We start from the raw sequence: 111,022 nt of genomic DNA on the forward strand, positions 1-111,022 counted from the left end.
AGCTGGAAGCGGTTGGGGATCTTGGTCAGGCAGTCTTCGACGGTGATGCGGGCCATGCGGTACTCCGTGGGTCTAGCGGGGGTCAATCGAGGTTCAGCGCGGCAAAGACAGAGGGTTTGCTTCGACGCAAGGCAGCGTATTTGAGGCGCTGCGAGTGGACGATGGCTTTCAGGTCGAAAAGCGCCGTCTCGAAAAGAGCGTTGATTATAACGAAGTCGAAATGCCGGGCCTGGGCCACCTCGATGCGTGCGTTCTTCAGGCGCTCGGCGATGACCTCGGGGTGGTCTTCGCCGCGGCGTGTCAGGCGTTGGGCCAGTTCGTCCCAGCTGGGGGGCAGGATGAAGATCAGCACCGCGTTCGGGAAGATCTGCTTGATCTGCAGGGCGCCCTGGTAGTCGATCTCCAGGATCACATCCTCGCCGCCGGCAATGCGCTTCTCGACCTCGGCGCGCGACGTGCCGTAGCGGTTGCCGTGCACCTCGGCATGCTCGAGAAAGTCTCCTCGGGAGATCTTTTCGCGGAATGTCGCGTCGTCGATGAAGTAGTACTCGCGGCCTTCCTGTTCCTGCCCGCGTGGAGCGCGGGTCGTGTGGGAGATCGACACGACGAGGTGTGAATCCAGCTCCAGTAGCGCCTTGACCAGGCTCGATTTGCCGGCGCCGCTGGGCGCCGCCACCACGAAGAGATTGCCGGGATAGTCCATCCCGGAATTTTGCCTGCGAAGTCGGTCGACCGGGTAAGAGCGTCAGCCTTCCTCGCCGAGCGGCGGCGGGAGGGCATCCCCGGCCTGGCGGCGGCGGAACAGTGCGGCGCGTGCCAGCACGATGGTCGTCACCGGCGCGGTGATCGACAGCACGATGATGATCAGCCACACATGCAGCGACAGCGAGCCGGCGCGTGTGCTGAAGTGCACGATTGACGCCAGGCTCACCACCCAGGCCGCCAGTGTGGACGCGAGCGCCGGGGCATGCATGCGGGCGAAGAAATCGGGCAGGCGCGCCAAGCCCAGCGCGGCGACGAGCACGATCACGCCGCTCGAGAGCAGCAGCAGCGCGACCACCACTTCGGCGACGATCATTCGATCACCTCCCCGCGCAGCAGGAACTTGGCCAGCGCCACCGACCCCACGAAGCCGAACAGCACCATCAGCAGCGCGCCCTCGAAATACATCTCGCTGTCATAGCGGATGGCGAGCACCAGCATCAGCAGCATGCCCACGACGTACATGAAATCGAGGGCCAGCACGCGGTCCTGCGCGCTTGGGCCGCGCAGCAGGCGCACCAATCCGATGCCGATCGCGGCCATGTACATCAGCAGCGTGGCCGTGATGGCCAGCGAGAGCAGGGTGCTCATCCGAAAACGTCCTTCAGCGGTTGTTCGTAGTCGGCCTTGAAGTGGGTGATGAAGCGGGCTTCGTCGTCGAGGTCGAAGACGTGCAGCAGCAGGGTGCTGCGGTCGGGTGCCAGCTCGCACCACACGGTGCCGGGGATGACCGCGGTGATCATCGCGAGGGCCGCGAGCCCGTGCAGGTCGTGCAGATCGAGCGGCACCACCACGAAGGCGCTGCGGGGCGGCCGGCGGCTGGCGCGAAACACGCCGAGCGCCACGTCGATGGCCGAGCGCACCACGTCGCGGCCCACGCGCAGCACCAGCGCCGCGAGCCGGCCCCAATGGCGCAGCGGGCCCGGCGCGGGTCGCAGCGGCGCCATCAGCAAGGGCAGCAGCACCGCGGCGAGCAGGCCCAGCAGCACCTCGCCGACGCTGGTGCTCCGCGCAAGCAGCAGCCAGCCGCAGAAAAGGCCGAGCGACAGCCACGGCGACGGCAGCAGGCGTTTCATCGGCCGCTCCCTGGGGCTTGCACGGGCCGGGCATCCATCACGGCCTTGATGTAGAGCCCGGGCTCATGCAGCGCTTCTGCGGTGGCACGGGTATAGACGAGCGCGCGCTCGCCGTGGGCCACCATCGCCACGGCGGCGACCAGCAGGCCGGCGATGGGAAGCGTCTCGGCCACCCGCAGGCGGGGCGACGGGCGCTCGATGCCGGCCCAGAAATGGCGAATGCCGATGCGCATGAGCGCGGTGGCGCCGAGCAGGCCCGAGACGATCAGCAAGGCGAAGAGGGTCCAGGCCGGCGCGCTGCGCAGCTCCAGCAATGCGCTCAGCATCGCGAGTTTCGCGACGAAGCCCGACAGCGGTGGAAGGCCCGCGACCACCATCGCGCACACCGTGAACGTCACGCCGAGGAATGCGAGCGCGGCGGGGATGGCGCGGCCGGTCAGCGCCCGTTCGTCGTCGTCGAGGTTGGTGCCCTGCGGAGGCTCGGCGTCGATGAAGGCGGGCAGGGCGTCACCGCCTGCATCGACCTCTTCCGGGCCGACCTCGACCTCGCGGCTGCGCTCCAGCAACTCCACCAGCAGGAAGAGCGCGCATCCGGCCAGGGTGGAACTGGCCAAGTAGAAGAGCGCGCCGCCGCTCAGGGCCGGGTCGTCGAAGCCGACGGCGGCGATCAGCGTGCCCGACGAGGCGATCACGCTGAAGCCGGCCAGCCGCGCGAGCTGCTGCGAGGCCAGCATGCCGATCGCGCCAAAGGCGAGCGTGGCCAACCCACCCCAGACCAGAACCTCGCCGCCGAACGAGGCCGAGGCGCCGGCATCGGCCGGGAAGCAGAGCGTCCAGAGGCGCAGGACCGCGTACACCCCGACCTTGGTGAGGATGGCGAAGAGCGCGGCCACCGGCGCGCTCGCTGCGGCGTAGGCGGGCGGCAACCAGGCGTTGAGCGGCCACAGCGCCGCCTTGGCGAGGAAGGCGATGGCGAGGATGGCCGCGCCCGCATGCAGCAAGCCGCGGTCGCTCTCGGGCACCAGCGGCAGCTTGTGCGCGATGTCGGCCATGTTGAGCGTGCCGGTCACGCCGTAGAGCACCGCCACGCCGATCAGGAAGAGCAGCGAGGCCGCCAGGTTGATCGCGATGTAGTGCAGCCCGGCGCGCACCCGCGCCAGGCCGCCTCCGTGCAGCAGCAGGCCGTAGCTTGCCGCCAGCAGCACCTCGAAGAAGACGAAGAGGTTGAAGAGGTCGGCGGTAAGGAAGGCGCCGTACAGCCCCATCAACTGCAGCTGAAACAGCACATGGAAATACACGCCCGCGTGCTGCCACCGCGCCAGGGCATATAGCAGCGTGGCCAGGCCGATGGCGCCGGTGAGCACCGCCATCAGCGCCGAGAGCCGGTCGGCCACGAGCACGATGCCGAAGGGCACCGGCCAGTTGCCCGGCAGGTAGATGCCGAAGGCCGAGGGCGCCTGTTCGGCCGCCCGCAGCAGCAGAAGCACCGCCACCGCCAGGCCGAGGGCGGTGGAGGCGAGGTTGATGACGCTCTTGAGCCCGCGCCGGCCTTCGCCCAGCATGAGCATCAGCGCCGCGGTGGCCAGCGGCAGCAACACCGGCAGCACCACCAGGTGGTGGGCCGAGTACTCCACCTGGATCACGGCCGTTCCTCCTGCCCGTCCACGTGGTCACCGCCCGTCAACCCCCGCAGGGCAAGCAGCACCACGAGGAAGAGCGCCGTCGTCGCAAAGCCGATGACGATGGCGGTGAGCACCAGCGATTGCGGCACCGGGTCGCTGTAGTGCGCCAAGTCGGCCGGAAGCCCGGCCTTCACGATGGGCTCGCGGCCGATGGCCAGGCTGCCCACGCTGAAGATGAAGAGGTTGATCGCATACGACAGCAGCGAGAGACCGATCAATACCTGGAAGGTCCGGGGCCGGAGCACCAGCCACACACCCGCGCCGGCCAGCACGCCGATTGCGATCGACACCACGGCTTCCATTCAGGGCTTCTCCTTCTCGTGGGCATCGTCGGCCGCGGCGGCCTGCTGCCGGCTCGCGCGCAGCGACTGGTGGGCAATGGCGGTGAGCAGCAGCAGCGTGGCGCCCACCACCACCGAGAACACGCCCAGGTCGAAGAGCGCCGCCGTGGGCAGGTGCACGTCGCCGACCAGCGGCCAGTGCACATGCATCGTGTGCGTGGTGAGGAATGGGTGACCGAGCGCGAGCGAGCCGAGGCCGGTGCCGAGCGCCATCAGCAGGCCGAAGGCAATCCAGCGCGGAGGCCGCAGACGCATGCGCGCCTCCACCCAGCGCGTGCCGCCCACCATGTATTGCGCGATGAACGCGATGGCCACCACCAGCCCGGCGACGAAGCCGCCACCCGGCTCGTTGTGCCCGCGCATGAAGAGATGGAAGGCGAAGAGCCCCGCGACCGGCAGCAACAGGCGCACGAGCACGGCCGGCACCTCCAGGTATTCCTGCAGGCGGTCGGTGTCTTCGGCGCGGTCGGTGAGGTCGCGGCCCATGCCGCGCACACGCTGCTGCACCGGCTGGTCGATGGTCTCCTGCGGCGGGCGGAAGCGCCGCAGCAGCGCGTACACCGTGATGCCGACGATGCCCAGCACGGTGATCTCACCGAGCGTGTCGAAAGCACGGAAGTCCACAAGCATCACGTTGACCACGTTGGTGCCGCCTCCGCCGGGCAGCGCCTGCTCCAGGAAGTAGGGCGCGATCGACAGTGGCGCCGTGCGGGTGAGCAGCGCATACGAGAGTGTGGCGAGGCCGACGCCGATCAGCACCGCGAGCACGATGTCGCGGCGTCGGCGCCACCAGGCGCGCAGGGCGATGCGCGGGTCGTCCTGCGCCACGCGCTTGGGCATCCAGCGCAGGCCGAGCAGGAAGAGCACCAGCGTCACCACCTCCACCGCGAGCTGCGTGAGCGCGAGGTCGGGTGCCGAGAACCAGGCGAAGGTGATGCACACCGCCAGGCCCACCACCCCGAGCATCGTGAGGGCCGCGAGCCGGTGGAACTTGGCCTGGTAGGCCGCCCCCACCGCGCACACGCAGGCGACGGCCCACATCAGCACGAACTCCGGCGTGGCCGGCACACGCGCCCGGTCGCCCCATTCCAGCGGCACGATCAGCGCCGAGCCCAGGCCGGCGAGCCCGGCGATCAGCAGCATGACGAAGAGCTGCGGCTGCAGGCGCCGCGTGCTCAGCCCGCGCAGCAGGTGCGAAGAGCCACGCGTGAGGCCGGCCAGCGCCGCTTCGAAGAGGCGCTTGCCGTCCAGCCCCTGCAGCAGCGGAGCGCCGCGCGTGCGGCGCTGCTTGAAGCGCGTGGCAAAGCGCAGGTAGATCACCGTGCCCGCCACCAGCGCCACCAGGCTCATCACGAGCGGCGTGTTGAAGCCGTGCCAGATCGCGAGGCTGTACTCGGGCAGCACGCCGCCCACCACCGGTTGCGCCGCCGTGGCCAGGAGCGGTCCGACCGACCAGGCCGGCAGCGTGCCCACCACCACGCAGGCCAGCACCAGCAGTTCGACCGGCACCCGCATCCAGTGCACCGGCTCATGCGGCTGGCGCGGGCAATCGGGCGGCGCGCCGAAGAAGACGTCGTGCCCGAAGCGCAACGAATAGACCACCGCGAACACTCCGGCCAGCGTGGCGAGTGCGGGCAGGCCGTATTCGACCGCCGGGCTCGCGCTCACGAACACGGTCTCGGCGAAGAACATCTCCTTCGACAGGAAGCCATTGAGCAGCGGCACGCCGGCCATCGCTGCACAGGCCACGATGGCGAGCGTGCCGGTGATGGGCATCGCGCGGTAGAGGCCATCGAGGCGGCGCATGTCGCGCGTGCCGGTCTCGTGGTCGATGATGCCCACCGACATGAAGAGCGACGCCTTGAACGTCGCGTGGTTCATCATGTGGAAGACCGCCGCCACTGCCGCGAGCGGGCTGTTCAGGCCCAGCAGCAGGGTGATGAGCCCGAGATGGCTGATGGTCGAGTAGGCGAGCAGGCCTTTCAGGTCGTTCTGGAACATCGCCGCGTAGGCACCCAGCAGCAGCGTGGCCAGGCCCGCGCCGCCGACGATCCAGAACCATGCCTCGGTGCCGGCCAGCGCCGGCCACAGGCGCGCGAGCAGAAAGACGCCCGCCTTCACCATCGTGGCCGAGTGCAGGTAGGCCGAGACCGGCGTGGGCGCCGCCATCGCATGCGGCAGCCAGAAGTGGAAGGGGAACTGCGCGCTCTTGGTCAGCGCGCCCAGCAGCACCAAGCCGAGCGCCAGCGGGTACAGCGCATGGGCGCGGATGCGGTCGCCTGAGGCGAGCACGGCATCGAGTTCCAGGCTGCCGGCGATGTGGCCGAGCAGCAGCACGCCGGCCAGCAGCGCAAGGCCGCCGGTGGCAGTGACGGTGAAGGCCATGCGCGCGCCGCGGCGGGCGTCTTTGCGGTGCGTCCAGTAGCCGATCAGGAGGAAGGAGAAGACGCTCGTCAGCTCCCAGAAGACGACGAGCTGCACCAGGTTGCCCGACAGCACCACGCCGAGCATCGCGCCCATGAAGCCGAGCAGCAGCGAGTAGAAGCGCGCAGCCGGGTCTTCCGGCGAGAGGTAGTAGCGGGCATACACGATGACCAGGAGCCCCATGCCGCTGACCAGCATGCCGAACATCCAGGCGAAGCCGTCGATGCGCACGATGAGGTCCAGCCCGAGGCTCGTGAGCCAGGGCACTCGCTCGACGACCACGGCGCCGGCCGCGACCTGCGGGTACAGCAGTGCCAGCGGCACCGCGACGGCCAGCGACACCAGCGCGGCCCACGAAGACTCGAGGTTGCGGGCGTTGGTCGGCAGAAGGGCCGCGACCACGCACCCGACGAACGGCAACAGCAGGAGCAGCATCGGCGACATCGGCGGGCAGTGTAGGAGATGCCCTGCGCCGAGCGGCCACTGCCGCGTGGGGTCACTCGATGTTCTGCACCTGCTCGCGCAGCTGTTCGATCAGCACTTTCATCTCGACCGAGATGTTGGTGAGTTCCAGCGACGAGGCCTTGGAGCCGAGCGTGTTCGCTTCACGGAGCAACTCCTGTATCAGGAAGTCGAGCCGTTTGCCGACTTCGCCCCCGGCCTTGAGCAGGCGGGCGATCTCGTCGAGGTGGGCGCGCAGGCGGGCAAGTTCTTCGGCGACGTCGATGCGGATCGCATAGGTGGCGGCTTCGCTCAGCGCGCGCTCCTGCAGTGCCTCTTGCGACACGCCCTGTGCGCCGCCGGTGGCCGCCAGGGCCTCCTGCCAGCGCTCGATGAAGCGCTGCTGCTGGCGCTGCACGACGGCGGGCACCAGCGGCTCGGCGCGGGCGGCGAGGTCGCGCAGGCCCTTCACCCGCTCCATCAGCACGGCCACGAGCTTGTCGCCCTCACGCTGGCGTGCCTCCCGCAGGCCGGCGATGCACTGGCGTGCGGCCTCGAGCGCCACCTCGTCGAGGCGCTCGGTGGCGGTTCCGCCCTTGCACCACTGCATGACCTCATGAACCGACAGGCCTTGTGCCTTGGGCAGCCAACCCTGGATGGTGCCTTCCAGGCGCGAGAGCCGGTTCAGCTGCTCCGGCTGGGGCGAGGGCCAGGAGGTGTCGGCGGTGGTCGTGGTGTTCAGGCGCAGCTCGATCTTCCCGCGGCGGAAGGCGCCGCCGATCAAGTCGCGCAGGGCTGGTTCGAGCGATCGGAACTCATCTGGCAGACGAAAACCCAAGTCGAGGAATCGGCCGTTGACGGAGCGCAGTTCGACTGTCACGCTGGCCGTTCCAGCAGCGCCGGTTCGAGCGCCGGGAGCCTCTGCGCTCCCTGTGGTTTCTGTCGCAGATTGCGCCCCGGCGGTGGCGCTTGCATACCCGGTCATGCTGTAGACTGGCATTCGACTTATCGCATTGCAAAAAGAGATTATGTCAAAGCCGAAACCTGCGCCATTGCCTTCGGGCACCGTGGTCGGCGGGTACCAGATCATCAAGAAACTGGCAGCCGGCGGCTTCGGCGTCGTGTACTTGGCGGAAGACTCCGATCGGCACCTGGTGGCCGTCAAGGAATACCTGCCGTCGTCTCTTGCAGAGCGTGCGCCCGGCGAACTCATGCCGCGCGTCAAGCCCGAGAAGCAGCCGCTCTATCGGCTGGGCCTGAAGAGCTTCTTCGAAGAAGGCCGCAACCTCGCGCAGATCTCGCACCCGAGCGTGGTCTCGGTGCTCAACTTCTTCCGCGAGAACGACACCGTCTACATGGTGATGAACTACCTGCAGGGCGACACCCTGCAGGACTTCATCGTCACCGCGCGTGACCTCAAGCGCGACAAGGTCTTCCGCGAGTCGACCATCCGCTCGCTGTTCGACGAGATCCTGCGCGGCTTGCGCATCGTGCACCAGCACAAGATGCTGCACCTCGACATCAAGCCGGCCAACATCTTCATCACCAACGAGAACAAGGCTGTCCTGCTCGACTTCGGCGCCGCGCGCGAAGTGCTGAGCAAGGAAGGCAACTTCATCCGTCCGATGTACACGCCGGGCTTCGCGGCCCCCGAGATGTACCGCCGCGACGGCACGCTCGGCCCCTGGACCGACATCTACGCGGTCGGCGCCTGCATCTACGCCTGCATGCAGGGCTACCCGCCGAACGACGCGCCCCAGCGCATCGAGAAGGACCGCCTGGCGCTTTCCCTCTCGCGCCTGCGCAACGTCTACTCCGACAACCTGATCGAAGTCACCGAGTGGTGCATGTCGCTCGACCCGCTGTCGCGGCCGCAGAGCGTCTTCTCGCTGCAGAAGGAACTGGCGCGTGAGACCGAGCGCCGCTACACCAAGCTCAGCTTCAGCGAACGCCTGAAGCTGCAACTCGAAAACCTCACCACCGGCGCGAAGGCCTAAACCCGATGCGATTCAGCGTCTACCAGGTCAGCCGCAAAGGCGGCCGCGAGAAGAACGAAGACCGCATGGGCTACTGCTACACGCGGGACTCCGGTCTCTTCGCGCTGGCAGACGGCATGGGTGGCCACCCCGAAGGTGAAGTGGCCTCGCAGCTCGCGTTGCAGACGCTGGCTGCGATGTTCCAGCGCGATGCCAAGCCCACGCTCAAGGAGCCGATGCGCTTCCTGCACGAAGCCATCATCGCCGGGCACCACCAGCTCTTGCGCTATGCGACCCAGAAGGCGCTGATCGACACGCCGCGCACCACGGTCGTCGCGTGTGTCCTGCAAGGCAACATGGCCTACTGGGCGCACTGCGGCGACTCGCGGCTGTACCTCGTGCGTGGCGAGAAGCTCGTGGCCCGCACCCGCGACCACTCGTATTCCGAGCTGCAAGAGACCATGAGCCACGTCGTGCCCATGGGCGAGCGCTTCAACCGCAACGTGCTCTTCACCTGCCTCGGCAGCCCCGGCAAGCCGGTGGTCGACACCGTCGGCCCGCTGATGCTGCAGGCCGGCGACCGGCTGCTGCTGTGCTCCGATGGCCTGTGGGGCACGGTGAGCGATGCCGAGATCACCGACCAGCTGGCGCGCAACACCATCTCCGACGCGGTGCCCGAGCTCGTGGAGCAGGCGCTGCGCAACGGCGGCCCGAAGAGCGACAACGTCTCGGTGCTGGCCGTCGAATGGGAATCGGCCGAAGACGGCGACAGCAACTCCGGCATCTCCACCCAGACGCTCGGCGAAGAGGTGTTCGCGTCGACCATCCAGGCGAGCGTGCTCGGCCAGGAGCCGCCCGACGAGCTGGACGAAGCGGAGATCGAGCGCTCCATCCGCGAGATCAACGAAGCGATCCGTCGCTCGTCGCAGAAGAAGTCCTGACGTCGAGCTCGGGTCGGCCATCGCCGACAATACGGGCATGACATTCCAACGCACTCAGAACCGGGCAGCAGACTCCCTGCGCCCCGTCACCATCACCCGCGGCTACACCAAGCACGCCGAGGGTTCCGTCCTCATCGCCTTCGGCGACACCAAGGTGCTGTGCACCGCCTCGGTGGAAGAGAAGGTACCGCCGCACAAGCGCGGCAGCGGCGAAGGTTGGGTGACGGCCGAGTACGGCATGCTGCCGCGCGCCACGCACACCCGCGGTGACCGCGAAGCCGCGCGTGGCAAGCAGAGCGGCCGCACGCAGGAGATCCAGCGCCTCATCGGCCGCTCGTTGCGTTGCGTGTTCGACCTGAAGAAGCTCGGCGAGCGCACCATCCACCTCGACTGCGACGTGCTGCAGGCCGATGGCGGCACCCGCACCGCGGCCATCACCGGCGCCTACGTGGCCGCGGCCGATGCGGTGAAGTGGCTGCAGAAGCAGGGCCTGCTGGTCGAGTCGCCGATCCGCGAAGCGGTGGCCGCGATCTCGGTGGGCATCGTCGAAGGCACGCCGCTGCTCGACCTCGAGTACATCGAAGACTCTGCCTGCGACACCGACATGAACGTGGTGATGACCGCGGCCGGCAGCTTCGTCGAAGTGCAGGGCACCGCCGAAGGCGCGGCCTTCACGCGCGGCGACATGGACCGGCTGCTCGCGCTGGCCGACAAGGGCATCCGCGAACTCGTGGCGGCGCAGCGCAAGGCGCTCGAAGGCTGATCATGAGGCTCGTGCTGGCGTCGAACAACGCCAAGAAGCTGGTCGAGCTGCAGACGCTGTTCGCGCCGCTCGGTCTGGAGCTGGTCACCCAAGGCAGCCTCGGCATCCCCGAGGCGGAGGAGCCGCACGTCACCTTCGTCGAGAACGCACTCGAGAAAGCGCGACACGCGGCGGCGCATGCCCAGTCGGCGGCGATTGCGGACGACTCGGGGCTTTGTGTGGACACACTCGGCGGATCGCCCGGTGTGCTGTCCGCCCGCTACGCGACGCTCTTCGGTCGCCCCAAGGACGACGACGAGAACAACCGTGTCCTGCTGGAACAGATGGACGACAAGGAGGACCGCCGCGCGCGTTTCGTCAGCGCATTGGTCGCGGTGCGCTCGGCCGACGACCCGGAGCCCCTGATCGCCTTTGGCCGCTGGGACGGCGTGGTCTTGTGGGAGCCTCGCGGCGAAGGCGGCTTCGGCTACGACCCCTTGTTGTTCATCCCCTCGCTTGGCAAGAGCGTGGCCGAACTCGACGCTGCCACCAAGAATGCGCACAGCCACCGCGCGATCGCGTCGCAGCAGATGCTCGCGCTGATGCGCGAGGTCTGGCACCTTGGCTGACATTCCGATCACGCCGGCGGCACCTGCCGGCCCGGGCCGCACCGAAGACCTCGTCGCGCGCTACATGCGCCCCGGGGTGATGAACCTCGGCGCGCTACCGCCCCTGTCGCTGTATGTGCACCTGCCGTGGTGCCTGAAGAAGTGCCCGTATTGCGACTTCAACTCGCATGAGCAGCGAGGCGGCGTGCCCGAGGCGGCGTATCTCGCCGCGCTGCGCGCCGATCTCGAAGCGGCGTTGCCTTTCATCTGGGGCCGCCGCATCCACAGCGTCTTCATCGGGGGCGGCACGCCCAGCCTCTTCTCGCCGGACGCCGTCGGCGAACTGATTGCCGACGTGCGCGCGCGCCTGCCGCTCGAGCCAGGCTGTGAGATCACGCTGGAAGCGAACCCCGGCACCTTCGAGCGAGATCGTTTCCGTGGCTACAAGGGCGCGGGCGTCACGCGCCTGTCGATCGGCGTGCAAAGCTTCAATGACGAGAAGTTGCAGGCCATCGGCCGCGTGCACGATGCGGCGCAGGCAAAGGCGGCTGTTGAAGAAGCCAAAGACACCTTCGACACCTTCAACCTCGACCTGATGTACGCGCTGCCGGGCCAGACGGTGGCCGAACTGCGCGAAGACCTGGCGCAGGCGCTGTCGTTCGCGCCGCCGCATCTGTCGATCTACCACCTGACGATCGAGGCCAACACCTGGTTTGCCAAACATCCGCCCGTGGTGCCCGACGATGACACGGCTTTCGACATGCTCGATCTGATTGCCGAGCACACAGAAGCCGCGGGCCTCGCGCGCTACGAGGTCTCGGCCTTCGCCCAGCGCGGCCACCATTGCCAGCACAACCTCAACTACTGGCAGTTCGGCGACTACCTCGGCATTGGTGCGGGTGCGCACAGCAAGCTGAGCTTCCCGCACCGCGTGGTGCGCCAGGTGCGCTGGCGCGAGCCGCAGACCTACATGGAGAAGGCGACACAAGGCCTCGCGGTGTCGAACGACGAAGAGGTGAAGCGCGACGCACTCGCCTTCGAGTTCATGCTCAACGCGCTTCGCCTGCGAGATGGCTTCGAGCTGGCTCGCTTCACCGAGCGCACTGGCCTGCCCCTTTCGAGCATCTCAAGGCAGCTCGACGAAGCGCACAAGCGCGGCTTCATCGAGCGAGACTTTGCACGCGTGTGGCCCACCGCCAAAGGCTTCGACTTCCTGTCGGACCTGCAGGCGCTCTTTCTCGCCGACTGAGCCGATCAGACCCGGTTGGTCGACATGCCCGCCGTGCTGCGCAGGCGCTCGACGAGCTTGCCGGCGATCTGCGTGAGCGGCAGCACCTCGTGCGCCGCCCCGGCATTGATCGCTTCGCGCGGCATGCCAAACACCACGCAGGACGCTTCGTCCTGCACGTAGTTGTAGCTGCCGGCGTCGCGCATCTCCTTCATCGCACGCGCGCCGTCGCCGCCCATGCCGGTGAGCATGATGCCCAGCGCATTGGGGCCGACCACACGCGCGGCCGACTTGAACAGCACCTCGACCGACGGCTTGTGCCGGTTGACGGGGTCGCCGTCCTGCACTCGGGCGAGGTAGTTGGCGCCGCTGCGTTCCACGCTCAGGTGGAAGCCGCCGGGGGCGATGTACGCATGGCCGGGCAGGATGCGCTCGCCATCGCGCGCTTCGGCGACGCGGATCTTGCACAGGCCGTCGAGCCGTGCGGCGTAGCTCTTGGTGAAGCCGGGCGGCATGTGCTGCGTGATCACGACCGCCGGGCAATCGGGCGGCAGGTTCATCAGCACTTCCTTGGTGGCTTCGGTGCCGCCGGTGGAGGCGCCGATGAAGATGATCTTCTCGGTCGACAGGCGGCCGAGCGGGCTCGAGTTCACCGCGGGGCGTGCCGGGGTGGGGCAGCCGGGCGCGGCCGGGGCCGGCACCACGGCCTTGCGGATGTGCGCCTTGCTCGCGATGCGCACCTTGTCGGTGATGTCTTCGGCCAGCAGGCGCAGGCCGTCCGCCACGCCGATCTTGGGTTTGGCGACGAAGTCGATGGCGCCGAGTTCCAGCGCCTTCATCGTGACCTCGGCGCCGCGCTCGGTCAGCGTCGACACCATGACCACCGGCATCGGCCGCAGGCGCATCAGCTTCGAAAGAAAGTCGATGCCGTCCATGCGCGGCATCTCGACGTCGAGCGTGATGACGTCGGGGTTGAGGTTGCGGATCATCTCGCGGGCCACCAGGGGGTCGGCGGCCGCGCCGATGCATTCCATGTCGGGCTGGCGGTTGATGATCTCGGCGAGCAGGCTGCGCACCAGCGCCGAGTCGTCCACCACGATCACGCGGGTCTTGGGCATGTTGTGGCTCTCCCCGTGTCCGCGTCAGAAGAGGTCGACGGAACCACCGCCGGTGGACGCCGGCACGGCCTTCTGGGCGGCGGCGCGGTCTTGTGCAATTAGGGCGTCGGTGTTGGTCGGCGCGAGGCGCTTGACCATGGCCTTGCCGCTGCCCGGCAGGAAGCACACCTTGCGCGGGTAGACGTCGAGCACGTCCTTCGAGACGATGGGGATGCGCTCGGTCTTGAGATAGTCCATCACGAAGTTGGTGTTGCGCTCACCCACGTTCATCGTGGTCATGCCGCTCACCACCTGGCCGCCGCCGAAGATCTTGGCTTCCATGGTCATGCGGTTGGCGCCACGCTTCATCATCTCGTTGATGAGCAGCTCCATCGCATACGAGCCGTAGCGGCCGGAGTCGCCGGCACCATCGGGCAGCATGAAGTGGTTCATGCCGCCCACCTTGGCGTTGCGGTCGTAGATGCAAGCGGCGATGCACGAGCCGAGCGTGGTCATGATCAGCATGTCTTCGTTGTGCACGAAGTACTCGCCGGGCAGGATCTTGACCGCGTCGTTCTTGAAGTGCGCGTCGTAGAAGAAGAACGAGGCCTCGCCGGGTTTGCGGGGCTGCGACTTCAGCCGCTCCAGGCGTGAGCCCTGGGCGGGGTTGGAGGAAGAGATCAAAGCCATGTTGTCCCGATATCGGTGTGCGTGTGGGTGGGCTTGAGTGAAGCTGTCACACGCGCTCGTAGACGGTCTTGCCGCGCAAGCGGAAGAGGTCCTTCGACTCGGTGAAGTTCTCGGAGTGGCCCACGAACAGCAGGCTCTTGGGTTTCATCACACCGTGGATGCGCTCGAGCACGCGGCGCTGCGTGGGCGCATCGAAATAGATCATCACGTTGCGGCAGAACACGATGTCGAAGGGCTCGCCGAGCTGCCAGCGTGCCTCCATCAGGTTGTGCGTGCGGAATTCGATCATGCGGGCCAGCTCGGGCTTCACCCGGATGGAGCCGCTGTTGGCGCCCTTGCCGCGCAGGAAGTGGGCGCGCAGGCGCTCTGGCGAGAGGCCACGCGCGTCGGCGCTGTAGACGCCGCGCCCGGCGGTGGCGAGCACCTTGGTGTCGATGTCGCTGGCGATGATCTTGGTGGCACCGCTCGCCATGTTCTCGGCACAGGTCATCGCGAGCGAATACGGCTCTTCGCCGGTGGAGGCGGCGTTGCACCAGATGCGCACGCTCTGGCCGGCGCGAGCCTTGAGTTCGGTCGCGAGCATCTGGAAGTGATGCTCTTCGCGGAAAAAGGAGGTCAGGTTGGTCGTGAGGCAGTTCACGAACTCCTGCCACTCGGGGTGCGAGGGCTGCAGGCTTTCGAGCGACTGCAGGTATTGGCTGAACGATCGCTGGCTCGTCTCGCGCAGGCGGCGCGAGAGGCGGCTGTAGACCATCGCCTGCTTGCCGGCGTGCAGGCTGATTCCAGCGTGCTGGTAGATCAGCTGGCGCACGCGGTCGAAGTCGGCGCTGCTGAAGCTGAACTCCTGTTCGGCTCGGTCGGCCACGGCCGTCGCGACGTTGCGCAAGGCGGCGAGTTCAGCGGGAGATGCGGCGCTCATGGGTGAAGCTTGTCCTGGTCGTATGCGTGCGCCGGAAGGTCGGCGAGCCCGGTTCTGCGGGTCTTATCGGCCTGAAGTCTGGGCTGCTTGAGTGCGCCGAAAGGGCCAAGTTGGCAGGCCTTCGCCCCTTATCTCGCGCTTGGTCGCCACAGCGGCCGCTGTAGACTGGCCGACAACCCTTCGACCGACGTGGCTTACACCCCCGCAACCCCCGCAACCCCCGAACCCTCGCAGCTCAAGCTGGGAGCGGCGTTGCAGTTGCTGTCTCAATCGGGGCACACCCTGCCCGATCGCGACGAGGTGGGCCAGGCCGCCTGGCTGCAGGCGGTGATCGATGCGCTGTGCAACCTGTCGAGCCGCGACCCCCTGACGGGCCTGGCCAACCGCCGCCAGTTCGAGCTGGCGCTGGCGCGCGAGATCGACCGAGTAGCCCGGGCCGGCGAGCCGGCGCTGGTGCTCATCGCCGACATCGACCGCTTCAAGGCGGTGAACGACACGCACGGCCACGCGGCCGGCGACCTGGTGATCCAGTCGGTGGCGCAGTCGCTCAACGAATGTGTGCGCCCCATGGACACCGTGGCGCGCCTGGGTGGCGAAGAGTTCGCGATCATCCTGCCCAACTGCCCGCCTGCCTTCGGCCAGACGGTGGCCGAGCGCATCCGCCGCAAGGTGGAGCACCGGCCGGTGGCCATCGGCCTCACCGAGTCGATCAACATCACCATCAGCCTGGGCGGTGCGTTTGCACCGCAGTGGGTGCGCTCTTCGGCGCCGCTGTGGATCGAGCGGGCGGACCAGCAGCTCTACCGCGCCAAGACCGAGGGCCGCAACCGGGCCTGTCTCGAAATGCCTCCAGTCTCACTCGTCACGGCCGAAGAGAAGGGCCTGCTGTTCGGTGTGTCGCAGTTCCCGGACATCGAATAACAAGACTCGTCATGAACACCCCTGCATCGCAACCCACCGCAGCACCGGCTTCTGGCCGCGCGGCACGCATCCTGGCCGTGACCAGCGGCAAGGGCGGCGTGGGCAAGACCTTTGTCTCGGCCAACCTGGCCGCCGCGCTGGCCCGCCGGGGCGAGCGGGTGCTGGTGCTCGATGCCGACCTTGGCCTCGCCAACCTCGACGTGGTGCTCAACCTCTTCCCGAAGATCACGCTGCACGACGTGTTCACCGGCAAGGCCAAGCTCGAAGACGCGATCCTGCCCGCCCCGGGTGGCTTCTCGGTGTTGCTCGCAGGTTCGGGCCTGGTGGAATATTCCCGCCTCACGAGCGAAGTGCGCGACCAGTTGCTGCGCATCATCGAAACCGTTGCGCCGCGCTACGACCGTGTGCTGTTGGACACCGGCGCCGGCATCTCCGACGTGGTGCTCTTCGCCGTGTCCCTCGCGACCGACGTGCTGGTCGTCGCCACCCCCGAGCCGACCTCGCTCACCGACGCCTACGCCACGGTGAAGGTGCTGGCCACGCAGCAGCAGCGCGAGCGCATCTCGCTCATCGTCAACCAGGTGGGCAAGACCGGCGAAGGCCGGGTGATCCGCGGCCAGCTCCAGCAGGTGGTCGACCGTTTCGTCTCGCCGAGCCTGCCTGAGGGCAAGGGGCCGGTGAAGCTCGAACTGCTGGGCGAGATCCCCACCGACAAGTCGGTGCGAGAGGCCGTGCAGAAGCGACAGTTGCTGCTCGAGATGCTGCCCGGCTGCGAGGCCGCCAAGGGCATCGCCGCGATCGCAGGCAAACTCTGCGAATCCTGATCCCTTCTCTGCGATTCCCGTGAACGAACACACCCAGACCGCCTTCGAGCGGGTGGGCGGCGAAGCCGCCGTGCGAGCGCTCGTCGACCGCTTCTACGACCTGATGGACCTCGAGCCGGCCTACGCCGAGCTGCGCGCGTTGCACCCGACCACCACCGAAGGCTCGCGCGACAAGCTTTTCTGGTTTCTCTGCGGCTGGCTCGGCGGCCCTTCGCACTACACCGACCGCTTCGGCCACCCGATGCTGCGCGCGCGGCACCTGCCGTTCGCCATCGGCATCAAGGGGCGCGACCAGTGGATGGCGTGCATGGTGCAGGCGATGCACGAGGAAGGCTTCGATGCTTCGTTGATCGAGCGTCTCAAAGAGGCGTTCTTCAAGACGGCCGACTGGATGCGCAACCAACACGGCGCGTGAGCGCCGGCAGCGGCCTGCCTCAAGAGCCCGATTTGTGAGAATCCCGCCTCGGGGGACTTCACAAGCTACAGGAGGAGGCAACGCATGCCGCCGACGATTCCAGAACAAGCGCACCGAGGCGCCATCGCGTACCGGCCGGACATCGACGGGCTGAGGGCGGTCGCCGTCCTGCTGGTCGTCGTCTTCCACTTCCATCTGTTTTCGGCTGGCAAGAGCGGCTTCATCGGCGTCGACGTGTTCTTCGTGATCTCGGGCTTCCTGATCACGGCCATCGTGCGGCAGCAGGTCGAGGCGCAGCGGTTCTCGCTGCTCGATTTCTGGGTCAGGCGCTTGCGCCGGCTCGCTCCTGCGCTTTTCGTGGTGCTGGCGCTGGTGCTCGCGTATGGCGCGTTGCGGCTGCTGCAGGCGGACTTCCAGCAACTCGCCGAGGAAGCCGCCGCCACGCAGTTCTATGTGGCCAACATCTACTTCTGGCGCAACGTCAACTACTTCGGCCTGCAGGCGGGCAACATCTACCTCCTGCACACCTGGTCGCTCTCGGTCGAAGAGCAGTTCTACATCCTCTACCCGCTGCTGTTGGTCTTCGTGCTGAAGCGCTGGAGATCGGCGGCACCGTGGCTCGTGCTCGGAATGGCGCTGCTGTCGTTCGGGTTGAACCTGGCGCTTGTGGGTCCCAAGCCGGAAGCAACTTTCTACCTTATGCCCACCCGGGCCTGGGAACTGCTGATCGGGGCCTTGTTGACCTGGGTGCCACGTGTGCGCCATGCGGGCTTTGCGCATCTGCTGGGCGCCGTCGGCGCGTTGCTCATCGGCGCAGCAATTGCGGGCTACACACCGGAGACCCAGTTTCCAGGAGTCTTTGCCTTGCTGCCGACGCTCGGTGCCGCGAGCCTGCTCCTCGCGGGCGGCGCGCCGGGCGCCTGGTCGACGCGGGTGCTGTCGACGACACCGATGGTGGCCGTCGGGCGCATCTCGTACTCGTTGTACCTGGTGCACTGGCCCATCAACGTCTTCGCGTCCAATGAACTGGGCGATGGCTACACGCTCGGTTGGCGCGTGACGATGCTGGCAGCATGCTTCGTGCTGTCGGCGCTCCTGTACCGCTGGGTGGAGACGCCTTTTCGCACGGGGCGTGTGCTGTCGGGCCGCCGAGGCTTCGTGGGGAGCTATGGCGCGGGCCTGGCCCTCAGCGTCGTGCTGTGTGCCACCGTGATCGCCACCCAGGGGCTGCCGCAGCGCCTGCCCCCGGAGGTCGCCCGGGTTGCGTCTTTCGCCACGGACCGCCCTGGCGAGCACTGCGCCGAATTTCGGCCTTCCCCGGGCCGAGCCGCCCCGGCCTTGTGTACGTTGGGCACGCCTGGTCAGGCTCCGACGTGGGTGATCTGGGGGGACTCGCACGCCTGGGCCGCGCAGGACGCCATCGACCTGTGGCTCAAGAAGACGGGGCAGGCGGCACGCTTCGCCTTCATGAACTCCTGCCCTCCGCTTCGCGGCGTGCACGTCCAACGTGGGGGCACGACCTGCCATTCGCTGAACGAAACCATGATCGCCTCGGCGCTTGCGGACCCGCAGGTCAAGAATGTGTTCCTGGTGTCATCGTGGCGCCAGGCCATCGAGGGCCGCCTCAGCACCTCGCCCGATCGCAACCTCGGTGAGGCGGGCTCCATCGCCTTGTTCCAGCGGCAGTTCGATGCCACCGTTCGCGAGCTTCATGCGAACGGCAAGGCCGTCTATCTCTGGGAGCCCGTGCCGGGATCTCGCGAACACGTGCCTCGGGCGGCGGCGCTCGCGCTGTTGCGAGGCACGACGGCGAACCTCGACTACAGCGCGGCCGAATACCGCGAGCAGACGGCGTTCTTCTTCGAGGCCAAGGAGCGCAACCGCGCCTTCATCGCCGGGTCGTTCTCACCGTCGCGGGTGCTGTGCCAGACCGGCATGTGTGCCTCGCTCGTCGATGGCCAGCCGGTCTACTTCGACAACGGTCACCTGGCTCGTTCGGGCAGCGCCCGGTGGGCGGAAGCCTTGGCGGCTCAGCTGAGCCCCCCTGCATTGCTGGGCCAGCTCGCGAGCGAACCCGCGCGCTAAGAAGCCTTCAGCAACACCACCAGCGCGCCGCTGCCCCCTTCGGCCGGGCGCGCTTGCACGAAGGCGAGCACCTCGTTCTTCTGCACCAGCCAGCTGCGCACGCGGGCCTTGAGCACCGGCTCGCGACCGGGCGAGCCGAGGCCCTTGCCGTGCACGACACGCACGCAACGCAGGCCCTGCTCGGCCGCGTCCCGGATGAAGGCGTTGAGCTTCACACGCGCCGGGTCGCGGCGCAGGCCGTGCAGGTCGATCTGCGCCTGGATGGCCCAGCCGCCGCGGCGCAGCTTGCGCACCACGTCGAGGCCGATCTCGGGGCGCCGGAAGGAGAGGGTCTCGTCGGTCTCGAGCAGGGTGTCGACGTTGAATTCGTCGGACAGCGATTCGCGCAGCGCCTCCCGCTCGTCGCGTTGACGTTGGCGGGGCTCGGGCGTGGGCAGGGCCCTTGCCTGGCGCGCCCGGCCTGTGGGGCGCAGGGGTTGCACGGGGCCGACGGTGACCGCGAAGAGTTCGCGCTCACGCTTTTCGCGCGCGGCGATCTCGCGTTGCAGTGCTTCTTGCCGCTCGGCCTCGCGCCGCGCCTGGTCGAGCGCGGCCTTCAGCTCAGAGAGGGTGTGCAGGCCGCGGGAGGACATGCGGGCACTGTAGCGCTCGCTCCAAACCCCTCGGCGTTGCTCAGTGCGAGCGGGGGTAGGTCGCCAGCACGCCGGGGTCGTGCGGGTATTGCAGCGCGGGCAGGGTGTCGGCGAAGCCGTCGAAGGGCTCGCCGCGGCGGGCGGCGACGCCGGCGTCGCGGCGCGCGGCCTGCGCATCGGACGCAGGGCGCGCCGGGGCGACGGCCATCTGGTGCTGGCGGGCGGCGATGCGGGCCAGCTGCGAGCGGGCGCCGGTCAGGTCGAGTTGCAGCTGGGCGATCTGGCGCTTGGCCTGTTCGATGTGCTGGCCGGCCGTCTGCAGCTGCAGGGCGTGGCGCGTGCGTTGCTTGTTGAGGCCGTCCAGGTAGCGCGAGCGCAGCACGATCCACTGGCCGAGGGTGACCAGCATCAGCACCGCACCGGCGGCCCAGAGAATGGCATTGGTGTTCATTTCCACTCCTTTGAATGAACAGCGTGCCGTCACTGTAGAAGTGGCGTTAGCCAGCGGAAAGGACGCAAGTCACGGTTACAGGTGATCGCTGCGCGGCGTCCCTCGAACAGGGGACGCCGCCGTGGCCGGTTCAGAGCAGCCCGCGCTCCGCGAACGACACCACCTCGGCCTGGCTCACCACGAGGTGGTCGAGCACGCGCACGTCGATCAGCGCCAGCGCCTTGTTGAGGGTCTGTGTGAGATATTCATCGGCCCGCGAAGGTTCGGCCGCACCCGAGGGGTGGTTGTGGGCGAGCAGCACGGCGGCGGCGCCGAGGTCGAGGGCGCGCTTCAGCACCTCGCGCGGGTACACGCTCGTCTGCGTGAGCGTGCCCCTGAACATCTCTTCGGCGCGGATCAGGCGGTTCTGCGCGTCGAGGAACAGCACCACGAACACCTCGTGCGGCTTGCCGCCGATCTGCAGGCGCAGGTAGTCCTTCACCTTGGCCGGCGAGTCGAAGACGGGGCGCTGCATCAGCTCTTGCGAGAGCGACCGGCGCGCCAGCTCCAGCACCGCGCTCATCTCCGCGCGCTTGGCGGGCCCCAGGCCCTTGATGCGCTTGAGATCGTCGGGCTCGGCCTGCAAGAGGCCCGAAAGTCCGCCGAATTCGGTGAGCAGCTGCTGCGCGAGTTGCAGCACCGACAGGCCCTTCACGCCGGTGCGCAGCAGAAGCGCGATCAGCTCGGCATCGGCGAGGGCATCGGGGCCGCGCGCCAGCAGCTTTTCACGCGGGCGTGCGTCTGGCGGAAGGTCTTTCAGAACCATGTGGGGGTGCCAACTAAAATTCGCGGCAGTCTATTCGCTCGCGACAGGTCAACTTGAACTCCCCCACCCAACACGTTCAGCAGGGCTCCTTCCTGACCCTGCACTACCGCCTGTGCGGCCCCGATGGCGCCGACGTCATCAACACCTTCAACGACAAGCCCGCCACGCTCTCGCTCGGCTCGGGCCAGCTGGCCCCGGCGATGGAAGCGAAGCTGCTGGGCTTGCCCGAAGGCACGCGCACGTCGTTCCAGCTCGCCGCGGGCGAAGCCTTCGGCGAGCGCAACCCCGAGATGCTGCAGCGGGTGAAGCTCTCGCTGATGCACGAATTGGGCGACCCCGACGAGCGCTACAGCGTGGGCGACGTGGTGCAGTTCCCCACGCCCGATGGCCAGGGCAGCTATGCCGGTGTGGTGCGCGAAGTGGGGCCCGACTGGCTGCTCTTCGACTTCAACCACCCACTGGCGGGCCAGCCGGTCACCTTCGAAGTCCACCTGATCGGAGTGCTCTGATGCTCGACGAAGTGCTGCTGGCCGAGCCGCGTGGCTTCTGCGCGGGGGTGGACCGCGCAATCGAGATCGTCGAACGCGCCATCGCGAAGTTCGGCGCGCCGATCTACGTGCGCCATGAGATCGTGCACAACACCTATGTCGTGAACGACCTGAAGGCCAAGGGCGCGATCTTCATCGAAGACCTGGCCGAGGTGCCCCCGGGTGCCACGCTCGTCTTCAGCGCGCACGGCGTGTCGCAGGCGGTGAGGCGTGAAGCGCAGGAGCGCGGCTTCTCGATCTTCGATGCCACCTGCCCGCTCGTCACCAAGGTGCACGTGGAGGTGGCCAAGCTCCACAAGGAGGGCTACGACTTCATCATGATCGGCCACAAGGGGCACCCCGAGGTGGAAGGCACGATGGGGCAGCTCACCGAAGGCATCTACCTGGTGGAAGACGTGGCCGACGTCGCGCGTGTGCAGCCGGTGCAGACCGACAAACTCGCCGTGGTGACGCAGACCACGCTTTCCGTGGACGATGCGGCCGAGATCCTGGCCGCCGTGAAGCGTCGCTTCCCGAGCGTGCGCGAGCCCAAGCAGCAAGACATCTGCTACGCCACGCAGAACCGCCAGGACGCGGTGAAGGTGCTGGCCCCGCAGGTCGACGTGCTGATCGTGGTCGGCAGCCCCACCAGCAGCAACAGCAACCGCCTGCGCGAGCTGGGCGAGCGCCTGGGGGCCAGCGCCTACATGGTCGACCAGCCGGAAGATCTGAAGCCCGAGTGGCTCGACGGCAAGCGCCGTGTCGGGCTCACGGCGGGTGCGTCGGCACCCGAGATCCTGGTGACCCAGGTGATCGCGCGGCTTAAGGCGCTGGGGGCTGTGTCGGTGCGCAAGATGGACGGGGTGGAAGAGACCGTGCAGTTCCCGCTCCCCAAGGGATTGAAGTAAGCCCCTCCTAGAATCGCCCGACCATGCTTGACATCACCCTGCTCCGCAAAGACCTCGACCTCGTCGTCAAGACGCTCGAGAAGCGCAAGACCCCGCAGCCTTTCCTCGACGTCGAGCGTTTCCAGTCGCTGGAGACCGAGCGCAAGGCCATCCAGACGCGCACCGAAGACCTGCAGGCCAAGCGCAACAGCCTGTCGAAGCAGATCGGCATGCTGAAGGCGCAGAAGCAGGACACCTCGGCCGTGATGGCCGAAGTGGGCGGCCTGGGCGACGAGCTCAAGGCCAGCGCCGACCGGCTGGAGGTGATCCAGGCCGAGCTGTCGCAGATGTTGATGAGCGTGCCCAACCTGCCGCACGAGAGCGTGCCGGTGGGTGGCGACGAGCATGCGAACGTGGAGCTGCTCCGCTGGGGCGCACCCAAGGCCTACGACTTCCCGGTCAAGGACCACGTCGACCTCGGCGCTCCGCTCGGCCTCGACTTCGACACCGGCGCCAAGCTCTCTGGTTCGCGCTTCAGCTTTCTGCGCGGCCCGGTGGCACGCCTGCACCGCGCGCTTGCGCAGTTCATGCTCGACACGCAGACGAATGAGCATGGCTACACCGAGTGCTACTCGCCCTACATCGTCAACCGAGAAGTGCTCGAAGGGACGGGCCAACTGCCCAAGTTCCGCGAAGACATGTTCTGGGTCACGCGTGGCGGCGACGAAGACCAGCCCGAGCAGTACCTGATCTCCACCTCGGAAATTTCGCTCACCAACACCGTGCGCGAGAGCGTCCTGGCCGAAAGCCAGCTGCCCATCAAGCTGACGGCCCACAGCCCGTGTTTCCGCTCCGAGGCTGGCAGCGCCGGGCGCGACACGCGCGGCATGATCCGCCAGCACCAGTTTGACAAGGTCGAGATGGTGCAGATCGTGCACCCCGAGAAGAGCTACGCCGCGCTCGAAGAGATGCGCGGCCATGCCGAAGCGATCCTGCAGAAGCTCAAGCTGCCGTACCGCGTGGTCACGCTGTGCACCGGCGACATGGGCTTTGGCTCGACCAAGACCTACGACCTCGAAGTCTGGCTGCCGGCGCAAAACACGTACCGCGAGATCAGCTCGGTGTCGAACTGCGAAGCCTTCCAGGCGAGGCGCATGCAGGCGCGCTTCAAGAACGCGCAGGGCAAGAACGAACTCGTGCACACGCTGAACGGCTCGGGTCTCGCGGTGGGCCGCACGCTGGTGGCTGTGCTGGAGAACAACCAGAACGCCGACGGTTCGATCACCGTGCCCGAAGTGCTGCGCCCGTACATGGGTGGCACTGCGGTCCTCAAGGCTTGAGCTAGAATCTCGGGCTTTCCGGCGAACGACCTGCCGGGCACCAGTTCAGGAGAGGTGGCAGAGTGGTCGAATGTACCTGACTCGAAATCAGGCGTACCGCAAGGTACCGTGGGTTCGAATCCCACCCTCTCCGCCAGCTAGACCACAAAACGGGCCTCACGGCCCGTTTTGCTTTTTGGCGCCGCCGTCAGCAGGCAAGGTCCGCGCGTGTAGGAGTTTTCCGCGTCTTGCTGAAAGGGGCCTGTTGCGCCGTGGCGTTCATTCGTACTCTTCGTCCATGCCCTGATCGACTCCCGATCGGCGGCCCCACAGACAGCCACGCAGTACGGAGCCATCCCATGCCGACCACTTCTACCCAGACCCGCAAGTCCACCGCCACCCGCTCGGCTGCTGCCCGCACGCCCGACGCCATCAAGCTGCTCACGCAGGATCACAAGGACGTGAAGGCCTTGTTCAAGGAATACGAAAAGCTCGTCAAGGCCGAGGCCGACGACAGCCAGAAGCAGGCGCTCGCCGAGCAGATCTGCGAGATGCTGAGCGTGCACGCGCAGATCGAGGAAGAACTCGTGTACCCCGCCGCCTACGACGTGATGGCCGATGAAGCCGACCTCGTCGACGAGGCGCAGGTCGAGCACGCGAGCGCGAAGGACCTGATCGCCCAGATCCGCGGCATGCAGCCCTCTGACGACCTGTACGACGCGAAGGTCACCGTGCTCGGCGAGTACGTCGAACACCACGTCAAGGAAGAAGAGAAGGAGATGTTCCCGAAGCTCAAGAAGACGGAACTCGACCTCAAGGAACTGGGCGCTTCGTTGCAGGCGCGCAAGAGCGAGCTGATGGGCGAAGAAGCGCCCAAGGCTCATTGATCCACCTCCACAGGGAAAGGGGCCGGCCATGAAATCCGCGCCTTCACTCATGGCAGCCGTGACCGCGGTTGCCGCCCTCGCGGCCGGCGCCTTGCTGGCCGCCGAGGACCGCATGCTCTTCGAGCCGCAGCACGCCATGCTGGTCGGCCTGGTCGACGACGTCGGCGGCGCGCTGCTGTCTGACAAGCCGGCCCTGCGACAGCCGGCCGAGGTGCGCCGCGCCGTCAACCGCGCCGGTTCGGGAGCGCAGGAGCGCCGATGAGCGCCGTGCCGCGCAGTGGGAGCGGCCATGCCGGCGCGATGCCGTCGACGACGAGCACCGCGTATGCCGCCAGGCACTCGCCCCTGCTCACCGCTTTCGACCGCTTCGCCTCGGGCGTCACGCGTTGGGCGGGTTCGCCCGCAGCCTTCTGTGCCGCGCTCCTGGTGATCGCGGGCTGGGCCGTGACGGGCCCGCTCTTCGGCTTCTCGGAAAACTGGCAGCTCGTCATCAACACCGGCACCACCATCGTCACCTTCCTGATGGTGTTTCTCATCCAGCAGAGCCAGAACAAGGACAGCGTTGCGCTGCACCTCAAGCTCAACGAACTGCTCGCGGCCAACCGGCAGGCGAGCAACCGCATGATCGGCATCGAAGGCCTCGACGAGCAGGACCTGCGCGAAGTGGCCAGCTTCTACCTGCGCCTGTCGGAGCGCGCCAAGGAAACCGGCCCCATCAAGGAGGCGCACTCGATCGACGAAGAGGGCATGCCGACCGACGCACCGCCACGGCCCGCGCTGTCGCAGCGCGAAGCCGCCTGAGGCTCAGCGGTGCGTCTCAGGCCACCGCGCGCACCTGGGTGCAGACCGCGTCGACCAGGGCTTCCATTTCCTCCGGTTCGAAGGGCTTGAGCAAGGCCCGCACGTTGGGCCCGAACTGCTGCACTGCGTCGCCGAATTCATAGCCCGAGCAGAGCACCACGCGCCGCTCGGGCCGCTCGGCCAGCAGCTTGCGGGCGAAGTCGGTGCCCGACATGCCTGGCAGGCTCACATCGGTGATCACGATGTCGGCTTCGCGCTCCGCCAGGATGGCGAGCGCTTCCTCAGCAGTGGCACAGCACACCACCTCGCGGCCGGGCGCTTCGAGCAGCATGCCGATGGTGTCGCGCAGGTCGTCGCTGTCTTCGACGTAGAGGATGGTCACGGCATTCACAGAAAAGCTCCAGTCTCGGGTGGCCAGCAGTCTAAGCCTGTCATCACACGTCGGCGAGGTGGGGCGAAGCGCCAAAAGGCAGCTTTACGAGGGGTGTAGGCGGCCTCCTACAGCAGGTCTCGCGCTTGTCCTTCACCGCGCGTGCAGAGCCAAGGCCTACGCTGCGGAACCCGTTCACCGCACCAGGTCTGTGCCTGCGCGCGTTTGCCCTGCTGAAAGCCACCACCCCATGAAAGTCCTCGACGACGCGGCAATTGCCGTTCCTGACCAAGAGATGGCCGTCCTGCTGAACGCCTTGACGCAGCTTCGACGAGGGGATTCCAGCGCCCGGCTGCCGTTGCACTGGGAAGGCCTTGCCGGCCGTGTGGCCGACGTGTTCAACGACCTCGTCGACCAGAACGCGGCGCTCGCTGCCGAGCTCAACCGCCTGCGCCAGGTGGTGGGCAAGGAAGGCAAGCTCAAGCAGCGCGCCTCGCTGCCCGATGCGCGTGGCTTCTGGGGCGAATCGGTCCACTGCATCAATGCGCTGATCGACGACCTGGTGCACCCCACTTCCGAGGTGGCGCGTGTGATCGGCGCGGTGGCGCAGGGCGACCTCTCCAAGAGCATGGCGCTCGAGGTGGAAGGTCGCGAGCTCGAAGGCGAGTTCCTGCGCACCGCCAAGACCATCAACAAGATGGTCGACCAGCTCTCCAACTTCTCGGCTGAAGTGACGCGCGTGGCCCGCGAAGTGGGCACCGAAGGCAAGCTCGGCGGCCAGGCCAAGGTGAAGGGCGTGGCCGGCACCTGGAAGGACCTCACCGACTCGGTGAACTCCATGGCCGGCAACCTGACCGACCAGGTGCGCAACATCGCCGACGTGACCACCGCGGTGGCCAAGGGCGACCTCTCGAAGAAGATCGACGTCGACGTGAAGGGCGAGTTCCTCACGCTCAAGAACACCATCAACACGATGGTGGACCAGCTGCGATCCTTCGCCTCTGAAGTGACGCGCGTGGCGCGCGAAGTGGGCACCGAGGGCATTCTGGGCGGCCAGGCGCGGGTGGAGGGGGTGTCGGGCACCTGGAAGGATTTGACGGACTCGGTGAACTCGATGGCCGGCAACCTGACCTCCCAGGTGCGCAACATCGCCGACGTGACGAAAGCGGTGGCCGCCGGTGACTTGTCGAAGAAGATCACGGTCGACGGCAAGGGCGAGATCCTCGAACTCAAGAGCACCGTCAACACGCTGGTGGACCAGCTGCGATCCTTCGCCGCAGAAGTGACGCGCGTGGCGCGCGAGGTGGGTACCGAAGGCAAGCTCGGAGGCCAGGCCGACGTGCAGGGCGTGGCCGGCACCTGGAAGGACCTGACCGAGTCGGTGAACTTCATGGCCGGCAACCTCACGTCCCAGGTGCGCAACATCGCCGACGTGACGAAGGCGGTGGCCGCGGGCGACCTCTCCAAGAAGATCACGGTGGACGTGAAAGGCGAGATCTCGGAACTCAAGACCACCATCAACACCATGGTGGACCAGCTCCGATCCTTCGCCGCCGAAGTGACGCGTGTGGCGCGCGAGGTGGGCACCGAAGGCAAGCTCGGCGGCCAGGCCGATGTGCAGGGCGTCGCCGGCACCTGGAAGGACCTCACCGACTCGGTGAACTTCATGGCCGGCAACCTGACCTCTCAGGTGCGCAACATTGCCGACGTGACGAAGGCTGTGGCGGCGGGTGACCTCTCCAAGAAGATCACCGTGGACGTGAAGGGCGAGATCCTGGAGCTGAAGAACACCGTGAACACCATGGTGGACCAGCTCTCCTCCTTCGCGGCAGAAGTGACGCGCGTGGCGCGTGAAGTGGGCACCGAAGGCCGCCTCGGCGGCCAGGCCCAGGTGCGCGACGTGTCGGGCACCTGGAAGGACCTGACCGACTCGGTGAACTCGATGGCCGGCAACCTGACCTCCCAGGTGCGCAACATCGCTGACGTGACGAAGGCCGTGGCCGCGGGCGACCTCTCCAAGAAGATCACGGTGGACGTGAAGGGCGAGATCCTCGACCTCAAGGCGACGATCAACACCATGGTGGACCAGCTGCGAAGCTTCGCTGCCGAAGTGACGCGTGTGGCCCGCGAGGTAGGCACCGAAGGCAAGCTCGGCGGCCAGGCTGACGTGCAAGGCGTGGCCGGCACGTGGAAGGACTTGACTGAGTCGGTGAACTCGATGGCCGGCAACCTGACCTCTCAGGTGCGAAACATCGCCGAGGTGACCACCGCCGTGGCCGCGGGTGACCTCTCCAAGAAGATCACGGTGGACGTGAAAGGCGAGATCTCGGAGCTCAAGAACACCATCAACACCATGGTGGACCAGCTCTCTTCGTTCGCCGCAGAAGTGACCCGCGTGGCGCGTGAAGTGGGCACCGAAGGAAAGCTCGGTGGCCAGGCCGACGTGCAAGGCGTGGCCGGCACGTGGAAGGACCTGACCGAGTCGGTGAACTTCATGGCCGGCAACCTGACCTCGCAGGTGCGCAACATCGCCGACGTGACCAAGGCGGTGGCGGCCGGCGACCTCTCCAAGAAGATCACGGTGGACGTGAAGGGCGAGATCCTGGAGCTGAAGAACACCGTGAACACCATGGTGGACCAGCTCCGAAGCTTCGCCGCCGAAGTGACCCGCGTGGCGCGCGAGGTGGGCACCGAAGGCAAGCTCGGCGGCCAGGCCGACGTGCAGGGCGTGGCGGGTACGTGGAAGGACCTGACCGAATCCGTGAACTTCATGGCCGGCAACCTGACCTCCCAGGTGCGCAACATCGCCGAAGTGACGAAGGCGGTGGCCGCAGGCGACCTCTCGAAGAAGATCTCGGTCGACGTGAAGGGCGAGATCTCGGAGCTCAAGAACACCATCAACACCATGGTGGACCAGCTCCGATCCTTCGCCGCTGAAGTGACCCGCGTGGCACGCGAGGTGGGCACCGAAGGCAAGCTCGGCGGCCAGGCCGACGTGCAGGGCGTGGCCGGCACCTGGAAGGACTTGACCGACAGCGTGAACCTGATGGCCTCGAACCTCACGAGCCAGGTGCGCAACATCGCCGACGTGACCAAGGCGGTGGCGGCGGGTGACCTCTCCAAGAAGATCACGGTGGACGTGAAGGGCGAGATCCTGGAGCTCAAGGCCACCATCAACACCATGGTGGACCAGCTCTCCTCCTTCGCCGCGGAAGTGACCCGCGTGGCGCGCGAGGTGGGCACCGAAGGGCGCCTGGGCGGCCAGGCGCAGGTGCGCGACGTGTCGGGCACCTGGAAGGACCTCACCGAAAACGTGAACTTCATGGCCGGAAACCTGACCGGCCAGGTGCGCGGCATCGCGAAGGTGGTGACCGCCGTGGCCAACGGCGACCTGAAGCAGAAGCTGACAGTGGAGGCCAAGGGCGAGATCGCAGCCCTCGCCGAGACCATCAACAGCATGACCGACACGCTCGCCACCTTCGCCGACCAGGTGACCAGCGTGGCGCGCGAGGTGGGCGTGGAAGGCAAGCTCGGCGGCCAGGCCAAGGTGCCGGGCGCTTCGGGCACGTGGAAGGGCCTCACGGAGAACGTGAACCAGCTCGCCGCCAACCTCACGACGCAGGTGCGCGCGATTGCCGAGGTGGCGACCGCGGTGACGCAGGGTGACCTGACGCGATCGATCACGGTGAAGGCGCAAGGCGAGGTGGCCGCGCTCAAGGACACCATCAACGAGATGATCCGCAACCTGAAGGACACCACGCAGAAGAACACCGAGCAGGACTGGCTCAAGACCAACCTCGCCAAGTTCAGCCGCATGCTGCAGGGCCAGAAGGACCTGCTGACCGTGGGCCAGCTAATCCTCTCGGAACTCGCCCCGGTGGTGGGCGCGCAGCAGGCCGAGTTCTATGCGCTGACCACCTCCGGCGGCGCCACCAAGCTGCGCCTCTTCGGCAGCTACGCCTCGGGCGGCCAGGAGTCGCACGGCAAGGAGGTGGAGCTCGGCCAGGGCCTGGTCGGCCAGTGCGCCATCGAGAAACGCAAGATCCTGCTCACCAACGTGCCGAGCCAGGCGTTCCGCATCGCCACCGGCTTGAGCGAAGCGGCGGCGATGGACGTGCTGGTGCTGCCCATCGTCTTCGAAGGCGAGGTGCGCGGCGTGCTGGAGCTGGCGTCGCTGGAGCGCTTCAACCCGGCGCACCAGGCCTTCCTCGACCAGCTCACCGAATCCATCGGCATCGTGATCAACACGATCAGCGCCAACATGCGCACCGAAGACCTGCTCAAGCAGTCGCAGTCGCTCGCCGAGGAACTGCAGAGCCGCCAGCAGGAACTGCAGCAGACCAACGAGGAGCTGCAGGAAAAGGCCCGCCTGCTGGTGCACCAGAACCAGGAAGTGGAGCGCAAGAACGCCGAGGTCGAGCAGGCCCGCCAGGCGCTCGAAGAAAAGGCCGAGCAGCTGGCGCTGACGTCGAAGTACAAGTCGGAGTTCCTCGCCAACATGTCGCACGAGTTGCGCACGCCGCTCAACTCGCTGCTCATCTTGAGCGACCAGCTTTGCAAGAACGCCGAAGGCAACCTGACGCCCAAGCAGGTGGAGTTCGCCAAGACCATCCACCTGTCGGGCAACGACCTGCTGGCGCTCATCAACGACATCCTCGACCTCTCGAAGATCGAGTCGGGCACGGTGGTGGTCGATGTCTCCGAGCTGCGGCTCGAAGACCTGCAGCGCAGCGTCGACCGCAGCTTCCGCCACGTGGCGGAAAACAAGCACGTCGAGTTCGAGATCACGCACCACCAGCCACTGCCCAAGACGGTGGTCACCGACGTCAAGCGCCTGCAGCAGATCATCAAGAACCTGCTGTCCAACGCCTTCAAGTTCACCCACCAGGGCTCGGTCCGGCTCTCGGTGGCGGTGGCCGATGGCGGCTGGTCGCGCGACAACGACGACCTCAACCGTGCGGCGCAGGTCGTGGCCTTCTCGGTCACCGACACCGGCATCGGCATCTCGTCGGACAAGCAGCAGATCATCTTCGAAGCCTTCCAGCAGGCCGATGGCTCGACCAGCCGCAAGTACGGCGGCACGGGCCTGGGTCTGGCCATCAGCCGCGAGCTGGCACGTCTGCTCGGCGGCGAGATCAAGCTCGTGAGCGCGCCCGCGCAGGGCAGCACCTTCACGCTCTACCTGCCGCAGAGCTACAGCCCGACCCGCAGCCCGCGCCACGGCCGCCCCGTGCTGCCGGCACAAGACGTGGTGGCGCGCGAGCTGCCCGTGGCAGCCCCCGCGGCGTTGCCTGCCCCGGCACCGCGTGTCGTCATGGGCCCGCAGCCGGCCAACGACGACCTGCAGGACCCCGATGGCCAGGCCGCGGCCAACCCCGCCGACGACGACCGCAACGACATCCTGCTCGGCGACAAGGTGCTGCTGATCGTCGAGAACGATCTGGCGTTTGCGCAGGTGCTGCTGCAGGCTGCACGGCGCGTGGGCTTCAAGGGCCTGGTGAGCACCAGCGGTGCGGCCGCCCTCGCGATGACGCGCGACTTCCAGCCGGCCACGATCACGCTCGACATCTTCCTGCCCGACATGGAAGGCTGGCGCATCCTCGAGCGGCTCAAGAGCGACCTGGCCATGCGGCACATCCCGGTGTGCGTGGTCTCTACCGATGACTCACGCGAGCGTGCGCTGGCCTCGGGTGCGGTGGGCTTCCTCACCAAGCCGCTGCAGTCGGCCGACGAAGTGGAGCTGGCGCTCGGCCACCTCTACGAGTTCGCCGACCGCCGCAAGAAGCGCCTGATGGTGATGATGGCCGACACGCCGCTGCGCGACACCTACCTGCAGTCGCTCGATGCCGACACCGACGTGGTGCAGCCCGAGTCGGCCGCCGATGCGCGGGTGCAGATGCGCAGCGGCAACATCGACTGCCTCATCACCGACGGCAGCGTGCCCGACTTCGGCCCCGAAGACGTGATCGAGGCGCTGGAGTCGCGCCCGCTCGCACGCCAGATGCCCATCGTGCTGGCGAGCGAGGCGCCCGCGGTCACCACCGTCTGGGGCCGCGGCCACAGCGCCTTCGCGCTGCGGCGCGCACCCACGCTCGAGCGCATGCTGGACGCCACCTCGCTCTTCCTGCACCGCGGCGAAGCCTCGTTCACCGAAGCCGAGCGCCGCTCGGTGCAGGCGGTGGTCGATGGCGACCGCACGCTCGTGGGCAAGAAGGTGCTGATCGTCGACGACGACATGCGCAACATCTTCGCGCTGGCCACCGTGCTCGATGCACAGGGCATGGTCATCCTCTCGGCCGAGAACGGGCGCGATGCGATCCGCCTCGTCGAGAACGACCCCGAGATCGACATCGTGCTGATGGACATCATGATGCCGGAGATGGACGGCATGGAAACCATGCGCCAGATGCGCAAGCTGCCACGCGGCAAGGAGTTGCCGCTCGTCGCCGTGACGGCCAAGGCGATGAAAGGCGACCGCGAGAAGTGCATCGAGGCCGGGGCCTGGGACTACCTCTCCAAGCCGGTCGACACGGCCTACCTGCTGGTCGTCTTGAGGGGATGGCTGTGCCGCTGAACGATCTCTCCATGACGGTGCCGGCGGAGGGCGAAGACAAGGTCAACATCCTTGTCGTCGACGACCTGCCCGAGAAGCTGCTGGTGTTCCGCACCGTGCTCGAAGAGCTGGGGCAGGAGCTCGTCTTCGTGCGCTCCGGGCGCGAGGCCCTGCGTGAGGTGCTGCAGCGCGAGTTCGCGGTGATCCTGCTCGACGTCAACATGCCCGACATCGACGGCTTCGAGACGGCCACGCTCATCCGCCAGTACAAGCGCTCGGTCGACACGCCGATCATCTTCATCACGTCCTATGCCGACGAGATGCAGACCGAGCGCGGCTATGCGCTCGGTGCGGTCGACTACATCCTCTCGCCGGTGGTGCCGCACATCCTGCGCAGCAAGGTGCGGGTCTTCGTGCGGCTCTTCGCCATGCAGCGCCAGCTGCGGCGGCAGGCCGATGCGCGGGCGGCCGTGGCTGCGGCCGAAGCCGCACGCGAGGCGGCCGAAGACAGCGACCGGCGCTCCGCGTTCCTTGCGAGTGCCAGCCACGTGCTCAACAGCTCGCTGCAGGCGGCCGTGAGCCGCCGCGACCTGGCGCGCCTGCTCGTGCCCACGCTCGCCACCACCGCTGTGGTGGTGGGCAGCGACGACGTCGACAGCCAGCCCGAGGTGGTGCTGGCGAGCGATGGATCGGTGCGCGAGTTGCCCTGGTCGTCGCTCGACGGCAGCGTGCGCGTGGCCCTGCGCCGCGCCATCAAGGACCGCACCCGCGTCAACCTCGACGAGATGCTGCTCACGGCACTGGAAGAAGCGGTGCAGGAACCCTCGACCGGCAGCTTCGAGCCGCGCAGCAGCCGGCGCTGGCAGCGTGCGGCGGCGCTGCCGCTCATCAACGGCGACCGGCTGCTGGGCGCGCTTTTCGTGGCCAGCGACGGCCGCGAGCACCTCGTCGATTGGCGCGTGCTCGACGACCTCGCCGCGCGGGCCGCGGCGGCGCTCGAGAACGCGACGCTCTACGGCAGCCTGCAAAGCGAGATCGTCGAGCGGCGTGCCGCCGAGATGGAGCTGCAGGAAGCCGGCCGCCGGAAAGACGAATTCCTCGCGATGCTCTCGCACGAGCTGCGCAACCCGCTCGCGCCGGTGCGCACCGCGTTGGAGGTGATCCGCCGCGTGGCGCCACCCGACCCCAAGCTCAACCGCGCCTGCGAGATCATGGTGCGCCAGGTGCAGCAGATGACGCGCCTGATCGACGAGCTGCTCGACGTGGCGCGCATCAGCCAGGGCAAGATCGTGCTCACCCGCGAGAAGGTCGACTTGAACGCGGTGATCGCGCACAGCGTCGAGACGGCGCAGCCGCTCGTCGATTCGCGCGGCCAGACGCTCCTGGTGCAGCCGCTGGCCGAGCCGGTGTGGCTGCAGGGCGACTTCGCGCGGCTGGCGCAGGTCCTGTCCAACCTGCTCAACAACGCCTCGAAGTACAGCGAGCGCGGCACCACGGTGAGGCTGCATGCGAGCCTCGACGGATCGGGGGCGGTGATCCGGGTGCGCGACGAAGGCATCGGCATCGACGCGCAGCTGCTGCCGCGCATCTTCGACCTCTTCACGCAGGGTGCGCGTGGCCTCGACCGCGCGCAGGGCGGCCTGGGCGTGGGCCTCACGCTCGCTCGCCGGCTGGCCGAGATGCACGGTGGCCGCCTGGAAGCGGCGAGTGAAGGCGTGGGCAAGGGCTCGGAGTTCACGCTTCGCCTGCCCTGCGTCGGATTGATCGCGAGTGGCGATGCCACGCCCGCGCCAGCCGAGCAGCCGCCGCCACCGGCCTGCCGCGTGCTGGTGGTCGACGACAACCGCGATGCGGCGCAGAGCGTGGCGAGCTTCTTCGAACTGAGCGGACACGAGGTGCGCACCGCGGCCGACGGTGGCGAAGCGCTGGTGGCGGCGGAGTTGTTCTCGCCCGAGGTGGTGGTGCTCGACATCGGGCTTCCGGTGCTCGACGGCTACGAGGTGGCACGCCGCCTGCGGCAGACACCCGTCGGCAAGGCCGCGTTGCTGCTTGCGCTCACCGGCTATGGGCAGCGCGAGGACCGGCAGAACGCCGAAGCCGCCGGCTTCGACCACCACTTCGTGAAGCCGGCCGACCCGATGGTGCTGCTCAATTGCATCGACGGCTGGCTGCGCGACCGGGCGGTTCCGGCGAGCGAACGCAGCAGCGCCTGACGCGCGAGAAGCGGCCTCAGTCGACGCGGGTGCAGTTGCGCCCGTCGCGCTTGGCGCGGTAGAGCGCGTTGTCGGCGCGCTGCAGCAGCTGCTCTGCGGTTTCGCCGGGGCGCCAGGCGGCCAGGCCGCAGGAGAAGGTGGCCGAGAAGCCGGGGGCGACCGCGCTCCAGTCGGCCTCCGTCAGCGCGGCGCGCATGCGCTCGATGGGGGTTTCGGCGGTGTCGAGGCCGGTGCTCGTCATCACCAGCAGGAACTCCTCGCCGCCGTAGCGGCCGAAGCGGTCGGCCTTGCGGGTGAGCTGCGAGAGGGTGCTCGCGAAGATCTTGAGCGTCCTGTCGCCGGCCAGATGGCCGAGCTGGTCGTTCACGAGCTTGAAGCGGTCGAGGTCGAGGATGGCCACGCAGAGCTGCACCTTGGTGCGCTCGGCCCGCTGCAGCTCGTCGTGCAGCGCGGTGAAGAGGCTGCGGCGGTTCATCACTCCGGTGAGTTCGTCGTGGTGGGCCAGCAGGTCGACCTTGGCGGTGAGTTCGGCCAGCTCGCGCCCGCGTGCCTTGAGGCGGCTCGTCATCTGACGGTTGAAGCTGCCGATGAGCACGCAGCGCCAGAGCGTGATCACGAAGAAGACGAAGCTGATCACCTGCTCGGGCAGGTTGCTGCTGGGCATGTGCAACGGCGTGCCCACGATGGCGAGCACGCCGGCCGTGCACGTCGCGGCGATGGCCCAGCCGATCACGGACCGCAGCGGATCGAGCGACAGCGTGAGCGTGCAATACACGATGAAGAGCAGCAGGGCGAACATGAAGCTCACCTCGGGCACCCAGGCCATGCAGGCGAGTTGCAGCGCGTGCGCCGGGATGGTCTGGTAGACGGCGATGCCGGTGTCGCGGAAGCGTTGCGTCCAGCCGCTGGCGATGAGGGCGTAGGTCACCACCGAGATCAGGAGCCCGCAGCCGGTGTAGGCCAGCACCGGCGCCCAGCCGATCGTGCCGGCGAAGTGGAAGGCCGTCAGCACCACGCCGTCGATCAGGTAGCTCACCATGATGAGCCGCTGGTTGTTGAGGTGGTGGCCGAGCCGGCGGTCGGGCTGGGCCGGTTTGGCCGGGGTGGGAGGCGTGGCGCCTAAGGCGAGTTCGCTCATGTCGAGGTCCTCACAGGGCTCGGCTGCAGTTGCGGCCGCAGCGCTTGGCTTCGTACAGGCCGAGGTCGGCGCGGCTGAGCAGCACCTCCACCGACTCGTTGCCGTTGTAGGTGGCGATGCCGGCCGAGAAGGTCACGCGCAGCTCGGGCGAGAGGTGGCTCCAGTCGATGGTGGCCACGGCGGCGCGCATGCGTTCGATGGCCTGCAGCGCGGCGTCGGTCGTGGCGTCGTTCAGGATGACGAGGAACTCCTCGCCGCCGTAACGGCCGAAGCGGTCGGTGTTGCGCGCATGGCGCTGCACGGCGGCGGCGAAGCGGCGCAGCACCTCGTCGCCGGCCAGGTGGCCGAGGGTGTCGTTGACCGCCTTGAAGTGGTCGAGGTCGAGCAGGGCGACGCTCACCTGGGCACCGTTGCGGTCGTGGCGGGCCAGTTCCTCGCCGAGGAAATGCATCATGCGGCGGCGGTTGAGCACGCCGGTGAGCTCGTCGTGGTGAGCCAGGCGCTCGATCTCGGCGAGCTTGGCCTGCATCTCGATGCCACGCTCGCGCAGCAGGCGGTTGTTGTGGGTGTTGATCACGCTCAGGAACACGCAGCGCCCGAGCGAAACCACGAAGAAGAGCAGCGACAGCCAGCGCTCCAGCGGCGTGCTGTCGGGTACGGTGAGCGGCTGGCCCTGGCCGAAGGTGAGCGCGGCGAAGAGCAGCACCACCACCGCGAGCATCACGTGAAGCTGCCGCTTGGGCATGCGGTAGGTGGCCGTGAGCATCAGGATGAAGAGCGACAGCGCGTAGGCGAAGGCGAGCTGGGGGAAGAGCGCCACGCCGACCAGCGTGAGCGCGGCGTTGCCGTAGGCCTGCACCTTGGAGAAGCTGGGGTCCGAGGTGCGCTCGCTGGCGCCGGTGGCGATGAGCGCGACGCAGGTGGCCGACAACAGCACCCCCGGCAGCCCGTAGCACACGCCGGCACTCCAGTGCACCGTGCCGCCGAGCGCGAAGAGGCTCATCAGCACGCCGTTCAGGACGTAGCTCGCCCCGATGACGGCGCACTCCACCATCCACACCCGCCGGCGGGTGCGGGCGTGAGCGTCTCCCTCCGCTTCGGCGCGAGGCTCGAAGGCAGGGGGCGGTGCGGTCATGGCAGCGTTCGACATGGTTTTTGAGGTCTCCTGGTTGGCCCTGGAGGACGCTTCGCCAGCTTATCGGCCGTGCGAACAGCGCACTTGAGCGGCTTTTGTGCAGGGCTCCACGGTTCACACATCTTTACCCCCCGGCCACGCGCAGTTCACCCGCCGCGCCGACAGTGGCAGCGTGGGCGATCGGCCCGGTTTCCAGGAGAGATGAGATGTTTCAGACCCGGACACAGGCGGCCACCTCGAGCGCCGCCCCGTTGCGCGGCGTGAGGTTCGTGGTGCTGGCGAGCTTGCTCGCGGTGGGCGGCGCGGTGGCGCTGTCGGCCTGGGCGCAGCCCGACGGCGCTGCCCCGCCCCGCCACACGATGCACCACGGCATGAGGGGTGGTGAGGGCGGCTTCGGCGGCCACGGCCTCTTCATGGGCTCGCCCGAGCGCATCGACCGTGGGGTCGACCGCTACCTGAAGGGTGTCGACGCGACCGACGCCCAGCGCACGCAGGTCAAGCAGATCGTGCGGGCTGCGGCAGCTGACCTGACGCCCATCCGCGAGGCCGTGCGCGGGCTGCGCACCCAGGGCATGCAGCTCTTCACCGCCCCGGTGGTCGACGCCCGTGCCGTGGAGGCCAACCGTGCCCAGATGCTGGCGCAGCAAGACCTTGCCAGCAAGCGCATCACCCAGGCCCTGCTCGACATCAGCGCAGTGCTCTCGCCGGAGCAGCGCGCCAAGCTGGCACAGCAGGCCCAGGCGCGCCACGAGCGCATGAAGGAAGCGATGCAACAGCGTTCGATGCAGCGCCGCGGCGCGGCCTCGGCCCCTGCGCAATGAAGTCCGCCGGCTTGTGGTCTGATTCGGCCTCGGCCCCGCAGCCCGTGCCGCGGGGCGATTCGATGGATGCCGCAGTCATGAGTGCTCGCCTGTTGATGATCGATGACGATGCCCGCCTCTCGGCGATGGTGGGCGACTACCTGGGAGGCGCCGGCTACAAGGTCGAGGTGGCGGGCTCGCTGGCCGAAGGGCGCGAGCGCCTGGCCGCCGAGGCCTTCGATGCCCTGCTGCTTGACCTGATGCTGCCCGATGGCGACGGCCTCGACCTGTGCCGCGAGCTGCGCAGCGAGCCCCGCACTCGCAAGCTGCCGCTGCTCATGCTCACCGCGCGCGGCGAGCCGATGGACCGCATCGTCGGCCTGGAGCTCGGCGCCGACGACTACCTGCCCAAGCCCTTCGAGCCCCGCGAGTTGCTGGCCCGCGTGAAGGCGCTGCTGCGCCGCGCCGCGCCCGACGACGCGGCCGACGAAGTGCTGCGCTTCGGCCGGCTCGAGATCGACCTGGGCGCCCGCGTGGCCCGCCTCGAAGGCAGGCCGTGCGACCTGACGAGCCACCAGTTCGACCTGCTCGTGGTGCTGGCGCAAAGCCCGGGGCGTGTGCTCTCGCGCGACCAGATCATGGATTCGCTCAAGGGCCATCCGCTGGAGGCCTTCGACCGCTCGATCGACGTGCACATCTCGCGCATCCGCGCCGTGATCGAAGACGACCCCAAGGCGCCCAAGCGGGTGCTGACGGTGCGGGGTGCGGGGTACGTGTTCGCAAAGAAGCAGGACGCCGAAGAGTGAGAACCCTCACGCTGCGCATCTACCTCACGGTGGTCGCGGTGCTGCTGCTGTTTGCCTTCGGCTCGGGCTGGCTGTTCCAGCGCCAGGTGCAGCGCGAACGGCAGCTCACCGAGTCGGCGGTGTCCGAGCGCATGGGCGCCTGGGGCGACCTGATCCAGCGTGCCTTGCCGGCGCCCGAGGCGCCCGTCAACGAGCAGGCGGCGGCGCTCGCGGAATGGTCGCAGCGCCTGCGCCTGCCTTTGGCGCTCGACGATCGGGCGGGGGTGCGCATTGCGACCTCCGAATCGTTCCAGCGCCGTCAGGCGGAGGGCGGTGGCCGGCTTCATGCCGTGCCGCTCGACGACGGCCGCACGCTGTGGGTGCTGCGCCAGGCGCCGGGCGCCCGCCTGCGCGCCATCGCCGGGCAAGGCGGTGGCGGCGGGGCGAAAGGCGACGTGCTGCGCCCGTTGCCGCCACCCTTGTTGCCGTTCATGCCGCCGACCTGGCAGGGCTTCGGGCCGGTGGTGCTGCTGGTGCTGCTCTTCTTCGCCGTGGCGGCAGGGGCGTGGCCGGCGGTGCGCCACCTCACGCGCCGCTTGCAGGCGTTGAAGAAGGGTGTGGAGCAGTTCGGCGCCGGCCAGTTGCACCACCGTGTCGACGTGAGCGGGCGCGACGAGGTGGCCGCCGTGGCGGCGAGCTTCAACCTCGCGGCCGAGCGCATCGAGAACCTGGTGCGCTCGCACCAGTCGCTGCTGGCCAATGCGAGCCATGAGCTGCGCTCGCCGCTTGCGCGCATGAAGATGGCGGTGCAGATGCTCGATGGCGCATCGCCCGAGCAGTCGCAGCGGCTCAAGCGTGAGATCGAGACCAACGTGGGCGAGCTCGATGCGCTGGTCGAGGAGGTGCTGCTCGCGAGCCGCCTCGATGCGGTGCAGCGTGTCGACAAGCGCGACCCGGTGGACCTGCTGGCCCTGGCGGCAGAAGAAGGCTCGCGTGTGGATGCGGCGGTGGATGGCGCCTCGGCCACCGTCACCGGCGACGAGCGCCTGCTCCGCCGTGCCCTGCGCAACCTGCTGGAAAACGCGCGCCGCTATGGCGGTGACGACATCACCGTCAAGGTCGACAGCAGCGGCAACCAGGCGACGGTGCAGGTGTGCGACCGCGGGCCCGGCGTGCCCGAGGCGCAGCGCGAGCGGATCTTCGAGCCCTTCTACCGATTGCCCGGCCACGCCGAGCAGGCGGGGGGCGTAGGCCTCGGCCTCAGCCTCGTGAAGCAGATCGCCGAGCGACACGGCGGCAGCGTGCGCTGCACGGGGCGTGACGGTGGCGGCAGCTGCTTCGAGCTCGTGTTCCCCCGAGCCTAGCGACCCGTCTTGTGGCGCAGCACCCAGGCCATCAGCGCACACAGGCCGACGCCTGACAGCACCAGTCCGGTGACGGACGCCGCCCAGAAGCCCTGCGCCCCGAGCAGCGGCTCGGGCGTGAGGCCGGTCAGGTTGAACGCCAGCACGTAGCCGCCGCCCAGCCCCACGCCCCACAGCGCCACCGCATAGATCACCATCGGCGCGGTGGCCACACGGTAGGCGCGCATCACGAACGCGGCCACCGTCTGCGTGGCATCGGCCACGTGGAAGATGGCGACGAAGGCCAGCAGCGGCATCGCGGCCGCCACGATGACCGCGTTGTTCGTGTAGGCCCGCAGCACCGGCTCGCGCAGCAGGTACACCGTGGTGCCGAGCACCGTGGCGACGATCGCGCCGATCTGCAAGCCGTGCCAGCCGAGGCGCTGTGCATCGGCATGCCGCCCGGCTCCGATGCTCTGCGCCACGAGCGTGGTGGTGGCGTTGGCGATGCCCAGCGGCATCATGAACATCAGCGAGACGAGGTTGGCCGCGAGCTGGTGCCCCGCCACCTCGGTGGTGCCGAGGCGCGAGATGAAGATGGCCATGAAGGTGAAGCCGGTGACTTCGATCAGGATCGACAGGCCCATCGGTATGCCCAGGCGCAGCAGCTCCTTGAGGCTTGGCCAGTGCGGCTTGTCGAGGCGCGTGACGTGCAGGCCGAAGGGCGCATAGAACGGGTCGCGCCGCAGCACCCACCAGGCGATGGCGAGCTGCGCCCACATCGCGATGGCGCTGGCGAGCCCGCAGCCGGCCGCCCCCATCGCGGGGACGTGCAGCGCCGGCAGGCCGTAGATGAAGAGTGCGTTGAGCGGCACCTTGAGCGCCAGCGCGCCGAGCTGCAGCGCCATCACCACCTTGGGCCGCGAGACGGCGGTGTTGAAGCCGCGGAAGGCCTGGAAGATGAGCGACGGTGGCAGCGCGAGCGCCAGGTAGCCGAGGTAGGCCTGCACCTTCTCGGCCACCTCGGGCTTGGCCTGCGCGGCGTAGAGGAAGGGCGCGGGCATCAGCAGCAGCGCGCTTCCCAACGCCGACAAACCCAACGCGACCCAGATGGCCTGGTGCAGTTGCGCGCCGGCTGCTTCGGTCTTCTGTGCGCCGAAGAGCTGCCCGGCAATTGGGCCGATGGCGAGCACCATGCCCATGAAGCCCACGAAGATGGTGATGTAGGCAGCGGCGCCCACCGCGAGTGCCGCGAGGTCGAGCGCCGAATAGCGGGCCACCATCACCGTGTCGACGGTGCTGAAGGCGAGCACCGCGACCTGCCCCACGAACACCGGCCAGGCGAGCGGTGCAATGCGCCGTGCGCTGTCGACGAGTCTCGTGGTCGCGGCTGCCGTCAAGCAGCGCCCTCGGTGGTCGGGGCGGCTTGCGCGTCGGGCGCGCGTTCGCTGTAGCGGTTGAAGCGCCAGGCGGTGCCTTCGAAGGTGATGCGGCGCCAGGTCTGGCGCTTCTCCGACGGGGTCATCACGGTCCAGTTCTGCACTTCGTCGAAGGTGCGGCCGCAGCCCTTGCAGACGTCGTCGCCCTGGCTCGTGGAGCAGATGGCGATGCAGGGCGCGTCGGGCGTGCTGGCGTACCAGGCGAGCCACGCCTCGTGTGCCTTGGCCGGCATGCTGTCTTCGTCGCACTCGAGCTCGTGGTAATACACCATCAGCGCGTACACCTCGGCGAGCGCCAGCACTTCCTTGCAGGCGGTGACGCCGTCGGGCGAGGGCGAGCGTTCGCGCCACCAGTTGATGGCGGACTCGATGTCGGTGATGTGGATGCCGGCCATGCGAGGCGCCGTGGTCGTCAAGCCTTGTTCTCGGCTTTGTTGTCAGCGACGGCGGCGACGAGCAGCTCGGCCAGCGCCGCTTCCACGCCCGCACGGTCGACGAACTCGACGGGGGCTTCGTCGAGCGCCTGGCTGCCTTCGGTCTTCAACCGCTTGACCCACTGGCCGGCCTCCCGGCCATCGGCGAGGCCGCTGCTTTGCAGCAGCGTGGTGCCGTTGGCGGCGGTGAGCTTGAAGTAGAAGCGGCCGTCGGTCTCGCGGTACTGCTTGAAGAGCGGCAGGGCGGCGGTCTTGGTGGTGGTGGTCTTCTGGGTCTTGGGCAGCGCGACCATCTTGCGCAGGCCGACGGCCTCGCGCAGCTCCCGCAGCAGCGGCGTGGCGACGGCACGCGCCTTGGCGGCGCCTTCCATCAGCGCGTCTTCCACCCGCTCGGGGTGGGCCATCAGCTCTTCGTAGCGGGCGCGCATCGGGCCGAGCTGCGACTCGATCAGCTCGACGGTGCGCTGCTTCGCGTCACCCCAGCCGAGGCCGGCACGCAGATCGGCGCGCATCTGGGCGCGCTGGTCGGCGTTGGCGAAGGCGTCGTAGATGGTGACGAGCGAGCTGCCGTCCGGGTCCTTCGGCTCGCCGGGCAGGCGCGAGTCGGTGACGATGCGGGCCACCGCGTCTTTCAGGCCCTTGGCGCCGCCTTCGAAGAGGGGAATGGTGTTGTCGTAGCTCTTCGACATCTTGCGGCCGTCGAGCCCGGGCAGCGTGGCCACTTCTTCCTCGACCTCGGCGTTCGGCAGCACGAAGAGCTCGCGGCCGTTGCCGAAGAGGTGGTTGAAGCGCTGCGCCACGTCGCGCGCCATCTCGATGTGCTGCACCTGGTCGCGGCCGACCGGCACGCGGTGTGCGTTGAAGAGCAGGATGTCGGCGGCCATGAGAATGGGGTAGCTGTAGAGGCCCATCGTGATGTTGGCGTCGGGGTCCTCGCCCGCTGCGACGTTGGCGTCGACCGAGGCCTTGTAGGCGTGCGCGCGGTTCATCTGGCCCTTGGAGGTCACGCAGGTGAGCAGCCAGGTGAGCTCGGGCGTCTCGGGGATGTCGCTCTGGCGGTAGAAGGTGACGCGCTTCGTGTCGAGCCCGGCGGCGAGCCAGGTGGCGGCGATCTCGAGGCGCGAGCGTTCGATGCGCGCCGGGTCGTCGCACTTGATGAGCGCGTGGTAGTCGGCGAGGAAGAAGAAGCTCTCGACGCCGGGGGCCTGGCTCGCGCGGATCGCGGGGCGGATCGCGCCGACGTAGTTGCCGAGGTGGGGCGTGCCGGTGGTGGTGATGCCGGTCAGGACGCGTTCAGTCATGGGTGTGTCTCGGTGGGGGACGCGATTGTAGGTTTCGAGGCATTTCCGCGTCGGGCGGGCTCGTACACTGCCGGCCCTTATGAAGAACATCGTGATCCTGATTTCTGGACGGGGCTCCAACATGGAGGCGATCGTCCAGGCCTGCGCGACGGAAGGCTGGCCGGCGCGCGTCGCCGCAGTCATCAGCAACCGGCCCGATGCGGCCGGGCTGCGTTTCGCCCAGGCACGCGGGATTGCGACGGCGGTGGTGAACCACAAGGGCTTCAGTGACCGAGAGGCCTTCGACGCCGAGCTTGCGCGCGTGGTGCACGGGTACGCGCCCGACGTGGTGGTGCTGGCGGGCTTCATGCGCATCCTCACGCCGGGCTTCGTGACGCAGTTCGAGGGGCGCATGGTCAACGTGCACCCGTCGCTGCTGCCGGCCTTTCCGGGCCTCGGCACTCACCAGCGGGCCATCGAGGCCGGCTGCAAGGTGGCAGGCGCCACGGTGCATTTCGTGACGCCCGAGCTGGACCACGGGCCCATCATTGCCCAGGCCGCCGTGAGCGTGCTGCCCGGCGACACGGAAGAGACGCTCTCGGCCCGCGTGCTGGCGCGCGAGCACCTGCTGTACCCGCGCGCGGTGCGCTGGTTCATCAGTGGGCAGCTGCGCACCGAGAACGGCGTGGTGACCCACGTCAACGGCGAGCCGCAGCTGCTCTGAGCCCTGTCAGATGAGCCCGGCCGCGATGTTCACCATCAAGGCCAGGATCGCGGTGTTGAAGGCGAACGACAGCACCGCCTGCAGCAACACCAGGCGCCGCATCGCGGTGCTGACGATGGACACGTCCGCCGTCTGCGAGGCGACGGCGATGGTGAACGAGAAGTACAGGAAGTCCCAGTAGTCCGGCGGCTCCGTGTCCGGTCCCCCCGGAAACAGCAACCCGTGACCGCCGGCATGGCGGTGGAAGAGGCTGGCATAGGTCAACGCAAACAGCGTGGGCAGCAGCAGCCACGAGCCCGCGACCGTGGTCAGCGCAAAGGCGATGTGCGGCCAGGCCTCGCCCGGTGGGGCGCCCTTGACGCGCGCGAGCTCGAGGGCGATGGCGGTCACGCTGGCGATGACGGCGGCGATGATGGTCGTGAGCACCGCGCCGGCGCCGGCAGATTGGGCGATGGCGGTGCGGCGCAGGTGGTGGTGGTCCTGTCGCGACATCACCCAGGCGGCCTGCACGAGGTAGGACCAGGTGAAGACGTTCCAGCCCACGAGCAGTCTCGTGACCCAGGGCTGCGTCACCAGCGACAGGGCCGCCGTGGCGCCTGCCGAGACCGAGAGCATCAGGTGCGGCCGCGCGCGAAGCTGGGCGAGCAGCGCCTTCATGTGTCTGCGATGCGCTGGAAGCGGGGGCGCCGCAGGCCGTCGATCTCGACGTCTTCGAAGAACATCGCATGCGGCCTCACCCACAGCCCGCTGGCGTTGTAGAGCGGTCGATAGACCACCAGCGGCTCCAGCGTCTCGCTGTGGCGGGCCACGCCGATCACCTCGTACTCGTGGCCCTTGTAGTGGCGGTAGCGGCCGAGCGGCGTGGGGGGCAGGGGCTTCAGGTCGTCGTCGGTGCTCATGAGGGGCCAAGGATAATCGCGGGATGCATCCCAACGCCTTGCTCGAACTCGCCACCGATCTGCTGCACAAGGTTCTGCAGTTCGACTCACCGGCCGACCGCGTGGTCTCCGACTTCTTCCGTACCCACCGTGCGCTTGGCCAGCGCGAGCGGCACACGCTGGCCGAAACAACCTACACCGTGCTGCGGCAGCGCCTGCTGTACCAGCACCTGGCGCAATCGGGCAAGGGCGAGATGGAGCGGCGCCTGGCCGTGCTCGCGTGGCAGGGCAACGAGGGCTTCCTGCGCGCCGCGCTGAGCGAGCCCGAGCAGCAGTGGCTGGCCCAGGTGCAGGCAGTGGACCGCAGTGCGCTTCCCGAGAAGCTGCGCCACAACCTGCCCGAATGGCTGGCCGACACGCTCAAGGCGCAACTCGGCGACGAGTTCTGGCCGCTGGTGGAAAGCCTCAACGAGAGCGCACCACTCGACCTGCGTGTCAACACCTTCAAGGCCAAGCGTGAAGACGTGGCCAAGGCGCTTGCCGACGCCCGCATCGACGCCCAGCCGACGCCGTATTCGCCCTGGGGCCTGCGCGTGCAGGGCAAGCCGGCGCTGAACAAGCTCGACGTCTTCACGCGTGGCGATGTCGAGGTGCAGGACGAGGGCAGCCAGCTGCTTTCGCTGCTGACCGACCCCAAGCGCGGCGAGATGGTGGTCGACTTCTGCGCTGGCGCGGGGGGCAAGACGCTCGCCCTCGGCGCGGCCATGCGCAACACCGGCCGGCTCTACGCCTTCGACACTTCGGGGCACCGCCTCGCGGCCTTGAAGCCGCGCTTGGCCCGCAGTGGGCTGTCGAACGTGTATCCGGCCCAGATTGCCCACGAGCGAGACGAGCGAATCAAACGGCTGGCCGGAAAGATCGACCGGGTGCTGGTCGACGCGCCGTGTTCAGGCTTGGGCACGCTGCGGCGCAATCCTGACCTGAAATGGCGGCAATCCCCGGAGTCGATCGAGGAATTGCGTGTGAAGCAGGCGGCAATCCTCGCCAGTGCGGCGCGCCTCCTGAAACCCGGCGGGCGCCTCGTGTACGCGACCTGTAGCGTTCTGGAGCAGGAGAACGAGGCCATCGTCTCGGAATTCACGGCCGCCCAGGGCAAGGCGTTCAGAACGCTGTCTGCCGCTGAACTGCTGGAGAAGGCCCACGTGTCCGGCGCTGAGGGGCTCGTCCGAGGCGATTTCCTACGCTTGTGGCCGCATCGTCACGGCACGGATGGCTTTTTTGCGGCGGCGTGGGAACGCACCTGAGCTTGAAGCCTCCAACTGCGGCCTTCAGATCAGGAAGACGGAGCGTGAAAACTGCTCGGTTTTCCGGATTCCGGCTGGAGGGCCCCCTCTACAATGCCACACCCATTTGGGTGTGACGGTTTCAAGGTAGCTGATGAACGAAATGATGTCTCTGTGGAATGGTCTGGTCGCTTGGCTGGCCGGTGGTCTGGTGGAAGCGTCCTGGTGGCAGATCGTGCTGTACACCCTGGCCACGACGCACATCACGATCGCAGCGGTCACGATCTTCCTGCATCGTTCGCAAGCCCACCGCGCGCTCGACCTCCACGCCATCCCCTCTCATTTCTTCCGCCTCTGGCTGTGGCTGGGCACGGGCATGGTGACGAAGGAATGGGTGGCCATCCACCGCAAGCACCACGCGAAGTGCGAAACGCAGGACGACCCGCACAGCCCGGTTGCGCACGGCATCAAGACCGTGCTGCTGACCGGCAGCGAGCTCTATCGCGCCGAGGCGAAGAACCAGGAGACGCTCTCCAAGTTCGGCCACGGCACGCCCGATGACTGGATGGAGCGCAACGTCTACAGCCGCTTCACCTGGCAGGGTGTGGGCATCATGCTCATCCTCAACCTGATGCTGTTCGGTGCGGCTGGCCTCACCGTCTGGGCGGTCCAGATGCTGTGGATCCCGATCACCGCCGCCGGCATCATCAACGGCCTCGGCCACTGGTGGGGTTACCGCAATTTCGAGGCGCCGGACGCGAGCACCAACGTGTCGCCCTGGGGCATCATCATCGGCGGCGAAGAGCTGCACAACAACCACCACACCTACCCGACGAGCGCCAAGCTGTCGGTCAAGAAGTACGAGTTCGACATCGGCTGGGCTTACATCCGTGCGCTCGAGATGATGGGTCTGGCGAAGGTGCGCAAGACCCCCCCGATGCTCAAGCTGGGCAACATCAAGCCGGTGGCCGATTCCAAGACGCTCGAGGCGCTGATCGCCAACCGCTACGAGGTGATGGCCAAGTACGCGCGCGACCTGCGCGTTGCCTGTGCGACCGAAGTGAAGCGCCTGAAGGCCGAAGGCGCCGGTGCCAACGCCAAGCTGGCCAACATGCGCCTGGCCCGCCGCTGGCTGCACCGTGATGCCGACAAGATCCCGAGCCATGTGAAGGCGGCGGTCGAGAGCGCCCGTGATCAGAGCCCGGCGCTGGCCAAGTTGGTCGCCATGCGCGAAGAGCTGCGCTCCCTGTGGACGCGCACCAATGTGTCGGCCGAGCAACTCGTGGCCGATCTGCAAGCCTGGTGCAAGAAGGCCGAAGAGAGCGGCATCGCCGCGCTCCAGGAGTTTGCGCTCAAGCTGCGCGCCGCCCACGCGTAACGCCTGCAGCCAAGAGACGAAGGCGGGCCCGCGTTGCGGGCCCTTTTCTTTTCTGGGCAACAAAAAACCCGCCAGTGGCGGGTTCTTCATTGGAGCGGAGCTGAGTTACTTCAGCTTCGTTTCCTTGTACATCACGTGCTTGCGAGCCTTCGGATCGAACTTCATGATCTCGATCTTCTCGGGCGTCGTCTTCTTGTTCTTGTCGGTCGTGTAGAAGTGACCGGTGCCGGCTGACGATTCCAGCTTGATCTTTTCGCGTCCACCTTTTGCCATGATCGGCTCCTAACTTAGATTTCGCCGCGGGCGCGCAGGTCGGCGACAACCTGCTCGATGCCCACCTTGTCGATCAGGCGCAGTGCCGCGTTGGAGATGCGCAGGCGCACCCAGCGGTTTTCGTTTTCAAGCCAGAACCGGCGGTATTGCAGGTTGGGCAGGAAACGGCGCTTGGTCTTGTTGTTGGCGTGGGAAACGTTGTTGCCCACCATCGGGCCCTTGCCCGTGACTTGACAGACGCGTGCCATGACGCTTCTCCGTGTGATCTGTTTAACTGGAGCCGAGACTGTGCAAGAAATGCGCAGCCGGTTTCGGCAAAGACGACGAGTATAGCCCGCTTTTCCCTACCTGCCTACCCTGGCACTCCGACCGCTGTCAATGGCCGAGGAAACGCTGCGCGTCCAGCGCGGCCATGCAGCCGGTTCCGGCGCTGGTGATGGCTTGGCGATAGATGTGGTCCTGCACGTCGCCCGCGGCGAAGACGCCGGGCACGCTCGTCATTGTTGCCATGCCGTTCAGGCCGCTCTGGGTGACGATGTAGCCATCCTTCATCTCCAGTTGGCCCTTGAAGATGTCGGTGTTGGGCTGGTGGCCGATGGCAATGAAGCAGCCTTTGACGGCGAGATCCTGGGTGCTGCCGCTGTCGGTGCTTTTCAGGCGCACGCCGGTCACGCCGGAGGCATCGCCCAGCACTTCGTCGAGCGTTTGCCACAAGTGCAACTGCATCGTGCCGGCCTTGACCTTCTCCATCAGCTTGTCGATCAGGATCGCCTCGGCGCGGAACTTGTCGCGGCGGTGAATCAGGTGCACCTTGCTCGCGATGTTGGACAGATACAGCGCCTCTTCGACCGCCGTGTTGCCACCACCCACCACGCACACTTCCTGCCCGCGGTAGAAGAAACCGTCGCAGGTGGCGCAGCCGCTGACGCCGCGGCCCATGAAAGTCTCTTCAGAAGGCAGGCCCAGGTACTTGGCCGACGCGCCGGTCGCAATGATCAACGCATCGCAGGTGTAGGTGCCCGAGTCGCCCTTGAGCGTGAACGGGCGCTTGGAGAAGTCGACGGTGTTGATGTGATCGAACACGATCTGGGTGTTGAAGCGCTCAGCATGCTGCAGGAAGCGCTGCATCAGCTCGGGGCCTTGCACGCCCATCACGTCGGCCGGCCAGTTGTCGACTTCAGTGGTGGTCATGAGCTGGCCACCCTGCGCGATGCCCGTCACGAGCATCGGCTTGAGATTGGCGCGTGCCGCGTAGATGGCGGCGGTGTAGCCCGCGGGGCCGGAGCCGAGGATCAGGACCTGGGCGTGTTGGGTGTTGTTCTGAGTCATGGCGGAAACGAATGCGAAAACAGCGAGAGGGCGTCAGTCTGACATGGGGTTGACGCCGACTGGCATCAATTCGTGTAATGGTGACAATTGCCCATATGCTAGGAAAACGTTAGTTTTCCACGTTTGATTTCCCTCAGGCGCTTGCATTCCACAACAAGGAGGTTCTCCGATGGCCATGTTGTCCAATCTGGACTTGATCCGGCGCGTGCCGCTGTTTTCCCTGCTGACCAATGAGCAGGCCACGGCCATCGCCGACAGCGTGGTGAAGCGCCGGTTCCGCCGGGGAGAGATCATCGTCGAGCATGGCAAGAAGTCGAACGCGTTGTTCATTCTGCTCACGGGTCGCGCACGTGTGCTGACATCCGACTCCCGCGGCCGCGAGGTCATCCTCGCCGTGCTGCACCCCGGCAACTACGTCGGCGAGATGAGCCTGATCGACAACGAGCCGCATTCGGCCACCGTGCGTGCCGAGGTGCAGACCGACATGCTGATCCTCGGCCGAGCAGAATTCGCGCGCTGCCTCCCCGAGAACTCCAGCCTCTCCTACGCCATCATGCGCGGCCTCGTGCAACGCCTGCGCAGCGCCGACCGCCAGATCGAATCGCTGGCGCTGCTCGACGTCTACGGCCGAGTGGCCCGCTCGCTGCTCGACATGGCCGAAGACGACGGCGACGTGAAGATCATCCGCAACAAGGTCTCCCGGCAAGACATGGCCAAGATCGTCGGCGCATCGCGCGAGATGGTCAGCCGCGTCATGAAGGACCTCGAAGACCGCGGCATGGTCGAGACCCAGGAAAACGGCTCCGTCATCATCAAAGAACGCCTGACGGGCTGACCGTCGCTTTGGCCCGCCTCCGTGGGGCGATTCGGCAGAGTCGCCACACCGCATCGGCCACAATGGCTGCATGACGTTTCCCCTCGGATCGCTACGCCCTGAAGGCGGTTCGGCGGCCTCGGCTGCCGGCACCTACACCCGCGATGGGGCTCCAGCTTCCTCCCCCATGACTCCCGTCGGTCTGCGCACGCGCTTCGGCGTGCTCGTCGGCGGCGTGTTGTGGTTGCTGGCGCTGATTGCGCTGGTCACGCACAACGCGGCCGACGCAGCCTTCTCGACCTCCGGCAGCGCCGCTGTGCCGATCAACAAGATCGGCGCGCTCGGCGCACGCTTCTCGGACATTGCGTTCGTGCTCTTCGGCTATTCCGCCTGGTGGGGCATGTTGATCAGCTTGCGTGCGTGGTTGAGCGCATTGGCGCGCGTGCTGCGCGGCGGCGAACCTGCGCAAGCGCCTCGGCCGCAGGCGCCGTTGTGGATGTTCTGGGTGGGCGTGGCGCTGCTGATGTGCGCAAGTTGCGCGCTCGAGTGGACGCGCCTCTACCAGTTCGAGCCGCACGTGGCCGGCGGCAACGCGGGCGGCGTGCTGGGTTATCTGCTCGGCCCCGTCAGCCAGCGCTGGCTGGGGTTTGCCGGCTCGGGTGTGTTGTGGATCGCGATGCTGGTGGCGGGCCTCGCGCTGGCGTTCCGCTTCTCGTGGCTGCGCACCGCCGAGGGCATCGGCCAGTGGGTCGACTCGCTGCGCGAGAAACGTGTGGAGCGCATCGAGCGTGCCGAAGACCAACGCATCGGCGAGCGTGCCGTGCGCGAGCGTGAGCATGTGGTGGAAGTCGAGCACCAGCTGCACGAAGAGCACGTGCCCATCGTGATCGAGACGCCGGTGATCGAAGTGCCGAAGTCGGAGCGTGTGGTGAAGGAGCGCCAGAAGCCGCTCTTCACCGAACTCGCCGACACCAAGCTTCCGCAGGTCGACCTGCTCGACGCGGCGCCCGGCCGCCAGGAAACCGTGACACCCGAGACGCTCGAGATGACCTCGCGTCTCATCGAGAAGAAGCTCAAGGACTTCGGCGTCGAAGTGCGAGTCGTCGCCGCCTCGCCCGGCCCGGTGATCACGCGCTACGAGATCGAGCCGGCCACCGGCGTGAAGGGCTCGCAGATCGTCAACCTCGCGAAGGACCTGGCGCGCTCATTGAGCCTCGTGAGCATCCGCGTCGTCGAGGTGATCCCGGGCAAGAACTACATGGCGCTGGAGCTGCCCAACGCCAAGCGGCAGACCATCCGCCTGTCCGAGATCCTCGGCTCGCAGGTCTACAACGACGCCGCCTCGCAGCTCACCATGGGCCTGGGCAAGGACATCATCGGCGCCCCCGTCGTCGCCGACCTCGCGAAGATGCCGCACTGCCTCGTGGCCGGTACCACCGGCTCGGGCAAGTCCGTGGGCATCAACGCGATGATCCTGTCGCTGCTCTACAAGGCCGAAGCACGCGACGTTCGCCTCATCCTCATCGACCCGAAGATGCTGGAGATGAGCGTGTACGAAGGCATCCCGCACCTGCTGGCGCCGGTCGTCACCGACATGAAGCAGGCCGCCAACGCGCTCAACTGGTGTGTGGGCGAGATGGAGCGCCGCTACAAGCTGATGAGCAAGCTCGGCGTGCGCAACCTCGCTGGCTACAACAAGAAGATCGCCGAGGCCACGGAGCGTGGCGAGGCCCTGCCCAACCCGTTCAGCTTGACGCCCGAGCAGCCCGAGCCGCTGGAGCGCCTGCCGCATATCGTGGTGGTGATCGACGAGTTGGCCGATCTGATGATGGTCGTCGGCAAGAAGATCGAGGAGTTGATCGCCCGCCTTGCGCAGAAGGCGCGTGCCGCCGGCATCCATCTCATCCTCGCCACGCAGCGTCCGAGCGTCGACGTGATCACCGGCCTCATCAAGGCCAACATTCCCACGCGTCTCTCCTTCCAGGTCAGCAGCAAGATCGACAGCCGCACCATCCTCGACCAGATGGGCGCCGAAGCGCTGCTCGGCATGGGCGACATGCTCTACATGGCCTCGGGCACGGGCCTGCCGGTGCGTGTGCACGGTGCCTTCGTGAGCGACGACGAAGTGCACCGCGTCGTCGACTACCTCAAGCAACAGGGTGAGCCCAACTACATCGAGGGCATCCTCGAAGGGGGCATGCTCGACGGTGAAGGCGACCCGAGCACCGCCGACATGCCCGGTGGCGGTGGCGGCGAGAACGACCCGATGTACGACCAGGCCGTGGCCGTGGTGCTGCAACACCGCCGAGCCTCGATCTCGCTTGTGCAGCGCCATCTGCGCATCGGCTACAACCGCGCAGCCAGACTGCTGGAACAAATGGAGAAATCCGGCCTCGTAAGTGCCATGTCCACCAACGGCAACCGCGACATCATCGTCCCGGCCCGCAGCGAATGAAGAAGTTTCTTGTCTCGACGTTGCTGATGTTTGCTGCCGCGGCAGCCAGCGCACAAACCGCGGTCGACACGCTCAAGGACTTCGTGCGCGACGTGAAGTCGGGCCGCGCTGAGTTCACGCAGACCGTCACCTCGCCCGATGGCGCGAAGAAGAAGACCTCGAGCGGCAAGTTCGAGTTCTCGCGCCCCAACCGTTTTCGCTTCACCTACCTCAAGCCCTTCGAGCAGGTGATCGTGGCCGACGGCCAAAAGGTCTGGATCTACGACGCCGACCTGAACCAGGCCAGCTCGCGCAAGTTCAGCCAGGCGCTCGGCGCCACACCTGCGGCGCTGCTGGCCGGTGGCTCATTGGAGAAAGACTTCGACCTTGCTGCTCAACCGGCGAAGGACGGTCTCGACTGGGTCGAGGCCACGCCCAAGGCGAAGGAGGGCAGCTTCAAGTCGGTGCGCGTGGGCTTCAAGGGCAAGACCCTGAGCGCGATCGAAGTGGTCGACGCGTTCAACCAGCGCTCGCTGCTGCAATTCAGCCAGTTCGTGGCCAACGAGCCGATCAAGGCCGAGACCTTCGTCTTCACCGTGCCCAAGGGCGCGGACCTCATCGAGCAGTGATGCGGCGCTTCAGCGCGCCGCGCTCTCCATCTCGGTGAGGGCTTGCTTGGCGGCCGCGATCCACTCGCGGTTCATGTCGCGCGAATGCGCGTGGCCGCGCTTCGCATCGGCCAGCACGTGTTCGAACGCCAGCTTGGCCGCACTCAGGTTGCCGCGCTGCTTCTGGAAGAGGCCGTACTTGAAGCGGGCTTCGAGCGTGCCGTCGGTCGCGATGACGACTTCGAAGGCCTGGGCCGCTTCCGACCGGCCGGCACCGTGCAGCGCTTCGGCGTACATCAGGGCGAGGTCGCCGGTCTTGTGTTCAGGCGAGGCGGCGAAGAGCCGCTCCAGCGTGGCCACGGCATCGGTGTGCCGCCCGGCTTCGAGCTCGGCGATGGCCAGGCCCTTGAGGAAGGACACGTCTTTCGCATACGCACCCGACGCCGCTTCGCGGTAGTGGGCGATGGCGTCTTCCACCTGCCCCTTGGCGAGCAGGGCACGCGCGAGCTGCGCGCGGTTGTAGGCGGTGGGTGTGCGGTCGAACTCGGCGGCAGCCAGGCGCAGCTCGCGCTGGGGGTCCACCAGGCCCTGCATCACGCGTGCGGCGTTGCGGCCGGTGCGGGTGTGGCGGATGTCGGGCAGGTATTCGGCGAAGAAGTACACGAGGCTTCCGAGTGCCGGGAACGCGAAGAGCACCATCAACCAGTAGTTGGGCCGCCCGTTGCGCACGGCATGAACGGCAAAGAAGGCCGCGATGGCCAGGTGGACCAGGGCAAGGATCGGCATGGGGACTCCCTCTCTCTAGAACGTCCGCTGTAGGCCGCGGCGCGCCGCCATTTTAGGAAACAGGGCAGGGCCTGACTGCGACAATCTGCACATGGAATCGCTGCAGTTGCCCCTGGGAGACGATGACGCGCAAGCGCCGCTGGCCGAGCGGCTGCGGCCCCGCACGCTGGCCGAGGTGATCGGCCAGCAGCACCTGCTCGGGCCCGGCAAGCCGCTGCGTGTGGCGTTCGAGTCGGGCCGCCTGCACTCGATGATCCTCTGGGGCCCGCCTGGCGTCGGCAAGACGACGCTTGCGCGCCTGATGACCGATGGCTTCGATGCCCAGTTCATCCAGATCTCGGCCGTGCTGGGCGGTGTGAAGGACATCCGCGAGGCTGTCGAGCGTGCGCAGGTGGCGCAGGGCACGGGCAAGCGCACCGTGGTGTTCGTCGACGAGGTGCATCGCTTCAACAAGGCCCAGCAGGATGCCTTCCTGCCGCACGTGGAGTCGGGCCTCTTTACCTTCATCGGTGCGACCACCGAGAACCCGTCGTTCGAGGTCAACTCGGCCTTGCTCTCGCGTGCCACGGTGCACGTGCTGAAGTCGCTCACCGACGAGGACATGACGCAGCTGCTGCAGCGCGCCCGCGACCTGCTGGGCGCACCGCCGCTCACCGAGGCCGCGCGAGACCGCCTCATCGGCTATGCCGACGGCGACGCGCGCCGCCTGCTCAATGCCTACGAGAACCTCGTGCGCATGGCCGATTCCAAAGCCGACACCATCGACGAGTCGCAACTCGAGCGCTCGCTCGGCGAGCAGCTGCGCCGCTACGACAAGGGCGGCGAGCAGTTCTACGACACCATCTCCGCCTTGCACAAGGCCGTGCGCGGCAGTGACCCCGATGCCGCGCTCTACTGGTTCGTGCGCATGCTCGACGGTGGTGTCGACCCACGCTACGCTTCGCGCCGCCTCGTGCGCATGGCCAGCGAAGACATCGGCCTGGCCGACCCCCGCGCGCTGCGCATGGCGCTCGATGCGGCCGAGACCTACGAGCGCCTAGGCAGCCCCGAGGGCGAGCTGGCGCTGGCTCAGGCGGTGGTCTTCCTCGCGATGGCGCCGAAGTCGAACGCCGTCTACACCGCCTACAACACCGTGCGCGCCTTCATCGCGAAAGACGGCACCCGGCCGGTGCCGCTTCACCTGCGCAATGCACCGACCAAGCTCATGAAGGACTTGGACTATGGGCGCGACTACCGCTATGCGCACGACGAGCCGGGTGGCTTCGCGGCCGGTGAGAACTACTGGCCCGACAAGCTTGTGCCGCAGCGCTTCTACCAGCCGGTCGAACGCGGCCTGGAGCTGAAAATAGGGGAGCGGCTTCAGGAGTTGAGGCGCCTCAATGACGAGGCACGCGAGCGCTCCACAGAGGGAGACAAGCGCAAGAATCGCTGATCGCTGTACGGGGAAACGCGCAGCAGGCGCCGCTCAGGTGGCCCCCTAGAATCGCCCCCGTCACAGCCCAGACATCAGACAGAGCCCCGGCGTCCACACGACGGCGGGCTTTTTGCTTACAGGCAGGAGCGGCGTCCACAAGACAAGCCGCTTTCGACTTCCCCAGGAGACTCCTTCGATGGATACATTCATCCAGCAGATCATCAATGGTCTGGTGCTCGGCAGCGTGTATGCGCTGGTGGCCCTCGGCTACACGATGGTCTACGGCATCATCAACCTCATCAACTTCGCGCACGGCGAGGTCCTGATGGTGGGCGCGCTCACGAGCTGGACGGTCGCGACCTCGCTTCTGGGCATCGGCTGGCCGGGTTGGCTGGTGATGGTGATCTCGCTGCTCGCCGCGATCATCGTGTGTTCGGTGCTCAACTTCAGCATCGAGAAGATCGCCTATCGGCCGCTGCGCACCGCGCCGCGCCTCGCGCCGCTGATCACCGCGATGGGCATGTCGCTGCTGCTGCAGACGCTCGCGATGATCATCTGGAAGCCGAACCCGAAGCCGTACCCGATCCTCATCTCCGCAGAGCCGTATGAGATCGGCGGCGCGGTGATCAACACCATCCAGATCCTCATCCTCGTGACCACGGCTGTCACGCTGGCGGGGCTCATGTACCTCGTCAACCGCACCAAGCTCGGCCGCGCGATGCGCGCCACCGCCGAGAACCCGAAGGTCGCCGGCCTCATGGGCGTGCGGCCCGACATGGTCATCTCGGCCACCTTCGTGATCGGTGCGGCCCTCGCGGCACTGGCCGGCGTGATGTACGCCGCCAACTACGGCTCGGTGCAGCACTCGATGGGCTTCCTGCCGGGCCTCAAGGCCTTCACCGCCGCCGTGTTCGGCGGCATCGGCAACCTGGCGGGCGCGATGGTGGGCGGCGTGCTGCTCGGCCTCATCGAAGCCATGGGCGCTGGCTATATCGGCGACCTGACCGGCGGCATCCTGGGCAGTCACTACCAGGACATCTTCGCCTTCATCGTGCTCATCCTCGTGCTCACGCTGCGGCCTCAAGGCCTGCTCGGCGAGCGTGTGGCCGATCGCGCCTGAGGAGCCGACGATGAACTTCCGCGACAACAAGCTCGCCACCTTCCTCATCGCCGGTGCACTGCTGCTCATCGCACCGCTGATCGCCCAGCAGTTCGGCAACGCCTGGGTGCGCATCATCGACATCGCGTTGCTCTACGTGCTGCTGGCGCTTGGCCTCAACATCGTGGTCGGCTATGCCGGCCTGCTCGACCTGGGCTATGTGGCGTTCTACGCGGTCGGTGCCTACATGCTGGGGCTGCTCGCCTCGCCGCACCTGTCGCAGACCTTCCCCGGCTTCGCCGCCACCTTCCCCAATGGGCTGCATGCGCCGCTGTGGCTGGTGATCCCGCTGGGTGCGTTGCTGGCGGCGGCATTCGGTGTGGCGCTCGGCGCGCCGACGCTCAAGCTGAGAGGCGACTACCTTGCCATCGTGACCCTCGGCTTCGGCGAGATCATCCGCGTGTTCCTGACCAACCTCGACGCGCCGGTCAACATCACCAACGGCCCCAAGGGCCTGAGCCAGATCGACTCGTTCAAGGTGCTGGGCTACGACTTCGGCAAGACGCACAACCTGTTCGGCCTCGAGATCCCCTCGGTGACCGGCTACTACTACCTCTTCCTCGCGCTGGTGATCGTGAGCGTGGTCATCTGCTACCGGCTCGAGCAGTCGCGCATCGGCCGTGCGTGGATGGCCATCCGAGAAGACGAAGTCGCTGCCAAGGCGATGGGCATCAACACCCGCAACATGAAGCTGCTCGCTTTCGGCATGGGCGCTACCTTCGGCGGTGTGTCGGGCGTGCTCTTTGCGAGCTTCCAGGGCTTCGTGTCGCCCGAGTCGTTCAGCTTGAACGAGTCGGTGATGATTGTCGCGATGGTGGTGCTGGGCGGCATCGGTCACATCCCCGGCGTCATCATCGGGGCGCTGCTGCTCGCGGCGCTGCCCGAGGTGCTGCGCTACGTGGCCAGCCCGCTCCAGCAAATGACCGATGGCCGGCTTGACTCCGCCATCCTGCGCCAGTTGCTGATCGCACTTGCGATGATCGCCATCATGCTGTCGCGCCCGCGTGGCTTGTGGCCGGTGCCGGAGCATGGGCGAATGCGGCCAGGCTCGCCTGACCAGGACCCGGAACCGAAGGGAACCCTGTCATGAGCAGCGCGCCCAACACCACCCCGGTGCTCGAAGTCGCCAACGTCTCCAAGCGCTTCGGCGGCCTGCAGGCCCTGAGCGACGTGGGCATCCGCATCGAAGCTGGCCAGGTCTATGGCCTCATCGGCCCCAATGGCGCCGGCAAGACCACCTTCTTCAACGTCATCACCGGGCTTTACACACCCGACTCCGGCAGCTTCAAGCTGGGTGGCCAGCCCTACAAGCCGACCGCGGTGCACGAAGTGGCCAAGGCCGGCATCGCCCGCACCTTCCAGAACATCCGCCTCTTCGCCGACATGACCGCGCTCGAAAACGTGATGGTCGGCCGCCACGTGCGCACGGCATCAGGCCTGATTGGCGCGGTGTTCCGCACCAGCGGCTTCAAGGCCGAAGAGCACGCCATCGCCAAGCGCGCGCAGGAGCTGCTCGACTACGTGGGCATCGGCAAGTACGCCGAGTTCAAGGCCCGCACGCTCAGCTACGGCGACCAGCGTCGCCTGGAGATCGCGCGGGCGCTCGCCACCGACCCCAAGCTGATCGCCCTCGACGAGCCCGCCGCCGGCATGAACGCCACCGAGAAGGTGGTGCTGCGCGAGCTGATCGACCGCATCCGCAAGGACGGGCGCACCATTCTCCTGATCGAGCACGACGTGAAGCTCGTGATGGGCTTGTGCGACCGCGTCACCGTGCTCGACTACGGCAAGCAGATCGCCGAAGGCTCGCCATTCGACGTCCAACGCAACGAGAAGGTGATCGAGGCCTACCTCGGCGCCGGCCACAAGGCGCACTGACCATGACGACCCTCCTGAAAGTGAATGGCCTAAAGGTGGCCTATGGCGGCATCCAGGCCGTGAAGGGCGCGTCGTTCGAGGTGCGCGAAGGTGAGCTCGTGAGCCTGATCGGCGCCAATGGCGCCGGCAAGACCACCACGCTCAAGGCCATCACCGGCCTGCAGCCGGTGGGCGCGGGCGACATCGAATTCCTCGGCCGCAGCGTCAAGGGCCAGGGCTCGTGGGAGCTCGTGAAACAGGGCCTCGTGATGGTGCCCGAGGGGCGGGGCACCTTCACCCGCATGTCGATCACCGAGAACCTGCTGATGGGCGCCTTCGTGCGCAACGACAAGGAGATAAACGCCGACATCGAGAAGGTGTTCGGCATCTTCCCGCGCCTCAAGGAGCGCCGCAACCAGCTGGCCGGCACCATGTCGGGCGGCGAGCAGCAGATGCTTGCCATGGGCCGCGCGCTGATGGCGCGCCCCAAGGTGCTGCTGCTCGACGAGCCGTCGATGGGCCTGTCGCCCATCATGGTCGACAAGATCTTCGAAGTGGTGGCCGACATCGCCAAGCAGGGTGTGACCATCCTGCTGGTGGAGCAGAACGCGAGCCGTGCGCTGCAACTGGCCAACCGCGGCTACGTGATGGAGTCGGGTGAGGTCACGATGAGTGGCGAGGCGGCGGCCCTGCTGAACGACCCGAAGGTGCGGGCGGCCTACCTGGGCGAGTAAGGGGCGGCGAGGCGACCAAAGTCACCTCTCGCGGGAGGGGTGCACTTCTATACTTTCCCGCAGCCTGCAATCGAACTCAGTTTGCATTCGACTGATACGGGCATGTCTCCGTGGAAAGGTCTTCGATGAACGCAACCCCGCTCACCCGTTTCACCCAACTCGCGCTCGCAGCCGCCGCTGTGGCGGTGCTCAGTGGCTGCGGCTCCACCATGCCGTCGATGGGCGGCAACAAGGGCGTGGTCTCCGGCTCCGCCGGTGGCGCCAGCTCCGAGGGCAGCAACAGCCAGCTCGAGAAGTGCCCCGAGACGCTTGGCACCATTGCCATCGACGAAGACGCTCAGGCGCCCTGGTACTACGAGCTGCGCCGCAACAGCCTCGGCTCGACGGTGCCGGTGCTGCGCCTGATGATCCAGCAGAGCAACTGCTTCGTGATCGTCGAGCGGGGCCGCTCGATGAACAACATGATGCGCGAGCGCCAGCTCGAGTCCTCCGGCGAAATGCGGCAGGGCAGCAACTTCCAGAAGGGCCAGATGGTCGCGGCCGACTACACCATGCAGCCGTCGATCCAGTTCTCGGGCCGCACTGGCGGTGCTGCGGCCGGCCTGCTCACCGGCCGCCTGGGCGCGCTGGGCGCCGTGGCGGGGAACGTGAAGCGCAACGAAGCCTCGACCACGCTGCTGCTCATCGACAACCGCTCCAGCGTGCAGATCGCGGCTGCCGAAGGCACCGCCGGCAATTTCGACTTCGGCCTCTTCGGGGGCGGCTTCCTGGCGGGCCTCGCGGGCGGTGGCGGCGGTTACTCCAACACGCCGCAGGGCAAGGTGATCGTGGCGGCGTTTGCCGACTCGTTCAACCAGATGGTCAAGTCGCTGCGCAACTACAAGGCGCAGACGGTCAAGGGTGGCCTCGGCACCGGCGGCCGCCTGGGGGTCGACGGCGGGAGCACGCCGGCCTCGAAGGAACTCAACAAGAAGTAAGCCCCCGGCTCACTCGATCGAAAGGCCGCGCTCGAAAGAGCCGCGGCCTTTTGCGTTTCAGTCGACCTTGGCGCCCGAGGCCTTGACCACGCGCTCGTACTTCGCGTTCTCGCGCTTCACGAACTCGGCGAACGGCTGCGGCGTGAAGGGCATGGCTTCGGCCATCAGCGTGGCGAAGCGGGCCTGCAACTCGGGCGAGGCCAGCGCCTCGGTGAAGGCCTTGTTCAAGCGCTGCGTCTGATCGGCGGGCAGGCCTGCGGGCCCGAAGAGGCCGAACCAGGTGTTCACGTCGAAGCCCGGCAGCGTCTCGGCGATGGCCGGCAGTTCCGGCGTGGCCTTGGCGCGCTTGGCGGTGGTCACGGCCAGGGCCTTGAGCTTGCCGGCCTTGATGTTGGCCGATGCGCTGGCGAGGTTGTCGAAGGTGAGGTCGACCTCGCCGGTCAGCAGCGCCAGCTGCGCCGGGTTGCCGCCTGCATACGGAATGTGGACCATGAACACACCCGCCTGCGACTTGAACATCTCGCCCGCCAGGTGCCCTGCGCTGCCGTTGCCGCCCGAGCCGTAGTTGAGCTTGCCGGGGTTGGCCTTCGCGTAGGCCACGAGGTCGGCCACGCTTGAGATCTTCAAACGCGCGGCGGTCTGCGGGTTCATCACCAGCACGTTGGGCACCTGCGCCACACCGGTGAGGGGTGTGAAGTCGCGCAGTGCGTCGTAGGGCATGCGGGTGTAGAGCCATGGGTTAATGGCGTGCGTGGCCACGGCGCCCATCACGATCGTGTGGCCGTCGGGCGCCGACTTGGCGACGAGGTCGGCGCCCAGGTTGCCACCGGCGCCGGGCTTGTTCTCGACGATCACGGTGCCGAGGCTGTCTTTCACCTTGTCGGCCAGGGCGCGCGCCACGATGTCGAGCGGGCCGCCGGGCGGGTAGGGCACGACGAGCCGAATCGGCCGCGTGCCCGTCTGCGCAAACACCGGGGTGCATGCCACCGCCGCCAGCGCAGCCCATGTGAAACGACGACGGGAGAACTCATTCACCATGTTTGTCGGCCTCGGACGTGAAGCTGTCTGCAAAGAATTCGTCGAGCGGCAGGTTGCAATGCGCGACGAAATCGCGCTGCGCAGAGTCGACCATGATGGGCGCACCGCAGGCATACACCTGGTGGCCCGAGAGGTCGGGCAGGTCGGCCATCACCGCCTGGTGCACGAAGCCCGTGCGGCCGGTCCATTCGTCTTCGGGTTTCGCGTCGGACAAGACCGGCACGTAGCGCAGGTGGGGCATGGTGCGGGCCGCTTCCACGCACCAGGCGTGCATGTAGAGGTCGGCGAGGCTTCGGCAACCCCAGTACAGGACCGCGGGGCGTGTGATGCCCTTCGCCTGCATGTGCTCGATGATCGCTTTCACCGGCGCGAAGCCGGTGCCACTGGCGAGCAGCACGATCGGCTTGTCGCTGTCTTCGCGCAGGAAGAAGCTGCCGAACGGGCCCTCGAGCCGCAGGATTTCCTTTTCCTTCATCGCACCGAACACGTGGTCGGTGAAGAGGCCGCCCGGCATGTGGCGGATGTGCAGCTCGATGCCCGGCTTGTCGCGCTGTGCGCTCGGTGCATTGGCCATGCTGTAGCTGCGGCGCGCGCCGTCTTTCAGGATGAACTCGATGTACTGGCCGGCGCGGTATTGCAGCGTGTCATTGGCAGGCAGCTGCAGCTGGATCAAAGCGACGTCGGGAGCGGGTCTGGTGATCGTGGTGACGCGGCAGGGCATCTTGCGCACCGGGAACTCGCCGGCGCCCGCGACCGTGCGCGCTTCGAGCACGATGTCGGTCTGCGGTGCGGCGCGGCAGGTGAGGGTGTAGCCGGCCTCCTCTTCGGCCGGCGTGAGCGCCTTCACCTGATGCGTGCCGTGGATCACGCGGCCTTCGAGCAGCTTGCATTTGCACGAACCGCAGGCGCCGTCCTTGCAGCCATAGGGCAGGCCCACGCCCTGGCGGATGGCCGCCAGCAGGATGGGTTCGTCGCGGTCAACCGAGAAGCTCACGCCGCTCGGCTGCACCGTCACTTGGAACGTCATGGGATAACCTCTTCTGACCCGTCAGCGAACGACCCTCGATTTTGCCCGCTCCCCCATGACCCTGCCCCATACCTTCAGACCGCCCACCTTGCTCATCGTGGGTTGTGGCGACGTGGGGCTGCGCGTGCTGCGCCTGCTGGCCGGGCGCTACCGGCTGCTGGTGCTCACCTCGAATGCCGCGCGCGTGCCTGCGCTTCGGGCGGCAGGTGCGCTGCCGCTCGTGGGCAACCTCGACAACCCGCCCAGTCTGCAGCGGCTCGCCGGCCTGGCCGACGCGGTGCTGCACCTCGCGCCCCCTCCGGGCCACGGTGCGGACGACACCCGCACGGCCGCGCTGCTGCAGGCGCTCGCGCGCCAGGGCCGCGTGCGGCGCATCGTCTACGCCAGCACGACCGGTGTGTATGGCGATGCCCAGGGCGCACGTTTCGACGAGGTGCGTGCGGTGGCCCCTGCGACCGACCGCGCACGGCGGCGTGTCGATGCCGAGGCGCGTGTGCGCTGGTACGGCCGGGCCTTCGGGGCGCGTGTGTCGGTGCTGCGCATTCCTGGCATCTATGCGGGCGACCGCGAAGGTGGCCACCCGCGCGAGCGCCTGGCGCGTGGCACGCCGGTCCTGGTGGAGGCCGACGATGTCTACACCAACCACATCCACGCCGACGACCTGGCGCGGGCCTGCGTGGCCGCACTGCACCGCGGCCTGCCGCAGCGCGTGGTGCATGCGAGCGACGACACCGAGTTGAAGATGGGCGACTACTTCGACCTGGCGGCCGACCTGTGTGGCCTGCCGCGGCCACCGCGCATCACGAGGGCCGAAGCGGCCGAGCGGATGTCGGCGGTGCAGCTGTCGTTCTGGAGTGAATCGCGCCGGCTCGACAACCGGCGCCTCAAGCGCGAGCTGCGCCTGACGCTGCGCTATCCGACGGTGCGCGAAGGTCTGCTGGCTTAGCGCCGCGGCTTGCCGAAGGGAGGCAGCCCGCGCCAGTAGCGGATCGTGAGCCAGCCGCCCAACATGCCGCCGATGTGTGCGAGTGAGCCGAGGTCACCCGTCCAGCTCATCAACAGCGCGATCACGCCAAAGACGATGACGAAGACCTTCATCTTCATCGGGATCGGCGGGAAGAGCGGCATCACCGTGCGGTCGGGGAAGTACATCGCTGCGGCCACCAGCAGTGCATACAGGCCACCCGAGGCACCCACCAGGCGGCTCATGCCGGCGCCGGGCAGGGCGGTGGCGATGAGGAACAAAAGGCCACCGAAGATCGCCCCGATTGCGAGAAAGGCCATGTAGCGCTTGCGGCCCCACAGCATCTCGAGCTCCGAGCCGAACATCCACAGGCCGAGCATGTTGAAGAAAAGGTGCAGCACGCTGCCGTGCAGCAGGCCGTAGCTCAACACCTGCCACGGCAGGAAGAAGCCGCTGCCGAGCGGGAACAGTGCGAACCAGCGGTCGATGAACGGCGTGAACACCTGCAGGCAATAGATCGCCGTACAGGCCAGCATGAGGAACTGGGTGATCGGTGGAATCGGGGGCATGCGCGGTGCAGAAGGCGGAAAGCCGCAAGCGTACCCGGTTTGCCCGCCGCGGCCGAAATGCCCTGTGGCAAAATCGCGCGCTCTGCTGCACCGGCCTCGGTGGCGAAATTGGTAGACGCGCGGGACTCAAAAATAGGGACTTCTACGTAGATCTCGCTTGGGGCGATCGCCCGGCAAGCCGCATGGGACAAGGGTTTGAGGGTTCGACAGGCACTTGAGCGAGATGCCTGAATTTCGAGCTAGGAGCCAGCTGGGAGCCAGGACGATGCGACCTGGCGCCAAGCGCGGAGTAGCAGATAGTTGAAGTAGCATCGCATCGCGTCATGCCCGAGTGGTGAAATTGGTAGACGCAGGGGACTCAGACCAAATTTGAGCCCTCCGGAGGAAACCCCGGAGGTGAAGCCCGTCAAACTCGGCGAAGGCCCTGGACGCGAGTCCGAGCTAATACCGAGCCAAGCCCTGGCGCCGAAAGGCGCCTCGGAAGGTGTAGAGAGCAGACGGCGGGCGCCTAAGGCCGAAAGGCTATGGTGAAGGCGTGCTCCAGCCCACGAACGCCGTTTCATCGGAGACGGCGGCGGCGAAAGCCGAAGTGGGAAGAAAATCCCCCGCCGCAAGGCGTGCCGGTTCGATTCCGGCCTCGGGCACCAATTCGAAGACCGCCCCTGTTAACGCAGGGGCGATTTTTTTGGAGCAAGAGATTTCTTACTGTCGTTTCTGCGGCTGCGATCGAAATCCTCGATCCCTCGCCATGAACGCCTCCAGCATGTGCGGCGCCAGCGCCGCCGCATCCACCCGCTCGCCATACGTCTGCGCATGCACCGCCGCATAGCGATCCAGCGTCGCCTTCAGCTCCGCCGACAAGGTGATGGTCAGCTTGACGCTCTCGGTCTTCGGCAGCGGCCCCAGCCGCAGCTTCCTCGCCGTGCTCATTGCGCCCCCCCCCTGTTGAAGAACATCGGCTGATACGGCCGCAGCACCAGGTCCCGGCTCACGATCACCCGCACCGGCAGCCCCGGTCGCGCCGTCAGCGTCGGCTGGATGTTCATGTTCTTGCGGGTCACCTCCTGCCCCACCTGGTTCACGCTGTCTTGCAGCCCGTCGCGCCCGGCGATCACGATGCGGTTGCCATCGGTGCGGTTCGCCGGCGCTGCCAGCTCGGCGCCGATGCCCAGCAGTGTCGTGAGCGCTGCACCCGCCAGGACCCGATCCCAGTGCCAGTCCACGCCGTCCTCCAGCCCGGCGTTGCCCGCGGGATCGGTGCCCACGAGGTTGTCCAGGGCGAGCGAGGAGGTGTCCGGCAGGATGATGCGGTTCCACACCACCTGCACCCGGCGCTGCCCGTAGCTCATCTGGCTGTTGTACTTGCCCAGGATGCGCGAGCTCTGCGGAATCAGCAAGTATCTGCCCGTGGCCGTGTCGTAGACCGGCTCCGTGACGGTCGCGATCACGTCGCCCGGCAGGTCAGACTGGATGCCAGTCACCAGCGCGCCGGCGATCACCGTGCCGGCCATCACCTGGTACGGCGATGCCGGCAGCTTCAGGCTGCCGGAGTTGCGAGTTTCCGTATGTGCGGTTTTGAGGAAACCCTCTTTCTGATCCTGCCGGTTCTGCACCGCCGCCGGATCGCTGCTCGAGCCGCCCGCGCCGGATTGCGCCGCCGTCGATGCCAAGCCCGCCGCCATCGGGTTGAAGGCCGCCAGGCTGGAGCCGCCGGGATCGGAAGGCGCCACAGTCTCCCCTTTCCCCGGCGCCGCCGCGCGCTGCCCGCTCGACCGGAAGAACACCGACGAGGCCATCGCCTGCTCGGCCTCCTTGCGCAGCGCATCGCGTTCCGCCTGCGCCGGGTCATGCCCCGGCGGCGAGTAGCTCGCCACGGCCGGCCCTTGCGACTTCACGATGGCCGGGCCGAGGTCGCCCGGCAGCGGCGGCCCCAGTTCGGGCACCGGAGCCGGCCGCGCCGACGGCAGCTTCGAGTAGTCGGCCGGCAACTGCCCCAGCCCCTCCGATTTGGCCACCCGGTCCACGTTGTACAGCTCGGCAGGCTCGTTGCCCCTGCCGCGGAACCGGGGCTGCAGCGACCAGACCGTGGCGCCGAGCACGGCGGCGGCGAGCAAGCCGGCCAGCAGCGCCAGGGTGCGCCGGTTCAGCCGCGTCACCGGCCGCGGCTGCGCACGCAGCGCCACGGACTCGGGCGAGACCTTGCCGCCCGCCGCGTCCTGCCCTTCGCTCACGACCCGCCTCCACGCGCGATCCCATCGGTGCGCTCGATGCGCACCACTTCGCCGCTCTTCTGGTCCTTGCCGCCGCCCAGGCGCAGCTCGGCCGCGCCGAACAGCCGATCCACGATGTAGTACGGCGAGCGGAAACGGTAGTTCACCAATTGCCCGTCGCCCCGCGCGCCGATCACGAAGAGCGGCGGCAGCTCGCCCTGCGCGATGCCGGCCGGGAACTGGATGTAGACCTTCTCGCCGTCGTCGAAGGCGCGCAACGGCTTCCAGGGCGGGCTGCTCCCGCTGATGGCATAGCGGAAGCGCAGCTTCTCCAGCGCCAGGCCCGCGTCCACCGGCGCGGCGGCCTGCGCCTGGCCGGCCTGCCGCTGCAGCGCCAGCATGCGGTCCTTCGGATACTCCCAGGACACCGAGGCCATCCAGGCCTTCTCCGTCGAGGTCAGCTCGACCAGGTAGGTGCGCCGGCTGGTCGTGATGACCAGGTTGGTCTTCAGGCCCGTGCGCGTGGGCTTGATCATCACGTTGACCCGGCGCGCGTCACCGTCACCGCTGGACGTGTCGCCCACGATCCAGCGCACCGTGTCGCCCGCGGCCACCGTCACCAGTTCCTCGCCGGGCTGCAGCGAGATCACCGTCACGCGCCCCACGGCCGCGTAGACCTGGTACAGCGCCCCCTCGCTGAAGGGCCAGACCTGGATCGCGTTGACGTAGCCCTCGCGCGTGGGCGCGACGCGCGCCTCCGCGTTGGCCTTCGAGACCCTGACCTTCTCGTCAGGCGATTCCGGCGGGGACCTGGCAGCGTCCGTGTTCCCGTCTGGCAGCGGCTTCATCTGCCCCGGCATCGGCAGCACCTTCGGCACCTCCACCACTTCCACCGGCTTCGGCGGCTCGAGCAGTGGCTGTGCTGCAGCAGGAGCAGGTTCGTCGAGGGAGACGGCCGGCGGCGACTTGCCCCGCGAGGCACAGCCGGCCATGAAGGCCACGGCCAGCAGCGCCGTGGATACGGAAACACGGATGCGTGCATTCATGGCTTGGCTCCTGAGGAGGCATCGAGTTCACGGGTCCACGACAGAGCGTTGACGTAGATGCCCAGGGGGTTCTTGCGCAGCCGCTCCTCGGTGCGCGGCGGCTGCAGCACGATCGACAGCACGGCCGTCCAGTGCTCCAGCCCGGCGGCCTCGCCGTTGACGTAGCGCCGCTCGGTCCAGCGCACCTGGAAGGACGACTCGCTGGCGCGCACGATGCTGTTGACCTGCACCGTGACCGTTTCCTGCCCGATGCGCGAGAACGGGTCGTTGGCGCGGGCGTGGTCGTTCAGCGCGGCCGCGCCCCGGTCGGTGGTGTAGTCGTAGGCGTCGAGCCAGTTCTGGCGCACGACGACCGGGTCGATGGAGAGGGACCGCACCAGCGTGACGAAGCGCGCGAGGTGGTGCGCGATCTGCGCATCGCCGGGTTGATAGGGCGTCGCGGCCTCGCCCACCGCCCGCACCTGCCCGGCCTGGTCCACCTCGACCACATAGGGCGTCACGATGGACTGCGCCGAGCGCCAGACGAGGCCGCCAGCCATCAGCAACGCGAGCGTGAGGCAACCGAAGGCCATCAGCCGCCAGTTGCGGGCCTGCACGCGGGCCGAGCCGATGCGCTCGTCCCAGGCCTGCCCGCCGGCCTGGTAGGGTGTGACCGGCGCGGGGGTGTCCGAGTACCGCACCAGGGGTCGCTTGAATCGCATGAGTGAGGTCCTTTATGAACTGGAGTCGTCGCGCAGGCTGGGCCCGGCCCCACCGCCGCCGTGATCACCCGAGCGCAGCACGTGCGCCGCGGTCGTGGCTGCATGCGCCGCCTGTTGCCGATGGCGCATGCGCTGCGCCCAGGCCGGCTCCGAGGCAGCGGACGGCGGGCCGCCTGCCTCTGCCGGAACACCGGATGCCGACGCGGCAGCAGGCGCCGCAGCCCGAGCCACGAAGCCGGTCACCCGATCCTTGACCGCCTTGGCGCCGGCAGCCACGCGCTGGCCAGCCGCGCTCGCCCCGGTCTTCGCGACGTTGGCGAGACCCGTGCTAGCAGCGCGAACCGGACCTCCGGCCGAAGCAGCCGCGCCGGCCTGGTAGGCGGCCCTCGCGTCGCTGGTCAGCGATGAGGCCGCACGTCCTGCAGTAGCTGCGCCCCCAATGGCCGTTCGCGCGGCACCCGGCGCCATGCGCGCGCCGGCAGCAACGGCCGAACCCGCGCCCGCCACGGCAGCAGTACCAGCGACGGCCAGCCCGCCCGCGCCGATCGCCGTGCCCGCCGCCGCACCGGCGCCGAGCTGCGGTGCTCCGGACACCAGCCCCGTGGCGATCCCGGGTCCGAAGATGCCCAGCCCCAGCATAGCCAGGGACGCCAACATGACCACCAGCGCATGGTCGATCGAGGGGTCCGCCGCCGGCGCAGCCGTGAACTCGCCGAACAGCCCTGACCCGATCCCCACGATCACCGCCAGCACCAGCACCTTGATGCCCGAGGACACCACGTTGCCCAGCACCTTCTCGGCCAGGAACGAGGTCTTGCTCCAGAGGGCGAAGGGCACCAGCACGAAGCCGGCGAGCGTGGTCAGCTTGAACTCGATCAGCGTGACAAACAGCTGCACCGCCAGCACGAAGAAGGCCACGATCAGCATCAGCCAAGCGAAGAACAGCACGGCGATGGTGTCCAGGTGCGCGAACACCTCTGGGAAGCCCGTCATGGTCCCGATCTGCTCCATGATCGGCCGGCCGGCGTCGATGCCCACCCGCGCCAGGCGCCCGGGCTGCAGCAGCTGGCCCTGGGACAGCGAGGAGCCCGAGGCCTTCAGCCCCAGCCCGGCGAAGGAGTTGAAGACGATCGCCGCCAGCCGGTTGAAATTGCCCAGGATGTAGGCGAAGGCGCCCACGTAGAGCACCTTCCGGATCAGGCGCGCCATCACCTCGTCGCCCTGGCCCGAGGCGTGGCTCATGGCCCAGAACAGGCCCGCCAGCGTCATGTCGATCGCCACCAGGGTGGCCGTGAGGAACGCCACCTCGCCATGGAGCAGTCCGAAGCCCGAGTCGATGTAGCGCGAGAAGACGTCCAGGAAGCGGTCGACGACCCCGACGTCGTTCATGGCGCCCTGTCCCCGGCTGGCGGTGGCGCCGGCTTCACCGGATCGCTCGCATAGGGCGATGGCGAGGGACGCATGAAGCGCTGGCGCGTGGCCTCAGCCACCGCGTTGCACTGCGCATCGCCGACCCTGGCGTGGTCCGCCTTGCAGGCTGCGCGCAGTTCCTTCAGCCGCTCGGGGTTGGCTACCAGCGACTCGACCGATTCAATGCTGTCCACCGGCGAGGACTTCCCACAGGCGGCCAGCGCCAGCACCACAGCGATCACGATAAAGCGCCTTTTCATGCCGTCCTCTTCACGGATTGCCATAGAAGTTCACGGTGTATGGCGTGTACGGCGTGCCGCTGCCCATGAAGCGCCGGCGCACCTCCCGGGCACGCTCCTGCACCGCCACCTGCCGCGCCTGCTCCAGCGCCACGGCGCGGTCCTGGGTGATCCGCAGCTGCTGTGCCTGGATCGACTGCTTGGCCTGCAGCGCCAGCAACTGGTTCGTCGCCTGCATGGCCTGCAGGGCCCCGGCCGCGGACTGGCTCCTGCCGACCACGTCGGCCAGCACGCCCTCGTCCTCGCCCAGGTTCTGGGACACCTGCGCCTGCATCCGCAAGGCGGTCTGCAGGCCGTCGAGCGTGTGCTTCCAACGCTCCCTCGCGTCCTGGGCCATCCGGTCGCCGCTCACCGTGGCGGCGTACTGCTCGGGATACAGTCGCTGGAACTCCCTGTCCATGGCCGCCACGTCGTAGGCCAGCCCCTTGGCCTGGGCGATCAGCCGCTGCGTGGCCGCCAGGTTGCCGCGCAGGCGGCTGACCACGCTGAACGGCAGGCTGGCGAGGTTGCGCGCCTGGTTCATCAGCATCTGCGATTCGTTCTGCAGCTGCTGCACCTGGTTGCTGATCTGCTCGAGCGTGTTGGCCGCCGTCATCATGTTCTGCATGAAGTTGGAGGCGTCGAACACGGTGTCGCCGATGCCGAAGATGGCGTGGGCCGGCTGCACGGCCCCGAGGGCCAGCGCGCCGGCAGCGGCCAGCGCAGCAACACGAGACTTGAGGAAGGACTTGCGTTTCATGGCGCTTTCTCCTGCGGGGTGGAAGGAACGAAGGGAGGTGTCGGAAACGACGGGATGAGATCGGCGGCCCAGTCCAGGCCGCGATGGCGCAGCCAGGCCGAGACGAAGCCGGAGATGCCGGAGGCGGCGAGCACCGCGTCCATGGCGCGCTGGTCCTCGGGCGAGGCCGCCGCCGCGAAGGCCAGCGCCACTGGCCCCAGACCCAGCTCGAAGACGCGGTTGCCCAGGCGCGACTGGTAGTAGTAGTCGCGCTTCGGGGTGGCCGTGGCCACGATCCCGATCTGTCGGGCGTTGAGGCCGAAGCCCTCGTAGATCGTGCGGATCTGCGGCTCGGCGGCCTGCGGGTTGGGCAGGAAGATGCGGCTGGCGCAGCTTTCGATGATGGCCGGCGCGATGGCCGAGTCCTTGATGTCCGCCAGCGACTGCGTGGCGAAGACGATCGACACGTTCTTCTTGCGCAGCGTCTTGAGCCACTGGCGGATGCGTGCGGCGAAGACCGGGTCGTCCAGGAACAGCCACGACTCGTCCAGGATCAACAAGGTCGGTACCCCGTCCAGCCGCTCCTCGAAGCGCGCGAAGAGATAGCGCAGTACCGCCATGACCGCCGCCTTGCTGGGCATCAGTTCCTCCATCTCGAAGGCCTGCACGTCGGCAGTGCCCAGCCGGTCGTGGTCGGCGTCCAGCAGCCGGCCGTGGGCGCCGCCCAGCACATAGGGCGCCAGCGCCTGGCGCAGCGCGTTGGACTGCAGCAGCACGGATAGCCCGGTCATGGTGCGCTGCTCCAGGGGGGCACCAGCCAGACTGCCGAGGGCGGTCCAGACCGCATCCCGCTCGGGCGGTCCGACCGCGACGCCCTCCTGCGCCAGCCGGCCCTCGATCCACTCGGCCGCCCACGTGCGCCAGCCCTCGCGGTCGATGCGCGCCAGCGGCTGGAAGGCCATGTTCCCGTCCGGACCCAGGTCGTAGTGCTCGCCGCCCAGGCCCAGGATGGTCGCCCGGATCGATCGCCCCATATCGAAGGCGAAGATGCGCGAACCCGGATAGCGCCGGAACTGCAGGGCCATCGTCGCCAGCAGCACCGACTTGCCCATGCCGATCGGCCCCACCACCAGCGTGTTGCCGACATCGCCGATGTGCGTCACGAGCCGGAAGGGCGTGGCGCCATCGGTGCGCGTCACGATCAGCGGCGGCCCGTCCAGGTGGGCATTGCGCTCCTGCCCGGCCCACACCGCCGAGACCGGCATCAGGTGCGCCAGGTTGAGCGTCGAGACGATCGGTTGTCGCACATTGGCATAGGCGTTGCCGGGGATGGACGAGAGCCAGGCCTCCACAGCATTCAGCGTCTCGGGGATGGTCACGAAGCCGCGCCCCTGGATCGCCCGCTCGGCCTGGCGCAGCTTCTCGTCGGCCACGGCCGCATCGGCGTCCAGCACCGCCACCGTGGCAGTGACGTAGCCGAAGGCCACCTGGTCGCCACCCAACTCCTGCAGGGCGGCATCGGCGTCCGAGGCCTTGTTGCTGGCGTCGGAGTCCACCAAGGGGGATTCCTGCTGGAAGACGGTCTCGCGCAGCAGGGTCACGATGTTCTTGCGCTTGGCGAACCACTGGCGGCGCAGGCGCACCAGCTCTTTCTCTGCCTCGGCCTTGTCCATGCACAGGAACCGGGTGCACCAGCGGTAGGCGAAGCCCAGGGGGTTCAGGTCGTCCAGGATCCCCGGCCAGGTCGAGGCCGGGAAGCCCCGGACGGTCAGCACCCGCAGGTGCCTGTCCCCCAGCATCGGCGCCAGGCCACCGGTCAGCGGCCGGTCGGCCAGCAGCGCATCCAGGTACATCGGCACCTGGGGCACGGCCACGGGATGCCGCGCCGTCGAGACGCAACCGTGCAGGTAGGCAAGCGTCGCGGCGTCATCGAGCCAGCCGATCTCCGGCATCACGCCTTCGAGCAGGTCCAGGAAGCGCTCGGACTCGACAACAAAAGCCTCCAGCCGCTCGCGCCAGTCGACCCCTTCCACCGGACGGTTCTCGTAGAGCAGCCGCCCCGCCCGCGCGCGCGACTCCTCCGGCGGCAGGTACAGCAGCGTCAGGTGGTAGGCGCTCTCGAAGTGGCTGCCCGCCTCCTCGAAGGCGGCGCGCCGCTCCTCGTCCACGAGCCAGGACAGTGGCTCCGGGAAGGAGGATGACGGATAGTCCGCCGCCTCGCGGCGCTCAGCGCCTACGAAGAGGGCCCAGCCCGATCCGAGCCGACGCAGCGCGTTGTTGAGGCGCGCCGAGGTGGCGACCAGTTCGCCCTGCGTGGCGCTGTCCAGGTCCGGCCCCCGGAAGCGCGCCGTGCGCTGGAAGGCGCCATCCTTGTTCAGCACCACGCCCGGCGCGACCAGCGCGGCCCAGGGCAGCCAGTCGGCCAGCAGCGCGGGGCGGCGACGGTACTCGGCGAGGTTCAGCATATCGGCGTCTCCCCCGCCTCAGATGTCCAGCAGCGCGCGATGCTTGATGTGCCGCGCGAAGACCTGCATGAACTGCGCATCCATGCGCGCACCCCAGACCGCCAGCGCGTGGCCGGCGACCCAGAGCACCACGCCCGGGACCCACAGCTGCAGGCCCAGCCCCACGGCCGCGGCCAGCGTGCCGTTGGCGATCGCCACCGTGCGCGGCGCACCGCCCAGCAGGATGGGCTCGGCCAGGGACCGGTGCAGTGGGATCTCGAACCCCGGCACGACAGCGAGCGCGGTCATACCAGCACCGCCCCGCCCGAGAACGAGAAGAAGGACAGGAAGAAGCTCGAGGCGGCGAACGCGATCGAGAGGCCGAACACGATCTGGATCAGGCGCCGGAAACCCCCGGAGGTATCGCCGAAGGCGAGCGTCAGGCCCGTGGCGATGATGATGATCACCGCGATGATCTTGGCGACCGGCCCCTGGATCGAGTCCAGGATGGACTGCAGCGGCGCCTCCCAGGGCATGCTGGAGCCGGCGGCGTGCGCGGGTGCGGTCATCGCGAGCAGCAGGGCGCCCACCAGGGCCGCCGGCTGAACGGATTTACGGAAAGTCGTCATGTCGGGTTTCCTTCAGAGGAAGACGGTTCAGGCATCGAGGGAGACGCCGGCCCGATCGATGCCTCGAGCCGGTAGCCCTGGCTGTCGTGGCCGGCCACGCGCACGATCTCGCGCACCCGGCGGGCATGGCCCCGGCCGGCGATGAAGACGATGACGTTCACCGCCTCGGCGATCAGCGCCCGCGGCACGGTGACGCTGACCTCCTGCACGAGCTGTTCGAGGCGCACGAGCGCGCCCTGGGCCGAGCCCGCATGCACGGTGGCGATGCCGCCCGGATGGCCCGTGCCCCAGGCCTTGAGCAGGTCCAGGGATTCCGCGCCGCGCACCTCGCCCACCACGATGCGATCCGGCCGCAGCCGCAGCGTGGCACGCACCAGGTCGGCCATGGAACTGACCCCCGGCTCGGTGCGCATGGCCACGTGGTCGTCGCTGCGGCACTGCAGCTCCACCGTGTCCTCGAGGATCAGCACGCGATCGCCCGTGCCCGCGATCTCGTCCAGCAGTGCATTGGCGAGAGTGGTCTTGCCGGTGCTGGTGCCGCCGGCCACCACGATGTTCAGGCGCTCGCGCACGGCTTGGCGCAGGAAGGCGGCCTGGGCCTCAGCCATGATCCCGTCGGCCACGTAGTCCGCCAGGGTCATGATGCGCAGCGCCCGCTTGCGAATGGCGAACGAGGGCGCGCGCACGATGGGCGGCATCGCCCCCATGAAGCGCTCGCCGGTCTCGGGCAGTTCCGCCGACAGCAGCGGCGCGCCCGGATGCACCTCGGCGTGCACGTGTGCGGCGACGACGCGGATGATGCGTTCGGCCACGGGCGGCGGCATCCTGTGGCCCGTGGGCACGCGGCCGCTTTGCAGCCGGTCCACCCAGAGCGACCCGTCCGGGTTCAGCAGCACCTCGACCACGTCCGGGTCCTCCAGCGCGGCGGCGATCTCCGGCCCCATCGCCGTGCGCAGCATGCGGATGCGGCGCCGGGCGGGCTCGCGGTCGGGCACATCCTCGGGGCGCGTCATCCTGCATCCTCCGAGGCGTCCACCGGGCCGACCTCCTCGTGGACTTCCCGCACCAGGCTGCGCCCGCGCTGGATGTGCCGGGCCAACTGCTCGATGAACTGCGCGTAGCGCGCACGGCCCTGGGCGCGCACGGCCTCCTGCTGCTGCTCGGGCACCGGCAGGGCGAGTGTCAGGTAGTGCCGCACGAACAGGGCCACGGTCTCGATCAGGATGCCCTGGTCGCGCTCGAGCCGGTCGAACTGGCGCGACAGGCGGTCCAGGCGCCTGCCCATCGCCGCCTCGCGCTGGTCCATGGCATCGGGCGAGAGGAAGGAAGACAGCGCCGCCGCGATCACCGAGGACTTCGACACGCCCCGGTGCACGGCCACGTCCTCCAGCCGCCTTGCATGCTCGGGCTCGATGAAGATGTTCAGGCGCGCCCGGGTCATAGGGCGATCCCGTCATCCGGGTCCAGCGCGGCCAGCCGTGCGGCGCGCACCTGGCCGCGATCCAGTTGGCGGTCCAGCTCGTGTGGCAGCGGCGGTGCATCCCCCTCGTCGCGCTCGTCGTCCAGCAGGATCAGGTCGCCCGCCTCCGGCTCTTGGACCAGTTCACGGACATCTTCCAGCTCCGGCCTGAGCTGATGGCCACCCTCGTCCGCGAAGCCGCCTGCATCGCTGCCGCCAGCGACTTGCGGAGGCGGAGGAGTCGCGAGGCCGCTCCAGTCGTCGGTCCGGCCGGCGGGCTTGTCCGCATAGGTGCCGGCGACCAGCACGGGCGGCGCCAGCACCCGCCGCGTGAAGTTGCGGTCCTGGTAGTAGCGCAGCTTCCTCGCGCGGATCGGCGGATGGCCGGAAACCATCACCACCGCCTCGTCCGGCGGCAACTGCATCACCTCGCCCGGCGTGAGCAGCGGCCGGGCCGTCTCCTGGCGCGAAACCATCAGGTGGCCCAGCCACGGCGCGAGCCGGTGGCCGGCGTAGTTGCGCTGGGCGCGCAGTTCGGTGGCCGTGCCCAGCGAATCGGAGATGCGCTTGGCCGTGCGCTCGTCGTTGGTGGCGAAGGCGACGCGCACGTGGCAGTTGTCCAGGATCGAATGGTTCGGGCCGTACGCCTTGTCGATCTGGTTCAGGCTCTGCGCGATCAGGAAGGCCCGCAGGCCGTAGCCCGCCATGAAGGCCAGCGCCGACTCGAAGAAGTCCAGCCGGCCCAGGGCCGGAAACTCGTCGAGCATCAAGAGCAGCTTTTGGCGCCGCGCGATGCCGTCCGAACCATCGAGCGACTCGGTCAGGCGCCGGCCGACCTGGTTGAGGATCAGGCGGATCAGCGGCTTCGTGCGGCTGATGTCCGAGGGCGGCACCACCAAGTACAGCGATACCGGGTGTTCGGCGGAGATGAGGTCCGCGATGCGCCAGTCGCAGCGCGAGGTCACCTCAGCCACCGTCGGGTCGCGATACAGGCCGAGGAAGGACATGGCCGTGGACAGCACGCCCGAGCGCTCGTTCTCGCTCTTGTTGAGCACTTCGCGTGCGGCCGATGCCACCACCGGATGTGGACCATCGCCCAGGTGCGGCGTGGTCATCATCCGGTGCAGCGTCACCTCGAAGGGGCAGGCCGGGTCCGACAGGAAATTGGCGACGCCGCGCAGCGTCTTGTCCTCGCCCGCGTACAGCACGTGCAGGATGGCACCCACCAGCAGTGCGTGGCTGGTCTTCTCCCAGTGGTTGCGCCGCTCCAGCGCGCCTTCCGGATCCACCAGGATGTCCGCGATGTTCTGCACGTCGCGCACCTCGTGCACGCTGCGGCGAACTTCCAGCAGCGGGTTGTAGGCGGCCGAGCGCGGATCGGTCGGGTTGAACAGCAGGCAGTGGCTGAAGCGGCTGCGCCAGCCGGCCGTGAGATGCCAGTTCTCGCCCTTGATGTCGTGGATCACGGCCGAGCCGGGCCAGGTGAGCAGCGTGGGCACCACCAGCCCGACGCCCTTGCCCGAACGCGTGGGCGCGAAGGCCAACACGTGCTCGGGGCCGTCATGGCGCAGGTACGTGCACAGCCCGCGGCGCAGCTTTCGGCCCACGCCTTCGATGCGGCCCAGGAAGACCCCGGCATCGCCGGCCAGGCCGGCCTTCTCCACCTCTTCGGCTTCGGCCCAGCAGGCCGAGCCGTAGGTGGTGACCCGCCCGGCGAGCCGTGCCCGCCACACCGCCATGGCGATGGCCGCGGCGGTGGCGGCCAGCCCGCTCGAAGCGGCCGCGATCCCGCCACGCTCGAAAACGCGGGGCGCATAGGCGCCATAGAGGTACCACCATTCGAACAACTTCCATGGCTCGTAGGCCGGCATTCCGAGCACATGGAACCAGGCTGGCCCGAGTCCGGCCTGGTAGCCCAAGGCCCGCGCCGTCCACTGCGTGGCAGCCCACGTGCCGCCCAGCGGCACGCACAGCACCACGATGATCTGTCCGAACAGGATGCCGGTCGCTGATGTCGGCATGAGGCCACCTCCCGAGGCACGTGATTTCCAATGCGCGTGCCACCACGACACGCAGGCACGAGTCTGAAATCAGGCGCCCGCGAGGCACACCCGTCGGGGCGTGGCCTGGCGTACGCCGGCGGGCGCGTCGCTGTTTTGCTTCTTCTCGTGGAGGCGGTGCGCGTGGGAGCGCGGCCAAGTCAGACGGCGGTCAGCATGCCAGCCGACGCGCATCGCGTCCAAGGCTTCTGACGCGAGCCGACATCGCGCCACGGCGATGTGCTGTTACGGCTGATGCAAGGTTCGGGCGTACGCGAGGAATCGCTGGAGCACCTCCGGCAGGGCGGGGTGCCGGTGTTTGTGCAGCACGTAGGTCTTGATGCATATGTCTTCAGCCAACGGCACGACGACGACATCGGCGCGACGCAGAGTCGTCATGTGGCCGGCATCGGCCACGCCGACACCCAGGCCCGCAGCCACGCGGATGACGTAGCCCACCAGGGTCCGGGCTTCGGCTGCGATAACGGGCCTAGCAGCGTAGTGTCGACGCACAGCGTCCATCTGCTGACGCAGCCCTGGCAGACGGTCGAGGCGGCAGGCGATCATGGGGAAGGCCAGGAGTTCGGAGATCTGCACGACCTCGCGGGTGGCCAGTTCGTGGTCGGGTGGAACCAACGCCACCAAGGGGTAGTCCCAGACCATCTCCTGGGCAATGGCGTCATCTTCCGCAATGCCGAAGGAGAAGCCGACATCGACCTCCTCGCGCCGCAGCGCGGCCAACAGCTCGGACGCAGGCATCTCGGTGATCTCCAGCGGGATGTCGGGCGCCAGTGCGCGCCAGCCGAGAAAGCAATCGGAGAGCCTGGGCTGGGCCATGCCGTCCGCCACGCCGACGCGAAGCGGTGCGCGGTAGCGGGCGTCGGTTTCGCAGACCACCCGTTTGATGCGCTCGAACCGCGTAAAGAGCATGCGGGCATGCTCGAGCAGCTTAGATCCGGCGGGGGTCAGTTTCAGCCTGCGTGGCGCGCGGACGAGGAGCGTGACACCCAGTTGCTCCTCCAGATCGCGCACGGTGCGCGACAGAGGCGTCTGGTCGACGTGCACGCGTTCGGCAGCACGGCGGAAATTCAGCTCCTCCGCGACCGCGATGAAGTAGCGCAGATGTCTTAACTCAATCATCGATGCCGCGAGTCGAATGGACTAGTACGCCAGGAATCGATTCACATATTGCAAAAAGGGCTCAAGCCTTCTTGAAGGAATTCGCTGTATGCCATTTGTCCTCGTAGCCGAATGAGACCGAAGACACCATGAAACGCTCCTGCGGCATCTCTCTATGGAGCCGGCCACCTTCAGGCCGGCACGGTGCCCGCCGCAGGCCCGCTGACGAACACGTCGGCATGGAAGCGCGCGGCCGGCAGGCCCAGCGCCTGCACCGCCGCCTCGCGCACCGACTGCACCATCGCCGGCGAGCCGCAGCAGTACAGCTCGTGCCCCGACAGGTCGGGGCAGTGCGCGCGTAGCGCCGCATCGACCCGGCCGGCGAAGGCGCCCTCGCGCGTCTCTCCGCTGAGCGCCTCGATGAAGCGGAAGTCCTGCGGCCACTGGCGCTGCCACTTCGCGACCGCCGGGCGCAGGTAGATGCCCTCGGCACGGCGGGCGCCCCAGATCAGCGTGATCGGCCGCGCCACGCGCCGGCGCGCCATGTCGTCCAGGATGGATTTGGCTGGCGCGAAGCCGGTGCCACCCACGACGAAGACGATCGGCCGGTCCGCGTCCGCCTCCAGCGTGACGGCGCCGAAGGGCAGCTCGACCTCGATCGCGTCGCCCGGCGCCAGGCTGGGCACGCGCGCGCTGAAGGCGCCGTCGGCCACGTGGCGCACGTGCAGGGTCAGCGTGTCGTTCTCGTGCGGCGGGTTCGCCATCGAATAGCAGCGGGTGCTGCCGTCGGGCAGCGCGAGTTGCAGGTACTGGCCGGCCTGGAAGCGGGCCCGCTGCCCGGCCGGCAGGCGCAGCTGCAACACCGAGACGTCGGGCGCCGCCAGCTGGTTGCGGAACACCTTCGCCGTGAAGCGCTTGCGGGCGGCCGGGTCGACGCGGTGCCAGGCGGCGGGGCGGATGCGCAGGTCGCTGCGCGGCGCGCACATGCACAAGAGCACTTGATCGGGCCCGCAGCTCTCGTTGCGCAGCGGGCCGCCCAGGTTGGCGACCTCGCCCCCGGCCACCGCGCCGGCGCAGTTGCCGCACACGCCCTTGCGGCAGGAGTAGGGCAGCTCGATGCCGGCGCGCAGCGCGGCGTCGAGCACGCTCTGCGCCGGGCCGCAGTCGAAAGCGGCGTCGCTGCCCTCGATGGTGATGCGATGGTTCATGCCGTTCCTTCCTCCACGCCGGCGCTCGTCAGCAGCGCGATGGTGCGCAGCACAGCGCCGGGGTCCGCGATGCCGAGGCCGGCGATGTCCATCGCGCTGCCGTGGCCGACGCTGGACAGCAGCGCCTGCGCGCCGATGGACAGCGCGCTGGCCGCGTTCGGCGCCAGCAGCTTGACGGGGATGTGGCCCTGGTCGTGCAGCATCGCGACGTACAGGTCGTGCCGCCGCTGCGCCAGCAGCAGGTCGGCGCCCAGCGGGCCGTCCACGCGCAGGCCCTCGGCGCGCAGCGCCTGCACGGCCGGCTCGACGTGCTGCGCGTCCTCGGGGCCGAACAGCCCGCCTTCCGAGGCGTGCGGGTTGATGCCGAAGACGCCGATGCGCGGATCGGCGACGCCCAGCCGCGCGCAGGCCCGCACGCCTGCGCGCGCCGCCGCCGCGACCAGCGCGGGCCGCAGGCGGCCCAGCGCATGCGCCACGCTCTCGTGCAGCGTGGCGTGCACGATGCGCAGGCCGCCGCCGACGAGCATCAGGAACACGCTGTCCTCCGGCTGGCCGCACACGCGCGCGACCAGCGAGGGGTAGCCGCTGAAGGCGATGCCGGCCTGATGGATCGCCGTCTCGTGGTGCGGGCAGGCGACCACGGCGTCGGCCTCGCCGCGCCGGCAGGCCTCGATGGCGGCGCTGGCTGAGGCGACGGCCGAGGCGCCCGCCGCCGGGTCGATGCGGCCGGGCCGGGCTGCCTGCGCGGGCAGCGTGCCGGCGTCCACCGCGGGCTGCCCGCGCAGTAGCGCCTCCAGCCCGAGCTGCGATGCCATGCGCTCCAGCACGGCCGCGGGGCCGTACAGCGTGATGCGCTCGCGTGCATCGGACGGCAGCGCCGCCAGGGCCTTGAGGGCGATCTCCGGCCCGATGCCGTTGGGGTCGCCCACGGCCAGCGCCAGCCGGGGCGGCGCGACGGTCGCAGCCATGGCGTTCACAGCGGCAGGGCCAGCAGCGTGTCCGTCACCGTGCTGTCGCACACCGCGACGCGCGAGCGCAGGCGCAGCCGGCCATCCTGCCGCACCACGCGATCGCGGTAGACGCCGCTGGCGAACAGGTGGGTCTCTCCGGTCGCCATGATGCGCGCCACCATGAAGGGCGTGCGAGCCTCGGCGCCCGTGTCGTCCTGCGCGCCCAGCACCGGGATGCCCAGCAGATGGCGGTAGCGCTGGCGCTCGTAGATGTTGGCCTCGCGCAGCGCGGCGATGCGGTCCTCCAGCATGGCGCGCGAATCGGCGTAGACGATGCCGGCCGGCAGGCCCTCGCGCTCATTCTCCGTGTGCGTGATGCGGTAGTGGCAGTCGTCGGTGAAGAAATCGGCCCACCGCTCCAGCGCATCGCTGTCGATGGTTTCGGCATAGGCCGCGTTGAAGGCGCACAGCGCCAGCAGGTCGATCATGGTGTGCTCTCTCGATGGGCAGGCGCGCTCAGGCGCCCATGTGCTGCCGGTAGGCCTTCCAGAAGCCGCGCACCGAGGCCTCGGTGGCGCGGCCCTCGCTCGACGCGGTGCCGTCGCCGCCCATCTCCACCACCGCCTCCAGCGTGCCCGCGCCGGCGATGCCGCGCTGCACGAAGCCGCCGACGGCGCCGTCCTCCATCGAGATGAAGCCGGCCGGCCCGATCAGGTTGGACTGCTTGAGCCGCACGCGGCGCTGCTCGGGCGTGTCGTCGGCGTAGCCGAGGTAGGTCCAGTTCAGCTCGGTGCGCTCCACGCCCCTGGGCAGCACCTGGCGCACCGCCAGGCAGTTTTGGATCTGCTGCAGCACGAAGCCGGGGAAGACCGAGAGGATCTGCAGCGTCACGCCGTCCCCGTATTCCTGGAAGCCGGCCAGCAGGCTAGGGTCCTTCAGGCGGTAGTTCGCATCGTCCGAGCGCAGGCCCTGGTCGCGGTACGAGGCGTCCTTCTCCGCCTGCGCGTCGATCATGGAGTAGCTCACATGGTTGCCGCCGCTCTCGTCGACGATGACGCCGCCCTTTTGCGACAGGCGATTGAGCTCGAAGGTGGTGAAGAACAGGTGCAGCAGGCTCGCGTGGTAGCTGTCGCGCACGTTCTCCACGTACAGCTTCCAGTTGTTGGGCAGCGCCTGCGTGAAGCGCCCGATCACCTCCACCGGCTTGTGCAGCACGCGCTCGATGCGTTCGCAGATCTCCTCGCCCAGGTACTCCTCGATGCCGGGCACCTCGTCGCTGAAGCTGCCGAAAACCAGCCCGCAGAAGGCCGCCACGCGCAGCTTGCGCGGGCCGTGCGCCTCCTTGCAGAAGCCGGGCGGCATGCCGCCCTGGCCCTTGACGCCTTTCTCGAAGGCCACGCCGGTCAGGTCGCCCTGCCGGTTGTAGCTCCAGGCGTGGTAGACGCACTGGAAGTTCTCGGCGCGGCCCGACTTCTCCAGCGCGATCAGCGCGCCGCGGTGGGCGCAGCGGTTCTCGAAGGCGTAGACCTCGCCGTCCGCGTCGCGCACCACCACCACCGGCGTCTCGCCGACGAAGGTGGTGCGGTAGCTGCCGGCCTCGGGCAGCTCGGCCTCCAGGCACAGGTAGTTCCAGGTCTCGCCCTGGAAGATGCGCGCCTGCTCCTCGGCGGCGAGCTGCGCGTCGCGGTAGACGCCGTAGGGGATGCGCGTGAGCCCGGGGCCGGACCAGCGGACGGGTTGAAGGGTGGACGTGTCTTGCATGGGTTGCTCAGTCGAGGCGGACGTTGGCGCTGCGGATGACCCGGTCCCACTTGGCGGACTCGGCGCGGATGAACTGGCCGGTGCGGGCCGGGTCCCAGCCGCGCGGCTCGGCGCCCTGCTCGGCGAACTTCTGCCGCACCTCGGGCTGGGTCAGTGCGCCGGCAAAGCTCTTCTGGAGCGCGGCCACCTTGGCCGCGGGGGTGCCCGGCGGCGCCACCACCGCGAACCAGGTCACGGCGTTCATCGACGGCAGCCCCTGCTCGGCGAAGGTGGGCACCTCGGGCAGTGCTGCGGAGCGCTGCTCGTCGGCCACGCCCAGGATGCGCAGCTTGCCCGCCTGGTGGAAGGGCAGCGACGAGCTGATGTTGTCGAAGAACACGTCGATCTGCCCGCCCACCAGGTCCACCAGCGCCGGCGCCGTGCCCTTGTAGGGGACGTGGACCATCTCCGTGCCCGTGAGCTGCATGAACAGGCTGGCCGTCAGGTGCGAGGTGGTGCCGTTGCCCTGCGAGCCGTAGGTCACCTTGCCCGGGTTGGCCTTGGCGTAGGCGATGAACTCCTGCACGGTCTTCACCGGCAGCCGCGGGTTGACCACCAGCACGTTGGGCACCGTCGCCAGCACCGTGACCGGCTCCCACTTCGACGGGTCGAAGGCCATCTTCCGGTACAGGTGGTGGTTGATGGCGATCGGCCCGGGCGGCGAGGCCAGCAGGGTGTTGCCGTCGGGTTCGGCGCGGAATACCGCCTCGGCGCCGATGTTGCCGCCGGCGCCGGTGCGGTTGTCGATCAGCACGCCGGCGGGGAACTGCGCGCGCAGCTTCTCGGCCACCACGCGCGGCAGGATGTCGGCCGTGCCGCCGGCGGGGTAGGGCACGATGATCTTGAGGGCTTGCGGGGTCTGTGCCGTGGCGCTGCCGAGCAGGCAGGCCGCGGTCAGGCAGGCGGCGCCGAGGCGCCGCGCGAGGGCGGTTGTCATCCTGTTGTGTCTCCGTGTCTGACGTTCATCGGGGGTGATCCAGTGTCCGGGCCGCATGCCTTCCGCCACAAGCCGGATGTGCGGCATGCGCAAAAATGGACACCCCGGCATGCGCAGGATCAAGATGCGATGGCAGACAAGAACTTCGTGAGCTCGCTCGACAAGGGCCTGCAGGTGCTGGGCTGCTTCGGCCGGCAGCACGCGCGGCTCACCGTCTCGGAGGCGGCGCGCCTGACCGGCAGCACGCCGGCCTCGGCGCGGCGCTCGCTGCTCACGCTGCAGGCGCTCGGCTACCTCGACAGCGACGGCAAGCGCTTCTGGATGCTGCCCAAGGCGCTGCTGATCGCGCACGCCTATCAGTTCCCGCCCGATGCCGCAGCTTGCGCAGCCGCTGCTGGTCGCTCTCTCCGAGCGCACCCGTGAGTCGGCCAGCCTGGGCATGCTTCTGGGCGACGATGTGGTGATCGTCGCTCGCGCAATTGCCCGGCGCAGCCTTTCGACGGGGCTGGCCATCGGATCGCGGCTTCCGAGCTATTGCTCGGCGCTCGGCGGGGTGTTGCTCGCCGCGTTCGAGCCCCTGGAGGCACGCAGACGTGTCGACCAGATGCAGCGCGCTGCACTGACACCGCGCACCCTCTGGCGTAGCAACGACGTCGTGGCCGAGGTGGCCCGCTGCCGCGAGCAGGGCTGGTCGGAGAGCGATGAGGAACTGGAACTCGGCGTGCGGTCGATGGCCATCCCGGTGTTCGACCGTGCGGGCGATACCGTCGGCGCCATGAGCATCGCGGTCCAGGCCGACCGTATGACGATGGCGGATTCCGTTCGACCATGCTGCCGGCGCTGCGTCGTGCGCGCGATGCGCTGGCGACCCGCTTGCCGGCGGATTGTGCGCACCCGGGCCGGGCGCAGTGGAGCCGCTGCGGCGGGCATCTCGGTACTTCGATGCAAAGCGTCGTAGGGGAAACCCTGGAACGACCAAGTTTCTTTCGCGATGCGCAAATATCCTGACGCTACATCAAGCCTTCGGTCACACCATCGCGCCCGCGGCTGCAAATCAATGCCGCGAACCAGTCGAAGGAGACATAAGATGCAGACAACAGTCATCACGATGCTGCTGGCGTCGGTGGCCCTAGCCGCGTGCGGTAGCGGCGGATCCACGCCGCTGCCGCAGCAGCAGCCGCCGCAGCAGGAGCCTCCGCCGCCCCCGGTGCCCTTGGCTTCGCGCGCCGCATGCGAGGCTCTGAAGGACGGAAATGGCGACATGGTGTGGCCAAATGCCGCGACGGTCGTGGAAGTCGCTGCCTGGCGTGACGCCGCGCCCGCCACCGCATCTGCGGCGGCGCTGCCCGAACACTGCGAGGTGTCCGGCACCATCGCGAAGCGCACCGGGATCGACGGCTATCCCTACGAAATCAAATTCCGCCTCCGGATGCCCGCAGAATGGAACGGTCGTTTCTTCATGGAAGGCGGCGGCGGAACCAACGGCTCGCTGTCCGCGGCTACCGGCAGCATTGGTGGGGGACAGATCGCAAGCGCGCTGTCTCGCAATTTCGCCACCATCGCAACGGATGGAGGTCACGACAACGCAGTGAACGACAATCCCGACGCGCTCGGCACCGTTGCCTTCGGATTGGATCCGCAGGCCCGTCTCGACATGGGCTACAACTCGTACGATCAGGTCACGCAGGCAGGCAAGGCCGCGGTGGCCAGGTTCTACGGACGCGCTGCCGACAAGTCCTATTTCATCGGCTGTTCGGAGGGCGGCCGCGAGGGCATGATGCTCTCGCAGCGCTTCCCTTCCCACTACGACGGCATCGTTGCCGGTGCACCAGGCTACCAGTTGCCGAAGGCCGGGATCAGCGGTGCGTGGACCACACAGTCCCTTGCGCCCGCCGCTGTCGGCTTGGATGCACAAGGCGTGCCGCTTATCAATAAGTCTTTCTCTGACGCCGACCTGCACCTTCTTTCACAGGCAATCCTGGGCACATGTGACGCCCTCGACGGCCTTGCGGATGGCATCGTTGACAATTACCGGGCATGCCAGGCAGCCTTTGACCCCGCCACGGCAGCCAATCCTGCAAACGGCCAGGCGCTCCAGTGCGTTGGCGCCAAGACTGCGGATTGCCTGAGCCCCGTCCAGGTCACTGCGATCAAGCGCGCGATGGCGGGGCCCGTGAATTCGGCGGGAACGCCGTTGTACAACAGATGGGCTTGGGACGCTGGCATGAGCGGACTGAGTGGCACGACCTATAACCAGGGGTGGCGCTCGTGGTGGCTCGGTAGCTTCAACAGCAGTGCCAACAACGCCCAGCGCGTGAGCGGCTTCTCGGCGCGCTCCTGGCTGGTCGATTTCGCCACACCGCCCGAACCGATGCCCTTGACGCAGGTTGCCGCGCGGATGATGAAATTCGATTTCGACATCGATCCGTTGAAGATTTGGGCGACCAGCGGACAGTTCACCCAATCCAGCATGGACTGGCACGGTGCAACTTCTACTGACCTTGCTGCCTTCCGCGATCGCGGCGGCAAGATGATCCTGTACCACGGCATGTCCGACGCCGCGTTCTCAGCCCTGGACACGGCCGACTATTACGAGAGACTTGGCGCAGCGATGCCAGGTGCTGCTGGATTCGCGCGCCTTTTTCTGGTGCCGGGTATGAATCATTGCAGCGGCGGTCCCGGGACCGACCGGTTCGACATGCTGACGCCCTTGGTCGCCTGGGTCGAGCGCGGCGAGGCGCCGGATCAGATCTCCGCCTGGTCGGGCACGCCAGGGTACTTCGGGGTGGCGGCACGCACGCGGCCACTTTGCCCGTATCCCCAAATCGCCCGCTACAAGGGTAGTGGAGACATCAACACCGAAGCGAACTTCGCCTGCGCGGCGCCGCCCTGAAAGGGGCCACGTAGCGTGGCGCCTTGCACGATTGCTCCGGCAAGGTGAAGTTTTCATGCTGCGTACTTGACGATCGGGTCCTGGAAGCAGGTCAAGACGCGATGACAGACAAAAACTTCGTGACTTCGCTCGACAAGGGTCTGCAGGTGCTGAGCTGCTTCGGCCGGCAGCACGCGCGACTGACAGTCTCGGAGGCGGCGCGCCTGACCGGCAGCACGCCGGCCTCGGCGCGGCGCTCGCTGCTCACGCTGCAGGCTCTTGGCTACCTCGACAGCGACGGCAAGCGCTTCTGGATGCTGCCCAAGGCGCTGCTGATCGCGCACGCCTACCTCGCCTCGCGCGCGACGCCCACGCTGGCGCAGCCGCTGCTGGATGCGCTGTCGGAGCGCACCCGCGAGTCGGCCTCGCTGGGCAAGCTGCTGGACGACGACGCGATCATCATCGCTCGCTCCACGGCGCGGCGCAGCCTGAGCATCGGGCTGGGCATCGGCTCGCGCCTGCCGGCCTACTGCTCGGCCATCGGCCGCGTGCTGCTGGCCAGCCTGCCGCCGGGCGAGGCCGAGCGCCGCGTGCGCGCCATGCCGCGCCAGCCGCTGACGCCGCGCACGGTGTACGAGGTGCGCCCCGTGCTGGAGCTGATCGCGCGCTGCCGCGAGCAGGGCTTCGCCGGCAGCGACGGCGAGCTGGAACTGGGCGTGCGCTCCATGGCCGTGCCGGTGCACGACCGCAGCGGCTCGCTGGTGGGTGCCATGAGCATCGCGGTGCGCGCCGAGCGCATGAGCTTCGCCGAGTTCCGCGAGGCCTTCCTGGCCGCCCTGCGCAAGGCCGGCACTACGTTGGGCGAGCGGCTTTATCCCGAGTGAAGGGGAACGGCCTGCTACACCCTGTGCACTACGCCCGCGCTCAACTCAGAGACACTGGCTGTACGCGAAGACTACCGGGGTTGGACTGCTTCAAGCTCCTTCAGAAACCACGAAAATCCAACCCCGTCCAGCCCTCAAACTGACATGGGATGATGTCGAGGACCACGTGCGGAGTCTGGTCAGTCTCCTTGGGTTCATCCTTCAGGCACGTCCTTGGGCAGCAACGACTGCGTCATGGCAACCCACTCTTCTGCTAAGACAAACCCCGGCGTCGCCGACAGTGCGTCGCCTCGATTTCCAGCCAGGGCTGTACGCGAATCCCTCGGCGCCATCTTGCGTCCAGTCGCACTCTCGGCGTCAAGGCTTGTCGGGCCTCTCGAGGAAGGCGAAAACGCCAAGCATGCTTCTGTCGATGACCGTGCGGTGATCCGCGTCCTGAATCTCCTCGTAGCGAAAGATCATCTTTCGCTCTTCCATGGCATCAATCCACGTCCTAGTCATGTCGACGGGAACCGCTTGATCGACCACGCCCTGCGTGATCATCACAGGCACGGTGATCTTGGAGAGAACTTCCTGCATCCGGGGGACCATTCGTCGGGTCGCCGGCGCGATGGCCGCAACGGCGTTCCACTGCTTGGGATATTTGGATGCGAGGTAGAGCGCGCCGGCGCCTCCCATGGAATGACCGACTAGGAACGTGCGCGCCGGGTCCGTCCGGAACTCCTGCTTCGCCAGGGCCAGCACGTTCATGACGTCCTGCTCACTCAACGCCCTCAGGTTCGGGGGATCGTGGGCCGCTGCAGGATCGGGGGTGCGGCCAAGGCCTGCGCGGGGGCTGTACTCGCCGGGGATGCCATACCAGCCCCGCGGGTTGTATCCCATGGGCGCAACCACGACATAGCCGCCCTTCTCGGCCAGGTCGAGCAGCGCGCCGCGCATGAGGGTGTTGTGGTTCCCGTTCAGTCCATGCAGCGCGATGATCAAAGGCGCCGGCTTGTCTTTCCTGACCTTGCTGGAAACGAACACCGCGTAGGGCAAGTCCTCCCCGGTGGGACCGAAACGGTAGGTCCGCTGCCCGACCCGCGGATCGGGGGGCAAAGGCTGCGGCCGCGGCGATGCAGGCGGGGCGACGGGCTGAGCCGCCACGACCCCGGACAACGCCGACAAGCCAACGCCGATCGCCCATGCCCGAAGCATGTTTCTTCTGTCGAGTTCCATAGCCTTTCCTTTCCACGCCGAAATGCCGGCGGCTTCTCCGCCTATTCCCGCCCGGACCTTGCGTGCAGCGCGAACGCCATGAGGCGCAGGTCGCGCCAGTGAGACCTTTCCCGCAGTTGCGCCTGGGGCAGCAGCTTCCGGCGCTGTGCCTCGACCTCGGCGATCAATTCGGCATCCCAGCTGTCCGAATGGTCCCTCGACGCGGCGATGCGCTGGTAGAGCGGCCCCAATCGCCGGGCATAGTCGGCGACGCCGCCCACCGCATTGAGGTCGATGGTCTCGAACGGTCCCATGAAGGACCAGCGCCATCCCAACCCGTCGCGTACGGTCTTGTCGATGTCCTCCACCGAGGCGATCCCATCCTTGACCAGTGCCCAGGCCTCCCTGAGCAGCACGGCCTGGAGGCGATTGAGGACGAAGCCATCGATCTCGCGTCTCACCGTGATCGGACTCTGGTCGCATGCCAGCATCAGCTCGCGGGCGAAATTCAGAGCATCCGCACCGGTATCGGGCGAGGGAACCAGCTCGACCAGCGGGATCAACGACGGCGGATTGACCGGGTGCACCACGAGGACGCGGTCGCTGATGCGCAGCCCAGATGCAAACGCGGAGGCCGGGATTCCCGAGGTAGAACTACCGATGATCCGCCTGCCGTCGTCCAACGGCTCGAGTTGCTCAAGCAAAGCGCGCTTCAGATCCGCCTTCTCCAGAATTGACTCCTGGACGTAGACGGCATTGCGCACCGCCTCCTCCAGCGAGGCCACAACCCGGACTCTTCCGGCGACGACGGACGGGGGTTCGTCGACCAGCCCCTGGTCGGACAGCGCGTCCAACTGCAGCCGTATCCGGCCTGGCGCTGCCTCCAGGACGGCGGCATCGGCGTCATGGATGTTGACAGCGAATCCGGCCCGGGCGAAAACCACGGCCCACGCGCAACCGACCAGGCCCACACCGATGCAGGCAACGGTTCCGAAGTTCTTGGGATCTATCATGGGCATATTCATCACAAGGTTCAAAGAATTTCGCGCTCCCTGCCCCAGTTCATGCGTAGCCCTGAATTGGGGCGCCTGCACGCAGTCCGAGCTTCGAGATGAGGACCGGCGCCCCGCCCCAGCGCTGTCGGGCAAGCCAAGTGGCAAGCCCTTGGTCCATCACGCGCGTGTGGCCTGGAAACCAGTCGGCCAGCGCAATCGCGAAGGCACGAACCACATCGGCGCGCCCCTGGCCAAACGCAATCTTGACTTCGCGCAGGCTTTCCAACACGGCAGCATGCTCTTCGACGTGGCAGCGTGCCGAGTCGTACCGCGAGACGCGCATCGTCTCTTCCTCCTCAGCAAAGTGCGAGCGCACATGGCGCTCGAAAGCGGCCAGGGCGGCATCCAGCGCCCCAGTGTCCGACGACAGCAGCGCATCGACGCACCGAACGAACTCGCGATGCATCAAGTCCATGCTCTCTTCTCCGAGCACGAACCTTTCATCCCAGGCGAGCGAACTCGGGATTGGTCGTTGAACAGCCAGCGCCGCAACCGAAAGGGCTTCCTTGCTCACGGGTTGGTCCCAAGGCCTGCCTCCCGGATCACGCCGCTGAGCTTCTTCACATCACCTTCAAGCCACTTGCGCGCTTCGACCGAGCCGACGAACCTGGGCTGCACCTCCAGATCGTTGAGACTCTTCATGATGGCCGGATCGTTCATCGCATCCCGGAAGGCGGCTTCGAGGCGCTGCAATACGGGTGCGGGAGTTCCTGCCGGCGCGGAGATCGTCACCAGCTGTTCGTTTCCGTCGAGCTCCGGGTAACCCTGCTCGCCCGTCGTTCCAGCGCTGGGCAAGAGCGGCAGCCGCGTGGGCCGCTGCACGGCGATCACCCGCAGCCCTGCACCATCCATCTGCTTGACCAGCGAGCTGTAGGGCAAGACGCAGGCGTCGACATCGCCGGCCTTGATCGCGGTCAGCGCCGGTGCCACTCCGTTGTAGGGAACATGCGTGATGTTCAGCTTCTGGCCGGGATGGTTCTTCTGGAAGGCGAACCTGAACATCTCCAGTTGAAGGTGGTTGATGCCGTTGGCGCCCGTGGAGCAGATGCTCAGTCCTCCAGGCCTGCTGTTCGCCAATGCCACGAGTTCGGGCAATGTCTTGGCCGGGGTCTTGTCGCTGACGGCGAACAGGGAGGTGTAGATGCCCAGGCCCGCGATGGGCGCGTAGTCCTTCAGGCTGAACTCGTGGTTACGAACGAGCAGATGGACGAAGCCGAACGCCGAGCCGGAGGCGATGAACAGCGTGTAGCCGTCCGGCTTGGCCGTGGCTGCGGCGCGCGCTCCGACGGCGCTGCCGGCACCCGGGCGGTTGACGATCACCACCGGCTGCCCCAGGAGCTCATTGACCTTCTTGCCCAGCACGCGGGCGGTCGCATCGAGGCTGCCACCGGCGGCGAAGGGAACGATGATGCTGATCGGTCCCTGAGGAAACGCCGGTTCGGCCGCCGCGGCGCGCTGCGCAGCCGCAGCCAGAAGCGCTGATGCCAGCAGCGCGGGTAGGACCTGGCTGCCGAACTTCGGCAGTTGGAGGGCGAAGCGGGCGCGGCGCGCCAGCCCGGCGATGGTCGGGATCATACGGTGTCTCCTTGACGGACGTTGGTCTGGGATCGGACAGGCCCTTACGCCTGAACGGCAGGGGCTTCCATGGGGCGGGCCGTGCTCATGAGCGCCTCGGCCTTGTCGGGATCGAGATCCTCCGGCAGGACGGTCTGCGTGGCCCGAACGCGATAGAGATGCGGCATGAGCGAGGCCTCCGGCCGCGTGCCGCGGTCTTCGCATGCGAGGGCCGCATCGATCAGCGTCCTGCGCATGGCGACCACGGCGCGGTCGCTGCTGCCGAGGTTCTCACGCGTGCGATCCACGATCGCACCTGCCGTCTCGCACACCATCGCGTCCTGGGCGCGCACCCCTGCGATGCCCGTGAACGACACGGTCTTCTGCAACTGGCGATCGATCAGGTAGTTGTTGTCCAGGCGTTCCGTCGGGCGCGTGGTGCCTGGCACGACCTTGCGGTGCGCGACGTCGCCGTTGCACCATGCCGCCAGTTCCTTATCGCCCAGCCTGCGGTCCGGGCGAAACGTCACGCAGATCACCCAGCAGCGCTCGTCCGTCATGGGCACCCACATGCGCACCAGATGGGCGTCGTCCGGATGCGGGGGGATCATGGTGTAGAACGGCATCAGGAACTGGTTCAGGCGCCAGTAACGCTGCCCCTCGGCGGTCCTGCGTCCGTTGCAGGCCATGAAGCCGGCCGGCGTCGGCAGGATCTTCCAGACCGGTGCCTTGTCGTCGTGGAAGTATTGCCCGGTCAACGCTTGGGCATCACCTTCGGTCTTGTTGACGAGGCTGTGCAGGAAGCCCACGTGCGCGCTGTCCAGTTCGCCCTCCATCGCCTGGGCATAGTTGCAGTCCTGCTCCCAACGCGAGGCATAGATGTGATCGTCCGGCAGGCCCAGCCACTCGAAGTCGGGCAGCGGCGGCGCGTCGCCCTCGCCCATGTACACCCACAGCACGCCGCCGGCCAAGCGCGCTGGGTAGGCCGTCGCCCGGACTTTCGAGCACATCGGACTGCCTGCGGGCTCGGTGGGCATGTCGAGGCACTTGCCCTCCACCGAGAACTTCCAGCCGTGATAGACGCAGCGTACGCCCCCCGCCTCGTTGCGGCCGAAGAAGAGGCTGGCGCCTCGGTGCGGGCAATGCTCGTCCAGCACGCCGATGCGGCCCTCGGTGTCGCGGAACACCACCAGCGACTCGCCCAGAAGGGCGAGGCGAACCGGCGGTTCGTCCGCGGCGGGGATCTCGCGCTCGAGCATGGCCGGCGTCCAGAAGGAGCGCATCAGCTTGCCCATCGGTGTCCCCTGGCCGGTGCGGGTCAGGACGTCATTGTTTTCTTTGCTCAGCATGGCGGTATGAAGTAGCTATTGGGTTTCGCGAAGATGGATCTGAAGAAGCCGGACGCACCACAGACATCAGTCGGCCTTGGCCCCAGACGCCTGGATGACAGGGGCCCACTTCAAGATGTCGGCACGGATGCGCTGGTCGTATTCCTGGGGGCTGGAGCCGACGGGATCCAATCCCATTTCGAGCAGCTTGTGCGCAAATTCCGGCGTGTGCGCCGCGCGTGCGATGTCCGCACTGATCTTCTGCACGATGGCCGCCGGCGTGCCCGCCGGCGCAATCACGCCGACGCTGCTCTGGGCCGACACGCCAGGAACAGTCTCGGCGACCACCGGGATGTCGGGCACGCTGGCCGGGCGCGAGGGACTGAACAGGGCGATGGGCTTGAGCTTCCCAGCCTTGATGAGGCCGGCGCTGGCGTAGTAGGTGTCCATCAGCAGCGGCACCTGCCCGCCCATCACGTCCTGTTGTGCCGGCGCGCCCCCGCGGTACGGCACGTGGACGATGTTCACGCCCGCCTTGACCTTCAGAAGCTCCATCACCAGGTGGTGCGCGGTGCCGCTTCCCGGGCTCGCATAGCTCAGACGCCCGGGCTGCCGCCGGGCGAGCTCCAGCAACTCCGCGAGATTGCCCGCCGGCAGCGACGGGTTGGCATCCAGGATGATGTGCTGCACACCCACCTCCGACACCGGCTGGAGATCCTTCAGCGTGTCGTAGGGCAGGTTCGACCTCAGCGTCGGATTGATCGCATGGGACGACACGGCGATGCCTAGCGTGTAGCCATCCGGCGGGGCCTTGGCGACCACGTTGGTCGCCAGCACGGCGCCGGCACCCGGCCGGTTGTCGACGACCACCGGCTGGCCCCATACCTCGGAAAGCTTTTGCGCCAACAGCCGCCCCTGCGCATCGGTCGAGCCACCCGGCGGGAACGGGATGACGAGCCGGACCGGCCGGCTGGGCCAGTCGTCCTGCGCGTGGACCGGCGAGGTCATGGCCAGCGGAAGCAGCGGCAGCGCCAAGCGCATCCTGTTTTTCATCGTGTGTCTCCTTGGCCCGTGGCGGCCAGTGCGTTCTCATCTGCACGTACATCCAGACCCATGGATCGACGATGTAACGATTGCATTATGCAAGTATTTATTTCGCCTCACAAGGGCCACCGACAAAGGGAGACCTCCTTCGGCTAGGCGATTTCCCTAGGATCGAAAGGTTGCAAATCAAGGAGAAGTGGGCATGACGGCTATGCTCGGGACGCAGCAGCCCCTGCCGCAGACCTCTCGCATCCATGGCCACCAAGAAGAAGTTCGCCCTCGAACACTGGATCTCCTACCGATTCGGTCTGATTGCGTCCCGCATCGGCACCGTGATGGCCGCCCGCTACGTGGCCGCCCATGACCTGCCCATGCCTGCATGGCGTTCGCTGGCCGTCATCGCGCGCTTCGGCCCTCTTTCGGCGGGCGAATTGGGGGAGCGGACATCGTCCGACCCGTTCCGCGTCGTCCGCGCCATCGACCTGCTGGTCAAGCGCGGCCTAATCACGCGTACACCCGACCCTTCGGACAGACGGCGCGCCCGCCTGGAATTGACCAGCGCCGGGCGCGCGCTCTACGAGGAAATCGAGCAAGGCGCAATCGCCAACGAGAAATTCGTCCGCGCAGGCCTCACTGCGCAGGAGATCCGGCTGCTCGAGAGCATGCTGGACCGCATCGATGCGCAAGTGCAGGCGCTGAGCGCGGGCGTGTCCGAGCCCACCCGCGCCGAGTAGACCGGCCGGCAGCGTCTTGCGACGGGTTGATATTACTTGCATAATGCAATTAATAGGGCTCACGTTCGAGCCTTGCCAACTCCCGCGAGACAACCCGATGAACGAGCAAGATACTTCCACCACGCAGCCCATCCGCTTTGTCGGCAAACGCCAGCAGGGCGGCGGCTACGGCAAGCCGCCTGGCCGGTCCGATGACTTCCTGACACAGGTCGAGCCCGGCACGCCCTGCGGCGAGTTCATGCGGCGCTATTGGCATCCCGTGGGCGTTTCGTCCAAGGTCACGACGGACCCCGCGCGGGTGCGCATCCTGGGCGAGAACCTGATCTTGTTCAGGGACGGCCAGGGGAAAGCTGGCCTGCTGCACGAGCACTGCGCTCATCGCGGCACCTCGCTGTACTACGGCAAGGTCGAGAACGAAGGCATCCGCTGCTGCTACCACGGCTGGCTCTTTGCGGTCGACGGCAGTTGCGTGGAGCAGCCCTGCGAGCCCGGCGGGGGGCAGCACCGCGACAAGTGCCGCCAGCCTTGGTATCCGGTGCAGGAACGCTATGGCCTCGTCTTCGCCTATATGGGGCCGCTTGACGCGATGCCCCCCCTGCCGCAGTACGACGTGCTCGAGGACCTGGGGGCGGACGAGGAACTGCAGCAGGAGGACAAGAGCTTCTACATCGGCGGAGGCGTCTCCCAGGACAAGCCTGTGGCCCCGTACAGCTGGCTCCAGAACTTCGAGAATGTGATGGATCCCTTCCACGTGGTCATCCTGCATTCGCGCTTCAGCGGCGTGCAGTTCCGCGAGCAGATGGCGGCCATGCCCGCCGTGGAATGGGAGCAGTGCGACCACGGTGTCATGTACCGGTCAGTGCGCCAGACCAAGGAAGGCACCCTGACGCGGATCACGCAGACACTGCTTCCCAACGTGCGCATCGTCCCGTCCATCGAGCTGGCGCCCGGCCAGGGCCGCGAGGTGGCCTGGCTGGTGCCGGTGGACAGCCATCACCACCGCACCTTCGGTGTGGCGCGGGTGCTCAAGAGCGAAGACCCACTCTATTCACGGCGCTCGCGCATGGCGGTCTTCGAAGGCAAGACCTGGTGGGAGATGACGGAAGACGAGCACAAGCGCTTCCCGGGCGACTACGAGGCGCAATCCACCCAGGGGAGCATCCCCGCACACAGCGACGAGCATCTCGCCACCAGCGACAAGGGCCTGGTGATGCTGCGCCGGATGCTGGCCCGCCAGATCCGCGTGGTCCAGGAGGGTGGCACCCCCGAGGGCGCGGGCCAGGACGGCGCAATGGTCTCGGTCAAGGCGGGAAACTTCTTCGAATGAGCGGCGAGCGCTTGTTCGACGTAAGGGTCGTGGCGCTGCGCGAGGAGGCGCCTGGCGTGGTTTCCTGCGAGCTGCAATCGACTTCGGGCGAACTGCCCTCTTGCCCGCCCGGCGCGCATGTGGACGTGCATCTTCCCAACGGGCTCGTGCGCCAGTATTCGGTCGCGTCAGCCACGGCAGACAGCTATCAGGTCGCCGTCAAGCGCAAGCCGGCCAGCCGAGGCGGGTCCGCGTTCATGACCGACTCGTTGCGCATCGGCAGCCTGCTGCGCATCGGCGCTCCGCGGGACAACTTTCCGCTCGTCGCGGCCAACGGCCGTACTGTGCTGATCGCGGGCGGTATCGGCATCACAGCGCTGCTTCCCATGGCGCGCCTCCTGGCGGCCCGCGGACTCGACTGGACGCTGCACTATGCGGTGCGGGCCCCCGAGGATGCCGCCTTCAAGCGCGCACTGCAGGACCTGGGCGACCGGATCCGCCTCCACGCCTCCTCGACGGCGGGATGCCGGCTTTCCATCGAGGACATCGTCATGCAGCAACCGGCCGGCACCCACTTCTACTGCTGCGGGCCGGCGTCGATGCTCGATGCCTTCCTGGCGGCCACCACATCGCTGCCGCCCGAGCAGGTGCACTTCGAGAGGTTCGGGGCCGAACCCACCGCCGGAGGGCAGGAGTTCGTCGTTCGACTGGCGCGCAGCGGCCAGGTGCTGCCGGTGGCCGCAGACCAGACGATCGTCGACGCGCTGCTGGCCGCCGGAGTCGATGCGCCCTACTCCTGCCAACAGGGCATCTGCGGCTCGTGCGAAGTCAAGGTCCTGCAGGGCAGCCCCGACCACCGGGACGACGTACTGACGGAGGCGGAGAAAGCCTCCAACAAGACCATGATGATCTGCTGCTCGCGCGCCTGCTCCCCCGAGCTGGTGCTCGACCTGTAGCAAAGCAGCCGGCCGTTGCGGGCTTGAAGGGCGCCGTGCTCCTTCGGCATCGTGCGGCGCCTTGCGTCAACCACCGGAGACATCCCATGCTTCAACCCACCATCGGCCTGATCGGACTTGGCGCCATGGGCGCCGGTATCGCCACCACATTGCGCAGGCAGGGCCACGAATTGCGCGTGTGCGACGCGCAGCCGGGGCGCGCGCAGGACTTCGCCGCCGAAGGCGGCCTCGCCTGCGCCACACCGGCCGAAACGGCGGCCGGCTGCGACGTGCTGGTCTCGGTGGTGGTCAATGCCGAGCAGACGGAAGCCGTGTTGTTCGGCAAGCACGGCGCTGCCGCAGCGATGTCGCCCGGCAGCGTGTTCGTGATGTGCTCAACGGTCGATCCTTCCTGGTCGACGGCTCTGGAAGCGAGGCTGGCCGAGCACGGCATCCTCTACCTCGACGCACCCATCTCGGGCGGTGCGGCCAGGGCGGCCAGTGGTCAGATGACGATGATGACGGCCGGCGCGCCGGCCGCTTACGAGAAAGCCGGCGGTGTGCTCGACGCCATGGCCGCCAAGGTGTACCGTCTGGGCGACCGGGCCGGCGCCGGCAGCAAGGTCAAGATCATCAATCAGCTCCTGGCCGGCGTGCACATCGCCGCGGCGGCCGAGGCCATGGCACTGGGCTTGCGCGAGGGCGTCGATGCGGCCGCGCTGTACGAGGTCATCACCCACAGCGCCGGCAACAGCTGGATGTTCGAGAACCGCATGGCCCACGTGCTCGCCGGCGACTACACGCCGCTGTCGGCGGTGGACATCTTCGTCAAGGACCTGGGGCTGGTGCTCGACATGGCGCGGGCCAGCAAGTTCCCGCTGCCCCTGTCGTCGACGGCGCACCAGATGTTCATGCAGGCCTCCAGCGCCGGCTTCGCCCGCGAGGACGACAGCGCCGTGATCAAGATCTTCCCCGGCATCGACCTGCCGGCTGCCCGCCCTACCCTCACCGACGCCTCGTCATGAACGTCCTCATCACCGGCGGCTGCGGCTTCCTGGGCGCCCGCCTCGCACGGACCCTCCTGCAACAGGCCAGCCTGCCGCTGGCCGGCGCACCTGCACAGCCCGTCGAACACATCCTGCTGGCCGACCGCGCGCCACCGCCGGCCGACCTGCAGGCCGACGCGCGCATCCGCGTCCTCCAGGGCGATCTGCTCGACCAGGCCGCGTCCGGCGCGCTGCCGCTGGCCGAGGTCCAGCTCGTGTTCCACCTCGCGGCCGCCGTCAGCGGCGAATGCGAGGCCGACTTCGATCTCGGCATGCGCAGCAACCTCGACACCACGCGCGCCCTGCTCGAAGGCTGCCGCCGCGCCGGCCATGCACCCGTGTTCGTCTTCTCCAGTTCGGTGGCCGTGTTCGGCGATTCGCCGGAACAGCCACTGCCCGCAGTGGTGGACGACCGCACGCTACCGACGCCGCAGAACAGCTACGGCATCCAGAAGTTCGTCGGCGAGCAGCTGGTGGCCGACTACACGCGCAAGGGCTTCGTGCAGGGCCGCAGCGTGCGGCTGATGACGGTGAGCGTACGGCCCGGCCGGCCCAACGGGGCGGCTTCCAGCTTCCTGTCCGGCATGCTGCGCGAGCCGCTGGCCGGTGAGCGGGCGCGCTGCCCGGTGCCTCCCGACACGGCCGTCGCGCTGGCATCGCCCGGCAACACGGTGGCAGGCATCCTGCGCGCGGCCACTGCCGGCGCGGCCGAGTGGGGCGCGCGCACGGCGGTCAACCTGCCGGCGTTGACCACCACGGTGCGGGAGATGGCCCAGGCGCTGGAGCGCATCGCCGGAGCGCAGGCGACCGCGTTGATCGACTGGTCGCCCGACCCCGGCGTGGCAAGGATCGTCACGGGCTGGCCCAGCCGCATCCACGCCCGGCGTGCCGCGAGCCTGGGACTGGCCGCCGACCCGGACTTCGACACCGTCCTGCGCCAGTACGTGCAGGAGAATCCGCAAGCGGTGAAGCTGCCGCTGAAAGGCTGACGACAAGACCATGGCCAACCTGCTTCTCGGCTGCATTGCCGACGATTTCACCGGGGCGACCGACCTGGCCAACAATCTGGTGCGCGCCGGCATGCGCGTGGTGCAGACGATCGGCGTGCCGGAAGCCCCGCTGGACGCCGAGGTGGATGCCGTCGTGGTGGCACTCAAGTCGCGCACCATCCCGGCACCCGAGGCCGTCGCGCAGTCGCTCGCTGCGCTGCGCTGGCTGCAGGGCCAGGGTCGCGGCGGGGTCGCGCCGCGGATCTACTTCAAGTACTGCTCCACCTTCGACAGCACGCCGCACGGCAACATCGGCCCCGTCGCCGAGGCGCTGATGGATGCGCTGGACTGTGGCTTCACGGTCGCCACGCCGGCCTTCCCGGACAACGGGCGCACGATTTTCAAGGGCTACCTGTTCGTCGGGGACGTGCTGCTCAACGAGAGCGGAATGCAGAACCATCCGCTCACGCCGATGACCGATTCCAGCCTGGTGCGCGTGCTGCAGGCCCAATGCACACGCAAGGTCGGTCTGATCGACCACGCGGTGGTGGCGCGCGGCGCCGATGCGGTCGCGGCGCGCATCGCGCAGCTGCAGTCGGAGGGCGTGGGCATCGCCATCGTCGACGCGCTGTCGAATGATGATCTGCTGCGCACCGGCCCCGCGCTGGCTGCGCTGCCGCTGGTGACGGCGGGCTCGGGGCTGGCCATCGCCCTGCCGGCCAACTTCGGTCTTGCGCCTTCGGCCCGCGCCAGTGCGCTGCCACCGGCCGGCGGACTGCGCGCGGTGGTCTCGGGCAGCTGCTCGCTGGCCACCAACCGGCAGGTGGCGGACTTCGTGCGCCGCGGCGGCGCGGCGCTGCCGATCGACCCGCTTCGCATCGCCGCCGGCGTGGACGTGGCGGCCGAGGCGCTCGCATGGGCCGCGTCGCGCATGGCACAAGGGCCCGTGCTGGTCTATTCCACGGCCGAAGCGAACGTCACGAAGGCGGTGCAGGAACGGCTCGGCGTGGAAGAGGCCGGCGCCATGGTGGAGCGCACGATCGCGGCGGTCGCACGCGGCCTGGTCGAGCGCGGCGTGCGCCAACTGGTGGTGGCCGGCGGCGAAACGGCGGGCGCCTGCGTGCAGGCGCTGGGCATCGCCCAGCTGCAGATCGGTCCGCAGATCGATCCCGGCGTGCCCTGGTGCCATGCCCGCAGCGGGGCCGCCGCGGACGGCGGCCTGCATGTCGCCCTGAAGTCCGGCAACTTCGGCGGCGATGACTTCTTCACCCGCGCCTTCGAGGCACTGCCATGAACGAGGCACACGCGCGCGAGGAGATCTGCCGCATCGGCGCGAGCCTGTTCCAGCGCGGCTACGCGCATGCCAGCGCGGGCAACATCAGCGTGCGCCTGCCCGGCGACGCCGGCTTCCTCATCACCCCCACCGATGCCTGCCTGGGCTTCCTGGACCCGGCGCGCCTGGCGCGACTGGACGCACAGGGCCGGCAACTCGACGGCGACCGCGCGAGCAAGACCATCGCGCTGCACACGCGCATCTATGCCGCCGCGCGCGCCTACGAAGCCAACATCGCCTGCGTCATCCATACTCACAGCACACACTGCGTGGCGTTGAGCCTGCAGCCCGAAGGCAACGAGCTGCTGCCGCCAATCACGCCCTACTTCGTGATGAAGGTCGGGCACGTACCGCTAATTCCCTATCGTCGCCCCGGCGCACCCGATGCGGCCGAGGCGGTGGCACAAGCCATCGAGCGCTACGGCGCGGCAGGTGCGCCGCTGAGGGCGGTGATGCTGGAGCGCCTGGGCCCCAACGTGTGGCATGACACGCCTGCCGCGGCCATGACCGTACTGGAGGAGCTGGAAGAGACCGCCAAGCTGTGGCTGCTCTCCGGCCGCCGCTGCGCGGTGCTCGACGAAGCCAGGATCGCCGAGCTGCGCACGGTCTTCGGGGCGCGCTGGTAGCGCCCTTTGCTCTTTTCTTCCCGCGACACGCCGCCATGCCCCGCTTCGCCGCCAACCTCTCGATGCTCTACACCGAGCTGCCCTTCCTCGACCGCTTCGCCGCCGCCGCGGCCGACGGCTTCGAGGCGGTGGAGTACCTCTTCCCCTACGAGCATGCGCCCGCCGACCTCGCCGCGCGGCTGCGCGACCACGGCCTCGAGCAGGTGCTCTTCAACACCCCGCCCGGCGACTGGGCCGCCGGCGAGCGCGGCCTGGCCTGCCTGCCGGGCCGCGAAACCGATTTCCGCGACGCGGTGGCCAAGGCGCTGGACTATGCCCAGGCGCTCGATTGCCCGCGCATCCACCTGATGGCCGGCCTGGTGCCCGAGGGCCGCACGCGCGACGAACTGCGCCCGCTGTACATCGACAACCTACGCCGCGCCGCCGAGATGGCCGCGCAGGCCGGCCGCGAGGTGCTGATCGAGCCGATCAACACGCGCGACATCCCCGGCTTCTTCCTCAACCGCCAGGACGAGGCGCACGCCATCGTGCAGGCCGTCGGCGCGCCCAACCTGAAGGTCCAGATGGACCTGTACCACTGCCAGATCGTCGAGGGCGACGTGGCGACCAAGATCCGGCAGTACCTGACGACGGGTCGCGTCGGCCACTTCCAGATCGCCGGCGTGCCGGGGCGGCACGAGCCCGACGTGGGCGAGCTGCACTACCCCTATCTGTTCGACGTGATCGACGAGGTGGCCGCGCAGTGCGGCTGGCAGGGCTGGGTCGGCTGCGAGTACCGGCCGGCGCGCGGCGCGGTGCCCGGCGGCACCAGCGACGGGCTGGGCTGGATGCGGCGCTGATCCTGGGGATCGCGCCGCCTGAGCATCCCGAGTGACCGGCACAGCTCAGGAAGAGTGGCTGGCGCCTTCGTCAGGCCGCAGCGCGGGCCTCACCCCGGCGTAGCGCATGAGTAGCTTTGTGCGTCATCGACATTCCCCTGCCCGTCGTAGGCGGCCTCCTGCGGATAGGGACAATGCGGCCGCGTGCTTTGCGTGCCCGGCTTGGAACCGACGATGGCCTGCGGCTCCTTGCCATGCTCCACCCAATCCTTGAGCGGCGCCACCCAGTCGACGCTGCCATGGCCCGGTCCGCCGCTGCAGTGGCCCATGCCGGGAACCATGTACAGCTTCATGAACCGCTCTACCGCGGCGGGGCTGCCGAACACCGACTCGACGTTCGCCCTGTATTCCAGCGTGCCCATGGGATTGACGCCTGGATCGGTCCATCCGTGATACATGATGATCTTCTTGCCCGCTTCCGCAAACCTGCGCAAGTCCGGATTGGTGGCGTTGTACGTCTGCTTGGCCGTTTCCATCCGATGGGGATCCGCGCTCCAGTCGAACTGCGTCAGGTAGTCGAAGTCCGGCCGATCCGGTTCAAACAGGAGGTATTGGAAGGCATCCGCCATGACCGTGTGCAGTTGCGGGGTTCTTGTGCCGTTGGTGATGAGCCAGTCGGGCCACCCCCCTTGCGTGTTCTCGGAACCCACCGGCAGCGCCAGCACGCTCACGTCCGGCCGCCCCTTGTACACCCCGACCAGCGCCGCCTGCTCTTCCGCGGTGAGGCAGTCCGCCCCGCCCGAGGGACCGCACATCGGTACGTGCACGAGTGGGTCGAAGTTGCAACGCAGAGGATTTCTGATCTGGCCATCCTTCACGCCGTCCAGCGCGTCGCACCCTGGGTAGTTCCCTCCGTTGCCGTTGTAGACGATGTTCCCGATCAGGTCCCGTTTGGCCGGCGAGATGACGGAGCCGCCCGCAATCCCGCTCTTGTACAGGTGCTGCAGCAGCGCCGGCGCCGACATCTGTTGGCGCGTGTAGTTGTAGACCGGCGCGCCCACGGCATAGCCGTCGAAGTCCTCCGGGAATCGCTGCGCCTCCATGAGCCCTTGGCGCCCGCCGGTCGAACACCCGTTCCAGTACGAATACTGGATCTTCTCGGGATAGTGGGCGTTGACGATCTCCTTCGAGACAAGCGCCGTGAGGTGCACGGCCCGGTAGCCAAAGTCGATCTCCATGTCTCGGCCGAACTCCGCGTCGTAGCCAAACCGTGCGCCGGATTGCGAGCGGATGGATGCATCGTGTCCGGTATCGGTCGACGAGGTGGCGTATCCCTGGCGCAATGCCGATTCCATCGCGCTGAACGAGATCGAGCCCGCCTTGCCACCGTTGCCGACCATCTGGAATCGTCCATTCCATTCTTTTGGCATGAACACGGCAAACTTGATATTGCCCCGGATGGTTCCCCGAACGTCGCAGTGCGCCGGCAAGTCCTGCGCCTGCGCAACGTCGGTGGCCGAGACGATGACCACGGCGTCCTGTTCCGATTCGAACCGAGACGCGAGGTCGGCGCAGGCCAGCGGCTCGGGAGGAGGCGTGTTGCCGCCCGTGGCGCCGCCGCCGCCCTCTCCATTGCCTCCTTCATTGCCACCGCCGGCCACGGGTGGAATCGGGAGCACGCTCGGGCCTCCCCCTCCTCCGCCGCATCCTGCGGCAAGGCCGGCGCCCAGTGCAATGGCGAGCAGTCGCCCTCTCGCTGTAAATCGAACCCTCATGGATGTCTCCTTCATTTGGTCTTCGTCGAAAGTCCACGCGCGCACGCACCCCTGAACCGAACGGGATCGGTCCTCGCTGATTCCCAACGTGCTTGCGCCCAGTCAGCCCTAGTCGGCCGTGATGCCGCCCTTCTTCACCACCTCGGCCCAGCGCGCGGCGTCCTTGGCCACCAGGCGGGCGAAGTCGCCGGGGCTGGAGACGGCGGGCACCATGCCCTGCGTCTCGAAGGCGGCCGCCACGTCCGGCTGGCGCAGGATGCCGGCGATCGCGCCGTTCAGGCGCTCGACGATCGCCGGCGGCGTGCCCTTGGGCGCGAGCACGCCGTACCACATGTCGACGCTGCCGGTGTCGATGCCGGCCTCGGCCAGCGTCGGCACGTCGGGCAGCTGCGGCACGCGCTGGTCGCTGCCCGCGGCCAGCGCCTGCAGCTTGCCCGCCCTGATGTGCGGCAGCGCCACGTGGACGGGCAGGAACATGAAGTCCAGGCGGCCGCCCAGCAGGTCGGTGACGGCGCCGGCCGTGCCCTTGAAGGGCACGTGCAGCATCTCGATGCCGGCCTTCTGCGTCAGCAGCGCCATCGCCAGGTGGTGCGGCGTGCCGACGCCGGGCGTGCCGTAGGTCAGCGCGCCGGGGCGGGCCTTGGCCTCGGCGACCAGCGCCGGGACGGTGGCGGCCTTCTGCGCCGATGGGTTGCGCACCAGCAGCAGCGTGCCCCAGGAGGTCTGCGCCACCGGCGCGAAGTCGTTGACCGGGTCGTAGGGCAGCGACTTGTACAGGCTCTTGTTCATCACCAGCGTGCTGACCTGTACCAGCAGCGTGTAGCCGTCGGGCGCGGCGCGCGCCACGCGCTCGCTGCCGATGTTGCCGCTGGCGCCCGGCACGTTGTCGACGACCACCGGCTGGCCCAGCACCTGCGGCAGGCGCGCCGACAGCTGGCGCGCCACCAGGTCGATGCCCGTGCCCGGCGTGTAGGGCACGACCAGCGTGATCGGCCGGTCCGGCCAGGCCCAGGCGGACGCGGCCATGGCGCAGCCGGCCGCGAAGATGGACATCCAACGAAGCATTCCGAATCTCACCTCTTGTCTCCTTCCGCCGGCCCGTCCGGCTGCAGGTGGTCTGCGCTGTGTCAAGGCATGGCGCCTCGAACGGTGGCATTAGGCCATCGACGCAGGGACAAAGAGAAATTCAGGAGTCACATGAATTCATATGAGTTCCATATGGGATGCGCAGGACGGCGTCAGCGCGACATCCGCGGCAGGTCTTCCGACAGCACCTCGTCGAAGTCCTTCATCGCCTGGGTCTGGGCCGCGCCGCGGCGCGCGATCCGGTAGAAGCCCAGCTTCATCTGCGGGCTGCCCAGCAGGTCGATCTGCACGCTGTGGCGCCGGCAGGCGGCCACGGCGAAGGTCGGCATGACGGCCACGCCGAAGCCCGCCTCCACCATCGAGATCATGGTGGCGATGAAGCTCACCGGCTGGCTGCTTTCCTGCGCCACGCCGAGCTTGTGCAGGTGCAGGTCGACGGCGCGCTGGATCGGGTTGTCCGCGGGCAGCGTGATCAGGCGCGCCGAGCGCAGCGAGGCCCAACTGGCGCGCCCCAGCGCCGTGGGCGGCGCACCGGCGGGCGAGACCCGCATCAGCGGGAACTGCGCGATCTGGCGGCGCACCAGCCCGGCGCTGACCTTGAAGAAGAAGCCCAGGCCGATGTCGGCCGCGCCCGACTCCACCGCCTCCTGCACGCCGCCCAGGTTGTCGTCCAGCAGCTGGATCCGGATGCCGGGATGGTCGTCGCGGAAACGCGCCAGCATGTGCGGCAGCAGATGGGACGACACCAGCGGCGTGGCCGCGATGCGCAGTTGCTGGCGCGTGCGCTTGCCCATGGCGTCCATCTCGGCCGTGGCGTCGTCCAGCTGCGCCAGGACGGACTCGGCGACGACGGCGAAGCGCCGGCCCGCCTCGGTCAGCACCACTGCGCGCGTGGTGCGGTCGAACAGGCGCGCGCCCAGCTGCCGCTCCACCTCGCGCACGAGGATGCTCAGGCCCGCCTGCGTCATGTGCACCCGCTCGGCCGCGCGCGTGAAGCTGCCGGCGCGGGCGACGTGCAGGAAGGCCCGGATCTGGCGCGTCGAGAGATTCATATGGCGCCATTATCAGTTCATGTCATAGCTAAATTTGCCTGATGCATCGGCCTGGTGCCTAATTTCCGGATCCACGGAAAAGAGAGAGCACGCAGCATGTCGAAGCAGGAGATTTCGAGGGACCAGGACTGCCAGGTCGCCATCGTCGGCGGCGGGCCGGTGGGCATGGGGCTGGCCATCGAGCTGGGGCAGCGCGGCATCCGCTGCACGCTGGTCGAGCGGTACCCCCAGCCGCAGCCCATCCCCAAGGGTCAGAACCTGACGCAGCGGACCATGGAGCACTTCCATTTCTGGGGCGCGGAGCAGGCGCTGCGCGCGGCGCGCACCATTCCGCCGGAGTACGGCATCGGCGGCCTGACCGCCTACGGCTCGCTGCTCGGCCCCTACCACTACGACTGGCTGCAGCGCGACCTGGTGCGCCCGTACTACTTCACCGCCAACGAGCGGCTGCCGCAGTACGCCACCGAGGCGGTGCTGCGGGCGCGCGTGGCCGAGCTGCCCTCGGTGCGGGTGCTCTATGGTTGGGAGGCGACGGCGGTGGCGCCCGCGGGCGACCACGTGACGCTGACCGTGGCCGAGCGCGGCGGCGGGGCCGCGCGGACGCTGCGCGCGGACTGGCTGGTGGGCTGCGACGGCAGCCGCTCGCTGGTGCGCACGCAGGCCGGCATCACGCAGACGCTGTCGGACCATGACCGGATGATGGTGCTGCTGGTGTTCCGCTCGCGCGGGCTGCACGAGCTGCTGGCGCGCTACCCCGGCAAGTCCTACTACAACGTGCTGCAGCCGCAACTGGACGGCTACTGGAAGTTCTTCGGGCGCGTGGACCTGGGCAGCACCTGGTTCTTCCATGCGCCCGTCCCGCCGGGCACCACGCGCGACAACTTCGACTTCCGCCGCTACCTGCACGAGGCCGTGGGCGCGGAGTTCGAGGTCGAGTTCGAGCACATCGGCTTCTGGGACCTGCGCTTCGCCGTCGCCGACACCTACCGGGCGGGGCGCGTGTTCGTCGCCGGCGACGCGGCGCACAGCCACCCGCCCTACGGCGGCTATGGCGTCAACACCGGCTTCGAGGACGCGCGCAACCTGGGCTGGAAGCTCGCCGCGGTGCTGCAGGGCTGGGGCGGCGAGGCGCTGCTGGATTCGTACGACAGCGAGCGCAGGCCGGTCTTCGAATCGACCGCGCGCGACTTCATCGCCCGGTCGATCGAGACCGACCGGCAGTTCCTGCATGCGTTCGACCCCGGGCGCGACCGTCCCGCCTTCGAGCAAGCGTGGCGCGTGCGCAGCGAAAGCGCCGTGGGCGAGGTGCATGCCTTCGAGCCGAACTACGAAGGCTCGCCGGTGGTGGCGCCGTGCCCCGACGGCCGAGGGACGGGCGGCAGCGCGGTCGGCTCGCACGCCTTCCAGGCCCGCCCCGGGCATCACCTGGCGCCGGCGAGGCTGTCTTCGGGCGCCAACGTCTACCAGCGGCTCCAGGGTCGCTTCACCCTGCTGGCCTTCGGCGCGGAGCAGGAGAAGGTGGATGCCCTGCGGGAGGCCGCGCGGTCGGCCGGCGTGCCGCTGGATGTGGTCGAGGACACGGCCGAAGACGAGCGGGCACGCTACGACGCCCGCCTGATCCTGGTGCGGCCCGACGAGTTCGTCGCCTGGACCGACGCGGCCGATACCGGGCCGTTCGACGCGGACCAAGTCCTTGCCATGGCAGTTGGCGCCATGCAGAAGATATCCTGATAGTGCACCAGGTCCTTGGCCCCATCAAGAAGTCGAGCGAAACCTGTCCGCGTCAGACCTCGGGATCAACAGTTACCACTCGGGCAAAGTCGCGCCGATTGGCATTGGCGGCAATTGCCAATGGGCCGGAGTCTTTTCGTAACCCACAATGGGGCGAGGATGCCATAGCACGCCAAATGCCGAGGCCGCTTTCTGCATCCACGCGGGGGCGACCTCGGGCAAGACTTTGACGCCGTGCCCTACCCTCGGGCCAATAAGCCTCCTCGAGTCGGCCAAGCTCCTGAGCCCACATGGATGTGCGCGTGAGGTAGTCAGGCCGCGCGCAAGTGCGAAGGTATCTCATCGGTGGAGAAGCGCCGCGGCAAGCGGCGTTCGTCAGTTTGAAAAATAGAAAGGTCGCTGCATGACGTATTTGTAATTTCGGCGTGCGCCTTTTCGCGAGCTGGTCTTCGTAGAGTCTGGACGTGGCATCAGAAACGTTGATGCCATTCGATTCACACTCAACCGAAAGGACCCTTTCATGCGAATTGCCCGCACCCCCTTCGCCCTGATCGCCCTTGCCATGGCTGCCGTTTCTTCCCCCGCTTTGGCCGGCAACTACGCCGAAGGCGATCCCCGACCGGCTGCGACGGCCTCGCAGCTGTCGCGCGCCGATGTGGCTCACGAAACGCGCGACTGGATGGCAACCGCGCCGGCCACCGGCTATCCGGAAGGCGAGGCTCGCGCGACCGTGACGGTGAGCCAGAAGACGCGTGCCCAGGTCCAGGCCGAAGCCGAGGCGTGGGTCGCTTCCGGCATGTCGCAGATGGCCTACGGCGAAGTGCCTTTCGACACCGCCGGGCCAGCCTACCGGCGGGCCCAGCAAGCCTTCAACAGCCTGCGCGCGAACTCCACGGCCGCGGCCAGCGGCCAGTGACGGCTGCCACTCGCGGCGACGGGGCGGCTGCCGTGATGACAGGAATGTAATCAGGGCCCATCGGCGCGCGGGCTACCATTCCTTCCCATGCACCTGCTAGTGGTCGAAGACGAGGAAAAGCTGGGCGACTATTTGCGCAAGGGCTTGGTGGAAAGCGGCTTCAACGTGGACCTGGCCCGCGATGGCAACCAAGGCTTGGCGCTGGCGCAGACCGGCAACTACGATGCCGTCGTCCTGGACATCATGCTGCCGGGATTGGACGGCTTCAAGGTCCTGCAGGAGCTGCGCAAGTCCAGCCCCGTCCCGGTGCTGATGCTCACCGCACGCGATGATGTCGAGGACCGCGTGCGGGGCCTGGAGGGCGGTGCCGACGACTACCTGTCCAAGCCCTTCGCCTTCACGGAACTGTTGGCCCGCGTGCGTGCGCTGCTGCGAAGAAGCCCCATGCAGGACGCCACGCGCTATGCCCTGGCCGATCTACAGCTGGATCTCACCACGCGCCGGGCCACACGCTCTGGCAAGCGCCTGGACCTGACGGCCAAGGAGTTCGCCCTGCTTTCGTTGCTCCTTCGCAGACAGGGCCAGATCCTGTCCCGGGCGGTGCTGGCCGACCAGGTCTGGGGCATGAACTTCGATAGCGAGACGAACGTGGTGGAAGTGGCCGTGCGGCGCCTTCGCAGCAAGATCGACGATCCGTTCGAGGACAAGCTCCTGCACACCGTCCGCGGCATGGGGTACGTCATGGAGCACCGCGGCGCCGCGCGCTGAGCCGGCACATGTCGATCCAGACCTCGCTCTCGCGCTGGTTCGCCATCCAGACGCTGGTGGGACTGAGCCTGGTGTGCGCCGGCGTCTACGCCACCACCCGATGGAGCTTCCAGCTCAAGCAGGAGGAGGAGTTCGCACGACACGCCGACATCGTGCGGCGGGTGGTGACGGAAACCATCCAGCCCCTGAACGCGAACGCCCTGCGCCATAAGCTGGACGACTATTTCCAGTCCCACACCGATGCGGCGGTGTCCCTCTGGGCGGCGGGGCAGCCGCTGTACGAATCCAGCATGCGCCCCGCAGGCGACACCTGGCAGACCCGCAAGCTGACGCTGTGGGACGCACGGATCGACGGCCAACCCGTCGAAGGGCGCATGAGCCTCGACATCGGCAGCGACAAGGTGCTCTTGGAGCGACTCGCCTGGACGCTGGTGGGCGCCGCCGTCCTGGGCACGCTGCTCGTGTCGCTGACCGGCACGCTGCTCGTGCGGCGTGGCCTGAGCCCCTTGAAAAAGCTGGCCGACGAAACCGGCGCCGCAGGCCCTGACCAACCTGGCCATCGCATCGACCCTGCGGGCTACGCGAGCGAGCTGCACCCCTGGATCGCCCAGTTCAACGGATTGCTCGGCCGTGTGGAGGCCGCCTATGCCCAGCTCGAAGCCTTCAACGCCGACGTCGCCCATGAGTTGCGTACGCCCCTGTCGAACCTGATCGCGCAGGCGGAGGTGGAACTGCGCCACGATCGCTCGGAGGCAGAACTCAAGGAGACCTTGGGATCACAACTGGAGGAAGCCCGACGGTTGACCGCCATCGTCACCGACATGCTCTTTCTGTCGAAGGCCGATCGCGGCGCGCAGGCCCGCCGGGGCGCGCCCGAGAGCCTGGCCGAGCAGGTCCGGGCCGTCGCGGAGTTTCAGGAAGCTTCCCTGGAGGATGCGCGCGTGAGCCTGACGGTGCGTGGCGAGGCCGTGCTGCCGATGGACACGGGGCTGCTCAGGCGGGCGATCTCCAACCTGGTGAGCAACGCCAAGCGCTACGCGGCCCCCGGCTCGCAGATCCTGGTGAGCATCGAGCGGCACGAAGGCGAGGTTCGCCTGACCGTGGAGAATCACGGCCCCCCCATCGCCCCCGATGCCCTGCCACGGCTATTCGAGCGGTTCTACCGCGCAGATCCGTCACGCGCCGGCTCGGCGAGCCATCACGGTCTGGGCCTGGCCATCGTGGCGGCGATCGCGCGGATGCACGGCGGCACCACCTTCGCGAGCAGCAAGGACGGCATCACGCGGGTCGGCCTGAGCTTGCGCGAGGCCCATTCCCCCGCGAGGCCGATGGCCTCGACATCTCCCCCTCCAGCCGGGACCATGAGCGCGCCGGAGAACGCGCCCCAGGCGCGCGGTCGATCGCCCGCTCGGATTATTTGACGGCCGACGTGGACGGGGCCGGGCGCTGCACGGGCCACGGTGCGCCGCGGCTGACGCTGTTCCAGGCGGGATGCTTCATGGCGGCGTCGAGGTCCGCGTTGACCTGTTCGCGGGTCAGCCCGGCCCCAGTCTTGGTGACCGGCCAGGGCGCTCCACGGCTGATGGCTGTCTGCCACGCGGGGTGCTGCATGGCGCTGGCCAGTTCGGCGTTGACCTGCTCGCGCGACTTCACGCTGACATGGTCGGGAAAGAAGACGGCGCCCGCTTCGCTGGTGTCGGGATGGAAGGCGCCGGCGGCCTTGGCGGCAGGCGCCAGGAACATCAGAGCCGCTCCCGCGGCTGCGACGAAGGAACGATGGGCAGGCATGTGCATGGAAGGTCTCCTAAAGACAGTGGCAGTGGCACCGGTCACCCCGACCAGGATGTGCAACTGACTCTAGGAAACGGACCCGACACTTGGCGCACGCCACGATGACATCTGTGTCATGCTCTTGTCATCTACGCAAGGCCTCCATCTCCGGGTGAACGGCGTCGCGCTCCTGGCATCGTGCAGTGACCGCGCTGGGACGCCGCGGGCGTGCGATACGCCAGCAGGCGAAGTGCGTTGAAGACCACCAGCAAGGTGGAGCCCTCGTGGACGGCGACCGCCACACCGATGCCCAGGCCCATGATCGTCGCGGGCACGAGCACGGCGACGATGCCAAGGCTGACAACCACGTTCTGCCGAATCACCGCGCGGGTGTGTCGGCTCAGCCCCACGGCGAAGGGCAGATGCATCAGGTCGTCGGCCATGAGGGCGACGTCCGCGGTCTCCAGCGCCACGTCCGATCCCGCGGCGCCCATGGCGATGCCGACAGTTGCGTTGGCCATGGCGGGCGCGTCGTTGACACCGTCGCCGACCATCGCGACTTTGGTCTGCTCACGCAGCTTGCGGATGGCCTGCACCTTGTCCTCGGGCATCAGGTCGCCCCAGGCCTCGTCCAGGCCCACCTCGGCGGCCACCGCCCGGGCGACGTTCTTGTGGTCACCCGAGATCATGATCATTCGGGTGATGCCCAGGCCGCGCAGTTGCTGCAGTGCCTGGCGCGCGCCTGTGCGCGGCGTATCCAGCAGCCCGATCGCCCCCAGATCGCGCTCGCCGCGGCGCACCACCATGCTGGTGCGGCCGGCCTCGCGCAGTCGATCGATGGCCGCTTGCGCTGCGCCGCTCAGGGGCGGGACGCCATCGGTGCCGAACATCTCGGCTTTCCCGATCCACACGGTTTCGCCGTCCACACGGGCCCTGACGCCGCGGCCGATGAGGTTTTCGAGATCAGCCGCCACGAGAGGCGGCTTGGCGCCCAGGCGCTCACGCCCGTCGCGGGCGATGGCGGCTGCCAAAGGATGGTCGCTCAGGGACTCGACCGCGACGGCCACGGCGAGCAGTTCCTCATCGGTCACGCCGTCGATCGGCACCACGTCCGTGATCCGGGGCCGGCCTTCCGTGAGCGTGCCCGTCTTGTCAAAGGCCATCGCGCTGAGCGAGCCCAACTCTTCCAGCGGTGCGCCACCTTTGATCAGCACGCCACCGCGAGCGGCACGCGCGATGCCCGACAGGACGGCGCTGGGCGTGGCGATGGCCAGTGCGCAGGGGCTCGCAGCCACCAGCACGGCCATGGCGCGGTAGAAGCTGTCCCGGAAGGGCTCGTCCACGACCACCCAGGCAAACAGCAGTATCACGACGAGCGCGAGGATCGCCGGCACGAAGATGCGCTCGAACTTGTCGGTGAAGCGCTGCGTCGGGGACTTGCGCGTCTCTGCCTCGCTCACCATCCTGACCACGCGCGCCAAGGCCGAATCGCCGGAGCGGCGCGTGACCTCGATCTCGATCGCACCCGCACCGTTGATCGTGCCGGCGAACGCGCGCGAAACCGCATCCACCGTGTCAGGACGAATCCGCGCGGCGGCGGCATCGGGCACTGGCCGCTTGTCCACGGGAATGCTCTCGCCGGTGACTGGCGCCTGGTTGATGCTGGAGGAGCCATTCACCAGGAAGCCATCGGCGGGCAGGCGTTCGTTCGGGCGAACCTGCACGATGTCCCCAACCACCAGTTCTTCCACCGCGATCTCCACGGTCTGGCCATCGCGCCGGACCATGGCGGTGTCGGGCGCCAGCGCCGCCAGGGCCTCGATCGCCCGCTTGGCGCGCCCCATGGCGTAGTGTTCCAGCGCATGCCCGAGGCTGAAGAGGAATAACAGAAGGGCCCCTTCCATCCAGGAGCCGAGCGCCGCTGCACCAGCCGCGGCGACGAGCATCAGCGTATCGATCTCGAAGCGCTTGAGCCGCAGGTTATCCAGCGCTTCGCGCAGCGTGTAGAACCCGCCGA

109 protein-coding genes and 1 tRNA gene (2 of these 110 only partly in view) are annotated in these 111,022 nt (G+C 68.0%); 50 read left to right on the plus strand and 60 right to left on the minus strand.

Annotated elements, in window-relative coordinates; translation table 11 throughout:
- The 9 genes in view from rpoZ to RXV79_RS05895 are tightly spaced (at most 52 nt apart) and all read right to left on the minus strand, a layout consistent with a single transcriptional unit that may run on beyond the window.
- Positions 1-56, minus strand: partial view of a DNA-directed RNA polymerase subunit omega gene (rpoZ, locus tag RXV79_RS05855; RefSeq protein WP_201805499.1) — the 5' end (the start) only. The gene continues 148 nt to the left of window position 1, outside the view; the window shows 56 of its 204 coding nt (coding positions 1-56); it begins with the start codon at positions 54-56; its stop codon lies beyond the left edge, outside the window.
- 26 nt (positions 57-82) lie between these two features.
- On the minus strand, positions 83-703 hold the full coding sequence (gene gmk, locus RXV79_RS05860; RefSeq protein ID WP_316702532.1) for a guanylate kinase: 621 nt from the start codon (positions 701-703) through the stop codon (positions 83-85).
- 42 nt (positions 704-745) lie between these two features.
- Positions 746-1,078, minus strand: coding sequence for a monovalent cation/H(+) antiporter subunit G (gene mnhG, locus RXV79_RS05865; RefSeq protein ID WP_316702533.1), 333 nt, complete (start codon positions 1,076-1,078; stop codon positions 746-748).
- Positions 1,075-1,353, minus strand: a complete 279-nt coding sequence (locus RXV79_RS05870) for a K+/H+ antiporter subunit F (protein WP_316702534.1) — start codon at positions 1,351-1,353, stop codon at positions 1,075-1,077. The genes mnhG and RXV79_RS05870 overlap by 4 nt, the downstream gene beginning before the upstream one ends.
- Positions 1,350-1,838 (minus strand): Na+/H+ antiporter subunit E, encoded by a 489-nt coding sequence (locus tag RXV79_RS05875; protein ID WP_316702535.1) that lies wholly within the window; start codon positions 1,836-1,838, stop codon positions 1,350-1,352. The genes RXV79_RS05870 and RXV79_RS05875 overlap by 4 nt, the downstream gene beginning before the upstream one ends.
- Positions 1,835-3,481 (minus strand): monovalent cation/H+ antiporter subunit D, encoded by a 1,647-nt coding sequence (locus RXV79_RS05880; RefSeq protein WP_316702536.1) that lies wholly within the window; start codon positions 3,479-3,481, stop codon positions 1,835-1,837. Before RXV79_RS05880 ends, RXV79_RS05875 begins: the two co-directional genes overlap by 4 nt.
- Positions 3,478-3,822, minus strand: coding sequence for a Na+/H+ antiporter subunit C (locus tag RXV79_RS05885; protein WP_316702537.1), 345 nt, complete (start codon positions 3,820-3,822; stop codon positions 3,478-3,480). Before RXV79_RS05885 ends, RXV79_RS05880 begins: the two co-directional genes overlap by 4 nt.
- Complete coding sequence (locus tag RXV79_RS05890; RefSeq protein ID WP_316702538.1) at positions 3,823-6,729, minus strand: monovalent cation/H+ antiporter subunit A; 2,907 nt, start codon at positions 6,727-6,729, stop codon at positions 3,823-3,825. It lies immediately after the preceding gene.
- Positions 6,730-6,781: 52 nt separating this feature from the next.
- Positions 6,782-7,726 (minus strand): YicC/YloC family endoribonuclease, encoded by a 945-nt coding sequence (locus tag RXV79_RS05895; RefSeq protein WP_316702539.1) that lies wholly within the window; start codon positions 7,724-7,726, stop codon positions 6,782-6,784.
- Positions 7,727-7,754: 28 nt separating this feature from the next.
- On the opposite strand from RXV79_RS05895, the gene RXV79_RS05900 reads away from it, so the two are divergent.
- Genes RXV79_RS05900 through hemW form a run of 5 tightly spaced genes read left to right on the plus strand, consistent with a single transcriptional unit; the run spans position 7,755 to position 12,242 of the window.
- Positions 7,755-8,723, plus strand: coding sequence for a serine/threonine protein kinase (locus RXV79_RS05900; RefSeq protein WP_047498909.1), 969 nt, complete (start codon positions 7,755-7,757; stop codon positions 8,721-8,723).
- Positions 8,724-8,728: 5 nt separating this feature from the next.
- A complete protein-coding gene (locus RXV79_RS05905; RefSeq protein WP_201805498.1) occupies positions 8,729-9,643 on the plus strand; it encodes a PP2C family protein-serine/threonine phosphatase in 915 nt (304 codons plus the stop codon).
- Between the two features lie 37 nt (positions 9,644-9,680).
- Positions 9,681-10,406 (plus strand): ribonuclease PH, encoded by a 726-nt coding sequence (gene rph, locus RXV79_RS05910; RefSeq protein WP_316702540.1) that lies wholly within the window; start codon positions 9,681-9,683, stop codon positions 10,404-10,406.
- A gap of 2 nt (positions 10,407-10,408) precedes the next feature.
- The gene (gene rdgB, locus RXV79_RS05915; RefSeq protein ID WP_316702541.1) at positions 10,409-11,014 is read left to right on the plus strand and encodes an RdgB/HAM1 family non-canonical purine NTP pyrophosphatase; all 606 of its coding nucleotides are present in this window, start codon (positions 10,409-10,411) and stop codon (positions 11,012-11,014) included.
- Complete coding sequence (hemW, locus tag RXV79_RS05920) at positions 11,007-12,242, plus strand: radical SAM family heme chaperone HemW (protein WP_413816666.1); 1,236 nt, start codon at positions 11,007-11,009, stop codon at positions 12,240-12,242. Before rdgB ends, hemW begins: the two co-directional genes overlap by 8 nt.
- Before the next feature lie 5 nt (positions 12,243-12,247).
- Here the strand turns inward: hemW and RXV79_RS05925 are convergent, their stop codons facing one another.
- From RXV79_RS05925 to RXV79_RS05935, 3 genes are read right to left on the minus strand one after another with little or no spacing between them, the layout of a single operon-like run.
- Complete coding sequence (locus RXV79_RS05925) at positions 12,248-13,339, minus strand: protein-glutamate methylesterase/protein-glutamine glutaminase (protein ID WP_316702542.1); 1,092 nt, start codon at positions 13,337-13,339, stop codon at positions 12,248-12,250.
- A gap of 24 nt (positions 13,340-13,363) precedes the next feature.
- A complete protein-coding gene (cheD, locus tag RXV79_RS05930; protein ID WP_316702543.1) occupies positions 13,364-14,008 on the minus strand; it encodes a chemoreceptor glutamine deamidase CheD in 645 nt (214 codons plus the stop codon).
- 46 nt (positions 14,009-14,054) lie between these two features.
- The gene (locus tag RXV79_RS05935) at positions 14,055-14,927 is read right to left on the minus strand and encodes a CheR family methyltransferase (protein WP_316702544.1); all 873 of its coding nucleotides are present in this window, start codon (positions 14,925-14,927) and stop codon (positions 14,055-14,057) included.
- 189 nt (positions 14,928-15,116) lie between these two features.
- Between RXV79_RS05935 and RXV79_RS05940 the strand changes: the two genes are divergently transcribed.
- The 4 genes from RXV79_RS05940 (at position 15,117) to RXV79_RS05955 (ending at position 19,172) form a co-directional block, all read left to right on the plus strand.
- Positions 15,117-15,848, plus strand: a complete 732-nt coding sequence (locus RXV79_RS05940) for a GGDEF domain-containing protein (protein WP_316702545.1) — start codon at positions 15,117-15,119, stop codon at positions 15,846-15,848.
- An 11-nt stretch (positions 15,849-15,859) separates the two neighbouring features.
- Entirely contained in the window at positions 15,860-16,672 is an 813-nt protein-coding gene (locus RXV79_RS05945; RefSeq protein ID WP_316702546.1) for a MinD/ParA family protein, read from the plus strand.
- 19 nt (positions 16,673-16,691) lie between these two features.
- On the plus strand, positions 16,692-17,087 hold the full coding sequence (locus tag RXV79_RS05950; protein ID WP_316702547.1) for a group II truncated hemoglobin: 396 nt from the start codon (positions 16,692-16,694) through the stop codon (positions 17,085-17,087).
- Positions 17,088-17,171: 84 nt separating this feature from the next.
- Entirely contained in the window at positions 17,172-19,172 is a 2,001-nt protein-coding gene (locus RXV79_RS05955) for an acyltransferase family protein (RefSeq protein ID WP_316702548.1), read from the plus strand.
- On the opposite strand, the gene RXV79_RS05960 is transcribed toward RXV79_RS05955, so the two are convergent.
- The 3 genes from RXV79_RS05960 to radC all read right to left on the minus strand — a co-directional run bounded on the left by RXV79_RS05960 (position 19,169) and on the right by radC (position 21,060).
- Positions 19,169-19,804: a Smr/MutS family protein gene (locus tag RXV79_RS05960; protein ID WP_316702549.1), complete on the minus strand. Its 636-nt coding sequence runs from the start codon at positions 19,802-19,804 to the stop codon at positions 19,169-19,171. The genes RXV79_RS05955 and RXV79_RS05960 overlap by 4 nt on opposite strands.
- A 40-nt stretch (positions 19,805-19,844) precedes the next feature.
- A complete protein-coding gene (locus RXV79_RS05965) occupies positions 19,845-20,255 on the minus strand; it encodes a hypothetical protein (RefSeq protein ID WP_316702550.1) in 411 nt (136 codons plus the stop codon).
- Between the two features lie 130 nt (positions 20,256-20,385).
- Positions 20,386-21,060, minus strand: coding sequence for a RadC family protein (gene radC, locus RXV79_RS05970; RefSeq protein WP_316702551.1), 675 nt, complete (start codon positions 21,058-21,060; stop codon positions 20,386-20,388).
- A 53-nt stretch (positions 21,061-21,113) separates the two neighbouring features.
- On the opposite strand from radC, the gene RXV79_RS05975 reads away from it, so the two are divergent.
- The 7 genes from RXV79_RS05975 to RXV79_RS06005 all read left to right on the plus strand — a co-directional run bounded on the left by RXV79_RS05975 (position 21,114) and on the right by RXV79_RS06005 (position 25,481).
- On the plus strand, positions 21,114-21,569 hold the full coding sequence (locus tag RXV79_RS05975; protein WP_316702552.1) for an FKBP-type peptidyl-prolyl cis-trans isomerase: 456 nt from the start codon (positions 21,114-21,116) through the stop codon (positions 21,567-21,569).
- Positions 21,569-22,495: a 4-hydroxy-3-methylbut-2-enyl diphosphate reductase gene (gene ispH, locus RXV79_RS05980; protein ID WP_316702553.1), complete on the plus strand. Its 927-nt coding sequence runs from the start codon at positions 21,569-21,571 to the stop codon at positions 22,493-22,495. Before RXV79_RS05975 ends, ispH begins: the two co-directional genes overlap by 1 nt.
- 23 nt (positions 22,496-22,518) lie before the next feature.
- Positions 22,519-23,814 (plus strand): serine--tRNA ligase, encoded by a 1,296-nt coding sequence (gene serS, locus RXV79_RS05985; protein WP_316702554.1) that lies wholly within the window; start codon positions 22,519-22,521, stop codon positions 23,812-23,814.
- 48 nt (positions 23,815-23,862) lie between these two features.
- A tRNA-Ser gene (locus tag RXV79_RS05990) sits at positions 23,863-23,950 on the plus strand.
- 202 nt (positions 23,951-24,152) lie between these two features.
- Positions 24,153-24,680, plus strand: coding sequence for a hemerythrin domain-containing protein (locus tag RXV79_RS05995; RefSeq protein ID WP_316702555.1), 528 nt, complete (start codon positions 24,153-24,155; stop codon positions 24,678-24,680).
- Positions 24,681-24,708: 28 nt separating this feature from the next.
- A complete protein-coding gene (locus tag RXV79_RS06000; RefSeq protein WP_316702556.1) occupies positions 24,709-24,942 on the plus strand; it encodes a hypothetical protein in 234 nt (77 codons plus the stop codon).
- Positions 24,939-25,481, plus strand: a complete 543-nt coding sequence (locus RXV79_RS06005) for a low affinity iron permease family protein (RefSeq protein WP_316702557.1) — start codon at positions 24,939-24,941, stop codon at positions 25,479-25,481. The genes RXV79_RS06000 and RXV79_RS06005 overlap by 4 nt, the downstream gene beginning before the upstream one ends.
- Positions 25,482-25,497: 16 nt before the next feature.
- Here RXV79_RS06005 and RXV79_RS06010 read toward each other — a convergent pair whose 3' ends face one another.
- On the minus strand, positions 25,498-25,872 hold the full coding sequence (locus tag RXV79_RS06010) for a response regulator (RefSeq protein ID WP_316702558.1): 375 nt from the start codon (positions 25,870-25,872) through the stop codon (positions 25,498-25,500).
- Positions 25,873-26,101: 229 nt separating this feature from the next.
- Here RXV79_RS06010 and RXV79_RS06015 point away from each other — a divergent pair, with 229 nt between their 5' ends.
- Both RXV79_RS06015 and RXV79_RS06020 read left to right on the plus strand, forming a co-directional pair.
- Positions 26,102-32,425, plus strand: a complete 6,324-nt coding sequence (locus RXV79_RS06015; RefSeq protein ID WP_316702559.1) for a HAMP domain-containing protein — start codon at positions 26,102-26,104, stop codon at positions 32,423-32,425.
- Positions 32,426-32,436: 11 nt separating this feature from the next.
- A complete protein-coding gene (locus RXV79_RS06020) occupies positions 32,437-34,617 on the plus strand; it encodes an ATP-binding response regulator (RefSeq protein ID WP_316702560.1) in 2,181 nt (726 codons plus the stop codon).
- 16 nt (positions 34,618-34,633) lie between these two features.
- Here the strand turns inward: RXV79_RS06020 and RXV79_RS06025 are convergent, their stop codons facing one another.
- Together RXV79_RS06025 and RXV79_RS06030 are read right to left on the minus strand one after the other, a co-directional pair.
- The gene (locus RXV79_RS06025) at positions 34,634-35,755 is read right to left on the minus strand and encodes a GGDEF domain-containing protein (protein ID WP_316702561.1); all 1,122 of its coding nucleotides are present in this window, start codon (positions 35,753-35,755) and stop codon (positions 34,634-34,636) included.
- Positions 35,756-35,765: 10 nt separating this feature from the next.
- Positions 35,766-36,905 carry a GGDEF domain-containing protein gene (locus tag RXV79_RS06030; protein WP_316702562.1) on the minus strand — a complete coding sequence of 380 codons (1,140 nt, stop codon included), beginning with the start codon at positions 36,903-36,905 and terminating at the stop codon, positions 35,766-35,768.
- A 191-nt stretch (positions 36,906-37,096) separates the two neighbouring features.
- On the opposite strand from RXV79_RS06030, the gene RXV79_RS06035 reads away from it, so the two are divergent.
- The 3 genes from RXV79_RS06035 to RXV79_RS06045 all read left to right on the plus strand — a co-directional run bounded on the left by RXV79_RS06035 (position 37,097) and on the right by RXV79_RS06045 (position 39,839).
- Positions 37,097-37,711 carry a Spy/CpxP family protein refolding chaperone gene (locus RXV79_RS06035; RefSeq protein WP_316702563.1) on the plus strand — a complete coding sequence of 205 codons (615 nt, stop codon included), beginning with the start codon at positions 37,097-37,099 and terminating at the stop codon, positions 37,709-37,711.
- A 77-nt stretch (positions 37,712-37,788) separates the two neighbouring features.
- Complete coding sequence (locus RXV79_RS06040) at positions 37,789-38,496, plus strand: response regulator (RefSeq protein WP_316702564.1); 708 nt, start codon at positions 37,789-37,791, stop codon at positions 38,494-38,496.
- A complete protein-coding gene (locus RXV79_RS06045) occupies positions 38,493-39,839 on the plus strand; it encodes a sensor histidine kinase (RefSeq protein WP_316702565.1) in 1,347 nt (448 codons plus the stop codon). Before RXV79_RS06040 ends, RXV79_RS06045 begins: the two co-directional genes overlap by 4 nt.
- On the opposite strand, the gene RXV79_RS06050 is transcribed toward RXV79_RS06045, so the two are convergent.
- Genes RXV79_RS06050 through RXV79_RS06060 form a run of 3 tightly spaced genes read right to left on the minus strand, consistent with a single transcriptional unit; the run spans position 39,836 to position 42,992 of the window.
- On the minus strand, positions 39,836-41,218 hold the full coding sequence (locus tag RXV79_RS06050) for an MATE family efflux transporter (protein ID WP_316702566.1): 1,383 nt from the start codon (positions 41,216-41,218) through the stop codon (positions 39,836-39,838). The two genes, RXV79_RS06045 and RXV79_RS06050, sit on opposite strands and share 4 nt — an antisense overlap.
- Positions 41,215-41,652, minus strand: coding sequence for a DUF3717 domain-containing protein (locus RXV79_RS06055; RefSeq protein ID WP_316702567.1), 438 nt, complete (start codon positions 41,650-41,652; stop codon positions 41,215-41,217). The genes RXV79_RS06050 and RXV79_RS06055 overlap by 4 nt, the downstream gene beginning before the upstream one ends.
- A 17-nt stretch (positions 41,653-41,669) precedes the next feature.
- Positions 41,670-42,992 (minus strand): tryptophan--tRNA ligase, encoded by a 1,323-nt coding sequence (locus tag RXV79_RS06060; protein WP_316702568.1) that lies wholly within the window; start codon positions 42,990-42,992, stop codon positions 41,670-41,672.
- Between the two features lie 79 nt (positions 42,993-43,071).
- Here RXV79_RS06060 and purN point away from each other — a divergent pair, with 79 nt between their 5' ends.
- Positions 43,072-43,695 (plus strand): phosphoribosylglycinamide formyltransferase, encoded by a 624-nt coding sequence (gene purN / locus RXV79_RS06065; protein ID WP_316702569.1) that lies wholly within the window; start codon positions 43,072-43,074, stop codon positions 43,693-43,695.
- Between the two features lie 6 nt (positions 43,696-43,701).
- On the opposite strand, the gene RXV79_RS06070 is transcribed toward purN, so the two are convergent.
- A complete protein-coding gene (locus tag RXV79_RS06070) occupies positions 43,702-44,352 on the minus strand; it encodes a DUF1345 domain-containing protein (protein WP_316702570.1) in 651 nt (216 codons plus the stop codon).
- Positions 44,349-44,594 (minus strand): DUF1653 domain-containing protein, encoded by a 246-nt coding sequence (locus RXV79_RS06075; RefSeq protein ID WP_316702571.1) that lies wholly within the window; start codon positions 44,592-44,594, stop codon positions 44,349-44,351. Before RXV79_RS06075 ends, RXV79_RS06070 begins: the two co-directional genes overlap by 4 nt.
- A 23-nt stretch (positions 44,595-44,617) precedes the next feature.
- Between RXV79_RS06075 and RXV79_RS06080 the strand changes: the two genes are divergently transcribed.
- Positions 44,618-45,877 carry an RsmB/NOP family class I SAM-dependent RNA methyltransferase gene (locus RXV79_RS06080; RefSeq protein WP_316702572.1) on the plus strand — a complete coding sequence of 420 codons (1,260 nt, stop codon included), beginning with the start codon at positions 44,618-44,620 and terminating at the stop codon, positions 45,875-45,877.
- A 133-nt stretch (positions 45,878-46,010) separates the two neighbouring features.
- Positions 46,011-47,234 carry a DesA family fatty acid desaturase gene (locus RXV79_RS06085; RefSeq protein ID WP_316702573.1) on the plus strand — a complete coding sequence of 408 codons (1,224 nt, stop codon included), beginning with the start codon at positions 46,011-46,013 and terminating at the stop codon, positions 47,232-47,234.
- Positions 47,235-47,339: 105 nt separating this feature from the next.
- Here RXV79_RS06085 and rpmG read toward each other — a convergent pair whose 3' ends face one another.
- The 3 genes from rpmG to trxB form a co-directional block, all read right to left on the minus strand.
- Entirely contained in the window at positions 47,340-47,507 is a 168-nt protein-coding gene (rpmG, locus tag RXV79_RS06090) for a 50S ribosomal protein L33 (RefSeq protein ID WP_047498832.1), read from the minus strand.
- 14 nt (positions 47,508-47,521) lie between these two features.
- The gene (rpmB, locus tag RXV79_RS06095; RefSeq protein WP_257828928.1) at positions 47,522-47,755 is read right to left on the minus strand and encodes a 50S ribosomal protein L28; all 234 of its coding nucleotides are present in this window, start codon (positions 47,753-47,755) and stop codon (positions 47,522-47,524) included.
- Positions 47,756-47,882: 127 nt separating this feature from the next.
- Complete coding sequence (gene trxB, locus RXV79_RS06100) at positions 47,883-48,836, minus strand: thioredoxin-disulfide reductase (protein WP_316702574.1); 954 nt, start codon at positions 48,834-48,836, stop codon at positions 47,883-47,885.
- Positions 48,837-49,005: 169 nt separating this feature from the next.
- Between trxB and RXV79_RS06105 the strand changes: the two genes are divergently transcribed.
- The 3 genes from RXV79_RS06105 (at position 49,006) to lolA (ending at position 52,713) form a co-directional block, all read left to right on the plus strand.
- Complete coding sequence (locus RXV79_RS06105; RefSeq protein WP_257828930.1) at positions 49,006-49,671, plus strand: Crp/Fnr family transcriptional regulator; 666 nt, start codon at positions 49,006-49,008, stop codon at positions 49,669-49,671.
- A gap of 70 nt (positions 49,672-49,741) precedes the next feature.
- The gene (locus RXV79_RS06110; RefSeq protein ID WP_316702575.1) at positions 49,742-52,105 is read left to right on the plus strand and encodes a DNA translocase FtsK; all 2,364 of its coding nucleotides are present in this window, start codon (positions 49,742-49,744) and stop codon (positions 52,103-52,105) included.
- A complete protein-coding gene (gene lolA / locus RXV79_RS06115; RefSeq protein WP_316702576.1) occupies positions 52,102-52,713 on the plus strand; it encodes an outer membrane lipoprotein periplasmic chaperone LolA in 612 nt (203 codons plus the stop codon). The genes RXV79_RS06110 and lolA overlap by 4 nt, the downstream gene beginning before the upstream one ends.
- Before the next feature lie 9 nt (positions 52,714-52,722).
- Here the strand turns inward: lolA and RXV79_RS06120 are convergent, their stop codons facing one another.
- The gene (locus RXV79_RS06120; RefSeq protein ID WP_316702577.1) at positions 52,723-53,478 is read right to left on the minus strand and encodes a tetratricopeptide repeat protein; all 756 of its coding nucleotides are present in this window, start codon (positions 53,476-53,478) and stop codon (positions 52,723-52,725) included.
- Positions 53,479-53,569: 91 nt separating this feature from the next.
- Between RXV79_RS06120 and RXV79_RS06125 the strand changes: the two genes are divergently transcribed.
- The 6 genes from RXV79_RS06125 (at position 53,570) to RXV79_RS06150 (ending at position 59,619) form a co-directional block, all read left to right on the plus strand.
- Positions 53,570-54,910 carry a replication-associated recombination protein A gene (locus tag RXV79_RS06125; protein WP_316702578.1) on the plus strand — a complete coding sequence of 447 codons (1,341 nt, stop codon included), beginning with the start codon at positions 53,570-53,572 and terminating at the stop codon, positions 54,908-54,910.
- A 178-nt stretch (positions 54,911-55,088) separates the two neighbouring features.
- Positions 55,089-56,012: a branched-chain amino acid ABC transporter permease gene (locus RXV79_RS06130; RefSeq protein WP_316702579.1), complete on the plus strand. Its 924-nt coding sequence runs from the start codon at positions 55,089-55,091 to the stop codon at positions 56,010-56,012.
- Between the two features lie 10 nt (positions 56,013-56,022).
- On the plus strand, positions 56,023-57,141 hold the full coding sequence (locus RXV79_RS06135; protein ID WP_316702580.1) for a branched-chain amino acid ABC transporter permease: 1,119 nt from the start codon (positions 56,023-56,025) through the stop codon (positions 57,139-57,141).
- Entirely contained in the window at positions 57,138-57,929 is a 792-nt protein-coding gene (locus RXV79_RS06140) for an ABC transporter ATP-binding protein (protein WP_316702581.1), read from the plus strand. The genes RXV79_RS06135 and RXV79_RS06140 overlap by 4 nt, the downstream gene beginning before the upstream one ends.
- A gap of 2 nt (positions 57,930-57,931) precedes the next feature.
- Positions 57,932-58,642: an ABC transporter ATP-binding protein gene (locus tag RXV79_RS06145; protein WP_316702582.1), complete on the plus strand. Its 711-nt coding sequence runs from the start codon at positions 57,932-57,934 to the stop codon at positions 58,640-58,642.
- Positions 58,643-58,767: 125 nt separating this feature from the next.
- On the plus strand, positions 58,768-59,619 hold the full coding sequence (locus RXV79_RS06150) for a CsgG/HfaB family protein (protein ID WP_316702583.1): 852 nt from the start codon (positions 58,768-58,770) through the stop codon (positions 59,617-59,619).
- Positions 59,620-59,676: 57 nt separating this feature from the next.
- On the opposite strand, the gene RXV79_RS06155 is transcribed toward RXV79_RS06150, so the two are convergent.
- Entirely contained in the window at positions 59,677-60,657 is a 981-nt protein-coding gene (locus RXV79_RS06155) for a Bug family tripartite tricarboxylate transporter substrate binding protein (RefSeq protein ID WP_316702584.1), read from the minus strand.
- The gene (locus tag RXV79_RS06160; RefSeq protein WP_316702585.1) at positions 60,647-61,684 is read right to left on the minus strand and encodes a CDP-6-deoxy-delta-3,4-glucoseen reductase; all 1,038 of its coding nucleotides are present in this window, start codon (positions 61,682-61,684) and stop codon (positions 60,647-60,649) included. The genes RXV79_RS06155 and RXV79_RS06160 overlap by 11 nt, the downstream gene beginning before the upstream one ends.
- Before the next feature lie 55 nt (positions 61,685-61,739).
- Between RXV79_RS06160 and RXV79_RS06165 the strand changes: the two genes are divergently transcribed.
- A complete protein-coding gene (locus RXV79_RS06165; RefSeq protein ID WP_316702586.1) occupies positions 61,740-62,630 on the plus strand; it encodes an SDR family oxidoreductase in 891 nt (296 codons plus the stop codon).
- Here RXV79_RS06165 and RXV79_RS06170 read toward each other — a convergent pair.
- From RXV79_RS06170 to RXV79_RS06265, 20 genes are all read right to left on the minus strand, one after another.
- Entirely contained in the window at positions 62,627-63,217 is a 591-nt protein-coding gene (locus RXV79_RS06170; protein WP_316702587.1) for a rhomboid family intramembrane serine protease, read from the minus strand. The genes RXV79_RS06165 and RXV79_RS06170 overlap by 4 nt on opposite strands.
- A 702-nt stretch (positions 63,218-63,919) precedes the next feature.
- Positions 63,920-64,147, minus strand: coding sequence for a DUF2274 domain-containing protein (locus tag RXV79_RS06175; RefSeq protein WP_304308662.1), 228 nt, complete (start codon positions 64,145-64,147; stop codon positions 63,920-63,922).
- Positions 64,144-65,448, minus strand: a complete 1,305-nt coding sequence (locus tag RXV79_RS06180; protein WP_304308660.1) for a TraB/TrbI/VirB10 family type IV secretion system protein — start codon at positions 65,446-65,448, stop codon at positions 64,144-64,146. Before RXV79_RS06180 ends, RXV79_RS06175 begins: the two co-directional genes overlap by 4 nt.
- Positions 65,445-66,473 (minus strand): P-type conjugative transfer protein TrbG, encoded by a 1,029-nt coding sequence (gene trbG / locus RXV79_RS06185; protein WP_316702588.1) that lies wholly within the window; start codon positions 66,471-66,473, stop codon positions 65,445-65,447. The genes RXV79_RS06180 and trbG overlap by 4 nt, the downstream gene beginning before the upstream one ends.
- Positions 66,470-67,174, minus strand: a complete 705-nt coding sequence (gene trbF, locus RXV79_RS06190) for a conjugal transfer protein TrbF (RefSeq protein WP_304304413.1) — start codon at positions 67,172-67,174, stop codon at positions 66,470-66,472. The genes trbG and trbF overlap by 4 nt, the downstream gene beginning before the upstream one ends.
- 12 nt (positions 67,175-67,186) lie before the next feature.
- Positions 67,187-68,563: a P-type conjugative transfer protein TrbL gene (gene trbL, locus RXV79_RS06195; RefSeq protein ID WP_304304415.1), complete on the minus strand. Its 1,377-nt coding sequence runs from the start codon at positions 68,561-68,563 to the stop codon at positions 67,187-67,189.
- Positions 68,560-68,868 (minus strand): EexN family lipoprotein, encoded by a 309-nt coding sequence (locus RXV79_RS06200; protein ID WP_304304417.1) that lies wholly within the window; start codon positions 68,866-68,868, stop codon positions 68,560-68,562. Before RXV79_RS06200 ends, trbL begins: the two co-directional genes overlap by 4 nt.
- Positions 68,855-69,622, minus strand: a complete 768-nt coding sequence (gene trbJ, locus RXV79_RS06205; RefSeq protein ID WP_304304419.1) for a P-type conjugative transfer protein TrbJ — start codon at positions 69,620-69,622, stop codon at positions 68,855-68,857. Before trbJ ends, RXV79_RS06200 begins: the two co-directional genes overlap by 14 nt.
- Complete coding sequence (trbE, locus tag RXV79_RS06210; protein ID WP_304304421.1) at positions 69,619-72,066, minus strand: conjugal transfer protein TrbE; 2,448 nt, start codon at positions 72,064-72,066, stop codon at positions 69,619-69,621. The genes trbJ and trbE overlap by 4 nt, the downstream gene beginning before the upstream one ends.
- 18 nt (positions 72,067-72,084) lie before the next feature.
- Positions 72,085-72,354 (minus strand): VirB3 family type IV secretion system protein, encoded by a 270-nt coding sequence (locus RXV79_RS06215; protein WP_294371507.1) that lies wholly within the window; start codon positions 72,352-72,354, stop codon positions 72,085-72,087.
- Positions 72,351-72,674 carry a TrbC/VirB2 family type IV secretion system protein gene (locus RXV79_RS06220; RefSeq protein WP_294371510.1) on the minus strand — a complete coding sequence of 108 codons (324 nt, stop codon included), beginning with the start codon at positions 72,672-72,674 and terminating at the stop codon, positions 72,351-72,353. Before RXV79_RS06220 ends, RXV79_RS06215 begins: the two co-directional genes overlap by 4 nt.
- Positions 72,671-73,687 (minus strand): P-type conjugative transfer ATPase TrbB, encoded by a 1,017-nt coding sequence (gene trbB, locus RXV79_RS06225; protein ID WP_294371512.1) that lies wholly within the window; start codon positions 73,685-73,687, stop codon positions 72,671-72,673. Before trbB ends, RXV79_RS06220 begins: the two co-directional genes overlap by 4 nt.
- Positions 73,684-74,115 (minus strand): CopG family transcriptional regulator, encoded by a 432-nt coding sequence (locus RXV79_RS06230; RefSeq protein WP_294371514.1) that lies wholly within the window; start codon positions 74,113-74,115, stop codon positions 73,684-73,686. Before RXV79_RS06230 ends, trbB begins: the two co-directional genes overlap by 4 nt.
- On the minus strand, positions 74,112-76,154 hold the full coding sequence (locus tag RXV79_RS06235) for a conjugal transfer protein TraG (protein WP_294371517.1): 2,043 nt from the start codon (positions 76,152-76,154) through the stop codon (positions 74,112-74,114). The genes RXV79_RS06230 and RXV79_RS06235 overlap by 4 nt, the downstream gene beginning before the upstream one ends.
- A 264-nt stretch (positions 76,155-76,418) precedes the next feature.
- Positions 76,419-77,312: a LysR family transcriptional regulator gene (locus RXV79_RS06240; RefSeq protein ID WP_316702589.1), complete on the minus strand. Its 894-nt coding sequence runs from the start codon at positions 77,310-77,312 to the stop codon at positions 76,419-76,421.
- 170 nt (positions 77,313-77,482) lie between these two features.
- Positions 77,483-78,499: a 2Fe-2S iron-sulfur cluster-binding protein gene (locus RXV79_RS06245; RefSeq protein WP_294371523.1), complete on the minus strand. Its 1,017-nt coding sequence runs from the start codon at positions 78,497-78,499 to the stop codon at positions 77,483-77,485.
- A complete protein-coding gene (locus RXV79_RS06250) occupies positions 78,496-79,467 on the minus strand; it encodes a PdxA family dehydrogenase (RefSeq protein ID WP_294371526.1) in 972 nt (323 codons plus the stop codon). The genes RXV79_RS06245 and RXV79_RS06250 overlap by 4 nt, the downstream gene beginning before the upstream one ends.
- 5 nt (positions 79,468-79,472) lie before the next feature.
- On the minus strand, positions 79,473-79,937 hold the full coding sequence (locus tag RXV79_RS06255) for an aromatic-ring-hydroxylating dioxygenase subunit beta (protein ID WP_137947718.1): 465 nt from the start codon (positions 79,935-79,937) through the stop codon (positions 79,473-79,475).
- Positions 79,938-79,965: 28 nt separating this feature from the next.
- The gene (locus tag RXV79_RS06260; RefSeq protein ID WP_294371537.1) at positions 79,966-81,210 is read right to left on the minus strand and encodes an aromatic ring-hydroxylating dioxygenase subunit alpha; all 1,245 of its coding nucleotides are present in this window, start codon (positions 81,208-81,210) and stop codon (positions 79,966-79,968) included.
- A gap of 7 nt (positions 81,211-81,217) precedes the next feature.
- Entirely contained in the window at positions 81,218-82,186 is a 969-nt protein-coding gene (locus RXV79_RS06265) for a Bug family tripartite tricarboxylate transporter substrate binding protein (protein WP_294371540.1), read from the minus strand.
- 129 nt (positions 82,187-82,315) lie between these two features.
- On the opposite strand from RXV79_RS06265, the gene RXV79_RS06270 reads away from it, so the two are divergent.
- From RXV79_RS06270 to RXV79_RS06285, 4 genes are all read left to right on the plus strand, one after another.
- A complete protein-coding gene (locus RXV79_RS06270) occupies positions 82,316-82,609 on the plus strand; it encodes a helix-turn-helix domain-containing protein (protein ID WP_294371542.1) in 294 nt (97 codons plus the stop codon).
- Positions 82,557-83,144: an IclR family transcriptional regulator domain-containing protein gene (locus RXV79_RS06275; RefSeq protein WP_231638278.1), complete on the plus strand. Its 588-nt coding sequence runs from the start codon at positions 82,557-82,559 to the stop codon at positions 83,142-83,144. The genes RXV79_RS06270 and RXV79_RS06275 overlap by 53 nt, the downstream gene beginning before the upstream one ends.
- Before the next feature lie 129 nt (positions 83,145-83,273).
- Positions 83,274-85,079, plus strand: coding sequence for a mono(2-hydroxyethyl) terephthalate hydrolase (locus RXV79_RS06280; protein ID WP_316702591.1), 1,806 nt, complete (start codon positions 83,274-83,276; stop codon positions 85,077-85,079).
- A gap of 101 nt (positions 85,080-85,180) precedes the next feature.
- Positions 85,181-85,942, plus strand: coding sequence for an IclR family transcriptional regulator domain-containing protein (locus RXV79_RS06285; protein WP_277849201.1), 762 nt, complete (start codon positions 85,181-85,183; stop codon positions 85,940-85,942).
- A gap of 357 nt (positions 85,943-86,299) precedes the next feature.
- On the opposite strand, the gene RXV79_RS06290 is transcribed toward RXV79_RS06285, so the two are convergent.
- The 6 genes from RXV79_RS06290 to RXV79_RS06315 form a co-directional block, all read right to left on the minus strand.
- A complete protein-coding gene (locus tag RXV79_RS06290; protein ID WP_277849202.1) occupies positions 86,300-87,160 on the minus strand; it encodes a carboxylesterase family protein in 861 nt (286 codons plus the stop codon).
- Between the two features lie 41 nt (positions 87,161-87,201).
- Complete coding sequence (locus tag RXV79_RS06295) at positions 87,202-88,152, minus strand: 3-hydroxyacyl-CoA dehydrogenase (protein WP_277849203.1); 951 nt, start codon at positions 88,150-88,152, stop codon at positions 87,202-87,204.
- Between the two features lie 49 nt (positions 88,153-88,201).
- Complete coding sequence (locus RXV79_RS06300) at positions 88,202-88,708, minus strand: bacteriohemerythrin (RefSeq protein ID WP_277849204.1); 507 nt, start codon at positions 88,706-88,708, stop codon at positions 88,202-88,204.
- Complete coding sequence (locus tag RXV79_RS06305; protein WP_277849205.1) at positions 88,705-89,769, minus strand: tripartite tricarboxylate transporter substrate binding protein; 1,065 nt, start codon at positions 89,767-89,769, stop codon at positions 88,705-88,707. The genes RXV79_RS06300 and RXV79_RS06305 overlap by 4 nt, the downstream gene beginning before the upstream one ends.
- A gap of 44 nt (positions 89,770-89,813) precedes the next feature.
- Complete coding sequence (locus RXV79_RS06310; RefSeq protein ID WP_304304430.1) at positions 89,814-91,097, minus strand: Rieske 2Fe-2S domain-containing protein; 1,284 nt, start codon at positions 91,095-91,097, stop codon at positions 89,814-89,816.
- Positions 91,098-91,163: 66 nt separating this feature from the next.
- A complete protein-coding gene (locus RXV79_RS06315; RefSeq protein ID WP_294371573.1) occupies positions 91,164-92,129 on the minus strand; it encodes a tripartite tricarboxylate transporter substrate binding protein in 966 nt (321 codons plus the stop codon).
- Positions 92,130-92,374: 245 nt separating this feature from the next.
- On the opposite strand from RXV79_RS06315, the gene RXV79_RS06320 reads away from it, so the two are divergent.
- The 8 genes from RXV79_RS06320 to otnI all read left to right on the plus strand — a co-directional run bounded on the left by RXV79_RS06320 (position 92,375) and on the right by otnI (position 99,928).
- Positions 92,375-92,854 (plus strand): MarR family winged helix-turn-helix transcriptional regulator, encoded by a 480-nt coding sequence (locus tag RXV79_RS06320; protein ID WP_294371576.1) that lies wholly within the window; start codon positions 92,375-92,377, stop codon positions 92,852-92,854.
- A 97-nt stretch (positions 92,855-92,951) separates the two neighbouring features.
- Positions 92,952-94,181 (plus strand): aromatic ring-hydroxylating dioxygenase subunit alpha, encoded by a 1,230-nt coding sequence (locus tag RXV79_RS06325; protein WP_294371579.1) that lies wholly within the window; start codon positions 92,952-92,954, stop codon positions 94,179-94,181.
- Entirely contained in the window at positions 94,178-95,116 is a 939-nt protein-coding gene (locus RXV79_RS06330) for a PDR/VanB family oxidoreductase (protein ID WP_294371582.1), read from the plus strand. The genes RXV79_RS06325 and RXV79_RS06330 overlap by 4 nt, the downstream gene beginning before the upstream one ends.
- Before the next feature lie 86 nt (positions 95,117-95,202).
- Positions 95,203-96,120 (plus strand): L-threonate dehydrogenase, encoded by a 918-nt coding sequence (gene ltnD, locus RXV79_RS06335; RefSeq protein ID WP_294371585.1) that lies wholly within the window; start codon positions 95,203-95,205, stop codon positions 96,118-96,120.
- On the plus strand, positions 96,117-97,130 hold the full coding sequence (denD, locus tag RXV79_RS06340) for a D-erythronate dehydrogenase (protein ID WP_294371588.1): 1,014 nt from the start codon (positions 96,117-96,119) through the stop codon (positions 97,128-97,130). The genes ltnD and denD overlap by 4 nt, the downstream gene beginning before the upstream one ends.
- 10 nt (positions 97,131-97,140) lie before the next feature.
- On the plus strand, positions 97,141-98,424 hold the full coding sequence (gene otnK, locus RXV79_RS06345; protein ID WP_294371590.1) for a 3-oxo-tetronate kinase: 1,284 nt from the start codon (positions 97,141-97,143) through the stop codon (positions 98,422-98,424).
- Entirely contained in the window at positions 98,421-99,089 is a 669-nt protein-coding gene (locus RXV79_RS06350) for a class II aldolase/adducin family protein (protein ID WP_294371592.1), read from the plus strand. Before otnK ends, RXV79_RS06350 begins: the two co-directional genes overlap by 4 nt.
- Positions 99,090-99,124: 35 nt before the next feature.
- A complete protein-coding gene (gene otnI / locus RXV79_RS06355) occupies positions 99,125-99,928 on the plus strand; it encodes a 2-oxo-tetronate isomerase (RefSeq protein ID WP_294371594.1) in 804 nt (267 codons plus the stop codon).
- Positions 99,929-100,017: 89 nt separating this feature from the next.
- Here otnI and RXV79_RS06360 read toward each other — a convergent pair whose 3' ends face one another.
- The 3 genes from RXV79_RS06360 to RXV79_RS06370 form a co-directional block, all read right to left on the minus strand.
- The gene (locus RXV79_RS06360) at positions 100,018-101,586 is read right to left on the minus strand and encodes a tannase/feruloyl esterase family alpha/beta hydrolase (protein ID WP_316702592.1); all 1,569 of its coding nucleotides are present in this window, start codon (positions 101,584-101,586) and stop codon (positions 100,018-100,020) included.
- Between the two features lie 204 nt (positions 101,587-101,790).
- Positions 101,791-102,735: a tripartite tricarboxylate transporter substrate binding protein gene (locus RXV79_RS06365; protein ID WP_294371598.1), complete on the minus strand. Its 945-nt coding sequence runs from the start codon at positions 102,733-102,735 to the stop codon at positions 101,791-101,793.
- A 185-nt stretch (positions 102,736-102,920) separates the two neighbouring features.
- On the minus strand, positions 102,921-103,820 hold the full coding sequence (locus RXV79_RS06370) for a LysR family transcriptional regulator (RefSeq protein ID WP_294371601.1): 900 nt from the start codon (positions 103,818-103,820) through the stop codon (positions 102,921-102,923).
- Between the two features lie 96 nt (positions 103,821-103,916).
- Here RXV79_RS06370 and RXV79_RS06375 point away from each other — a divergent pair, with 96 nt between their 5' ends.
- From RXV79_RS06375 to RXV79_RS06390, 4 genes are all read left to right on the plus strand, one after another.
- Positions 103,917-105,551 carry an FAD-dependent monooxygenase gene (locus RXV79_RS06375; RefSeq protein WP_294371604.1) on the plus strand — a complete coding sequence of 545 codons (1,635 nt, stop codon included), beginning with the start codon at positions 103,917-103,919 and terminating at the stop codon, positions 105,549-105,551.
- Positions 105,552-106,071: 520 nt separating this feature from the next.
- Positions 106,072-106,467 carry a hypothetical protein gene (locus RXV79_RS06380; protein WP_304304819.1) on the plus strand — a complete coding sequence of 132 codons (396 nt, stop codon included), beginning with the start codon at positions 106,072-106,074 and terminating at the stop codon, positions 106,465-106,467.
- Between the two features lie 87 nt (positions 106,468-106,554).
- Positions 106,555-107,235 (plus strand): heavy metal response regulator transcription factor, encoded by a 681-nt coding sequence (locus tag RXV79_RS06385; protein ID WP_294371609.1) that lies wholly within the window; start codon positions 106,555-106,557, stop codon positions 107,233-107,235.
- A gap of 8 nt (positions 107,236-107,243) precedes the next feature.
- Positions 107,244-108,656, plus strand: a complete 1,413-nt coding sequence (locus RXV79_RS06390) for a heavy metal sensor histidine kinase (protein ID WP_294371612.1) — start codon at positions 107,244-107,246, stop codon at positions 108,654-108,656.
- Here RXV79_RS06390 and RXV79_RS06395 read toward each other — a convergent pair.
- Together RXV79_RS06395 and RXV79_RS06400 are read right to left on the minus strand one after the other, a co-directional pair.
- Complete coding sequence (locus tag RXV79_RS06395; protein ID WP_294371613.1) at positions 108,649-109,029, minus strand: DUF4148 domain-containing protein; 381 nt, start codon at positions 109,027-109,029, stop codon at positions 108,649-108,651. The two genes, RXV79_RS06390 and RXV79_RS06395, sit on opposite strands and share 8 nt — an antisense overlap.
- A 125-nt stretch (positions 109,030-109,154) precedes the next feature.
- A protein-coding gene (locus tag RXV79_RS06400) for a heavy metal translocating P-type ATPase (RefSeq protein ID WP_294371833.1) crosses the window boundary here: on the minus strand, positions 109,155-111,022 show its 3' portion. Its footprint extends 697 nt past the window's final position; the window shows 1,868 of its 2,565 coding nt (coding positions 698-2,565); its start codon lies off the right edge, out of view; the stop codon is at positions 109,155-109,157.

The organism is Piscinibacter gummiphilus (assembly GCF_032681285.1).
GTDB classification, from domain to species: Bacteria; Pseudomonadota; Gammaproteobacteria; order Burkholderiales; family Burkholderiaceae_C; genus Rhizobacter; species Rhizobacter gummiphilus_A.

Excerpts from the sequence above, each read along its gene's own strand:
- RXV79_RS06160 (WP_316702585.1), bottom strand. The coding sequence starts at position 61,684 with ATGACGTTCCAAGTGACGGTGCAGCCGAGCGGCGTGAGCTTCTCGGTT.
- RXV79_RS06235 (WP_294371517.1), bottom strand. The coding sequence starts at position 76,154 with ATGCCGACATCAGCGACCGGCATCCTGTTCGGACAGATCATCGTGGTG.
- RXV79_RS06305 (WP_277849205.1), bottom strand. The coding sequence starts at position 89,769 with ATGATCCCGACCATCGCCGGGCTGGCGCGCCGCGCCCGCTTCGCCCTC.
- ispH (WP_316702553.1), top strand. The coding sequence starts at position 21,569 with ATGCTCGACGAAGTGCTGCTGGCCGAGCCGCGTGGCTTCTGCGCGGGG.
- trxB (WP_316702574.1), bottom strand. The coding sequence starts at position 48,836 with ATGACTCAGAACAACACCCAACACGCCCAGGTCCTGATCCTCGGCTCC.
- RXV79_RS05925 (WP_316702542.1), bottom strand. The coding sequence starts at position 13,339 with ATGCCCAAGACCCGCGTGATCGTGGTGGACGACTCGGCGCTGGTGCGC.
- RXV79_RS06040 (WP_316702564.1), top strand. The coding sequence starts at position 37,789 with ATGAGTGCTCGCCTGTTGATGATCGATGACGATGCCCGCCTCTCGGCG.
- gmk (WP_316702532.1), bottom strand. The coding sequence starts at position 703 with ATGGACTATCCCGGCAATCTCTTCGTGGTGGCGGCGCCCAGCGGCGCC.
- trbE (WP_304304421.1), bottom strand. The coding sequence starts at position 72,066 with ATGCTGAACCTCGCCGAGTACCGTCGCCGCCCCGCGCTGCTGGCCGAC.
- serS (WP_316702554.1), top strand. The coding sequence starts at position 22,519 with ATGCTTGACATCACCCTGCTCCGCAAAGACCTCGACCTCGTCGTCAAG.
- RXV79_RS06060 (WP_316702568.1), bottom strand. The coding sequence starts at position 42,992 with ATGACTGAACGCGTCCTGACCGGCATCACCACCACCGGCACGCCCCAC.
- trbF (WP_304304413.1), bottom strand. The coding sequence starts at position 67,174 with ATGCGATTCAAGCGACCCCTGGTGCGGTACTCGGACACCCCCGCGCCG.
- RXV79_RS06310 (WP_304304430.1), bottom strand. The coding sequence starts at position 91,097 with ATGCTGAGCAAAGAAAACAATGACGTCCTGACCCGCACCGGCCAGGGG.
- RXV79_RS06070 (WP_316702570.1), bottom strand. The coding sequence starts at position 44,352 with ATGAAGGCGCTGCTCGCCCAGCTTCGCGCGCGGCCGCACCTGATGCTC.
- RXV79_RS05995 (WP_316702555.1), top strand. The coding sequence starts at position 24,153 with ATGCCGACCACTTCTACCCAGACCCGCAAGTCCACCGCCACCCGCTCG.
- RXV79_RS06080 (WP_316702572.1), top strand. The coding sequence starts at position 44,618 with ATGCATCCCAACGCCTTGCTCGAACTCGCCACCGATCTGCTGCACAAG.
- RXV79_RS06000 (WP_316702556.1), top strand. The coding sequence starts at position 24,709 with ATGAAATCCGCGCCTTCACTCATGGCAGCCGTGACCGCGGTTGCCGCC.
- RXV79_RS05885 (WP_316702537.1), bottom strand. The coding sequence starts at position 3,822 with ATGGAAGCCGTGGTGTCGATCGCAATCGGCGTGCTGGCCGGCGCGGGT.
- RXV79_RS06055 (WP_316702567.1), bottom strand. The coding sequence starts at position 41,652 with ATGGCCGGCATCCACATCACCGACATCGAGTCCGCCATCAACTGGTGG.
- RXV79_RS06215 (WP_294371507.1), bottom strand. The coding sequence starts at position 72,354 with ATGACCGCGCTCGCTGTCGTGCCGGGGTTCGAGATCCCACTGCACCGG.
- RXV79_RS05900 (WP_047498909.1), top strand. The coding sequence starts at position 7,755 with ATGTCAAAGCCGAAACCTGCGCCATTGCCTTCGGGCACCGTGGTCGGC.
- RXV79_RS06145 (WP_316702582.1), top strand. The coding sequence starts at position 57,932 with ATGACGACCCTCCTGAAAGTGAATGGCCTAAAGGTGGCCTATGGCGGC.
- RXV79_RS06280 (WP_316702591.1), top strand. The coding sequence starts at position 83,274 with ATGCAGACAACAGTCATCACGATGCTGCTGGCGTCGGTGGCCCTAGCC.
- RXV79_RS06265 (WP_294371540.1), bottom strand. The coding sequence starts at position 82,186 with ATGACAACCGCCCTCGCGCGGCGCCTCGGCGCCGCCTGCCTGACCGCG.
- RXV79_RS06170 (WP_316702587.1), bottom strand. The coding sequence starts at position 63,217 with ATGCCCCCGATTCCACCGATCACCCAGTTCCTCATGCTGGCCTGTACG.
- RXV79_RS06350 (WP_294371592.1), top strand. The coding sequence starts at position 98,421 with ATGAACGAGGCACACGCGCGCGAGGAGATCTGCCGCATCGGCGCGAGC.
- RXV79_RS06380 (WP_304304819.1), top strand. The coding sequence starts at position 106,072 with ATGCGAATTGCCCGCACCCCCTTCGCCCTGATCGCCCTTGCCATGGCT.
- RXV79_RS06290 (WP_277849202.1), bottom strand. The coding sequence starts at position 87,160 with ATGGAACTCGACAGAAGAAACATGCTTCGGGCATGGGCGATCGGCGTT.
- RXV79_RS06125 (WP_316702578.1), top strand. The coding sequence starts at position 53,570 with ATGGAATCGCTGCAGTTGCCCCTGGGAGACGATGACGCGCAAGCGCCG.
- RXV79_RS06270 (WP_294371542.1), top strand. The coding sequence starts at position 82,316 with ATGGCAGACAAGAACTTCGTGAGCTCGCTCGACAAGGGCCTGCAGGTG.
- cheD (WP_316702543.1), bottom strand. The coding sequence starts at position 14,008 with ATGGCTTTGATCTCTTCCTCCAACCCCGCCCAGGGCTCACGCCTGGAG.
- RXV79_RS05905 (WP_201805498.1), top strand. The coding sequence starts at position 8,729 with ATGCGATTCAGCGTCTACCAGGTCAGCCGCAAAGGCGGCCGCGAGAAG.
- RXV79_RS06140 (WP_316702581.1), top strand. The coding sequence starts at position 57,138 with ATGAGCAGCGCGCCCAACACCACCCCGGTGCTCGAAGTCGCCAACGTC.
- ltnD (WP_294371585.1), top strand. The coding sequence starts at position 95,203 with ATGCTTCAACCCACCATCGGCCTGATCGGACTTGGCGCCATGGGCGCC.
- RXV79_RS06260 (WP_294371537.1), bottom strand. The coding sequence starts at position 81,210 with ATGCAAGACACGTCCACCCTTCAACCCGTCCGCTGGTCCGGCCCCGGG.
- RXV79_RS06015 (WP_316702559.1), top strand. The coding sequence starts at position 26,102 with ATGAAAGTCCTCGACGACGCGGCAATTGCCGTTCCTGACCAAGAGATG.
- RXV79_RS06175 (WP_304308662.1), bottom strand. The coding sequence starts at position 64,147 with ATGAGCACGGCGAGGAAGCTGCGGCTGGGGCCGCTGCCGAAGACCGAG.
- RXV79_RS05875 (WP_316702535.1), bottom strand. The coding sequence starts at position 1,838 with ATGAAACGCCTGCTGCCGTCGCCGTGGCTGTCGCTCGGCCTTTTCTGC.
- trbG (WP_316702588.1), bottom strand. The coding sequence starts at position 66,473 with ATGAATGCACGCATCCGTGTTTCCGTATCCACGGCGCTGCTGGCCGTG.
- RXV79_RS06240 (WP_316702589.1), bottom strand. The coding sequence starts at position 77,312 with ATGATTGAGTTAAGACATCTGCGCTACTTCATCGCGGTCGCGGAGGAG.
- RXV79_RS06200 (WP_304304417.1), bottom strand. The coding sequence starts at position 68,868 with ATGGCAATCCGTGAAGAGGACGGCATGAAAAGGCGCTTTATCGTGATC.
- RXV79_RS06220 (WP_294371510.1), bottom strand. The coding sequence starts at position 72,674 with ATGACGACTTTCCGTAAATCCGTTCAGCCGGCGGCCCTGGTGGGCGCC.
- RXV79_RS06230 (WP_294371514.1), bottom strand. The coding sequence starts at position 74,115 with ATGACCCGGGCGCGCCTGAACATCTTCATCGAGCCCGAGCATGCAAGG.
- RXV79_RS05890 (WP_316702538.1), bottom strand. The coding sequence starts at position 6,729 with ATGTCGCCGATGCTGCTCCTGCTGTTGCCGTTCGTCGGGTGCGTGGTC.
- RXV79_RS06085 (WP_316702573.1), top strand. The coding sequence starts at position 46,011 with ATGAACGAAATGATGTCTCTGTGGAATGGTCTGGTCGCTTGGCTGGCC.
- rpmG (WP_047498832.1), bottom strand. The coding sequence starts at position 47,507 with ATGGCAAAAGGTGGACGCGAAAAGATCAAGCTGGAATCGTCAGCCGGC.
- RXV79_RS06150 (WP_316702583.1), top strand. The coding sequence starts at position 58,768 with ATGAACGCAACCCCGCTCACCCGTTTCACCCAACTCGCGCTCGCAGCC.
- denD (WP_294371588.1), top strand. The coding sequence starts at position 96,117 with ATGAACGTCCTCATCACCGGCGGCTGCGGCTTCCTGGGCGCCCGCCTC.
- RXV79_RS05965 (WP_316702550.1), bottom strand. The coding sequence starts at position 20,255 with ATGAACACCAATGCCATTCTCTGGGCCGCCGGTGCGGTGCTGATGCTG.
- RXV79_RS05870 (WP_316702534.1), bottom strand. The coding sequence starts at position 1,353 with ATGAGCACCCTGCTCTCGCTGGCCATCACGGCCACGCTGCTGATGTAC.
- RXV79_RS06130 (WP_316702579.1), top strand. The coding sequence starts at position 55,089 with ATGGATACATTCATCCAGCAGATCATCAATGGTCTGGTGCTCGGCAGC.
- RXV79_RS05895 (WP_316702539.1), bottom strand. The coding sequence starts at position 7,726 with ATGCCAGTCTACAGCATGACCGGGTATGCAAGCGCCACCGCCGGGGCG.
- mnhG (WP_316702533.1), bottom strand. The coding sequence starts at position 1,078 with ATGATCGTCGCCGAAGTGGTGGTCGCGCTGCTGCTGCTCTCGAGCGGC.
- RXV79_RS06395 (WP_294371613.1), bottom strand. The coding sequence starts at position 109,029 with ATGCACATGCCTGCCCATCGTTCCTTCGTCGCAGCCGCGGGAGCGGCT.
- RXV79_RS06315 (WP_294371573.1), bottom strand. The coding sequence starts at position 92,129 with ATGAAAAACAGGATGCGCTTGGCGCTGCCGCTGCTTCCGCTGGCCATG.
- RXV79_RS06110 (WP_316702575.1), top strand. The coding sequence starts at position 49,742 with ATGACGTTTCCCCTCGGATCGCTACGCCCTGAAGGCGGTTCGGCGGCC.
- radC (WP_316702551.1), bottom strand. The coding sequence starts at position 21,060 with ATGGTTCTGAAAGACCTTCCGCCAGACGCACGCCCGCGTGAAAAGCTG.
- RXV79_RS06005 (WP_316702557.1), top strand. The coding sequence starts at position 24,939 with ATGAGCGCCGTGCCGCGCAGTGGGAGCGGCCATGCCGGCGCGATGCCG.
- RXV79_RS06325 (WP_294371579.1), top strand. The coding sequence starts at position 92,952 with ATGAACGAGCAAGATACTTCCACCACGCAGCCCATCCGCTTTGTCGGC.
- RXV79_RS06365 (WP_294371598.1), bottom strand. The coding sequence starts at position 102,735 with ATGTCCATCTTCGCGGCCGGCTGCGCCATGGCCGCGTCCGCCTGGGCC.
- RXV79_RS06030 (WP_316702562.1), bottom strand. The coding sequence starts at position 36,905 with ATGTCGAACGCTGCCATGACCGCACCGCCCCCTGCCTTCGAGCCTCGC.
- RXV79_RS06165 (WP_316702586.1), top strand. The coding sequence starts at position 61,740 with ATGACCCTGCCCCATACCTTCAGACCGCCCACCTTGCTCATCGTGGGT.
- RXV79_RS06295 (WP_277849203.1), bottom strand. The coding sequence starts at position 88,152 with ATGATAGATCCCAAGAACTTCGGAACCGTTGCCTGCATCGGTGTGGGC.
- RXV79_RS06075 (WP_316702571.1), bottom strand. The coding sequence starts at position 44,594 with ATGAGCACCGACGACGACCTGAAGCCCCTGCCCCCCACGCCGCTCGGC.
- RXV79_RS05945 (WP_316702546.1), top strand. The coding sequence starts at position 15,860 with ATGAACACCCCTGCATCGCAACCCACCGCAGCACCGGCTTCTGGCCGC.
- RXV79_RS06250 (WP_294371526.1), bottom strand. The coding sequence starts at position 79,467 with ATGGCTGCGACCGTCGCGCCGCCCCGGCTGGCGCTGGCCGTGGGCGAC.
- RXV79_RS05960 (WP_316702549.1), bottom strand. The coding sequence starts at position 19,804 with ATGTCCTCCCGCGGCCTGCACACCCTCTCTGAGCTGAAGGCCGCGCTC.
- RXV79_RS06320 (WP_294371576.1), top strand. The coding sequence starts at position 92,375 with ATGGCCACCAAGAAGAAGTTCGCCCTCGAACACTGGATCTCCTACCGA.
- RXV79_RS05955 (WP_316702548.1), top strand. The coding sequence starts at position 17,172 with ATGCCGCCGACGATTCCAGAACAAGCGCACCGAGGCGCCATCGCGTAC.
- otnI (WP_294371594.1), top strand. The coding sequence starts at position 99,125 with ATGCCCCGCTTCGCCGCCAACCTCTCGATGCTCTACACCGAGCTGCCC.
- trbB (WP_294371512.1), bottom strand. The coding sequence starts at position 73,687 with ATGACGCGCCCCGAGGATGTGCCCGACCGCGAGCCCGCCCGGCGCCGC.
- RXV79_RS06105 (WP_257828930.1), top strand. The coding sequence starts at position 49,006 with ATGGCCATGTTGTCCAATCTGGACTTGATCCGGCGCGTGCCGCTGTTT.
- trbJ (WP_304304419.1), bottom strand. The coding sequence starts at position 69,622 with ATGAAACGCAAGTCCTTCCTCAAGTCTCGTGTTGCTGCGCTGGCCGCT.
- RXV79_RS05935 (WP_316702544.1), bottom strand. The coding sequence starts at position 14,927 with ATGAGCGCCGCATCTCCCGCTGAACTCGCCGCCTTGCGCAACGTCGCG.
- lolA (WP_316702576.1), top strand. The coding sequence starts at position 52,102 with ATGAAGAAGTTTCTTGTCTCGACGTTGCTGATGTTTGCTGCCGCGGCA.
- RXV79_RS06390 (WP_294371612.1), top strand. The coding sequence starts at position 107,244 with ATGTCGATCCAGACCTCGCTCTCGCGCTGGTTCGCCATCCAGACGCTG.
- RXV79_RS06120 (WP_316702577.1), bottom strand. The coding sequence starts at position 53,478 with ATGCCGATCCTTGCCCTGGTCCACCTGGCCATCGCGGCCTTCTTTGCC.
- RXV79_RS06370 (WP_294371601.1), bottom strand. The coding sequence starts at position 103,820 with ATGAATCTCTCGACGCGCCAGATCCGGGCCTTCCTGCACGTCGCCCGC.
- RXV79_RS06375 (WP_294371604.1), top strand. The coding sequence starts at position 103,917 with ATGTCGAAGCAGGAGATTTCGAGGGACCAGGACTGCCAGGTCGCCATC.
- RXV79_RS06285 (WP_277849201.1), top strand. The coding sequence starts at position 85,181 with ATGACAGACAAAAACTTCGTGACTTCGCTCGACAAGGGTCTGCAGGTG.
- RXV79_RS06155 (WP_316702584.1), bottom strand. The coding sequence starts at position 60,657 with ATGGTGAATGAGTTCTCCCGTCGTCGTTTCACATGGGCTGCGCTGGCG.
- otnK (WP_294371590.1), top strand. The coding sequence starts at position 97,141 with ATGGCCAACCTGCTTCTCGGCTGCATTGCCGACGATTTCACCGGGGCG.
- RXV79_RS06255 (WP_137947718.1), bottom strand. The coding sequence starts at position 79,937 with ATGATCGACCTGCTGGCGCTGTGCGCCTTCAACGCGGCCTATGCCGAA.
- RXV79_RS06245 (WP_294371523.1), bottom strand. The coding sequence starts at position 78,499 with ATGAACCATCGCATCACCATCGAGGGCAGCGACGCCGCTTTCGACTGC.
- RXV79_RS06275 (WP_231638278.1), top strand. The coding sequence starts at position 82,557 with ATGCCGCAGCTTGCGCAGCCGCTGCTGGTCGCTCTCTCCGAGCGCACC.
- rph (WP_316702540.1), top strand. The coding sequence starts at position 9,681 with ATGACATTCCAACGCACTCAGAACCGGGCAGCAGACTCCCTGCGCCCC.
- trbL (WP_304304415.1), bottom strand. The coding sequence starts at position 68,563 with ATGAACGACGTCGGGGTCGTCGACCGCTTCCTGGACGTCTTCTCGCGC.
- purN (WP_316702569.1), top strand. The coding sequence starts at position 43,072 with ATGAAGAACATCGTGATCCTGATTTCTGGACGGGGCTCCAACATGGAG.
- rdgB (WP_316702541.1), top strand. The coding sequence starts at position 10,409 with ATGAGGCTCGTGCTGGCGTCGAACAACGCCAAGAAGCTGGTCGAGCTG.
- RXV79_RS06135 (WP_316702580.1), top strand. The coding sequence starts at position 56,023 with ATGAACTTCCGCGACAACAAGCTCGCCACCTTCCTCATCGCCGGTGCA.
- RXV79_RS06035 (WP_316702563.1), top strand. The coding sequence starts at position 37,097 with ATGTTTCAGACCCGGACACAGGCGGCCACCTCGAGCGCCGCCCCGTTG.
- RXV79_RS06330 (WP_294371582.1), top strand. The coding sequence starts at position 94,178 with ATGAGCGGCGAGCGCTTGTTCGACGTAAGGGTCGTGGCGCTGCGCGAG.
- RXV79_RS06385 (WP_294371609.1), top strand. The coding sequence starts at position 106,555 with ATGCACCTGCTAGTGGTCGAAGACGAGGAAAAGCTGGGCGACTATTTG.
- RXV79_RS06025 (WP_316702561.1), bottom strand. The coding sequence starts at position 35,755 with ATGAGCGAACTCGCCTTAGGCGCCACGCCTCCCACCCCGGCCAAACCG.
- RXV79_RS06020 (WP_316702560.1), top strand. The coding sequence starts at position 32,437 with ATGACGGTGCCGGCGGAGGGCGAAGACAAGGTCAACATCCTTGTCGTC.
- rpmB (WP_257828928.1), bottom strand. The coding sequence starts at position 47,755 with ATGGCACGCGTCTGTCAAGTCACGGGCAAGGGCCCGATGGTGGGCAAC.